The organism is Desulfatitalea tepidiphila (assembly GCF_001293685.1).
In the GTDB taxonomy this organism is placed as follows: Bacteria; Desulfobacterota; Desulfobacteria; order Desulfobacterales; family Desulfosarcinaceae; genus Desulfatitalea; species Desulfatitalea tepidiphila.
Window position 1 is genome coordinate 2560857 of the sequence record NZ_BCAG01000003.1, and the last position, 115343, is coordinate 2676199.

Here is a 115343-nt window from a genome sequence, read left to right on the forward strand (position 1 = left end):
ATCGATGTGGGCCACGCCGGGCAAGAGCAGTTTGCCACCCCCCGAAAAACCGGTCTGGGCATGCGCCGTCACGCAACCGATGCCGATCTTGACCTCGGCCGACATCACCTCCCGGTTGATCATCACTGGGGTGCCGTAACGGGTCGTGCCCAGGGATATGCAATTTTCATAGGGATTGTGGTTAAAGACACGATAGCGTTCCACGATGGTTGTGCCGAGCTTCTTGCGCAGTTCATGCTGGGTCAGGGCGCCGTGGGTGCCGAGGGCGCACACGAAGGTGATGGCATCTGCCTCGATTCCGGCCGCTTCCAACTCTTTCAATACGATCGGGGCCAGTTCATAGGTCTGGGTCGGCCGGGTCATGTCATCGAAGACAATCACCGCCGAGCGTTTGCCGCGGGCAATCCGGCGAATCGGCGGCGAATCGATGGGGTCAAAAATCGCGGCCTCCATTTGCGCCAACGTCAAAGGCGGCCGTTGGGCGCCGCGCATGGGGCAGAACTCCACATCCCAGTCATCGGGCAGATCGATCTCCAGGGTCGTGTTTCCATACCAGAGCAACTGCGGCAATTGGACCTTCATCCTTGGCCTCCTCACGCCATGGCAACCTGAACGCCTGCCAAAATGTGTCGGGATTCTGACGATTTTTGACCGAAGTCCTTGGTCTAATATCCAGATCAATATACAACCATTTGGATATATTTGCTAAAATTTTTGCAAAAATAGTGGCACAAAGTTTGCTTCAATAATCGACGGAAGCTAACTTTTTCATACACCTTCATCCTCTTCCTTGCGGGCAAGACCCATGGTGGGTCTTGCCCACCTCCTTTTCAGGAGACCCCGACACCAAGGCCCATCGACCAATTGTGGACGGGCATTATTTATCGCTGATCATCTCCAGTGATATCGTCACCGCCACATCCTTGCCGACCACTCCCATTTTCACGAACCGACCGTCGCCCACATGGTATGCCAGACGGTCGATGGTCAATCGCGCGTCAAATCCGGCGACTTGCTGCCCTTTTTGCATGGGGCTCTCCTTGATCCCATGGAACACGAAAGGCACCTCGATCTCGCGGGTCACATCCTTGACGGTCAGATCCCCGACCATGCGGTACTGGTTGCCACCCGCGTGCTTGATCGCCTTGCTTGTGAACGTCATGGTCGGATAGTCGCTCACCGCGAAAAAATCCTTGGAGCGCAAGTGGTTGTCCCGTTTCGTGATTTGCGTATCGACGCTCTGGGTCTGAACGACCACTTCGATGCGGCTTGCCGCCAGATCGTTGGGGTCGAAAATGAAGGTCCCCGAAAAGTCCGCGAAACGACCGCGCACCGTGGAATAGATGTGCTGAATGTCAAAATAGATGCCCGAATGGGCCATATCGAAGCGCCATTCGACTGCCTGCGCCGCCTGGGGGAACCCCACGGCGGTCATGGCACACAACGCCAGGATCATCAAAGCTGTATAACGTTTCATGAGTGACCTCCTTTTTGAATTCGGTAAATGAACCTCCTGTCCGGCCGCTTTCCGGCCGTCTACATTCTGAAGGTTTCTGTCTTTATGGTGTGACGAGGATATCCGAGACGTAACAACAGGTCCTTGATGCGTCTCATGAATTCGGATGGGCCGCATAAGAACACAAGAGTGCCGACCTGATAGGGCCCCACCAGTTCTTCAAGGCGTTCCGGCGTGATCCCTTCCGGCCGACATCCCGCCTCCGCTTGACGGGTGAAGATATGTGTGGTTTGCAATCCGGGCAAGGATCGGTCGAGATTTTTGATCATATCGGGGTGGACCCGGTCCGCCCGGGTGCGATTGCTCCAGATCAGCCTGATCCTGCGCGTGTCGCCCCTATCGGCCAGCGCGCGCAGAATGCTCAGCATGGGGGTGATCCCCACGCCGCCGGCAATGAACACCAGGCGTTCGGCCGGATCGTAGGCGTCCGGACTGAAACATCCGTGCGGCCCCTGTACAAAAACGAGGTCACCCGAACGGACGCGCCCGACGCGGCGAGTCCAATCCCCGGAGCAGCGAATGGTCAGCCACAGACCTTCGGGCCGGACGGGTTGGGAGGCGATGGTAAATGGATGTTCTTCGGCGGAAAGCGCCTCGGATCGAATGCGGATGTAGACGAATTGCCCCGGCAGGTGGGCCAACGGGCTCCCGTTCACGGGCCTCAAGACGAGGGTGACCGCATCCTTGCCGGCCTCGAGGACTTTGTCGACCCGGTGGGGATGAGGTCGCCGCAACGGACGTAAGGCGATCCAGGCCCAGAGCAAGCCAATGATGGCAGCCCCGGCCACAACGACCTGGCGCGGTGGACCGGCGCCATAGCCATCGTTGACGAACAAGAGGTGAACGACGAGCAGCACGGCCACGGCCAACGCGGTGAAACGATGGCCCACCTTCCAATACCCATGGGGGATCCCACCGAAATCCCGGGCCTGGGTCAACAGGGCCGTGGCCGACAGCAGAACCAGCAGGCCCGCGCCGACGATTTCCGGCCAGTAATCGAAGGAAACCGGAATGGCCGCCAGATCTTCCGTGGCAAAAACCAGCAGGGGATGAAGCATCGCCAGTGACACCAGCAGCCAACCGCTCCTTCGGTGCAGGGTGACCAGCCGGTCCTGGGAGACGACACGCGTCAACCCGGGCATGCGCGCCACGGTGATCAGTTGAAAAAGCAGCATGCAACCGGCGGCCATTCCTGCGCTCTTGCCGGCCAGCAGCATGCCCCGGTCGACACCGAACTTGTAAAACAGCGTCGAGGAGGGGTATCGCCACGGCAGCGAGCAGACCCAAACGGCCGTCCATACAAACCCCAGAAGCGCCACCGACGCCAGCAAACGCCGCCGGCCCGGCGCGGGTAGTCGATGAGCGCCACTCATGACACACATCCCCTGGCGGGTGGTGGCAACGCCGGCGAATGGACGACAATGGTACGGCCGACAATCAAACGGACGAAGATCAGTGCAACGCCGACCCAGGCGGCAGATGCCGTGCCAAAGGATGCGAACGGGAGCTCCAGCTGGGCCAGGCCGAAATAGACCAGTGCGAGGGCCTCCAGGCCTGAAATCAACCCGTTGACACAATACCCCAGCCTGGCCCGGCTGGCGGAAAGATAAAGCGGGGTGACCAGCAGGATGGCGGCCAGATCCAAGGGGGCGAACCACCAGTAATAGAGGGAGTGGCCCAAGGGATAATGCTGCATGTGCAGCCAGAAAGCCACGCCGCAGGCTGACAGATGGGCCGCGACAAACAAAAGCCGATAAGCGTTTCGCGTAAGTGGAAAGTTTTCCTGCATGCTCCCGATTCACCCGGGGTTTTCAATCCAGAAAGTAGGTTTTCTCCATCTCCAGGGTAATCGTCTCCCGCTCGGCCAGGCGCTTGGCCAAAGCGCCCGCCTTGGGCAGTTCGTAGTGAAAGAAGTAACGTGCGGTCTGCAATTTGCCCTGGTAGAAATTCGCATTGGCTTTGGATGGATTCCCGGCCAGCCCTTTGACCGCCGCGATGGATTGGAGCAGCCATTGCCAGGCGATGGTGATCAGCGAGAAATAATCTAGGTAAACGGTAGCGTCGGCCAGCATCACCCGGGTGCCCTTTTCCTGCCCCAATGCTTTCAAATCGGCGGTAATCGTTTCGAGCTCCGCGATGGCGGCAGACAATCGATCGGCATAAGGCTTGAGCGCATCGAACGCCGTTGCGGCCGCAATGGTCTTGCGCACCTCTTCGAGGTACAGCGTGAAGGCCCGCCCCTCTTTCATGCGCACCTTGCGGCCCAGGATATCCATGCCTTGGATGCCGGTGGTGCCCTCGTGAAGGGTGTGGATGCGCGTGTCCCGGAAATGCTGCTCGACCGGAAAGTCCTCGCAGTAGCCATATCCACCGAAACACTGAATCGCCTGACTGGTTGAACGAACGCTGGTTTCCGCCGGATAGCTCTTGGCCACCGGAATCAGAAGATCCAGCAGCAGGGCGGCGCGCTCTTTTTCTTCTCCGTCTGCGGCCGTTTCCACGTCGGCATAGCGGCAGCACTGCATGGAGAGCGAAAAGGCGCCTTCCACAAACGAACGCTGATAGAGAAGCAGACGCCGGATGTCGGCATGCTCGATAATCGGCACCTGGGGTGTGGTCGGATCGGACACCAAACGGCCCTGAGGCCGTTCGCGGGCATATTCCAGGGCCGCGTAATAGGCGGCCGACGAGATGCCGATGGCGGCCATTCCGACGCTCAACCGGGAACCGTTCATCATCTGGAACATGTAGGCCAGGCCGTTGTGGGGTTTGCCCACCAGGAAGCCCCGGCAGGCGTTCTTTTCTCCGATGCTCAGCTCGGTGATGGGCGCGCCACGGTATCCCATCTTATGATAGATCTGGGTCACGGTCACGTCATTGGGTGTCAAGCCGCCGGACTCGGACGGTCGTTGATTGGGGACGACGAACAAGGAGATGCCCTTGACGCCGGCCGGGGCTCCGTCGATCTTGGCGAGCATCAGATGCACGACGTTATCCACGCCGTCATGATCGCCGGCCGAGATGAAGATCTTCTGCCCTTTGATGTGGTAGTAGCCTTTATCGGTGGGATAGGCCGTGGTGGTGATGTCTGCCAGCGAACTTCCGGCCTGGGGCTCGGTCAGCGCCATGGTGCCTTGCCATTCGCCATTCAACATCTTCTCCACGTAGGTATCGATCAGCTCCTGACTGCCGAAGGAGGTGATCAGACGTGCGGCCTTGGCGGTGAGTCCAGGGAACACGCTGGATGAATAGTTGGCGGCCGTGAATATGAATTGGCATGCGTCGGCGATCAAATAGGGCAGTTGAGCGCCTCCGAACCGCTCCTCGAATTTGGCCGCGATCCAGCCGCCTTCTCCGAACTGCGCCATGACCTTTCTCACAGAAGGATGGACCCGCACCTTGCCATTTTCCAGAAAAGGCGCCTTGCGATCCATCTCCTCGAAATGGGGATATAATAGATCCTTGCCCAGCTTCATAGCCGCATCCAGAGTCATGTCGAACAACTTTTTGTTGTGGGCGCTGTAATAAGGCAACCGGGTCAGGGATTCGATGTCGAACACCTCGTACAGCATGAATTCAATGTTACGCCTGCTCACATACTTTTTGGCCACGTCGTGCCTCCTGGGGAAAACCATTTAAATTCAGCTTTTAAATTTTATTCTCACTGTCTCAAAATCAAGCATTCACCAGCCATCTCAACAATCGGATTTGGGTTTAAAGCACGCTGACGGTTCGAAACGCTTTAAATACTTGAAGCCAACGGCCGTCAGGTTGTCGCCGTATTTTTCTCTCAGCGCCTCTATCGGCCCCACCTCCAAGGCGAACATGGGGCAGGCTTCCACACAGATCGGTGCTTGTCCCACTTCCAATCGATCGGCGCACAGGTCGCACTTCTGCATTTTGGCCCCGGCTTCGGGGCCGAACTGAGGTGCATGCCACGGACAGGCCTTCAAGCACTTTCGGGGGCACTGATCCACGCCGACACACTTGTCACGATCCACCACGACGATACCATCGTCTTCCCGTTTGGTGATGGCACCCTCAGGACAGGCCTGGACGCAAAGCGGGTTCGCGCAATGGTAGCAAGGCGAGGCCAGATATGCGGCGAACAATTCCGGAAAGGTGCCGCTTTCGATGCAACGCACCCGCATCAGATTCACCGGCCCGGCGTCGATGTCGTACCAATCCTTACAGGCCACCATGCAGGTGTAGCAACCGGTGCAGCGGGTCTGATCGAAATAGATTCCCATCTGGGTCATGACGATTTCTCCTGTTGATTCTGCTGGGTACGTTCCACCTGCACCAGGGCACTGTTCATGGGGAAGGCGCCGCCCGGCGAGGGCTCGTCCAGTGTGAGGGTGTTGGCGCATCCGCCGATGTCCACCCCATCATCGTCCGGCGCGTACCAAGCCCCCTGGCAGACATTGACCACCCCCGGCATGATGCGCTCGGTTACATAGGCGTTGACCCGAATTCGGCCGCGGTCGTTGAAAATATCGATCCGGTCGCCGTCGGTAATCCCTCTACACTGGGCGTCTGAGGGGTGAATCCAAGCCCCTTGGCACTCCAGCGCCTGGAGCCAGGGTACCTGTTCGAGGGTCGAATGGGTACGGATCTTGGAATGGGTAGTGAGCAACTGCAGCGGGTACGTTTGGGCCAGTGGGGTGTCATAGTGTTCACTGTGGCCGAGGTACTTCGGTACCGCGGGAATGCGTGCATTATCCATTTCGGCCAGAAGGGCGCAGTCGATTTCGATCTTTCCGGACAGGGTGGGAAACGATTTGTTTTGCGGATCCCGGACCTGATCCTTGAACGCCACGATTGGTTCGGCCATCTCGATTTTCAGGCCACCTTCGCGCTGCATGGTGTCAAAATCCGGGATATCCTTGCGCCGTGATGCGAACATTCGCAAAATATCCTCGTCGGACATCTTGAAAAAATCGGCAGAAAGACCCAGGCGCGGTGCCAGCTCCCGACAGATTTCAAGATCGGATTTGGACTCGTACAGAGAATCGACGGCCTTGTTAAGGTAGATGTAATAGGGCGAGCCGAGCCAGGGCGGTGCGATGTCGTTGCGCTCCATGAAAGTGTTGACCGGCAGCACGATATCGGCATGCCGGGCAGTGGCCGTCATGAACTGCTCGTGCACCACCACGAACTCCAGGGATTTCAAGGCCTGGGCGCCGCGATTGCTGTTGGGATACTGGTTGAGGCAATTGCTGGCCACGATGTAGGCCATCTTCAGGTCGGCCGGGTAACCACCGGCCCGGCCGCGCAGGATGGCATCCCAGATCTTGCTCTGGTGAATCCGGGCGCTGGTGGCGTTGGTGCCGCCACTCAACTTGTAGAGGCTGTTGGGCCTGGGCAGAGCGCCGTTTTCCACCGGATTGGACGAAGGAATGCCCTTGGACTTGTCAATCTGCCTGGAGGGGTCTTTTTTTATCAGGTGGCCGGTTTCCCGGCTGGAATAAGCACGCATGAACCCGGAAGCGTATCCGCCGTTGATGCCGATGTTGCCGGTGATGGCGCACAACACCGCGGCGCCGCGCGCGTATTGTTCGCCGATGGCCGTTCGGGCCGGCCCCCACCCTGCAATGAGAGCGGAGGGTTTGGATTTCGCGTAGGCCCGGGCCAGATCGGCGATCGTTTGTGCCGGTACCCGGGTGATCGGCTCGGCCCACCGTGGGGTCTTGGCGGTCCCGTCACACTTGCCCAATACATAATCTTTATAGGCATCGAATCCCACGGTGTATTTTGCGATAAAATTTCGGTCAAACAACGATTCGCTGATCATCACATGGGCCATGGCGGCCAGCATGGCTGCGTCCGTACCTGGCCGTATGGGAATCCACTGGTCGGCGAAGGTCGCCGCCGAATCGGTGTAGCGCGGATCGACGGCCACAATCCGGGTGCCGTTTTCCCGGGCCCTGGCCAGCCACAGGTTTGTTTCCGGGTCCCAGATGGTGTTGGCCGGGTTCCACCCCCACATGATGATCATTCGCGAGTTCATCAGGTCGTCGCGGGAGTGTCCGGTGCGGATGGTGCCATAGGTGGCCATAGAGGCGAACAGGGCCCCTTCATAGGAGGGGATACCCCAATAGCGGGTAAACCCGCCGAACTGGGTAAGCAGCAAACCCGGCGCAGTTGGCCCGTGTAGCATGCCCTGGTTGCCCGCCCCGGGCAAAAAAAGAATGGCGCTGTTGCCGTAAATTGTTTTGATGCGTTTGAGGTGGGTGGCCACTACATCGAGGGCTTCGTCCCAGCTCAGCCTTTCAAACTTGCCCGAACCCCGGGCGCCGACGCGGCGCAGGGGGTACTGTAGTCGTTGCGGCGAATAAAGCCTCTGCCGATAGGCCCGCCCGCGCGCGCAGGCTCGAATCTGGGGCGCTTTGCCGGTATCGGATTCGAACCGGATGATTTTGCCGGCTTTGACATGCGCTTTGAGAATGCAACGGCCGCCGCAATCATGACAGCAACCCGTGCTGACAATGGTTGTGTCGCTGTTGTCCATTTCTGGTGACGATTCGCTCATGACGTCTTTCCCTCTTATCCATCGGTCTTTGGAAACGTCTCGATTTGTTTTGGCCTACCATAAAAAGGTTTGGTTTGGCGAGGATGATCTATCCTGAATTAAATCCTTGATCCCCGCATTACGGATGATTAATATGGCTTTCTATTAAATCCCGCTGAAGGGTCATGTTCAGCGCTGTTGAATACCAGCATCGCGATCTCGAGTAGAACAATCAACTCCCATACAAAAGGAACGCTGCCATGGTTCAGAAAATCAAAAAAATTCTATTTACCTCAGATCTTTCCGAGGATTCGGTCGAAGTTTTTCAACAAACGGTAGGACTGGCCTTTCAAACCGGGGCCTCCATTGTGTTGCTGCACGTCATCGACAATGCCGCCTCCGACAACCAGAAGAGGGTGAGCTACCTGATCGACAGCGAGACGTATGAACGTATCCGTAAAGAGGGCCAGGAGGTGGCTAAAAACGTGCTCATCGGAAAACAGAAGTCCCTGCCGATCATTCAGAATGCCATGCGCGAACACTATGGAAAGGCTTCGGATCAAATCACGGGCCCGGACCAGCAGATCACCATCGATGCCATCCATGTGCTGTATGGAAATCCGGCCGAAAAAATTGTGGAGGTCGCCGAGACGTTCGATTGCGACCTGATCGCCATGGGATATCATAAAAAAGGATCTATCCTGAAGGCGCTGGCGGGCCGTGCCGAAAAAGGCGTCATGCGCAAGAGCAGAAAACCATTGCTCCTGGTGCCGCTCGAATCTTGATCATCGGGAACCGTTGACCACCTGAAACGTTGCCCGGTCACGGATGGCGAAGGGTATGACATCCAAATCGACCATTTTGATCATTGACGACGACCATTTTGTCACTGAATCGTTGTCCGAATTTTTAGGACTTCAATCCTACCACGTCATCGTCGCCCAGGATGGCAAAACCGGCCTGAAACACTTTGAGATGTATCACCCGCCGATCGTGTTGCTGGACCAGGAACTGCCCGACAAAAACGGGCTCGACATCTGCCGGGAGATATTGGACCTTGACCCTTTCGTAAAAGTCATCTTCATTACGGCCCATGCTTCCATTCCATACGCGGTGGACGCCATGCAGAGCGGTGCGTTCAACTATCTGCCCAAGCCGTTTTCCCTGGAAGAGCTGCTCATATCCATCCAGATGGCCGCCAAGAGCCTCAAGCTCGAAGGCAAAATAAAGGTTCAGGAATACGAAAACAAACGCAAACGGACCGAAACGAAACTCATCGGTCATTCAGATGCGATTGCGCAGCTGCGCGGCCAGATCAAACTGGCGGCCGCATCGGATGCAGCAGTGTTGGTCACCGGCGAAACCGGGGTCGGTAAAAACTTGATCGCCAGGGAGATCCATCGGCGTCAAGGCCGGCGGGAGCCCTATCTGACTATCAATTGCTCGGCGATTCCCGAGAATCTGATCGAATCGGAATATTTTGGATATGAAAAAGGGACCTTTACCGGTGCGGATACCCGTCGGGAAGGCATTTTCGAACTTGCGGACGGCGGCACCCTGGTTTTGGACGAAATCGGCGATATCCCCTACCACCTCCAGAGCAAACTGCTGTCTGTGCTCGAAGAAAAGCAGGTCCGTCGAATCGGCAGCGCCCATCCCATCCACGTCGATGTGCGTATCATCGCCTTGACCAACCGCGACCTGACCCAGGCCATTCAGGAAAAACTATTTCGGGAAGACTTATATTATCGATTGGCCGTCATTCACATCAAGGTTCCCGCGCTGCGGCAGCATATCGAGGACCTCCCTGCACTCGCCCGCCATTTTACAGCGAATTTCTGCGGCGGCGAGGTGGACTTGTCAGAAGAACAACTCGGGAGGCTTGCGGCCTACCCCTGGCCGGGAAACGTACGCGAGCTTCGCAATATCATCGAGCGGGCCTCACTCCTGCGCCAGGGCAACGGCATCCGGCCGGCAGAACTCCTATCCGCCGCTGACCCGGGATCATTGGGTGTCATCTGTAAACCGACACCGCCCCCCACTGCACTCGACATCACGCCCCTGGAGAATGTTATCCAGCAACACATCGCGAGGACGCTTCAGGCGTGCGGGGGCAACAAGAGCCGGGCCGCAAAACATCTGGGCCTATCTCTCTCTACATTGAAACGCAAGCTCAAATCCTACGACAATTAAGGGCCACAAATCGGGTCAAAATGGTCCAATGGTTCATTTTGGCCCGATCTTTTTGACCCATCACACGGACGAGCCGGTTTCAAAACCCAATCCTGATAAATATTTATATTAATTATTTTCAATTAGTTATGGATTATTCGGATCAATATGGATATAATGGCACGCCTTTCGCTTGCAAGACCTCAAGAAAATGAGCCGCTACAATTTTAAGAGTGACAGACGATACCCCGAATTTGAGCTGAAGTTGAACCGAAACGGTCATACTGGTCGAATGCGATACCTGGAACTGAAGCGGAACTGAGCGGTAAGCACAACCTGGAATGCCTGCTGAAATCGATGTTTCAAACGCGCCATCCCATTGCGACGAATGCACTGTACTGAACCGACGATTCTATCTGAATGCGCCCACACCCGTTGATGCTGACCTGAACCTGATTCTCGAGCGCCAAAGGAGTTGATGTAGCGGCTTCTTTTTGGGTACCGCAAGTAGAGCGCACCCTCCTCTCTTTGCGACGCCTGCTTAAAAACAGCATCCCCCTGTCCAACAGGGGGATGTTGTTTTTTATACCGTGTGGGCCTCAAACAATTGAGCGAGTTTGCGCCGGCTGATGTTCAGGTACGTCCTGTCTTTCGTAAAAACCTCCAGCGTCATCGTTTGATCGTAGCCGATCTTCTTCAACGCCGACACCACCTTCTCAAAATCAATGGTTCCCGCACCGATCGGCAGATGATCGTCGTCGCGGCCTCGATTGTCACTGGCATGGACATGACCGATCCGCTCCGAAAATCGATGGATAAAGGCCAGGATACCCTCCGTGCCGCGGCCGATATGGGCGTGCCCGGTGTCCAGGGTCAGGCGTGCGCCGGGAAAGTCCCTGAAAACCTCATCGAAATCTTCAGGCCGAACCAGGGAGAGCGAATTGGGAAACATGTTCTCCACGCACACGGTCAGCTCTAATCGATGGGCCTCTTCGAGCAGGCGCGCCATGGCGGCGGCAGCGTGCTGGGTCGCCAAATCCCTCATCATGGCGCCGAGCCCGTGGATGAAACTTGGATGCAGCACCACCTTGAGAGCCTGGAGCTCGGCGGCGGTTTGCATGGATTCGATGGTCTCCCGGATAGAAGCTTCCCGAATGCTTTCGGTCAGGTCCGCGGTGGAAACAAACGTGGGCAGATGGCAGACCAGGTCCATCCCGAATCGCTCCAGCGCCTGCTGCAGCGCCTTTCTTTGCTGCCGGATCACCGCATAGTGGGCATAGGGAGCATCCATGGTGATCTCCACATAGTCGAATCCAAGTTCACCGAGCGCCGCCACCTCATCCAGCAAGGGGCGAAACGGAGCGTTCATGGCACCATAGCGCATGACCGGGGGCCTCCTTTCGTAGGGTGTTGTCTACTTGATCGCACGTTTCGTCTGCGAAGGGCGGATATTGAGCTTGCGCATCTTCCCGCGCAAGGTGCTCGGGTGAAGACCCAATCGTTCGGCCGCGCCGCCGGCGCCGATCACCTTGCCGTTGCTCAGCTTCAATGCGTTGCGGATCATCTGCGCCACGGCTTCGTCGAAGGGCAGAACCTCTTCGCTCCAGTGGGTATGGGTGCCCCTTTCGGGGTGAAAACCGGCGATGGGATTGAGGTCGAGGGACAGTATCTTCGATGCCGTGGCCTGGGCCTGTATCAAGGACCGTTCGATCAAGTTTTGCAGTTCACGCACATTTCCGGGCCAGGGGTAGTGCTTGAGGGTATCCACGGTGCCTGGCGGCACCCGGACATCTTTGGCGATCTTCATCTCACGGCATTTTCTGGAGATCAGATGATCCACAAGAGGGGGAATATCCTGGGGCCGCTGGCGCAACGGCGGAATCATGATCGGAAAGACATTGAGCCGGAACCACAAATCCTCACGAAACCGCCCCTGATGGACCATCTCCTCCAGATTGCGATGGGTGGCGCTGATGATGCGCACATCCACCGGCAGGACCTCCGTGCCGCCCACGCGCTCGATCTCCTTGTGCTGCAGCACCCGCAACAGTTTGACTTGCGCCTCGCGTGGCAACTCGCCGATTTCGTCCAGAAAGAGCGTACCGCCGTCGGCCCGCTCGAACCGACCGCGCTTCTGGGAAACGGCCCCCGTGAACGCCCCCTTCTCGTGGCCGAACAGCTCGCTGTCCAGCAGGCTCTCCGGCAAACCGCCGCAGTTGACCTTCACAAACGGGCCGTCTCTGCGCGGGGAGGCGGTGTGAACGGCGTTGGCCAGCAACTCCTTGCCCGTGCCGGTTTCTCCCAGGAGCAAGACCGGGCTTTCCAGGGGCGCCACCTGGCAGATCATCTCCATGACCCCTTTCAGCCCGAAATCGGCACCCACGATGGTGTCGCCCGAAGCGTGGCGCAACTCCCGGTGCAGATACCGGTTGTCTTCCTCGAGCATCTCTTTGAGCCGCAGGGTCTCTTGATGTTGCAGGCCGTTGGCCAGGGCAATGGCAAACGGTTCGTTGAGCCGGCTCATCATGCGGGCATGCCGTTCATGATAGCGGTGACTGCCGCGGGCCGCCAGAACGAGTTTTCCGATGCGCCGCTGTTCGACCTCCAAGTCGGTATGCAGCAGCGAGACGTCCTCGGGCCAGACCATGCGTACCAGGGGCGTCACTTCGGGCTCGATCGTACGCAGATCGTTGACCACACCGAACTTGGCCTCGGCCCGCCAATCGGTCATCAGCCGGTCGATGGCGCCTTCGGGAACGGCGATGGTTTCCGGTATCCGGGGCCAGCCATCCGGAACGATATGAGCGAGGGTACGCATCAGGTTCAAATCCGGATCGAACAGACCAATATGCAGGCCGTCGGCCGGTAACACCTCATGGAGAAATTCCAGGGTCCGGGTCAACGCCCGCTCGAGATTCAAACTGCTGCAGATCCTCAGTGTCGCTTCACGGAAAAAGATAGTATCGTCCACAGGCGTGCTTCCTCCCTCGTTGGTGATCCACATCGTCACATTTGACACATATTAAAACGGATGTCAAATATGACATCAAAAATCGGTTAAATTTGACATTTCCTCACCTCTTGCATTCATATCATTCTGTATTTCATAGATATATAAAATGGCATCCCGCATGCATAGGCTTATCCGCTCGGCCGGTGCTCACCGGTCGCACGACGAGATCGGCCGCCCCCGAAATGGCGGCTCCAATTAAGAGGTATGCCATGCAGTGGATCGAAATCATACACGTCCGTGCCTTCAACGAGGCAAGCAAAAAAAATGCGCTGGCCCTGGCTCGGGAACTGACCTTCAACGGTAAAACCCAGGCCTTGACGGCCGCAGCGCTCTGGATTCGCTCGGATCTGCCCACCGATATCAGCGTGATGCTGCGCTGGATAGAGGATGCCAAAGACCGGGCGTATTCCCAGGTCGGACTGCAGCTGGCCGAGGATTTCAGCCATTTTGGCTGGGTGACCCACTCCCTGTGGCAGGATGGCGGGTTGATGGTGGAATCGGGCGCACGCTAACTTTTAATTCTTTTCCGGGAGAAGTTAAATGGCACTGAATACCTATCGCAATGAACCCCTGCAATGGATAGCCGTTCTGTTGCTGTTCGCCGCGCCAATGGTCTGGTGCGGTTGTGACCGGGACAAAGGACGCCAGTCAGGACCTCCGCCCGTCCCGCAGGTCGGCACGGTCACCATTGAACCGCAGTCTGTCGAGTTGACCACCGAGTTGCCCGGACGCACTTCCGCCTACCAGGTGGCCGATATCCGACCCCAGGTGAACGGCATCATCCAGAAACGGCTGTTCAAAGAGGGCTCGGATGTCAAAACCGGCCAGCAGCTGTACCAGATCGATCCCGCTCTTTTCCAGGTCAAGTACAATTCGGCCAAAGCGTCACTGGCCAAAGCCCAGGCCAATCTGCCATCGATCCAGTCCAGGGCCGAACGCTACCGCGAACTGATTGCCGACAGGGCGGTCAGCCAGCAGGACGTTGACGATGCGGCCGCGGCCCTGGAACAAGCCAAGGCCGACATCGCGTATTGGCAGGCGGCCGTCGAAGCGGCGCGCATCGACCTGGCGTATACCCGCGTCAACGCACCCTTTTCAGGACGCATCGGCCGCAGTCATATCAAAACCGGAAGCCTGGTAACCGCCTATCAACCCCAGGCGCTGGCGACGTTGCAGCAGCTTGATCCCATCTACGTGGATGTGGTTCAATCCTCGGCCGAACTGCTGCGCCTGAGGCGCAACCTGGAAACCGGGCTGCTCAGCAGCGAAGCGGCCAGCCGCAAGAAGGTGCGCATCGTCTTAGAAGACGGCACGCCCTATCCCCTGGAAGGCACCTTACAGTTCTCCGATGTGACGGTGGACCCCACGACCGGCTCCTACTCGCTGCGGATCATCGTCCCCAATCCGGACCATATCCTGCTGCCCGGCATGTTCGTGCGGGCGATCGTCAGCGAAGGCATCGCCCCACAGGCCCTGCTGGTGCCCCAACAGGGCGTGAGCCGCACGCCCAAGGGAGAACCGGTCGCACTGATCGTCGACCCGGACAACACGGTCCAGCAGAGGGCGTTGACGCTCGATCGCGCCATCGGAGACCGATGGCTGATCGCATCGGGTTTGGCGGCCGGAGACCGGCTGATCATCGAAGGGATGCTCAACGTCCGGCCCGGTGCCAAAGTGGCCCCTGTTTCCATGGACAAAACCGGCGAGAAATCTGAAACGAATGCCGCAAGCGGCGCACCCGCGGGGTCGAAGAAGTAAAGGAGTCCCAACATGCTATCGAGATTCTTCCTGGATCGCCCGGTTTTTGCCTGGGTCATCGCCATCATCATGATGCTCGGCGGCGGACTGGCAATCTACAACCTGCCGATTTCCCAGTATCCGCCCATCGCCCCACCCTCCATTGCCATCGACGCCTTCTATCCGGGTGCCTCGGCCGAAACCGTGGAAAACAGCGTGATCCAGATCATCGAACAGAAGATGACCGGATTCGACAAACTGCTCTATATGACCGCCACCAGCGATGGATCGGGCGCCGGCCGCATCGAATTGACCTTTGCGCCCGGTACGGACCCGGACCTGGCCTGGTCCCAGGTCCAGAACAAGCTGCAACTGGCCATGTCCAGTCTGCCCGACGTGATCCAGCGCCAGGGTGTCAAGGTGAGCAAGTCCACCCGCAACTACCTGATGGTCATCGGCCTGATTTCAGAGGACGGCAGCATGAATGGCAACGATTTGCGGGACTATGCCCAATCCAACGTTGAGAAAGTCCTGGCGCGGGTGCCGGGCGTCGGTGAAGTGGAAAGCTTCGGCACCCAATATGCCATGCGCATCTGGCTCAACCCGGACAAACTGGTCGATTACAAGCTGACCATCGCAGACGTCATCGCAGGGCTGCAGGCCTATAATGTGGAGATTTCCGCGGGTCAATTCGGCGCGACCCCGGCCGTCAAGGGCCAGCGTTTGAACGCATCGATCATCGTTCAGAGCCTGCTCAAAACCCCTGAGGAGTTTGCCGCGATTCCGCTGCGCATCAACCTGGATGGCTCGATCGTGCGCGTGCGGGATGTGGCGCGAACGGAACTGGGCACCGAGCGCTATGACATCAATGCCCTGTTCAACGGCAAGGAGAACGCCGCCCTGGCCGTCCGCCAGGCCGCCGGCGCCAACGCGCTGGACACGGCCGACGCCATCCGGGTCAAAATGGCGGAGTTGTCCGAATACTTTCCGCCGGGTGTAAAGGTCATCTATCCCTATGACACCACTCCCTTCGTCAAGGTCGCCATCAAAGAGGTGGTCAAGACCCTCTTCGAAGCGATCCTGCTGGTGTTTCTGGTGATGTACCTCTTTCTGGGCAATATCCGCGCCACGCTGATCCCCACCCTGGCCGTGCCCGTGGTCATCCTGGGCACCTTCGCCGTGTTGGGTTTTTTCGGATTCTCCATCAACATGCTGACCATGTTCGCCATGGTTCTGGCCATCGGCCTGCTGGTGGACGACGCCATCGTCGTGGTGGAGAACGTGGAGCGGGTCATGCACGAAGAGGGGCTATCGCCCAGGGAAGCGACGCGCAAGTCCATGGACGAGATTACCAGCGCCCTGATCGGCATCGGCCTGGTGCTCTCTGCGGTGTTTGGTCCCATGGCCTTCTTCGGTGGCTCCACGGGCGTGATCTACCGCCAGTTTTCGGTGACCGTCATCGCGGCCATGCTGCTTTCGGTTCTGGTGGCCCTCATCTTGACCCCGGTATTGTGTGCCTCCCTGCTCAAAGCGCCGTCCGACGACAAAAACCCCCTGGCCAGAAGATTCTATCTCTTCAACTATTTTTTCTACCGCTTCAACCACCTGTTCGGCCTGGCCCGGGAGCGTTACCTGGCCGCCGTCGAGCGAATCCTCGGCCGAAGGCTGCGCTACCTGGTGGTTTACGTCCTGATCGTGGCGGTGCTGGCATTCCTGTTCCAGCGCATGCCCACCGCCTATCTGCCGGACGAAGACCAGGGGCTCATGTTTGTCCAGGCCCAGCTGCCGTCGGGCTCCACCGAGGAGCAGACCGAAGCCGTGATGGCCGAAGTCCGCGACTATTTGTTAAATGAGGAGAGCGATGTCGTCGCCACGGTGATGACCCTCTCCGGCCGGAGCTTTGCCGGGAACGGGCAGAACATGGGGCTGGGCTGGATCCGGCTCAAGGACTGGGAACTGCGCGAACGGCCGGAACTGAAAGTCAAAGCCCTGGCCAATCGATCGATGGCGCGCTTCGCCCAGATCCGCAACGCCAGGGTGTTTGCCTTCGCCCCGCCGGCGGTCACGGAGCTGGGCACCGCGGTCGGCTTCGATTTTCAACTGCAGGATCGCGGCGGGTTGGGACACGATAAATTGATGCAAGCCCGCAACCAGCTGCTCGGCATGGCCGCCCAGGATGACCGGCTCACCCGCGTGCGCCCCAACGGCATGGAAGATGTGGCCCAATACCGCATCGATGTGGACTGGGAAAAAGCGGGAGCCTTGGGGGTGCCCATCGACAGCATCCACAACACCCTCTCGGCGGCTTTCGGCAGCGCCTACGTCAACGACTTCATTCAGGGTGGACGAGTCAAGCGGGTCTATGTGCAGGCCGATGCACCCCATCGCATGCTGCCCAACGATCTGGAACGGCTCTATGTGCGCAACCGCGCCGGCGACATGACCCCTTTCACCGCCTTCGCCAGCGGATACTGGGCCTATGGATCGCCCAAACTCGAACGTTTCAATGCCTTTCCCTCCATGAACATCCAGGGCGAGGCGCCGCCGGGCAGAAGCACGGGTGAAGCCATGCAGGCCATGGAGGAGATTACGGCCAAGTTGCCCGAGGGCATTGGATTCGACTGGAGCGGCCTCTCTTATCAGGAGCGCATGGCCACATCCCAGACCGGCCTGCTCTATGCCTTTTCCATGATCGTGATTTTTCTCTGCCTGGCCGCCCTCTACGAAAGCTGGACCGTACCGATTTCGATCATGATGGCCCTGCCCCTGGGCGTGATAGGCGGCGTAGCGGCCTCCATGCTGCGGGGTTTTCCCAACGACGTCTATTTTCAGATCGGCCTGCTCACCGTGCTCGGACTGACCACCAAGAACGCCATTTTGATCGTTCAGTTCGCCATGGGCAAAATCAAGGAGGGGATGGGACTGATAGAAGCCACCCTGGAAGGCGCCAAGTTGAGGTTGCGCCCCATCGTCATGACCTCGCTGGCCTTCGGTTTCGGCGTACTGCCCCTGGCACTGGCCAGCGGCGCGGGCGCCGGGGCACAGACCGCCATCGGCACCGGGGTGCTCGGCGGCATGATCACCTCCACCTTCCTGGCGATCTTTTTCATTCCCCTCTTTTACGTGGTGGTGGTACGCCTGTTCCAAGGCAAAAAGGCAGACCGGTCCGGGGAAAACGCCTCGAAGACCGTGATGCCTGTGGAGGGACATTGATATGAACATCAAGATGGTTTCCATGGGGTGCGCGCTGGTCCTGCTCGTCACCGGCTGCACCATGATCCCTGAATATTCGCGACCGGACGCCCCGATCCCCGAGCAGTGGCCCCAGGGTCCGGCGTATCAAGAAGCACAAGACACCCTCGGAGCGCCCCTGCCGGCGGAATTGCACTGGCGCGACTATTATGCCGATGAAGGCCTTCGGCAGATCATCGACCTGGCCCTGGAGAACAACCGTGACCTGCGCCTGGCCGCCTTGAATGTGGAACGCGCCCGGGCTTACTACCGCATCCAACGCGCCGAACTGCTGCCCAGTGTCAACGCCACCGGCTCCGCCTACAAAGAGCGCATACCGGCCGATCTCTCAAGTACCGGCCAAAGAATGACCGCCGAGGAGTACCGTGCCGACATCGGCATCAGCGCCTGGGAACTGGACTTCTTCGGCCGTATCCGCAGCCTGAGCCAAAGCGCTTTGGAGGAGTTCTTCGCCACCGAACAGGCCCGCCGCAGTGCACGGATCCTGCTGGTGTCGGAAGTGGCCAATGCCTACCTGACCCTTGCCGCGGACCGCGAAAATCTAGAACTGGCCCAAGCGACCCTCGCCTCCCAGCAGGGGGCCTACGACCTGATCCGGCGCAGGTTCGAAGTCGGCCTGGTCCCTGAACTGGATCTGCGCCAGGTGCAAACGCGCGTGGATGCGGCCCGGGTGGACCTCTACCGCTTCATCGAACTGGTGGCACGGGATGAGAACGCCCTGAACCTGCTGGTCGGGTCGACTGTTCCGCCCGACCTGTCTCCCCCCGCGCTGAGCGGCCTGACGCCGATGCGCCCGCTGTCACCCGGCACGTCCTCCGAAGTGCTGCTTACCCGCCCGGACATTCTCCAGGCCGAGAATCTGCTCAAAGCAGCCAACGCCAACATCGGGGCGGCCCGGGCCGCATTGTTTCCGCGCATCACCCTGACGACCTCGGTCGGCACGGCCAGCAGCGAACTGTCCGGCCTGTTCGAATCCGGGTCGGGCACCTGGATGTTCTCTCCGCGCATCGTCCTGCCGATCTTCGATCCACGTACATGGGCCGCACTGACCGTCACCCAGGTGGAGCGGGAGATGGCTGTGACGCGGTACGAGGGTGCCGTTCAATCGGCTTTCCGGGAGGTCGCCGACACCCTGGCCCAGGCGGGTACGCTCGAAGATCGTCTGAAGGCCCAGCAATCCCTGCTGGAAGCCACCGAGGCCACTTACCGGATCTCCAACCTCCGCTATGAAAAAGGCACCGATATTTACCTCGGCGTGCTGGACGCCCAACGCTCGCTCTACGCCGCGCAGCAGGGGCTCATCACTACCCGTCTGACCCAGTTCGCCAACCAGGTGCGTCTTTACGCGGTCTTAGGGGGCGGCGCAGAATAGAAAGGGAACGATGATGGGCAAATTTCGTCAATGCGCATTGGCCCAGGTAGTGGTGGTGGCGTTGATGGTCGCCTCCACCGCCTGGGCAGGAGATCCGGAACTCGTGCTGTCCACATCCCACGAAGAGATTCATGCCGGCGACACGGTGATCCTGGATCTCTACCTGCACAACCCGACGGATACGGCCATCGTCCAGAAACTACCATCCTCATTGCCGTGCACCGTCCAATGGGGAGACACGGAAGCCAGTTGCGAAGCCCGTCGGGTAGAGGAACCAACCGCGTACGGCGAGAAAATTCCGGCACGGGGCTATGCCAAATGGCAATATGCTGTCGCGATCCCGACCGATGCCCGGGAAACGATTCGCCTGCGGCTGCGTACCCTGTCCGCAGCAGCGCTCCTCCTGCCAGTGTCCGCGACTCCCGCAGACGCCTCGGCACCCGAGGATGTCTCGCCCCTTGCAGACGCATCAACCCCGGTTGCACCGACCTCCCTCGACAATGGCGACGCGCTGGTTCAGTCGTACCTGGAGAACTTGTCCGTTCACAGGCCCATGTACTTCCTGCTGGGGGTGGATCCCGGGTTGGACCAAACCAAATTTCAATTCAGTTTCAAGTACCGGCTCTTCAATCCCAAGGGTTATCTTGCGGAAGTCGCCCCATGGATGTCCGGTTTTCACATCGCCTATACCCAGCGTTCCATATGGGATTTGAAAGACGACTCCAAACCGTTTGAAGATACGAGCTACATGCCGGAACTCTTCTACGAAATTTCCAATATCGACCTGAACATCAAACGCATCACCACGTTCGGCATTCAGGGTGGGTACGAACACGAATCCAATGGCAAGAGCGGCGACGACTCCCGCAGCACCAACTACCTCTACCTGAGACCCGTCCTGGGAATCCATCTGGTAGACACCTTCTACCTCAAGGTGGCGCCCAAAATTTTCACCTATGTCAACAATTCCGAAAATACCAATGACGACATCATGGATTACCGCGGCTATTTCGATCTGGAGGTCGGCATCGTGGACACGGAGGGCCTGGCGTTGAACTCCCATCTGTGGTGGGCGGACGAAGGGGCCACGGTGCAATTGGACCTGACCTATCCCATGTCCCGGCTGCTGGCCCAAAGCGTGAATCTCTATCTGCATGCCCAATATTTCAGCGGATATGCGGAAACCTTGCTGCACTACAACGAACGCCATGACGCCTTTCGGCTGGGCTTTTCCATCGTGCGGTAGGCCATCTGCAAAAAGAGACCCGAATTCCACCGAGTCATTGAAACCGGGCGCCATATCCATTATAGGTCAATACGACCGAATGCCTGATCCGAGGGTTGCTTTTAAAATCCAACAGCAAAGGAGTGCATCATGGAGATCAAGAGAATCGGCGTGGCTGGATTTGGCCTGATGGGCGGTGGCATCGCCCAGGTAGCGGCCCAGGCCGGTTACCAGGTGAACGTACTGGAGGCATCCGACGTGTTTATCGAAAAGGGTTATGCAGCCTTGGACGCCAACCTGGCCAAGTCTGTCCATAAGGGCAAAATGTCCCAGGCCGATGCAGACGGTTTGCGAAACCGTGTCATCGGCACCACCTCGGTCAAAGATCTGTCCGGGTGCGACGTCGTTATAGAAGCCATTATCGAAAATCTCGACATCAAGCGCAAGCTGTTCGCCGAACTGGACGCGCTCTGTCCACCTCACACCCTATTTGCTTCCAACACCTCATCGCTCCAGATTATCGAGATTGCCACCGCCACCAAGCGCGCCGACCGCTTCGTGGGCATGCATTTTTTCAACCCTGTGCCGGTCATGAAGCTCGTGGAAGTGATCAGCACCATTCAATCCAGCCCGGAAGCGGCCCGTATCGCCACTGAGCTGGCCACCGCCATGGGCAAGACGGCCATTCAGGCCAAAGACCGGGCCGGATTCGTGGTCAACCTCCTGCTGGTGCCCTATCTGCTCGATGCCATTCGCGCTTTCGAAAGCGGCCTGGCGACGCGTGAAGACATCGACACGGGCATGGTGCTCGGCTGCGGTCATCCCATGGGGCCGTTGACCCTGCTGGACATGATCGGCCTGGATACCATCTATTCGATCACCGGGATCATGTTCGACGAATTCAAGGATCCCAAATATGCCGCCCCGCCCCTGCTCAAGCAGATGGTCAAGGCCGGCTTCTACGGCAGAAAGAGCGGCAAGGGGTTTTATGACTACCGCTGATCGCCGTTGGCCGTCTCGCAAAGGTTTCGAAATTCGCCCCTACCGGCTTAAGCATACGGAATTTTAAATGGTTCTACACCACGAAACCGTTCCCATCGGCCACCTGAGCACCGAGGAGTTGATCGATTTCATCAACGCCTTTCCGGCGCTGTTGTGGCGCATCGATCTGGTCAAAAACAAGATCGAGTATCTCAACGCCTATCGCATCGAAGGCCTGGGTGCCAACTCGGGCCTTCTGCTGCAAAACAGCGAACTGCGACGTGAAGTCGTGGTCGAAGAGGATATCTACCTCATCGAAGAATTCATGCAGAGCGTGCGCAAAGCGGAAACGGCGGCCACCCTGTTTCGGCTCAAGTCGGACGGCGGCCCCGCCCGCTGGATCAAGCTGACCGGCGTTTCCAACCCCAGAACCCCGCGCTACTACATCGGCTATATGCTCGAAGCCACCCAGACCGCCCACATCGTTCAGGCGATCAGCGAAAGCGATGCGGAACTGGAGGCCATGATCGAGCTAACGGAGACACCCGCCCTGCTCATCGATCCGCTTGAAAAAACCATTACCGCGCACAATGCCGCTGCCCGAGACACCTTTCAATACAAACCCGTTGAATTTAACGGCCTCGGCTTCTCGGAGATTTATGATCCAGATAGCGATCGGCTCGTGCAGCGCATTTACGAAGAGTTGACCTTCACCCGAAAATGGGAAGGCCGTCTGGTGTTCCGTCGCAAGAACCGCTCCGTCTTTTCCGGGGACGTCACCATGCGCCGGCTGTTTTTAAAGGGACGGCGTTTATACAGGGTGTCAATCCATGGCATCCACGTGAATGAACAGGGGGTGAATGGATCCAGCAACCTGTCCCAGGAGGCCACCCCGGCCCAGGAGGCCCTGCGGTTGCAAAGCCAGCGGCTCATCAAAAAAATCTCTCCAGTGAAAAACATCACCCACGCGCTGCAGATCATGCTGGACGATCAATGGGGAGAAAATCGCTTCGATGCCATCATCTTCTCGGATATCTACGCCAAAAAAAACCGCGTCGTGGTCTATACCGCCGGCGGGCCATTTAAATCACTTCCCCAGGGGGACACGTACGCCTACGAAGGCACCATTGCGGAGAACATCGATCGATTCAAGCTGGATTACCTGATCGTGGAGAACACCTTTGCCAGCATCAAAGCGATCGACTGGGCCTTGTTTATTCCCCACGGCATTCGCTCCTATTTCGCCAAGCCGTTTTACGAGCGCCGCGTGATTCGGAGCGTGCTCATTCTCTGCTCTGAGCATAACAACTATTTTTCCGCGGCCCACCTGGACACGTACGCGCTCTATGATGCGCCTTTTCTCAAAGCTCTTAAGAATTGGCGCGCCGCTCAAAAAAAACGCAGCGCCTATTGAAACCATCACCCTCACTTGCCTGAGCGAGCCATTGACGAACGGGTGGTTTTCCCGCAACACATCCGCACCGCATCTTCCCGCATCGACATTCGACATCGATCCCAGTCTGAAAAGTTTTTTGGTTCTACCAATTATTGTATTTTTTCATGTTTTTTTAATTTGGATCAAATTTTTGTTGATTTTCAGAATCGAGATCCGCTATCGGTAATACCAATGAGGATAAAAAATGCAAAATGAGCCTGAATCCAACAAAGAACAATTAGCGTACCAGCGCATCATGCAGCTGATTCATGAAGACGCCTACCCGGTCGGGTCGCGACTGCCATCCGAAAGGCGCCTGGCCGAAAAGCTGGGCACGAGTCGGAACACGCTGCGTGGCGCCATGCGTCAACTCCAGGCCCATGGCGTGGTGGAGATCCGATCGGGCAGCGGCAATTATGTCATCAGCAAGGAGATCCCCCTGCCGCTCGTTTCCCAGATGTCCGATGCGCAGCACAGGGCCTCTCTTGGAGAGGTGATGGAAGTCCGCTTTCTGGTAGAACCGGTCATCGGGATGCACGCCGCGGAAATGGCCACCCCTGCCGATATCGAAGGACTCGAGGCGTGCCTCATGCGCATGAGTCGTGCGAGCATCGATAACATCCATGAGCAAATGATCCGCGAAGACAAGCACTTCCGCAAACTCCTGGCCCAAGGCGGCAAAAACCGCCTGATGGTATTGCTGCACGAAGGCATTGCCAGCCAGGAGAACGCCACGATTCTGGGACGGCAACTGCCCGAAAATGACAAGGCCTCGCTCTTTGCCGGTTACGTCGGCATCTTTAATGCCGTGCAACACAGGCAAACCGAGCAAACCTGCAAGGGCATCCGGAACCACATTCTGCGTCAATGCCGACTGATGATGGCGCGTGAATCCGTCGAGATGCCCGCCACCATCGTCGATGCCCTGCGTCACATGAAACGGAATCCCAATGATGATGAAGAAAAACAGGACGCCGAGGCAGCGGCCGGCAGCCGCTTGTAGCCACGAGCAGGTACCGCTTCGCCGCCTCCCCATCGATGATAGAATCCCACCGCCGATCCTGCCCTCGGATGATCCCTTCTCAAAAGCAAATACCATTTTAACACAGCGCCTGCGCACGAACCCGGCGCAGGGCTTTTTCTTGAACAAGCCAACTGGAAAGGAGGTAGAGTCGCCAATTTCTGACTGTTTGGATTCATTTGTCTCTGTGGGCAAACACGTGACCGACTAACAAAGGAGTGAAACTATGGAAGGGCAAGCCGTCAATTACTTGGAAAGCCGCCGGCTGGTAAAACGCTGGAAGGGCCCTGTTCCGGCCCTGGTCAGCCTGGTGTTGACCCTGGCGGTATTTTATCTGACCTGGTGGATCTTTCAGGACCCACGGGGCCTCATGCGGATGTACACACCTTACGTGGGCTACATGTACACCCGCTGGTGGCTGATCGTGCTGATCTGGATGGTCTATCTGTTCAACTACTGGCCGTTCAAGCAGTCGTGGGTTCAAAACACCCATCCCCTGATGAAGGGTGCCATCTTAACCGCAGTGTCGGTAGCCGTCCTGCTGATCCTGATCAAGGTCTTTTTCGAAGGCATCCTGGGAAACTATGGCCTGGCCTACTTCAACCCCGAGCGGCTGACCCGCTTGCCCGGGGTGACGGAGTTTTTCGCCATCGAATATGCGGCACTGGCCTGCCTGATGTTCGCCGCCATTGCGTCGTGGCTCAGCCCGGCCTGGGTGGTGGCCTGCGAAGAGACCCCCTGGCAAGGGCTCAAACAGCCGGCCAAGGGCGTCAGCATGCTGGTAATGACTTTTTTCCTCAGCACCATCGTCTACTTCGTCACCATGCATTCCCACATGGCGATTCTCTACTATCCCTGGCAGGAGTTCACCGGCATCACGCCGCCCTACTGGGAAAAATTCGCCGATACCGTGTCGGGCAACTTTCACGTCTCCTGGATCATGTGCTGCACGGTCACCGTATGGTTGGTGGAGACCATCTGGGAGCGCTTCCCCTTCAAACTCATCCGCACCCCGTGGCGGCGACGGCTGACGGCCTTTTTCGGCATCATCGCCATTGCGCTGGCCATGCACTTCTTCCTCTATTTTGTGCAGGAACTGACCTATGGCCAGGCCATTCGCGGCACGCGACGCGACTTTGCCCCGGATTGGCGTTGGCTGCATGTGGGTGAAATGGCGGTCTTTTTCCTGGTACCGGCCCTGTTCCTGAATTTCTACTGCGAAAACTGGCCCAAGAAGTTCAGTATGCCGGTCAATGTGTTGGTCCGCACCGTGATCACCATCGTTGCCGCCATCCTGCTCTACATCGCCTACTACGCCACGTCGCACCTGTTCCTGGGCACCCAAAAAGGCTTTTCACACCCTCAGCAGTTCCCCATGATTCCCACCATCTGGCTGATCAACATCTGGCTGGTGCATCACTGGTTCATGGATAACTGGCCGGCCTGGAAAGCGGTTCCCAAGACAGTGGCGGAGATGGACGCCGACCATGCCGCCGAAGAGGCGCTCGTGGAAGAGCAACGCTGGTCCCCCTCCCTTGGTTGGGGATTGGGCGGCGGCGCCCTGGCGGGTGTGGCCCTGTACTTTATCGCCGTATTTCTGCTGCCGGTTTTCTATCGAGCCATCGACATCATACCCTAACGCATAAGTCGCAACCAAAGGAGACCACCATGTCAGATAAAACCAATACCGTCAGCCGGCGTGATTTCTTCAAGGGGGCCGCCATGGGCGTCATGGGCGGCATGCTGGCGAGCATGGGCATCTACTCCTACTCGCCCTGGCGCAAAAGCCATTTTCCTGAAGTTCAGCGCAAACTGGCCGACATCGGCGCCTGCAAAAGCATCAAGGTCACCAATATCAGTGAAACCAGCTGGTTCAGCAATGCCGACCTGATGGGCGACATCAAAGGGGCCGGCGGCCTTCTGGTCAATCAGTATGACTACAACTGGGCGCCGTTCGGCGACGGCACCGGCCTGGGCAAAGGCTCCTATGAAAAGGGCATCGCCAAGATCAAGCACCTGTTGCCCGACCGCCTCGACGAGGCATGGGAGATTGCCGAAAAGCTGTCGGTCCATCCCGAAAATGCCGGCGGTTATGCCGCCCTGATCGAAGTGGAGGCCCTGGACGGCCAGAAAACCAAATACCTGCTCGACAGCGGCTGGTCCTACAAATGGACCGATGAGTGTTTTCGGCGCGAGGGTATCGATCAAATGCTCCGGAATCGTGAAATCAAGGCCCTGTTCATTTCCCACGAGCATTTCGACCACTACTGGGGGTTGCCGGTCACCCTCAAATACGACCCGACCATTCCGATTTACATTCCGGAGGGTTTCTATAAGGAAGGCATGCAGTACCTGAAAGACTCAGGGCACCAAGGCCCCCTGCACGTGGTCAAACCCGGCCTGAACAAGATGGTGCCCGGATTCGCCAGCTACGTGTTTGCCATCCCGATCATCTGCCGGGTATACGGCGAACAGTCGCTCTACTTCAACATCAAGGACAAGGGTCTGGTCAGTGTCACCGGATGCTGCCATCAGAGCATCATCCAGTTCGCCGAAACCGCTTACCAGGAGATCAAGTACGACAACGACAATCTCCACGGCATATATGGCGGGCTGCACATTTCACCGTTTGAAGACTGGGACCCCAAATACGACGACCTGGTGATCTCCCTGGGCAAATACGGCTTCGAAAAAATCGGCTGCAACCACTGCACCGGTATCGTATGCGCCAAGAAGTTCATCTCCGCCGGCTATCCGGTCGTCAAGGGTACGGCCCGTTTCCGATCCAAGGATACGGCCTACCTGGGCAACGGCGATACCATCTCTTTCGGCGTCTAACCTCCCGCTGAATGATGCAGGCCGGGCCCTCCGGGACCCGGCCTGCTGAACCAGACAAAGAAGCTGAACGTTTTGACCACGAACCCGACACACCCAATGGACCGAACACACCGAACAGACCCGACAAAGCCGGCGACGCCGGCCCAGACCCTTCACACGCTTTACCCCGGCGACCTTTTCGAACGGCCGGACGACACCCTGCGGGCCATCCTGAGGACCATCGTGGTGCGCACCAACTTCATCCCGGCCGTACGCCATCGCATCGGCTGGCGCGGGCTGAACCACTGCACCACCACCCGGGACGCGTGGACTGCCAAAATCGCCGATTGGCAAGGGGTTTTCGGCATGCTCTGGGAAGGGTCGGCGTCATCTTCCGATCGCCTGACCGGTCTCTTCCAATTGAATTACTTCCCGGCACCGGACGAAGAACTGGTGGAAGACTGCTCACTGAGGGCTGCAGCCTGGACCCAACGGGAAGACTATTTAACCCTGGTCCGGCGGTTTGCCGAGTTGGATGAATTGCGGGACCTTTTTTACATCGGCGACCTTCAACTGACACTGGACCGATCCAGCCTGGCCCTGGGACTCAACCTGCGATCCGACACATGGCTGGCCAGTCGCGCTGAAGACGGCGTCCGAGCCGAAGTGAACGGCGAAGCCATCACCCTTGTGGCGCCCGGCGGTTGGGATCAGCATCTGCCGGCCTTTAAACTGGCGCGTTCGTTTTATGAAGTCCTCGGGGCCTCGGCCGCCTTTTGCCTGGAAACCTCTCCCTCCTATTTCTGCCACCGGCGAAGGGCGGGCCAGATCGTCCGCTACTGGTCCGACGGCCGCCAGTTGCAGCAACCCGATGACACGACGGAGAAGCACGAATGCCGACTGGCATTCTTCTCCCCCGAATCTGCATCAGGATCACCGGCCGACCTTCAACCGGGTGACGTCGCCGTCACCTGGCAGCCGGATCAGCCATTGCCCACCGAATGGCAGTCCGCTCCATGGTGGCAGTCCCATATGATCGGTGATTTCAAGAGCCTGGACAAACAGCTGCTGGGGATCGACGACCGGCCGGCACTCATCGTGCTCACCGGCTTTCTCGGATCGGGCAAGACCACGTTTCTGGAAAACTTCGTGGCCTACCAGGTTCAGCGCGATCGGTTCGTGGCCGTGGTGCAGAATGAAATCGGGGAGACCGGCCTGGACGGCAAACTACTGGGCAGCGACAACCTGATGGTGACCGAGATCGACGAAGGATGCGTCTGCTGCACGCTCAGCGGCCGGCTCAAACCGGCCTTGCACCAATTGTGCAGCAATTTCAGGCCGGATTTCATCGTCCTGGAAACCACCGGCCTGGCCAATCCCATGAACTTCATGGAAGAGCTGATCACGCTTTCCGACCTGGTCCGCATCGATTCGGTCACGACGGTGGTGGACGGCCCGTCTTATCTGGAGAACCGGGTGGCCGCCGACATCATCGCCGATCAAATCAAATCCGCCGACATTCTCCTGTTGAACAAAATCGACCTTCTCTCTTCCGCACAGGTGACGGATGTCACCGCACAGCTTCGGCGACAAAACCCGCACGCGGCGATCACCCCTGCGATCCGTGGAGAAGTCAACCCGGCACTGCTTTACAGCCTCGACCCCCGGGAGGTGCCGCCCACCGTTGGTATTCACCATGAAACCAGTGCCCACCACAATCATCTGGACGACCAGATTCGAAGCTGTAAAATCACCTTTGCCGCCCCTTTGAATCGTGACCGGTTTGTGCACGCCATCGAAAACCGATTGCCCAAGAGCATCCTGCGCGTCAAAGGCATCGTCTTTTTCAGCGATGCGACGGGTCCCATGGTGGTGCAATACGTGGCCGGACGGTATGAGATATCCAGCTTTCCGGACCGCTGGGATGACCCCGGTTTTCTGATCTGCATCGGCCAGCAGATCTTGGAAGAACGATTGGACCGGCTTTTTCAGAAGTGCGCGTCGCCCTCGTCACCGGACGAAAACGACACGCGACCCTACACCAGCCCCTGATCCAGCATGGCATCCACCACCTTGATGAAACCGGCGACATTGGCACCCACCAGGTAGTTGCCCGGCGATCCATACCGCTCGGCGGCGGCCAGGCAGTTTTTGTGGATGTTTTTCATGATCATCTGCAGGCGCCCTTCCACCTCCTCCCGGGGCCAGTGCAGGCGCATGCTGTTCTGCGCCATTTCCAGCCCGGAAACCGCTACTCCTCCGGCATTGGCGGCCTTGCCCGGCGCATACAGTACGCCGGCATCCAGGAAGTGGTCGATGCCTTCCGGTGTGGTGGGCATGTTGGCCCCCTCGACCACCAGCCGGACGCCGCCCGCAACGAGATGGCGGGCGTCCTCGCCGTTGATTTCGTTCTCCGTGGCGCAGGGAAAAGCGCAATCGGCGGCGTGCTCCCAGAGCGGATTGCTGCTGCGCGTCGGGTCCACCGGGGTAAAGACCGTTCCCGGATAGGCATCGGCATATTCCTGGATGCGGCCGCGCTGCACGTTTTTCAATCGCATGACGAAAGCCAGTTTCTGAGCATCGATACCCGCTTCGTCGCAAATATGGCCGGAAGAGTCGGAGAGGGTCACCACCCTGGCACCCCGATCGATGAGTTTTTCGACCGTGTACTGGGCCACATTGCCCGAACCGGAGACGAGACAAGTCTTACCCGCCAACGCATCTCCCCCGACAGCGAGCATCTCGGCGGCAAAATGGACGCAGCCATAGCCGGTGGCTTCCGGCCGGATCAGGCTGCCGCCCCAGTTGAGACTCTTGCCGGTCAACACCCCGGTGAACTCGTTGCGCAGACGTTTGTACATGCCGAACAGGAATCCGATCTCCCGGGCGCCCACCCCGATATCGCCGGCCGGCACGTCGGTATCCGGGCCGATGTGGCGGTAGAGCTCGGTCATGAAGCTCTGGCAGAAGCGCATCACTTCGTTGTCCGTCTTGCCTTTGGGATCGAAATCCGCTCCCCCCTTGCCGCCGCCCAGGGGCAGCGATGTGAGCGCATTCTTGAACGTCTGCTCGAATGCCAGAAACTTGAGGATGGAAAGGTTGACCGAGGGGTGAAAGCGCAATCCCCCTTTATAAGGACCGATGGCGCTGTTCATCTCGATGCGAAACCCGCGGTTGACCTGGGGTTCACCGCGGTCGTCCATCCAGGGCACGCGGAACATGATGATCCGCTCGGGCTCCACGAGCCGTTCGAGGACTTTCTGATGGCGATATTCCGGATGGGCGTCGAGCGCCGGCCGCACGGTCTCCACGACCTCTGCCACGGCCTGGTGAAACTCTTTCTGCTCCGGGTCCCTGGCCTTTATCTTCTCCATGATGGTTTGCATGGGTCCTTCCTCCTGTCTCAGGTATTGAGCCGACTCGATCCCTCCGCCGCGATCATGACCCCTGTGGCCGGCCGGCCATCGATCTTGATCACCAGTGCGTGCTCGAGGACCGCATGCCGAACGTAATATCCCTCATGGACCGGCGGCAGGCCTTGCAGCCAGTCCCAGTCCACACAGCCGGAATCGTTGCCCGACACGGTGAAATGGCCGACGCCCAGGGTGGTGAGATTATGAAAGAAATGGCTGCCCTGGGAAGGGTCGGCGTTGAGACGGGCGTTCCGGGTCTCCACCATGACAGCCACCCCCGAAATATCCTTCCAGGCCACGGGAATGCCCAGCCAGCGGTCGGCCGATCCCCAGCGCCCGGGACCGATGAGAACGTAACGACGTCCCTGCTCGTTCAGGATCTGGTTGAAGCGGGAAATCTCTTCGGCCATGGCCGGCATGCGGGCCGGATCGAAGGCGTCGGGCTTGACGAACACGATATCCCGGATCTCCCGCACCAGGCCGTTGCCCAGAGCCTGACGGGAGACACAGAAAGCGCGTCGTTGGTCTTGAGCCGTGATTTGGACCGCCATGCGCTGCTCGTGCCGGGCCATAGGCCGAATCTGCAGCAGAGCGAAGGTATAACGCCCGCCGCGGGAGCGAGGCAGATCCACGGCAAATTCCATCTCCACCGGGCAGCCCATGCCGTGCCGCCCCATCTCCAAGAGGTCGGCCACGATGTCGGCCAGGGGAAACAGGCCGTGTTTCAGGATGCCCGCGAAGGTCACCAGCTTCTCGCCGGGGATGGCAGCTGTGTCGCGAATACGCTGGTCGGCCGCCACATAGGTACTGACCACTGCCTGCACGGCCGGGTGGGATGCCATGTCGTCCACGTTGAGACTTACGATCAGGTCGTCCGGGTCGATGTCCGGATCCAGGGCCCTGGCCATGTCCAAGGCGAAGAAACGCCGCTGGGCGTTGCGCAAGGCTTTGGGCAACGTATCGATCTGGGGCAGCAGTTGCGGATAGCGCGGTGAAAACTGAAGCGTGAGCCCTCCCTCCACCACTGTGCGCCCCAGTCCCAAGGCCACGTTGGCCAGCCCCTCGTCGGATTTCATATAGGAAACCGGGTAGAAATTGCAGGACTGGGCCACCCCCGATATGGCTGGATAGTAGTAATCGTCCCAACGGGAGCCCACCAGGGCCTGCAGCATGACCGCCATGCGATCTTCTTCGGTGCGGTACGGGGAGCGGCCTGCGAAGGCCCGCGGGGCCGCGAACCAGGTGGAGGCATAAACCCGCTGGATGGCCTTGACCGCCTGCGCCAGCCGCACGCCGGAGTCCGGGTGGACGTTGGGAATCATGATGGTATGGTAAACGCCGGCGCTGGGCTGGCCATGGGCGTCTTCCAGCAGTCCGGAGGAGCGTACGGCCAGGGGTGTGTCGACGGCCTCCAGAAAAGAGGCCAGTTTGGACTCGATCGCCTGGGGAAAAACGGCTCGGGTGAAAAGCGCCTCGATACGGTCGTCGGTCAGCCCTTCCAAATCGCCGAAACGCAGCTTGTTCTGGTCTAAAAAGCGCTCGAAGCCTTCGGTGCTGATCACCAAGGTCCGTGGAATGCCGATCTCGACATTGGGATAGTGTCGCTCCAGTTCGGGATGCTTCTCGAGCAAGGCGGACAAAAAGGCCAACCCACGCGCCTTGCCGCCCAGCGACCCGTGGCCGATTTTTACGAACTCGGCCGTCGAATCGTAGACCGGGTGGGCGAAATCCACGACGATTCCCCGCTGGCGCGCCTTGCGCCGGGCCGTGATCGCGTCGCGAATGTAGGTGCGGATATGGGATATCTTTTTGAAATCACTAACTTTGGCCCCGCGAAAGGTATGGGCCAGCTCGATCTCCATGCGCGCCATCATCCAGGTGGAAAAGTGCTCCCGTTGGGCGTGGTACGCGATGACGGCATCCGGAATCGCGGGCAGGATGCGAATCATATCCTGAAGCGTTGCGGCCCGCCCCACTTCTCGACCGTCGGGCATGCGGAAGACAAACTCTCCGAAGCCAAGGTTGCGGACGAAGAAATCGCGAATATCGTCGTGCAGGGAGGCCGAATTTTTATCGACGAAATGAACCTCCATGGATTCGGCCGGGAGGCGGTTGCCCGGCTCCGAGCTATAGAGCATCAGCGGCAGGAGTGGATTCACGGCCTTGATGGCGCGCAGCAGGGCCAGGCCCGCATCATCCGCAATGCGGCCGTTGCGCGGGAAGCGGGCATCGCACAGGACCGTCAGGATATAGGGTGCATAGCGCGCATAAAGCTTCTCCGCCTCCTCGTAGCTGCCGGCCACCAATATTTTGGGCCGAGCCCGCATGCGCAGGATACGATGGTCTTCATTGAGCGATTCATCCATGGCCGACTGGGTCTGACGCACGACCTCCTTGTAGATGAAAGGCAGAATCGAGGAGAGAAAAAGGGGTGAGTCTTCCACCAGGAGGATCACCCGCACGCCCGCGGCCTCGGTGTCGTTGGCTACATTCAAGCGATCTTCGGTGCTCTTGATCAGGGCCAGCAGCAGATCGGTGTTGCCCAACCAGACGAATTGTCGGTCGATCCAACTGCAGGTCCCATCGTGCGCCACCGTTGCCCGCGTCGCGGTTTCATGGGACAGGTAGTAGATCGGCATCTGGGGATGGCGGTCCTTGATCTCGGCACACAGACGCACAGACGCCACATCGTCCAGACGGGTCATGGTGATGACCAGGTCGTAGGGTTTGCTGGAAAGTGCCTCCAGGGCCTCCCGGCCGGATGAAACCCAGGTGATGCGCGGCGGGCGCGAGAGGTTCAATCCGCGGTACTCGTGAATGATGCGGCCGGCCAGCCGGCCGTCCTCCTCCATGATGTAGGCGTCATAAGGGCTGGAGACGAGCAGGACATCCTGAACCCGGTGGGCCATCAGTTCAAAAAACAGGCTAAAAGACTGCTCATGTTGGTCCTCTACACGCTCCATGGGGCCACCCGTTTCATTTTAAAAACCGGTTTGACATCAGGCTAAACAGGGTCTCACGGCTTGTCAATTAGAACTGGCCACGCCGTTTCTCCAGCAATTCTAACTGAATGCGATTCACCTTGAAGGGTGCGCCTTCCAAAAGTTTTTTGATAAGAAAATTCGCATCGCAACGGACATGGCAGACGTGGGTGGGGCAGGTGGCCAGGGCCACGTGAGCCAGCGGTCTTAGGGCCAGTTAGAATCCCTTCCGTTTTTCGCAACTGGTGGACGCTAAAAAGATGCCTATGTTAAATGCTTATGTTTATCAACGACACGTGGAGGAAACCCCTGATGAGCGAACAGCCCACCGCCGCCGGCAGAAGCAGCTACGATGTGATCGATACCGAACTGTTCTGGAAGGTCTTATCCGTTGAGCCGGGCATGACCGTGCTCGACCTGGCCTGCGGGGCCGGCCGGTATACCTTGCCCCTGGCCGAGAGAGTCGGCCCCTCCGGCCGCGTCATCGCCGTCGACCTCTGGGCCGAGGGCATCGACCGCCTCAAGACCGAGGCCGGTGCGGCAGGTGTCGACAATATCGAGGCCCACGTGGTCGATGCGGCCCTGGAATTGCCCATCCCACCCCGCGGCGTGGACCTGTGCCTGTTGGCCACCACGCTGCACGACTTTGCGGCCGACGGCACCGATCGGGCCGTTCTCACGCAAATCGCACGGGTGCTCCATCCCCAGGGGATTCTGTCGGTGGTCGAATTTATCAAAAAGGAGGGTCCTCCGGGACCGCCCAAAACCGTCCGGCTGTCGCTCGAGCAGGTGACCATGCGGCTGCTGCCCTTCGGCCTGATCCGCTTCGGCGCGGTGGTCGAGCTGGGTCCGCATGCCTATTTCTGCCAATTCAGAAGATTGCGCAAATCAAACTCGGCCTGAATACCCGGCGGCGTCAAGGGCGGGAAAGGGATCCGGTTCCTTCGCCCTTTCTGGCAGGCAGGATCGACAGCAGGGAAAGGGCGATGGAGATGAAGACCGCCACCAGCACCTTGTAGTAGGCATCCAGGGGATAGGCCTCCCCGACCCGGCCCACGGTATCCATCAGATAGCCGGAAAAGGGTTGAAACAGGGCCGTACTCAGGAAGGCCGCGGGATTCATCAGGCCCATGGCCGTGCCGGTCAGCCAGCCGGGGAAGAGCTCCTTGTTCATGGTCATGTAAAGCGACAAGGAGCCGCCGCCGCAAACCCCGATGATCAGGAACAGGGGACCGATGAGCCAGGCCGGCGGCTTTCCGTGGGTGGGCAGAAATACGGCCCAGCAGGCCAGACAGACGGTCAGGGCGGAGATCAGTATGGTTTTACGCTCGAACGGCAACCGGTCGGCCACAAGACCGAAAAGCGGCGAACCGACCACGAAACCGATGGGCATCAGCATGAGCAGGGCGCCGGCCTGCACGCGCGTGTAATCGTGGACGTCCATCAGATAGGGAACGGTCCACAGCCCCTGAAAGGCCAGCATCGGTCCACCGAAGAAAAAATAGGATCCGGTGACCATCCAGAAATTGGGTTTGCCGAAGACAATGGCGAGGCGGCCCATGGTGGTCAATGCCGGTGGATCGTTTGCGTCCTGTTTGTTGGCCTGGCCATCGATCTCCGGTTCTATCGGCGGCCAGCCCTTGTCTTCCGGTTTGTCCCGCAAAATGAGCCAACACACCAGTGCCATCAGGAGTGACACGGCGCCGATGGCGACGAAAGACATGCGCCACCCCATCCAGATGACCAGGTAGGTCAATGGCAACGAGGCCGCCAGATTGCCGGCATTCCCGGTGGCCAGAAAGATCCCGGTCATGCCGGCAAACTCCTTGGCCCGGAACCATTTGGAAAAAACCTTGAGGGCCGGTACGAAGACCCCGCCCACGCCGATGCCGATCATGGCCCGGCCCAGCGTCGCCACGGTCATATCGGGTGCCAACCCGAAAATCACGGCGCCAAGACAGGCGATGGCCGTAAACAGGGTGGTGACGGTCCGCGGGCCCCAGGTATCTGACAGCAGCCCCACCGGTGGTTGCACGGCGGCATAAAGATAGAAGTAGGCGGAAGACATGAATCCCAGTGCCGTGGCATCGGTACCGAAGTCCCTGACCAGGTCACGGGCGATCACGGTGGGCGAGATGCGATGCAGGCATGCCAGAAAATAGATGATGCTCAGCACGATGAACAGATACCAGCGGTATCCCCGCAAGGATCCCCAATCGAACCACCTGCCATCTTTTTGCACCCGGTGTATCCTTTCGCACGAAGCCGGACGGACCGGCAGTCTGTTTACTCTGGAACTCATAGCCACGTCATCTTTCATCGCGGCTTTCGGGGTTAAAGTCAATTCTCATCGTCCACACCCATGGATTTTCCCAAAAACGCTTCTGAGATCTATGGTGAAACTTAGAATATTTCGATGATACCGAACAACAAACCGCCAATTCGAACGATGCACCGACCTCGACCGGGCTTTTTAGGATTTCAACCCCCTAGTGCTTCTGGTATAGTAATTTTTTTCAAGGCATTGCCATCGCGACAGGCGCCCTTTCACCCGCAACCGCCGGAAACGATCGATTCACATGTCCGATACCAGGATTTTTTATGGATGGTACATTGTCGCCGCCTGCTTTGCGCTCTGCTTTCTCTTTGCCGGTGCCGGCTTCTACTCGTTCAGCGTCTTCATCAAACCCATAGAGAACGAGTTCGGCTGGGAGCGTTCGGCCATCTCGTTGACCATGTCGATCTACCTGATCGTGGGCGGCCTGATGGGACCGGTCTTCGGCCGTCTGGTGCAAAAATATGGCCCTAAAAGGGTGATGCGCGTTTGCGCCGTTTGTGCCGGGGCCTGTTTCATGCTGGTCGGTCTGACGCGTTCGATAGGATACTTCTACACGGTTTATGCGCTTCTGGCCGTGTCGGTGTGCGGTATGGGTGTCATTCCAGCCAGCAGCCTGCTGGCCAACTGGTTCTTCCTGCGGCGCGGCAGGGCTGTGGGGATCTCCATGGTGGGCATCTCCGCCGGGGGTCTTGTGCTGGCGCCGTGCGTCGGCATGGTGGCGGTCGCCTACGGTTGGAAGAGCGCCTTTTTTGGAATCGGCATCCTGGTGTGGGCCATCGCTCTGCCCGTGATTCAGTGGGTGGTCAAGGACCATCCTTCCGAGATGGGCACTTATCAAGATGGCAGGCCCGCGCCGAAGCGCACTCCGAATCAATCCGCCGTTCCGACGCCCCAGGCGGAGTCCGGCCGGCCGGCCGGCCAAGTGTTCCGCAGCAAAGCCTTCTGGTCGATCTTCGTCTCCTTTTTCCTTGCACCGTTGGCCCAGATGGGCGTCTTACAGCACCAGGTGCCGCTGATCATGGATGCCGGGACCAGCGAAGCCATGGCTGCGGCGGCCCTGGGCGTCACCGCGGGAGTGGGTGGGATCGGAAAACTCAGTTTCGGGCGGATCTCCGAAAGCTGGCCGTTTCACTATGTCGTGCTGCTCTGCTTCGGGCTTCAGGCCCTGGCCGTGGGGGTGCTGCTCTATGCCCAGTCGGCGCTGGCGGTGTGGTGCTATGCGATTGTGTTCGGATTTGCCATGGGCGGCGTCGTGGTGCTCATGCCGCTGGTGGTCGGCCACTTCTGGGGGTTGATCTCCTACGGCGTGCTGCTGGGCGCCATCTGGGTGGCCAATTCACTGGGCGGCGCATTGGGAACCTATGCCTCGGGCCTGATCTACGATCACTGGGGCGATTACCGATATGCCCTCTACCTGTTCATCGGGGCCTATATCGCCTCCATCGTCTCTTTTTTCATCGCCGGAAAACCGTCGCTCTATCATGCTGTCCCGGAGGCGGCATCCCGCCGCTGACCCAGCTGCCTATTCCTATTCATGCTGCGCCACTGTAAAAACCTGCCGGAAAATCCTGCGCCCTCGCGGGATTTGCTCATTCCTGTCCGCCGTTCCGCGGTGTCGAGACAAAGAGTTGTTCAATGGTTTTTCGATCGTATTTGCCGGCTGCGGTCATGGGCAGCTTATCCAGCACCTTGATGGTGCGCGGCCGGGCATAGGGTTCCAGACGTTCGGCCAGAAACCGGCCGAGGTCGCCGGGATCCACCCGGCCTTCGACCACGGCCACGACCTGGTTTTCCCGCCCGGTGTCCACCGGCAGGGAGACTACCAGGGCGTCGCGCACCCCGGGAAATTGTCGGATGCACTCCTTGACCGCCTCCAGGTCCACCCGGCGTCCGCCCACCTTGACGATGCCATCGGCCCGTCCGATCAGCATGAAACGTCCCCGGCCGTGGCAGCCACGCGATCGCCCATGACAAAATAGCCGTCCGTGTCGCGTTCGAGCTCGGGAGAAAGGTAATCGGACCGGACCTTGAACCGCTCCCCTTCGATGCGGACCGCAATGGTGCGATAGGGTTTGAAATCGGTCTCGCCGGCGGCACGCACCCGTGCGGCGATGCCGCCGGTCTCCGTGGAACCGTAGATTTCGGCGATGCCGACACCGGTCTGGGCGCTGAAGGCGGCCGCGTCTTCGGCGGCCAGCATGCCTGCCGAGGAAAAGGCCAACCGCAAGGCAGGCGCCGTCAACGCATGACCGTTGAGAGCGCGATAGTGGGCCGGCACGCTCACCAGGATCGTGGCCTCTGTTTGGGCGATCGCCGATTCGATCTCGCCTGGAAAAGAGGGTGTGGCCCCGGACACGGCAGCCGATGCCAGCAGCGGCGTTAAAATGGAATAGAGTAGTCCATAGATATGGTTGGGATGGACGGTGGCCACCAGACGGTCCTGGTCGGTGACATGGTAATGGTCAACAATGGAAATCGTCTCGGCCAGCAAATTGCGTACGGTTTTGGTCCACATTTTAGGGGCGCCGGTGGAACCGCCGGTGAAAAGCCGCACCCATTCGGCCCCCGGCGGCCTGGACGGCAGGGCATCGCTGGGCGGCCAGGACGCCCGGCCCCCTTCCGGAATGATACAGCGGACCGACGGCGGCGCTTCGACGACACGGTCTGTCACCACACATTCATAGGGAAGCAGACCATACAACTCGGACAACACCTGAGGAGATGAAGCGTACGGCAGGATCACGCTCGGACCGCCGGCCAGGGCCGCCAGAAGCGTCGCCGTGATCACGCCTTTGTCTTCGGTGCACAGGCAGACGCGCCGCGTCTCGACGCTGCTGTGGAACATCTGGTGCAGATGGGCGGCCATCTCGTAAAGCCGTTCGAAGGTGGTCCCGCCGATAACAAACTCTTTTCGGGGTTGCGCCGGTCCGCTCAACAGGCGCGCCACCCATTGATTCAATTCTGTCTCGCTTCTGAAAAATGCCACACATACCTCATGGGAGTTCGGGTTGCTGCCGGTCGACCATCGATCCTTGCCTTTCAAAGACCTATCCGCTTTTACGCCGCTGGATCAACGCGGCGAGATTGGTGCGATGAAACCACACGATGCACAACGCCGTTATCACGACGGCCGCCGCGCCAAACGGATGCCCCGCCCATCGATGGACGCCGAAGCCCGCAAGAACGGCGAGCATGCCGAAGGATCCGATGAACGGAATACGGACCATCGCAAAAACCGCGACGTAGGTCAAGGCCGCCAATCCGGCACCCAGAGGCAGCAATACGGCATAGAACCCCAGGTGGTTGGCAACCCCCTTGCCGCCCCGGAAACCGTGAAAACAGGGAAAATGGTTGCCCATGATCAACGCCAGACCGGCCCACGGCACCCAGCCAGTTTCCCAATAGTGCCGTGCCAGAAACGCCACGGCCGCGGCCCGGCCGACATCGAGGAGGAGAATCACGGCGGCCATCAGCCACCCGGCTTGACGAAACACATTGGTGACACCGGGATTTCCGCTGAAACGGCTGCGCGGATCGTCCTTGCCGAGCAGTCGAAACAGAAGAATCGAAAAGTTCACCGATCCGGCCAGGTAGGCGCAGATCAAACCGGCCAAAAAAGATGCGATAGAGATCATGCGCCCGCCTCCGCCTCATGGTCAGGGAGTTGCACCAGGGTGACCAGGTGGTCGTCGATCGGGGTGTGATAGGCGCATTGTTGGGACCCCGGCCTCAATTCGAAACGGCTCTCCCTTTGCCCGACAGAAACCACCTCGGTCTGCGCCCAGGCTTGGGCCAGGGAGATGCCGAGGGCCTTGGCCACGGCCTCCTTGATGGACCAGATCCGGATCGCCGCATGGATCGGGCCAGGCTCGAACTGCTCTGCACAGATCCGCTCGTCGGGAGATGCGAACAGGTGCAGCGCCTTCTCGATGCCCGCCTTCAGCTGCTCCACATCCACACCCAAGGCGCCCGGGCCGGCGGCCGCCACCGCGAAACGGCGGTCATGGGCCACGCTGCAAGCCAGCGCCCCTGCCCCATGGATCTTAGCGCAGACCGGACGAACGGCGTCCGCGGCCAAGGTTTCCAGATCCCGGGGCGGCGTCCGGTGGTCGTTGTCCGATAATTTTCGCGCCAGCCGCTTGCAGGCCAGGCGGGCCGCCAGATAGCCGGTTCGGCGCCGATCGCCCATGGCCGCCATGCGCTGATGCTCAAGATCGGACAGGCAGCGACCGGCGAAGGCCATGACCGTATCACGCTCGATGAGGGTAATCGTCACATCGGGCTGAAATGACAGCGGTTCATCCTCACCGGCCACGCCTTTGCGGATCCAGTCCGGCGGCTGCAGTCGTCCGCCGCTGACATCGCGCATCTCGATCCCCTGCACCACCTCGCAGGCCCGGCCGTCTGGCGCAAGAATCCAGGCATCGAAGCGGAGCACCGGTCCATGGGGTTCTGTCGGTAAGATCCGGGCCACATAGGTCTGGCCCGCCTGGGTCGGCGACAGGATCCGCCGTCGGGCGATGCCGACCGGAAACGCCACCAGGCCGGCAAAGCGCTGGCTCCACACACAGGCGGCATGGAAGGCGGCGTCGAGCACGAAGGGCGAGCCCAGCGGCCCAGGGGATAAATCCGGCGCCTGGAGATGGGCCAGCGCGCCTTCGGCGGTGAGCAGAAGGGGCCGGACGATATTGCGGTAGGCCGAACCGAAAGGGACCAGCTGGGCATAGATCCGCTCGGGCGTCACCTTGAAACAGGGCCCTTCCAGGGCGGCGGCCAGATCCAGCGCGAGTGGCGGCAAGGAGTCGCCGGCGTTCCCGAAATCCATCTGGGCATGGACGACACTGCGGCTCATCTGGGCGGTCTTGGCGATGCGCCGGGTGATCAGGGCGGCCCGTATCGCACCGCCCGGCTGTTCGGAAAGGTCGCAGAAGGCACGGATCGACGGGCCGTCTGCCGTCAGGGGCAGAAATTTTTCGAATCGGGCGGCCGCCAGGTGGTGCACATCGATGTGCGGATAGATCTCCGACACCTGCGCGGCCAAGGCTTGCATGGCCTCCACGGCCGGCAGCACGGCGCGCCCCTGGAAATGGTGATCCAACCCGTACGGGGGGACCGCGATCTCCACTTCCCGGCGCACGGCGCGCCCTATTCTGGAAAAATCTCCCATAGTCGTACCGTCTTGGGATCGATTTCCACGGGAATGCCCCTGGCATTCACGGCACAATGACGGGTATAGCCGATACAGACGATATCCCCGCTCGGGTCGTGGGTAATCACGTAATCGAAACGCAGCTTGACCCGCTCCCTTTTGCCGGGGCGGGTGTGAATCAACATGGCATCGTCGTAGTGAAGCGGCCGGAAATAGTCGAGCCCGGTGGAAATGATCGGGTAGACGAACCCGCTGTCCTCGATCTCCCGATAGGGATAGGCCGCTTCGCGCATGAGCGACGCGCGTCCGAACTCGAAATAGCGCAGGTAGTTGGCGTGATAGACCACCTGGGAGCGGTCCGTATCGGCGTAAAGGGTTCGCAGCCTGCATTGGTGCCACACCAGGCCGCCGTTACGGTCGCGCACATAGGCAGGATGGCCGTCGATGGGCTCGGGGATAAAAGGCTTGGGGCGCAATGTCAAACCCCCCTGAAAACGATGCAGCAGTTGGTGCCGCCGAAGCCGAAGTTGTTGGACAAGAAAAATTCATGGGCGTGCCGGCGCGGCTGGTTGGGAACCACGTCGATGTCGGCGAATGCAGGATCCGGAACGTGGTTGACCGTGGGCAGAACGATGCCCTGCTGCATGGCCTCGATACCCAGGGCCGCCTCGATGGCGCCGGCCGCGCCCAGGGTATGCCCGAGTTGGGATTTGTTGGAAGAGACAGGGATTTTTGAAAGACGCTCCCCGAAGACTTCACGCAGGCTCTCGGCTTCGACCAGGTCCCCTTTGAGCGTCGACGTGCCGTGGGCATTGACATACTCGATATCCCGAGGCAGCAGTCCGGCGTCTTCGATGGCCTGGGCAATGGCGCGCACGATGGTCGCCTTGTGCGGCAAGGTGAAATGATGGGCGTCCGAGGTCCAGCCGATGCCCAGCACCTCGGCCTTGGGCGTCAAGTTGAGCGCTGCCACCATCTCGTCGGCGGCCAGCACCACCGCACCGCCGCCTTCGGAAAGCACGAATCCCCTTCGATCGATGCTGAACGGTCGCGAGGCCTGGGTGGGATCGTCATAGGCCCGATCCCCGGGCTCGACCTTGATGGTGGCCCACATGTTGGCGAAACCCTGGATGATTTCGGGAATCAGGCAAGTCTCCGCCCCGCCGGCGATCACAAAGTCGCAATCGCCGTCGCGAATCATGCGGGCGCCGATGGCGATGGCGTGGTTGCCGGAGGCGCACGCCCCCTGGGGGGAAAAAATCGGGCCCGTGAACCCCAGCAGCATGCCGGCTTTGCCCGCCGGCAGGTTGGCGCACAGATTGGGCAACAGGTAGGGACTGACCTTCAGCGGCCCCCGCCGGGTATAGTTTTCAAATGCGATGCGCAGCGCATCGCAGCCGTTCAGGGCCGATCCCATCAGGCAGGCCGTGCGCGGGCCGGTTCGGTCATCCATCTCCAGGCGGGCGTTTTCCAAGGCCCGCTTGCACACCACCATGGTGAGAAAGACAAAATCCGCGTTCCAGTTGTAGGCTTCCTTGCGGTCGATGAAATCGAACGACTGGGGATTCCAGTCGGGAATTTCGCCGACCACGTTGCTGCGTGAAGTGGTCTGGCAGCGCGTCACCCGCCGGAAGCCGGCCTCGCCGTTGACCGCACGTCGCCAGGTCGAGGCGAAGTCGTTGCCCAGGGGCGTGGCCACGTCGTAGCCGACCACGTATACTTTTCGATTGAGAGCCTGTTTCATAATCGTCTGTGTCTCGATGTTCTTTGCCGACTGAACCGTTTTTTTAGCCGCCCTATGCCATTCATGGATGCGGCCGTCATACGAATCATTTCAAACGCTCGAACAGCACGCAGCTGTTGCATCCGCCGAAGCCAAAGGCATTCTTGAGCACGAAGGTCTGGTCCACCTTGCGGCATCCCTCGGCCACGCAATCGATATCGATCTGCGGATCGGCCTGGTAGTTGATCGTGGGCGGCAGGATGCCCTCCACCATTCCCTGGACTGCAAGAACCGACTCGATGGCGCTGGAGGCCCCCATGGCATGGCCGATGAGGGACTTGTTGGCGGTCACCGGCGGCAATTTCCGGCCAAAAACCGCCGACAAGGCATCGAACTCGACCTTGTCGCCGACCCGCGTCGATGTCGCGTGGGCGTTGATGGCGTCCACCTGCCCGGGGGTGATGCCGCCCCGCTCGATACTTTCCTGGATGCAGCGGCGAACCGTCTCGAAATTGGGGGCCACGAAATGGTAGGCATCCGACGTCATGCTCCACCCCCCTATGGCCACGGCATAATCGAGGCCGTGCGCATCCGCGAAGGCCTGGGAAGCGAGCAGAATACAGCCGGCCCCCTCGGAAATCACGAAGCCGCGCCGATGCCCTGAAAACGGCCGACTGGCCAGCGCCGGTGCCTCAGCAGGCTCGCCCTCCTTCGGTACGAACGCGCCGTTCATGGTGGCGAAACCGGCCACGATGGGCGACACGAGCGCGAAATCCACGGCGCCGCAGATCACCACATCGGCGCGATTCAACTCGAGAAGCATGGCGCCCATGATCATGGAAGTCAATCCGGTCGCGCAGGCGGTGATCGTACTTGTGATCGGCCCCGTGGCACCGGTCCACATGGAGACCCGGCCGGTGACCATGTTGATGCAGGAGTTGGGATTGACGTAAGGCATGGGCAGGTTGCCCTCGGCCATCAGCTTGCGATCGGCGTCCAGGAGCGCATCGAGGCCTCCCACCGCGCTGCTGTAAGTGATGGCGGTCCGGGGCGCCAACGCCGGCGTGATCTCCAGGCCGCAGCTCTCCAGGGCGCGCTGCACGGTCAACAAGGCATACTTGAAAATCGGCGACACCCAACGGGCCTGTTCGCGCGGCTTCAGGAAATCATACGGCAGGTGGTCGATATCCGGCACTTCGCCGGCGATCTGGACCGGGAAGTCGGCGCTGGTCGGAAAGCGCGTCAAACGGCCGATGCCGCTTCGCCCCTGCAGGGCGCTGTCCCATTGGGCGGCCAGATCGAGGCCCAGCGGTGAAACCGCATCATAGCCGATGATGACCGCTCTTTTTGAATCCATGGTTCGCACCGCCGTTGATATGTCCTTTTCCGGCATCCAAGCCAAAAATATAATCCTACCCCAAAGCTGCAAAAATGAAAACCACCTGCGGTCCAGGTGGTTGTTGATCTTTATCTTTTAAACTCAACATGTCCGACTTCAAATTGCGGCAAATCCGCCCCAGACTTACCAGGGAATGAACTGGTAGAGCTTGGCGAACATTTCGTACACCTCGATCCAGTTCTGCAGGTCCTTGGCCGATCGCATGTGCGCCCTTTTGTTGACCATGACCCAGCTCATGTGTGCCGCACCATCCTTGCAGGTCGAACAGTCCCGGGTTTCCGAAGTGCAGCAGCGGTGCATGGTCTTCAGATCCGATGCCCAGCGGATGAAATTGGTCAGCCGCTTGGGTTGCGGATGGCGCGTGTCCAGCGGCTGGGTGACGGATGGGCATTCCCGCCAGCCAAACGAACGACCGAGCATTTTCCCGGTGGTAATGATCTCATGGTAGTACCTGGATGAGATGACGGTCTGCGGGTAGGCATCGAGCATGGCATCCATCTCCGCCCGAATCGCGGCAAGCTCTTCCGGCTGCCAGGAGAATCCCTCCACCCCTTCGTCGTTGGATAGCAGCTGCATGTGAACCTTGAGGCCGGCATCCGCGATCTTGCGCACGATCCGTTCGGTTTTGCCGATCTGCTTGGGGGTGATGGTGTAAAGATAATAGGCATGGGGATCGCCATAGTAGTGCTTGCTGGAAATGGAAAAGGCGTCCTTGCCCCTGAGGAGCCGCTCATCCTCCTCATCGCCCCACAGGGAAATCCCCACCATCATGTCGGGAAAACGGTCCCTGGGGACCTTGATCAAACCGTTGGTGGCGCAGAACGTGGGCAACCGCTTGTAGAAGGCTTCGACCCGATCCAGGCAAAGAGTCGGTTCGCCGCCGATAAGGATGGCCAGGTTGACCCCGCGGGCCATCTCCTTGTCGATGAACGCCTCCCATTTGTGGAGATCCATCTCTTCGACAGCCACCTTATGTTCATCCGACGAAAAGAAAAAACACCCCTTGCATCTCAAGTTGCAACGGTTGGTCACATCGTAAATCGAACTGCGGATATTGAGTTTGGAAATCCTCTTGTAGCGTTCGTGCCAATGGTCATCCAGCAGTGAACTGACGGTCTTCATCCATGACTCCTCAACTGACAGGGCCTTTGCGGCCCATCGAAACAGGCTAAAACAGATCGTGCCCCGGCGGCGCCACCCATCGCTGACACAAGTTGACCCCCTTATCGTACCCGGTGACCCACACAGCGAGGTAGGTATCGACGTAGTCCAACCAGGAGGCGAACACATCGGGTTCGCAGGCATGCCGGAACAGACGGGCTGTGACCACGGCGCTTCCGGCGGCGTAATGGCGGCAATCCCGGCAATCGGTATCCGGCACGCAGCAGGCGGCATCGCGGTCCCAATTCAGGTCGGTGCGGTATTGGCGAAACGAACGGCCCAGCCCGATGTCGGTCGACGGATTGCAACGCGGATAGGAGCAGCCGAAAAGCGCATGGAGCCCCAGGTGATGGGTGTGGGACACGGCGTTGTAGTGCGAATAGAGCACGGTTTCGGGATAACGCTGAAGCAAATTGAGCATGGCCTGGCGGGTCTGCCGGAGAGATGATTCCGTATGGCGCAGGGCGCCGGTATAACCCACCGGCGAAGAGAAGACGTTGAAAGTGATCTTGCACCCCTCCCTGGCCAGAATGCGGGTCACTTGATCGGCTTCGGCAATGTTGTGCGGCGTGAAGGTGTAGACGAAGACAGCCCGCGAATCGCCACGGTAGTTTTCGATCTGCCGCTGCAGCATCTGCTTGGCGCCGCGAACCCGCTGACTGGTGTCGTCATTCCCCCAGACGGAAATATGAATCTTGTAGCCGATCGATCCGGGAATCCATTTTAGCCCGTTGGTGGCGATCGAGCCCAACGGCATCTCTTCGTGGCAAACCGTCAAAAGCTCCGGAACCAGAGAGGGCTCCGCGCCGGCCAGCACCACGTAGGTGATCCCGCGCGCCTTTTCCGATTTCATCAGCGATCGCCATTTTTCGGGATCGCCGACTTCATGGGCATGCTGCTTTTCGCCTTTGTAGTAGTAGCATCCTTCACACCGGATGTTGCACCGGTTCGTCATGTCGTAGGTGGACTCCCGCAAAAAAAAATAGCGGCGTACACGATCCCATCGCTCCCGCACATGGGGTTCCGCGATCAGATCGGAAAATTTCCATTCGCCGGCCCCTGTGTCCGGTTTCGACGTCGAATGGGTTAAATGTTTGGCTTCCACTGTAAAACTCCCTGAACCGCCGGAGACAAATGTGTCCCCTCGGTGAATTCGGCGAAAGGTTCAAATAAAAACATGTACCCTCACACACGGAGGTCAATATATATCAAATCGGCGGATGACCTTAACTTTCTTACTTTCATACTTTCCGACTTTCAAACGCCGATCCTTCCGACTCAAACCTTTGCCTCGATCTTCTTCAACAAATATTCCGAAATCAAACGGACGGTCGTCAGCTTGGGGTAATCGTCCTCGTCGATGCGCACCGCGTATTCATCACGGAGAACCAACGCAACGGTCGCCAGGTCCATGCTGTCGATGCCGACTTCGTCCACCAGGTCGATGTCCGGATCGAAGGTTTCCGGAGTGACATCTTCCAGCTTCAGCTCATTGATCATGATCTCCGCAACGCGGTGCATCATCTTGTCCAGTTCAGTCGCCACAGCCATGCTTAACTCTCTCCTTTGGGATCTTTCATCAGTGCCCATCCACTAATGACCAATTTGCCCGATATCGGCGTTGCGAGAAAAATTTAATCCTCGGAACATCGACCATATGCCTGCGGTTAAATTTTTCGCGCGCCTTGATCTCGACCCAATTGGCCTGCTTGTGGACGGACACGCGTTCACTACTTAATGGGCTCAACGGCCATATTGCCGCTGCACACCAGTTCGTCCCCTTTTGCAATACGAAAGGCATAGGTGCCCGCTTTCCCCGCCTTGGGTTCGGCCGTCACGGTGATGCGGTCCCCTGGTAGAATCATCTGCTTGAATCGCACCCGACTCACTTCCCGTACACGAACCGCGCCTGAAAACCCGTGACCGATCAGATCGAAAACCATACCGAGCTGGGCGATTCCGGGCAACACCGGGTTGCCGGGGAAATGGCCGTTGAACCAGGTCGAATCGGCCGGCACATAGACTTCGGCATTGAGTTTTGCGGCATCGATTGGATGCCGGACGGTGAGGTCGTACCACATAGTGCTTTTCCCTGTAAATCTCATAGTTGAGGCCCGTTCGCCAACCAAAGGCAACTCAACGGATGAGATATTCCCACAAGGGGCCGGTGAATCCTTTTCGGTACATTCGTTTTAAAATATTACCCGTCTCTTCGGCGCCCGCCCCTTGCACCCAATTATCCCGTCCCTTCGCATGACCGGCGATCATCTCTGCGGCACGCGCGATGCTGAGCTCCGGTGGCTGGTAAAAGACCGGCGCCAGAATGCTCTCGGACGCGTCGATCTGCCCCTGCTCTCTTGCCAACGCATACAAAGCGGTGTGGGGATAGATTCGCATACCGCAAAAAAGAAACATAACGGCTTTATGCAATTTATCAATATTGGCCAGCGTCTCAGACAAGGTGTGTTCGCTCTCGCCGGGACCGGCGAACAGAAAATAGTGCGCCACGTGGAGACCGGCTGCGTTGGCCGCCCGATGGGTCGCAAAGACCTGGGCGACATCGAAAGGCTTGCCATAGGCCCGCAGCACCGGATCGCATAGCGCCTCGGTCCCGAACTCCACATGTTTGAGGCCGCAATCGGCCATGGTGTCGAAATAGCCGTCCGGCATCCGGTTCGGGGCGAAAAATCCCCCCCAGGGAATGGCGAGCCCGGCGGCCTTGAAGGCTTTAGCCACCGACAAGCTCTGTTCAGGATGGGCATTGAAAGCCGAATCGGTGATGAACAGATACTTGGCTCCGGCCTGTTGGAGCGCCACGGCGTCAGCGGCGATCTCGTGAGGCGGCCGATAGCGCATGGCTCGGCCTTCGAGATGCGGGTAACTGCAATAGACGCATCTGAACGGACAACCCCGTTTGGTCTGCAGGTTGAGCATCCCGCCGTTTTTCAGATAAAAACCGAGATCGTCCGGCTGGGCGGGCATCTGTCTGACCGCCTGCCTGGTCCAGGGCCGCGGTTTGGCGGCCAGGCCGTCACGACCGATGACGCCCTCTATACAGGCCGGGTCTTCTCCCTTTTCCAAGGCTGTCAGCAGCGGGGCCATGCGTTCGCCTTCCCCCACCACGCCGTAGTCGGCCGCCAGAAGCGTCATCAATTCCTGGGGAAAGATGGTGAAACCGCTGCCGCCCAGGACGATGGGTGCCGTGCTGACCTGCCGGATCCGATCGACCAGTCGCTGGTAGTCCGGGATGTAGCTCATGGGATGCAAGGCATCGGTGTTATCGATGTTGCGCAGGGAAATGCCGATCACATCGGGCGCAAAGCCTTCCAGCACCGTAGCGAGTCCTTGCCCATCGGCGAGGCAATTCATGTCCAGACGCTGCAACTGGTGATCGGGGCCGATGGCGCCGGCCACGTAATCCAATCCCAGCGGGTAGACCGGATAGGGCTCAAGGACCGTATTGGCGGAAATCAGCAGTACCTTCACGATGGGACAATCCTGATCGCTGTAATGAAATCACCCAACCCCAACACCAGCATGCCTTTGCCGTTCAGCGCCTGGTCGCTATTGCCGACGAGCGGACCGGGAACGCTGCCGCGTGCCACCATCTCCGTCGCGAGCACCGACGCTACTGCTGTAGCGCCGCCAAACTCCCCGGTCAGACGGCGATAGTCGATCACCGCGCCCTGGAATCGGCTCAGCTCCAGGAATGAATCCAATTGCCGTTGGGCCTGCTTGCGCCGGGCAGCCGGCAGACCGACCATCACTGCGCCGAACCGGCGATCCATGGCCGCCGCGCCACCCAGCGCCTGGACCAGCGCTTTCATGCCGTCTGCTGGTTCGCCGGCCCCATAGTGGACCAGGTCGATGCAAGTCGCGCCTTTCGCCTGCCGGCGTTGCAGCAGCAACCCGCCACCGCCGTCGGCGGGCTGGGCGGCCAGACGGACCGACGCATCGAACAAGGGCGAAAACACCGGATGATGTTCGTCGGCAGCGGCGACGAATATCGGATCGGCCGTTTGCCGGGTCAACAGATCGGCCGCGAGCAGGGCCTGCTCGAAGGAATAATCGCCACCCGAAGTCGTTACGTTGGCCCCTTTGGCCCCCAACAGCATGGCGATCTGCCCGGCCGGCGCATTGTGCACCGAGCCGATGAAATCGGTGGGCGAAGGGTATTGCTGACCGGTTTCGATCAATCGTTCGAGAAAATCGTGGGTTTCGGACAATGCCCCCCAGGCCGTGCCGAAACTGACCATGACCGGCATCCGTTCCGCATCGGCGCCATCACAGGCGTGCACGGCGAGGGACAGGGCCATTTGAGGCAGGCGCTTCAGACGCCGGATCAATCGCGGGGCCAGTCCCTGGGCCAACGCCTCGCCGGCCAGCACTCCCCGGCAGGCATGGCCGGCAAAAAAAGCGCGGTGCGTCTCATCGGTCAACCCGGCACCGGTGAGGCAGGCACGCCCCACAATGGTCAGGCCCGGGCGATCGGACGCCGACGGGGAGGTTTCGGGACGACGCGCGGTCCTGGAGACGATCAGCGAGGCGTTGTTGCCGCCGAAGCCGAACGAGTTGCTCAAGACCGTGCTGACCGGCCCTCTCAGCGGCGATGCCACCGGCGCAATACCCAGGGCCGGATCGATCGTACGATACCCCACATTGGCCGGGATCAACCCGCAATCGATGGACAGGGCGCCGACGACAGCCTCGATGGCGCCCGCAGCGGCCAGCGGATGCCCGGTGGCCCCCTTGATGGACGAGGCCGGCGGGAGTCCTGGTCCAAAAAGTGTTTTCACGGCCCTGGCCTCGGAGAGATCGTTATCGATCGTGCCGGTGCCGTGCAGATTGATATAATCGATTTCTGCAACAGAGATTCCGGCATCGTCCAATGCCGCCCGCATGGCAGCCGTGGCACCGGCGCCTTCGGGATGCGGGGTGGTGGCATGGTAGGCATCGCACGACAGACCTGCACCGATGATCTGCGGGCAGGCCACATCCCCCGGTGCCAGTGACAGCAACAGCATGGCTGCACCTTCGGCCACCGACATCCCGCGGCGATCCCGGTCGAGCGGACGGGCCCCGTCGGGATCGATGAGCTGCAAGGCATTGAAACCGAAGTAGGTCAGCCGGCAAAGCGAGTCCGCACCGCCGGCCAACACGCGGTGGGCCAGACCGCGACGCAGCATCTCCATTGCCAGCTTGATGGCCACTGCTCCCGAAGAGCAGGCTGTGGAAACCGTTATCACGGGTCCGACGCAACCGCTGCGACGGGCGATATCCTCGGCGACCGAACCCAGGGCGTGCAAGCCATAACGCTTTGGATCGTCGATCTTTTGTTCAAACAGGGACTCGGTGGTCAGTATTCCCCCGGTGGTAGTGCCAAGCACGATGGCATCGGGTGGGATGTCACAACCCGCCAGGGCTCGATCTGCGGCCAGGCGGGCCAACCGGTGGGTCCGCGGCGGACTTTGCCCCGCATCTGCCAATGAGACCGCGCCGACCGGCAGATGCCGCGGCAACGCTATCGGAAACGGGCTTGCCGTTGTGAGCGCCCGTCTGGCGTTGATCAATGCATCCGTGGTCTCGTCCAGACCAAGGCCGAGCGGGCTGACAATACCCATGCCGACAATGTAGACGGCACCACCTGTCAATTGGGAAGCTCCGGCGCTTTCTCCTGGATGTAGGCGGCCAGTGTCCGCAGCGTGGCAAACACCTTGGCACCCAACTCTTTGTTGTTGATGGCCACACCATAATCTTTCTCGATCATGATGACCATCTCCAGCACATCGATGGAATCGATGCCAAGCTCTCCGCCGACCAGTTGGTCGTCCTCTTGGATGTCCTCGGGTTTGACATCCGGCAAATTCAAAATGTCGACGATCTTACTTTTCAGTTCCGCAATAAGTTGATCCATGAACCTGTCCATTAAAACATCATTAAGATTAACGTGTGGATGGACACACGGCGTGTGATATAGTACCATCCGGTTTTTGTAAATTTATTAATCTATATGCTTAACGCTATCTTTTCAATGTTTTTTCGAGCTGCGTAACACAACGCCATGACGACGCCACGAATCGACCTGGAAGCACTCGTTCCCCATCGCCGGCCCATGCTGCTGATCTCGGAGATCATCACCTTCGACGACCAGTCGGCTGCCACGCGATCGGTTGTCGGGCACGATTGGCCGCTGATGGGGCCGGATGGGGTCAATGCACTGATATTGATCGAATTGGTCGCTCAGACGGCGGCCATCAACAACGGCTGGGAACTGTTCAAACGCGACGGCCCTGGTACCGACCGCCGCGGGTGGATCGTAGGGATAAAATCGGCCCGTTTCCAGGTCCGAGCCATTGCCGCCCATACGACAATCGTGGTTGAATCGGTCAACCAATTTGCATATGACAACTTCAGGGAGATTCAGGGCATTGCAACAATCGAGGGAAAACCGGTGGCCGAGGTGACGCTGCAGTTGGTGCAGGCCGAACCGTTGGCGACACCGTAAGAAGTCCAATTTCTGCATCATTTAATATCATCGAACGGAGCATAGAAGATGAACGATATCGTCAATCAGCCGGTTGCCCTGGTCACCGGGGGGAGCAAGGGAATCGGCAGGGCCATCTGTGTGGAGATGGCGGCCAACGGTTACCAGGTAATCATCAACTACTTTTCCGACGCCGATGGTGCCCGTGAAACCCTCGAGCAGGTCGAGGCGGCCGGCAGCAGGGGTATGTGCGTGCCGTTCGACGTAGCCGACCCAGACGCCACCCAGAAGGGTCTGGAAACCATATTCAACACCTACCCGACGGTGGACGCACTGATCAACAATGCCGGACGCATCGCCGATGAATTGTTCATCATGATGACGCCGGACAAATGGCGCAGCGTCATAGACATCACGTTACAGGGGTTTTACAATGTGACCCGGCCGATACTGGAAAAAATGGTGGTCCAGAAGCGCGGTGCCGTGGTATCCATCGCTTCGGTGGCCGGGATCATGGGCAACCGCGGGCAGTCCAACTATGCCGCGGCCAAAGCAGGTCTGATCGGCGCCAGCCGTTCGGTGGCGTCGGAGGTGGCCCGGCTGGGCATCCGCGTCAATGTCGTGGCCCCGGGGTTGATCCAGACCGAAATGATCCACGATGCCCCGGTGCAGAAGATCAAGGGGATGATTCCAATGGCCCGATTGGGTTCGGCCGAAGAGGTGGCCCGGGTGGTCCGTTTTCTCTGTTCCCCGGATGCCTCGTACGTGACCGGACAGGTGATCAGCGTCAACGGCGGCATGTTCTGATTTTTTTCAACACGGCCCTTGTGAGACAGGCGATCGATGAGCAAGCTGAACAAAAAACAAAACAAAACGTATCTCCTGCTCCCGCTGATCGCTGTCTTGTGCATCGGCTGGGCCGGCAGTTGGGATGAACTCAAGTCCACGGCCGGCACGGTCACATCGGTAACGGCCGCGTTCCGTCAGGAAAAGCACCTGAAGATCCTGGCCAGGCCGTTGATCTCCGAAGGGGTGTTCTACTACCAGGCACCAAGATCGCTGCGTTGGGAATATACCCATCCGGTTCAAAGTATCTTGCTCATGCACGACGGCAGCGTCAAGCGCTATGTCCAAACCGCATCGGGCCTGGAAATGGAGCGCAGCGCCGGTCTGGACGCCATGCAGGTGGTACTCGACGAGATCACCCGATGGCTCCAGGGCCGTTTCGATGAAAGCGAGATGTTCGCCGCGCAACTGGAAGGCGCCGGACGCATCGTGCTGACGCCCAAAGAAAAGGGATTCAAGGAAATCATCCAACGGATTGAAATCCACCTGGCGGAAGAACCGGGCATGATCAGGGATGTGTTCATCTTCGAGAGCCCGGAGGCCTATACACACATGCTGTTCTCCGACACCACGCTCAACACGCCCATCGACGCATCGATCTTCCGGGAAGTGCCATGATCCACCTGTCACGACTCATTTTGCTACTGATCTGTCTGCCGATCGCTTGTTCGCACCTGCCCGACATCCAACCGACGCCACCCGATGACGCGCCCACCGGCAGTTTCCCGGCATCTATTTTTCTCCAGGGTGACTGGCAGCTGCTGCATGCCATCGAAGCCACCGGACCCGGCGGCGGGAAACAGACCCTCCTGGGGCTGAGCCAGATCTCATCCCACACGCGCTCCGCGCATTGCGTGATGATGACCCTGGAGGGCATGGTGCTCTTCCAGGCGACGTTCGATGACGGCACCCTGTCCGTCCAACGGGCCGTGGCCCCCTTCGACCGACCCGGAATGGCCGTAGGCATCGTCGAAGACCTGCGCATGGTTTTTTTCACCCCTGACCGGCCGTATATCCAGACCGGGCGTTTGTACGACGGCACGCGGGCATACCGCTACCAGCTACCCGACGGCGGTACCCAGGACATCGAAACACAAGACCAAGCCCATTGGGTCATCCATCGGTACGACCGGCGTCATCGCCTGGTTCGTACCGTGCGGCCCGTGTCTGACCAGGGCCGGTCCGAACAGGGGATGCCCAACCAGATCCTGTTAGAAGCCCACGGCCTCGTCGGCTACCAGTTACGAATGACCCTGGTCGAGGCCCAACCCTTGACTATCCATCCAAGCTCAAAAAAGGTTAATCCATGAGACTCAAACTGATCTACCCCAAATGGTCCAAACTCATGCGCCAGACCGAGTTCCATCTGCCGCCCCACGGTCCGGTGGTCTTCGCAGCTGCGCTGCCCGAAGACGTCGAGGTGGACTTCATCGACGAGAATCTGCAAACCATCGATTTTAACGACAGGCCCGACGTGGTCGGCATCTCCATGATGCTCACCATCCAGGTCAAACGCGGTTGGGAAATTGCCGATCGATACCGACAGATGGGAATCCCCGTCATTTTCGGTGGCATTGCCACCATGCTGCATGCCGAAGAGACTATGACGCATGCCGACGCAGTCTTTCTGGGCGAAGCCGAAGGCCGCATGGAAGAGGTCTTTTCCGATCTTCGCAGCGGGAAACTCAAGCCCGTCTATGACTACCTGGATCAACAGCCTCCCATCGAGATGGTCGGCACCGCCCGACGCGACATCCTTCAGCGCGATCTTTACAACTACAAAGGGGTCCAGATGGTGGACCTGGTGCACGCATCCCGCGGCTGCCGTTACCACTGCTACCCCTGCGCCGTGGCCTACCTGGGCGGCCGCAAGTTCAGACCGCGCCCCATCGACAAGACCATCGCCGAAATGGAGGCCATCGACAACAATCGCCTCTTCCTGGTGGACAACTCCCTGGCCCAGGACACCCAGTGGGAATTGGACCTTTTCAAGGAGATGATTCCTTTAAAAAAGAAATGGTGCTGCCATCCCATCGAAGATCATCCCGAAGTGCTCGACCTGGCGGCCCAGGCCGGCGCCTGGTATGTCTACCAGGCTGTATTCGACACCTCAGATTACATCCGCGACCGCATCAAGCGATACCATGACAACGGCATCGGGGTCGAAGGCACGATCCTGATCGGTCTCGATCGCCACACCGAAGACTACATCAAACAGTTGATCGATTTTCTTCTGGACATCGAACTGGACCTGGCCGAGTTCACCGTCCTGACACCCTTTCCCCACACCAAGGCCTGGGATGAGCTGCACGGCCAAAACCGCATTTTCACCTATGATTGGGATGAATATTCGGCCGACAAGGTAGTCTACCACCCCAAGCATATGAGTGCGGAGAAGTTGCAGGAGCTGCTGGCCTATGCCTGGGACACCTTCTATCATGACGAACCCCAGGAGATAAAGATGTCCAAGCTCTTTACCCAGGTGATTCGAAAAGAGATGGAAGACAACACCTACCGGCCGCGCAAGCCCGAGCTGCGTGACATGGCCTTTGGACGTAAGGCCGGATGAGGCAGAAATTCAGGGCCATGTAAAAGTTGTTGCAGGACGGCGCCGTAAGATCTAATAGAGCTCGAACTTGGCCAGACGGCCGTCAAGATCGGCATTGCGCAGCGGCTTCTTCCAGGCCGGCCGCAAGCCGATCTGTTTGAGCATCTCCCGGTTGCCGAAGTAGACGTAGGCCTGCGATCCGTTGCAGCGCCGCTTGAGAAAATCGCCGAATGCCTTGTAGAAGGCATTGAGTTCGATATCCCGGCCCGAACGCAGACCGTAAGGTGGATTGCAGACGATCAGCCGGTCTTCGAGTCCGGGCAGATCATCGAAGGCGGCGCGATGCACCGGCACCGATGCGCCGCCGGGCAAAGCACCCAGGTTGGCGAGCGCCGCGCGGACGGCACGCGGATCGATATCGCTGCCGGCAATCCAGCCTGGCTTAAGTGGGACCATTCTGCCGTCCGCCTCTCGTTTGACCCGCTCCCAGAGCTTCCGATCGAAATCAGGCAAACGGTGCAAGCCGAATCTCGTCCTCAGATAACCGGCCGGTATGCGGCACAGATGCATGAGGGCCTCGCACAACAGGGTGCCGCTGCCGCACATGGGATCGTAAAGCGGCCGTTCTCCCTGCCAGCCGGAAAGGACCAGGATGGCCGCCGCCAGTGTCTCCTGCATGGGTGCCTCGACGCTCTGGCGCCGATAACCCCGCCGATGCAGCGAACCGCCCGATGTGTCCAGGCTGATGGTGGCCCGTTCATCGGCGATATGCAGATGGATCCAGATGTCGGGATTGCGGCGATCCACGTCGGGTCGCTCGCCGTGTTCCTTCCTGAAGGCGTCGGCCACGGCATCTTTTACGCACAGCGCCGCGAATTTGGAATGTGTCAAGTTGCGGTTACCGGAGACATTGGCAAAGACCCCGAAGGTCTGGACCGGAGAAAAGATCGTGGTCCAGGCGACGCTTCGCGCGGCACGATAGAGATCTTCGCGATGCCGGCAGCGAAAGGATATCAGGGGCGCCAGCAATCGTGTGAGCAGACGCGACTGGTAGTGAATCCGATAGAGATTTTCCGATTCCGCCGAAAAGTGGAGTCCCCGAAGGGTCGCTTCGATTTCGACGGCCCCCAGGGCGCCGAGTTCAGTTGCGGCCAGAGCTTCCACGCCGGCAGCCACCTGGGCGAAATAGCGGTGGTTCAGTTGATATTCAAAAGGGGTCATGGTTTCAATTCACCGGCACGGGGGACACACGCCATCCCCATTCCCCCGAAGATCAGAACGTCTCCAGATCCGGAAACCTGTTCATGCGGCTGAGCCGCTCCATCTCGCGTTTATGGCGCCCTTCCCAGCCGTGCTTTCTGAGTACATAGTCGTAGTGAAGCTTGAGTACCGGTTTGAAAAGGTAATTCCATATGGCGGTCCAACCGCGACCCTGGCTTCTTACCCGCCGGGACGGATTCCACCATCCCAGCACCTTCTGCCGATGGTACCAGAAGAGATACTGCAACCGATCCGCCGTCAGATGATGGGTGCGCACGTTGGCCCACTGGCCGTTGTACTTCTTATAGTCCGTCTGATTGACCACCAGTCCTTTCTTGATCAGGTCCTCACGCATGCCGGTCTTCAGGTAGGGGGTCAGGATCTGGCAGATGTTGGCATCGGCCTCGACGGTATTGAGAAATTGGTAGTTGTCGATGATGGCCTGCTCGTCGTCCTCGGGAAAACCGAAGATCATTCCGGCGATGACCATGATCCCGTAACGATGGCACAAGGCCACGGCCTCTTCGGAGGCGCTGACAATGTCGCCTTTGTGGGCGGCGATCAGGTTCTTCTGGGAGGCGTTTTCGATACCGAGAAATACGATCCGGAACCCGGCCTGGGCCAACTTGCGCACCATTTCCGGGTTGCGGGACATGGAGACGCAATCGGCCTGCACGATCAGATGCAGGTTGCGGTACTTGCGGGCGATGATGGCGTCACACAGGCGAATCACCCGGTCGGGATCGAGCACCATGTTGTCGTCGATGACAAACACCCAGCGGGTCCTGCACGTGTAGTAGATTTCGTCCAGATCGGCCAGGACGCGCTCGATGGGAAAGGCGCGGAAGGTCCGGCCGTACATGTGCTTCATGCTGCAGAAGTTGCAGGTCCGGGTACAGCCGCGGGAGGTCTCTAGCAATTCGATCCTGGAGTACATCATGTGATACCCCCAGGTGAGGCGCCGTTTGTCCCGGATGGGCGGTTTCAGAAGGCTCAAATCCAGGGGGGCGCTGCGCTCGTTGTGGACGAACTTGCCGTTGCTCTTGTAGCTGAGGGAGAGAATGGCTTCGAACCGATCCTTGCCGGCCAGGGCGTTCACCAGGCGCCGGCAGGCCTCCTCCCCTTCCCCTCGCACGATAAAGTCGATCACCTCGGCTTCGGGTGAAACGGCGATCTCCTCGGCCATGAGAGTCGCATGGTATCCGCCGAGGACGATCTTGGCCTGGGGGCACAACGATCGGACCAGACGCGCCACTTTCACGCAGGTATCGTATTGCCAGGCCATGGCCGACAGACCGACCAGGTCCGGCTGGATCCGATTCAGGGTGCGGGTGAGATATTTGCGGATCGAGCGGCGCTTGCGCACCAGATCGATCAGGTAGACGTCGTGTTCGGAATCGATATTGCCGCCGATGCAGGCGATCCCGTGGCTGGGGGTGTGAACGGCGGATTCATGAATCACCAAGGGAACCACGTCCGGCATGGAGATCAAAACGACTTTCATGGGACTCCTATAGGATTGCCCTGACCTGTGCCATCAGATCGGTCAATGAAAAATTCGTGCCGCCGTAATCCGGTGTGAGCTGGGCCAGCAACTCGAGCGTATGGGTGTTGGCACTACACGTATTGAAAAGAAATTTTCCGGGCGTAAACAGCCGATTGGTGTTGCGAATGCGAACCACGGCCAGCGGGGCGCGGCAAAGCCGGGCGATTTTAAACGCACCGGCATTGAAGTCGCCTACCGTGCCGTCGCGGCTGCGGGTGCCCTCCGGAAATACGATCAGGTTCCCGCCGGATGCCAGAAAGGCCGGCATGGCCGCCAGGCGCCGGCTCGTCAAGTCGGCCAGTTTTCCCTGGGAAGCCGATGGCAGATAGCCGGAATTGCGCAACAGCCAGCCGAGGATCGGAAACCCGAACAGCCGATTCTTGGCGATAGTCGTGTGGCGCGCATACTGGGCGATCAGCAAAATCGGGTCCATGTAGGAGATGTGGTTGCATACGATCACCGATGATCGAACGCCGGCCAGACGCGGGTCGATACGCCACTGCTGCCGGGGCATGAGCAGCCGGCAGATCTTGATAAAACCCCGGTAAAAAAGGTGGTTGAGTTTCTGAAAGCGCAGATGGCGATCCGGCCCCATGATCATGGCCAGCAGATAAAACGGCCCGAAGAACACCACGAAACCCAGTGTAAAATAGACCCATAAAACGATGGTGACGCCAAAGTCGACCAAACCAAACAGCCACCTGGGGCTGGGTCGCGTGGCCGCTCCATCCGATCCGGCGGATGGATTCATACCTAAACTTTCTTTAAAATCAGGCAGGTATTCACACCCCCAAAGGCAAAATTCTGAATTGCCGCGAGGTGAATCTGCTGTTCGGTCAACTGCCGCGTGTGCCGGACCATGTTACAACGCTCATCCACCTCGTCCAGGTTGAGGGTCGGGGCCACAAAGCCCGCGTGCATCATGTAGATGGTCAGGATCGTCTCGATAACGCCGCACGATCCCATGGTGTGTCCCATGTAGCTTTTCAAACCGGTAACCAGCGGATGTTGACCGTAGGTCCGGCCGATGGCCTGGGATTCGATCACATCGCCCATCTTGGTCGCCGTGGCATGGGCGCTGACGAAATCGATCTGCTCGGGATTCAACCGGGCGCTGTCGAGTCCCAACCGAATGGTCTGCATGATGCCGTCGATGTTGGGCAAAATCAAGTCACCGCCGTTGTTGTTGCAGGCGAAACCGACCACTTCCGCCAGAATGGGAGCGCCGCGTTTTTGAGCGGTTTCGTAGTCTTCGAGAATCACCGTTCCCGATCCTTCGCCCACCACCAGGCCGTCCCTGCGAACGTCGAAGGGCCGGGGCGTCAAATGGGGGGTGGCGTTGAACGCGGTGGAACAGGCCAGCAGGTTGTCGAACACCGCCACCGTGGTGGTGTCGTATTCGTCGGCACCCCCGCACAGCATGGCGTCCTGCAGGCCGAACTTCACGGCCTCGTAGCCGAATCCGATGGATTGGCTGCTGGTGGTGCAGGCCGTGGACGAGGAGATCACCCGGCCGGTGATGCCGAACATCTTGGTGATGTTCACCGCAGTGGTATGAACCATGGACTTGAGGTAGTCGACCGCGCCGATGCTGGATAATTTGGTATCTGAATGGCCAAAGAAGGTGCGATAGATCTCGCGCTGCACGGTGGGGCTGCCATGGGTGGAACCAAAGGCCACCCCCATGCGGCCCGAGGTGATGAACGCCTCGCTCAGGCCGGCCTTTTCGATGGCCTCCTTGGCGGTCTGGCACGCATAATAGGCCACCGGCCCCATGGTTTTGCGATGCTGCCGTTTGAAATCATAGGCTATGGGGTAATCCACAGACCCGAAAACGCCCGAGTGGATGTGGTCGGTGAGCAAATTGTCCGAACGCATGGCCGAAACGCCCGATATCCCCTCGGTCAAGTGCCGCAGGATCTCCTCTCGGGTGTTTCCGATGGGCGTGATGGCAGCGCAACCGGTGATGACGACCCTTCTGTTCATTCGATGCCTGTACTCATTTGGTGCCCGTCCTCAAACGGCCAGTCGGCCGTTTGAGGACGGGCACCACTTAGACGCGTTCAAAACGATATCCCCGGGATTTGCCGGGCCCTCACATGGACAAAAACAACGACTTCAACGGGCGGATCGAACAACGGCCAGGGCCTCGACATAATCCACGATATCATTGATAGTGGAAATCTCCATGGATTGCCTCTTTTCGTCGTGGGTCAATTCAGATCCCAGCATGATCTCTATTTCACGCAACAGTTCGATCGCGTCGATACTGTCGAATTCGTGCACTTCACGCAGGTCGTCATCCAGTCCCGGATGGTCGATCTCAAACCGCTCGGAAAAAATGGTCAGGATGCGTTGCGTTATCTCGCTTCGGGTCATAGGTGATCCATATCCTTATCCAATCGAAATTTTTAAGCTCTTACTATAAATCGCCCTTCATTCATAGACTTTTCGATGGTTCGACCGGCTCCCCCAGGAAAGCCTGAAAATGGTACCACTCGAACGGATGGCGCCTCAGATGGCCCTCGACCAGCTCCGCGTAGGCCTGAACCGACCGGCGAATGGCTTCGATGCGATCCGCCCGGCTGGCGGCCTGTACGTCGATGGGGGGGCAGATCGAAAAGTGGTAGTGCCCTTGACCCCGTGACGAGGCGAAAAAGACATACACCGGCACCCGGGCAATCAGGGCCAGCACGTGGGGTGCCTCGGGAAGTTGTACCCAATGGTTTAAAAAACGAGCCGTTACGGCCCGCTGATCGTGTCTCCAGATCATATCGCCAGCCATGGAGACGAACCCGCCGGACCTGAGAAACGCAATGCCCTCGACCAGGTCGAAAGCCGATCCGCCCTCCTGGTCCACGGCCAATATACGGATGCCGCTGGCCGCCAGGTCCTGCTTCTGCATCCGCTCGATCTGATCCTTGACCCGTTGCCCCACATAGAGCATCAGGCGCAACTCGGGCATGGCACGCCGCAGCAAGCGGGCGCCCACCTCCCAATTTCCCAGGTGGCTCATGAGCAAAATCCCACCGCGTTTCTCCTCGATGGCCTGCCTGAGATAGTGACGCCCGTCGAAGGTGTTGCGGATGAGGCCGCCGCTGCTGAGCAGGAAACGGTCCAAAAATACCGAGGTGAAGTTGCGGAACTGGCACCAGGCACACCAATAGTGATAAAAACGTGTCCGATGGGGATACAACGCCTTGTAAAAACGCACACTCATCAGGGTTCTGTTCGGAAACAGCACGAAATAGCCGGCGGCGATGCCTTGGGCAATCCAAGAAAAAAAGCCGGGACCCAACCGTTTGGAACAGGCGGTGAGCCATTTATAGAAACGTTCGCGCACTGTTCCTGCCCATCTGCGACGTCATAAGACTCTCATTCACCTGACCTGTTCCGATACCGCCGTCGCCCAAACATCAGCCGTCCAAGAATAAGCCGAATGAAAATATTCTGAACGATCAATCGCGTAAACACATTGGAATTGCGCACAAAATCCACAAACGGCCGAAAATGGGACACCCGCTCGCCATCGGGTGCGTAAATGACGTCGATGGGCGCTTCGACGACCGGCACGCTGTGCCAGCCGGCCTTGACCAGCACCTCGACCTCGAACTGATAGCGCCTGGCCCGGACCTCCCAACCCAGCACCTCGGGCAGTGGATAGATCCTGAATCCGCTTTGGCTGTCGGTTAACCGCGGTCCTCCGGCCATGTGCACCCAGAAATTGGAGAATCCCCGGCCGAAACGGCTGGTCCAGGGCGCGCCGGCCGCGAGCATGGCCTTGCGGTATCCTACGACCACGGGCCTGCCGCGATCCCCGATGGATGCCATGAGCACCCGGGCATCTTCCGGATCGTGCTGTCCGTCCGCATCCAGGGTGATGACCCAGTCCGCCGAATCGGCCGCAGCCCGGAAACCCGTCAGCAGGGCAGCCCCCTTCCCCAGATTGGACGGATGAACCAGTAGATGAACGCCGGGCATCGATTCGAGGGAAGTGCATCCGCCGTCGGTGGAACCGTCATCGACCACGTATATCGGCAAATTCAAGCCCAAAACCGCCTGCACCACCCGTCGGACGGTACGACCATGGTTGTATACCGGTATGACGACGGCAAAGCGTTCTTTTTCAGACCCTGCCGGGGGCATCATTCACCATAGAGGACGGTGCGGGTCGTGGTCCAGACGCCCAGGATACTGAAGATTTCCTGGTCGGCGAAATAGAGGGTTTGCATACCGTTTTCCCGGGCAATGTCGCCGATGGCATTGGAATCCACCCTGGCATATATCCCGAAACCTGAAAACGGCTCCTTGACCTCCAGCAACCGGCCGCTCGGTGGCTCACCGGTTGGCAACGGTGTCCGATCCAGGTTTTCGGTCAACGGAAAACGAACATGGGTGTAGATCCAACCGGTGGGCTGGATCCCCACGCAACCGGTCAGGCCGAGCAGCATCCAAACCCATACGGGTAGCCACCTCAGGCGCAGGGAGTCATGGCCGCTGGTTTGTCGCATGTCTCAGTCTCCGTAGACGATCACCCGCCAGCGCGTATAAAGGCCGAACAGGACGGTGAGGGTTTCCTGGTCGGCATGCTTGAGAATCCTGATATCGCCGTTTTGGGCGGCGGCCGCATAGCTGGCGTCCCCCCAGGCGACCAGCCACAAGACGCTATGGGCATCGGCGGTGCCCCTTTTGGTACCCAGTTCGGTTTCGTTCAAGTCGCTGTCGAAAGGCGTTTTGGTGTGAATAAAGGCGCAGCCCGTCAACACCACGGCCGCGATGATGATCCACAAGCAACTCCATATCCTCAGACGCTTCATGACGATCTCCCCGTCCCATCCGGCATACGGATGGCGCTTACGATCTAAGTGTTTCGGACGACCCTTTCCAGTCGAAGGCGGGCAAATAGGCCATTCCCCATGTCCCGGGCCCCATATGCGCACCGGACGTCAACGAAAGGGGGCGCAACTGGATACGGGCAGACGGCAAACGCGCCTGAATCTGACCGGCGGCGACCTCCTCTACCCACTGCCGGTTGTCCGTATATTGAAGCAGAATGTCGGGCGCATCCTCACTGGAAAAGTCGCCGTCGATCTTCCCCAGGGCAAAGTCGAGCTGTTCCTTTCGATTGCGCACGATCCCCACGTTGGCGGCCCCATGGGCCGTGGGTGTGATGATCGGTTTCTTGTGCAGCAGGTCCCCCAAAAAGCCCTTGGTCTTGGAAATACGGCCGCCGGCGGCCAGGAATTTCAGCTGGTCGAGAAAAACGAACTCCTGGCTGCGGGCAACGGCTGCATGGGCATAAGCCATTACCGCGCCCGGATCTTCCGCTTCGAGCGCGAAACGTGCAGTGGCCAGCACGACGATGCCCAGACGTCCGGAAGCCGCCCCGGTATCGATGACAGCCAGACGGTCGTGAGGGTCGTGATCGGCCTTCCATGCGGTCACCGTCTCGAAGTTGCCCGTATACACCGAACCGACACACAGGTAGAGCACCCGTTCGAACCGGCTGATGGCACTCAAATAGGACTGGTGACGCTCAAAAACCGACGCCTGGGCCGTGGAAACCTTGACGCCGCCGGACATGGCCGCGTAGAGTCGATCCGACTCGTAAAGGGTTTCGGGCCAGGCCTGCTCACCCACTACGAGGTAGCTGCTGAGCAGCGTAATCCCCAGCTGTCGGGCATCCTCCGTGGTGACCGATCCGGCCGCATCGGTCATGAGGTGCACGGCCCGACCACTTTGCGTTGCCTTGCGTACAACCGAAACGATGCGCTCCTCGGACCAGCCGACCACCTCGCCGAGGGACTCGAGCCCTGATCGCAGCACCCCGCGGTCTTCGGTGTGCAGATGGATCTTGATATTTTCCGCATCGTCGGTGACAACCACGCTTTCGACGCCGTCGGGTAGTTGCGCACGAATGCCATCCCGACTACCGTCCGGCCGGATCGTTGCGCTGATACAATAGCCCCCTGGTTGCCCGTCGGGCGCCCAGTCCGCAGCGATGGCAAGTTTTCCGCCGAACACTTCCATCACCGATCGCCCGCTCTGTTTCCGGCCGGTGATGTGGCTCAAAAAAGCTTCCCAGAAAATGAACATACCCAGTGCACCGGCATCTACCACGCCGGCATGCTTGAGCTGGGGCAAGGCCTCGCTCGAATCTGCCACCGTCTTCTGCAAACGGTCGATGATCCGGACAAAGTCCCACTGGCCGGGGGCAAGATCATGGGGCGGCATCACCTCGGCCAGGGCATCGAATAGGGTCAGCATGGTGCCCGGCTGGGGATCGGTCACGGCCTGGCGCGCCTTGCGCATGCCTCTCTGGATGGCACCGGGCAGTTGACTGGCCCGTTCGACGCCGAGTAGTTCGTAAAAAAAGGCCGCCGCGATATTGCCCGAATTGCCGGTGGCCATGCGCACCAGATGGGCGGGCACCAACTTGGGTTGTGCATCGAGCTGGCGCAGGGGGGCCAGGCTGATTTTTAAATTACGCCCGGTATCGGCGTCAGCCACCGGGAAGACGTTGATCTGGTCGAGAAGATCGGACCAGGCGGCCATTCGCTCGTAACCGTGAATAAAGGCGCTGCTGCAGGTTGGGTCCATGGGAAGATAGAAGTGTTAAGTTTAAAGTGTTAAGTGTTAAGTGATGGTAATCTGTCTATTTTATATTTGGGTCGACGACTGTTCACCGCGCATCATCAGAAGCCCAGGGCGATGCGGATGTCGTCGGGAATGGCGAACTCCATTTCCATTTCGGGAAACCGCACCGCCAGTTGTTCGCTGGTACCCCTGGCGCAGATGGTGCGCTCCGCATCTTTTTTCCGAATCTCGAATTTCATGGCGATCTTGTATTGCGCCTCGGTGACCGCGGCCCGGCAGACAAATTCATCAAACGCTCTCAACGGCATGATGTGTTTGACCGCCGACCGGGTGACCGGAAAGACATATTTTTTGGTCAGCATGTACTGATACAGATCGATGCCCACCGATGCAAATAGCGCGAATCTGGCCACATCGAAGTATTTCAAATAATTGCCATGCCACACGATCTGAAGCGGATCCAGATCGTGAAAGGCGACCTTCATGTCGATCTCTAAACTGGCGCTCATATCCTCATCTTCAGCAGTCGTTCCGCGTTCATTTCGGCCCTTACATACACCAGCCGCCGCCGCAAAGGCAAGTTACGAATGGTTCGCGTGGAATCAAGGGACAATGCCTATTTTCATGGAGGGCGGCAGGCACGAGGCCAGGGCTTTGTGTGACCGCAATTTTAATCAAATCTAACCACTTGATATTAAAGGTGCGATTGGCTATTATGGCGTCGTTTGAATCGGGGGCGGCGGGTTGATCCTTTGGTTCGGCAAGGGATCGGGCGGCGCAATTTTGCCCGAAAAATTCATAATGCCTTATCTTTTTAAAGCGTTATGGCGATACTTAATTCGTGTATCGATGGAGGCCGCAAACCAGGCCGCGGACCGATTTCAGGATGAACGAACAGAGTCAATGAACAGAGCGCACCAAAACGGCCAATTTTTGTCGATTGGATCGGCACAGACCAATTCCCGCCCGGCTAAGCGTGCCTTGGGCATCCCCTGGTTTCTCTTTGACCGCCGCGACCATGAACTGGTGCGCATCACCAACGAGGTGGCCTCCAGGCAGAGTGACCTGGACTACCTGAGGCGGCAGTACTATACCTATTTTCATCCCCACGGCATCAAGGAGATGGCCGAAACGCGCAGTCTGCGCATCGCCTATGCCATGGTTCACCTGCTGGCCTCGCTGGAAATCGGGGGGGTGGACGAACGCCTGGATGCGCTTCGGGCCCTGCGGGCCGAAGTGTTGGACACCGCCGAGGGGCCCATGCCCAAAAACACGGCCCGGGTGCTGATGCAGATCATGAAGGAGATGGTGCGCGCCCGGGACAACCCGCGACGCCAGATCGAACTGGCCCACGATTTCCGCATCACGGCCACGGGCAAGCCGCGCGTGGTACGGCGTCAGCTGCGCATCTACCACCTGCTGGAAATGCCTGAAACCTGGAACCAGATCTCGTTCGACGACCATGTGCACGATGCCAACACCAAGGGCCGCAAATCCTCCACCCATCTGATCATGGATGCCTGGATCAAGGGCATTCGCCGCCTGCGCATCGTTCATTACAACTACATCGAACCGCGTTTTGCCGCCGAACTATTAGAAGCGGCCAGAATCATGCAGATCGACGTGCGCATCGGCATCGAGTTCTACACCCGATTCCGCAATCGCTTTATCAACCTGATCTGGGTCCCCCGGGGTTTTGCCGACGCCCAGGCGTTTCTCTGCTTTCTGGAAGAGCCGGCCGTCGCCGAACTGATGAGGGAGGGGCGCCGCGCCTCGGCTTACCAGCAGGCCCATGTCATGCAACTTCTGGACGCCTTCAACCGGCGTCATCTCGTGGAATTGAACGAGCGTTTCGATATCGAGCTGGCGCCCATCGAATCGGGCGAATTTCTCGCCTTCGTAGGGATCGGTCAAAAATCGGTGTTGCATCTGGAGAAATTCATCCAGCAGAAGATGCTCATCGCCCTGCAACACAAGGCCGAACGGATGCGGGAGGCCTATCGTGCGGCCGATGCCGACGGCCGGAAGGACATCGCGGAATGGTTCGTGCAGATGGACCGCATGGACCTGGAGACTATCGTGGCCGAATACCTCAAAGCCCGACGCAATCCAGATATCGCCGACCACACGGTCCCGTCCGACGACGCGGATGTCCCGGCCCTGTTGCGGCTTAAGCCGGCCGAACTGCTATGCCGCCTGGCGGGCCTGCAGTCGGGCTACCGGATCACACTGAACCTGTCCGGCCTGGCCGCGGAGGACGTGCTCGAATTGATCTATGACTGCGACGGCATGATCACGCGCCTCGAACTGTTCAACCTGAAGGATTGGGCCGACGGCCGCACCGAGCAGATCCCTGAAATCAGCCGGCTCCAGGAGGCCATCAACGGCCAGAACCCCATCACCCTCAAACGGGTCATCCTGGAGATCATCCAGAAGACAGAGGCCAAGGAGAAACCTGACAAACAGGATCAGCTCGACAAAATCAGGACGATCCTGCACGATATCATCTCACTTCAGGCCATGTACAAGGCCAAGCCGCTTAAAGCGCGCATGGGCAGCGACTCCACCGGCCGTTCGCCCCGTTTCCACGGCATGGGGCTGGCCCTCATCGACACCCTGCCGCCGCGGGCGCGTCGCCAGATCCATCGCGACCTGGTGGACCTCGGACGGGAGCGCATTCCCATCCACATGACCGCCTATGAACGGCATACCTACCTCCAGCGTCCCGGCCTGAACACCAATTCCGGCCGTAGAGAAAAATGGCTGCCCCACCTTTCAATCCTCCGACGCCTGAAGGCCATCAAAAAGGTGGATTGGGAGGTTCAGGGGAATCTCAGCCGCATGGCGCGGCAGGGCAACGTGGTCACCCTGGGCGGCGTGGAGCGGAGGATCAGCAATCTTCTCGTTCTCGATCCAACCGCGATGGAGATAAAGCGGCGGAAACCCCAATGGCGACACGTCAACTCCCACCTGCGAAACCTTTTTAAGGTGTTCATCGGCTTCATACCGGCTTTCGCCACCTTCTATCTGACAAAAGACTGGTGGCTCCTTGCCTATGGGGGGGCCTTCATCTGGTTCGGTATTACCGGCGCACGCAACATCGTCCAGTCAGTGCTCGGCGGCGGCGGCTTGAAACGTTCACCCCTGCTTCGCTGGAACGCCTATGTGAGCTGGGATCGCATTTGCGATTCACTGCTGTTCACCGGTTTTTCGGTACCTCTGCTCGACTACCTGACCAAAACCCTGCTGCTGGAACGCGGGCTCGGCATCACCATCGACACTCATCCCATGCTGCTCTATACCATCATGGCGCTGGTCAACGGCCTCTATCTCTCCGGCCACAATGCCTTTCGAGGGTTGCCCAGGACCGCCGTCTACGGCAACTTCTTCCGCAGCGCCCTCTCCATCCCGGTGGCCATCGCTTTCAACCTTGCGGCCGGCCAGCTGCTGACGGTGGGCGGTGCACTCAATGTCAACGACATCCTGCAGAAGTGGGCTGCGGTGATCTCCAAGGCTGCCTCGGACACCATGGCCGGCATCATCGAGGGCGGGGCCGACCGGTTCAACAACATCCGCACCCGGTACAGAGAATACAAGAAGAAGCTTGCCGAACTGTTCGACATCTACGCCCGGCTCGAACTGCTTTTTCCGGAGGCCAAGGCCTTCGAGCTGCTCGAAAAGCCGCGGGACGTCATCCCCAGGATCAACCTGGAGGCCCGAGACCTGGAGACGATCATCTCCATCCATGCCCTGGACCTGCTCTATTTCTGGAACTATCAGCCCCGGGCGCGCAGTGCGTTGCGACGACTTCTGAACACCATCAGCGAAGAGGAGCGCCACCTGCTGATCACCTCTCAATTCACGCTGTTGCGCCAGCGCGACATCAGCCAGATGTTCATCGACGGCGTGGTGGGCAAAGATTTCGCCCGGCCCCTATCGTTTTACCTCTCCCGCTATCCCGAGTACCTGGAGGCGATGAAACGGTTCGTGTAGTGCCAGGCCTCCCATCGAATCACGGCCGCAAAAAAAGGGCGGCCACTCGGCCGCCCTGCTGTTGATTTGAATTGCGTTTACGGAGAACCGGCGCTCACTCGACCAGTTTTCTCCCGATGGCGTGCGCCTCGTCTATCAGCGCCCGGTTTTTCCCGGCGGGAAGCACATGGCTGTCGGCATGCACGATCCGCCCCACCTCCTTGATCCCCAATCCGGTCCCGGCCATGCCGGCCAGCCAACGAATCGAGCGCTGGTATTGTTCCGCATCTGGCGCACCCTGTGAAATGACCAGGGCGAACCGCTTGCCCGGCGGCACGGCCGTGAGGTAACCGCCCCCCGCTTTGGGTGGATAGAGCGAATAGAGCCGGTCCACGAAGAGCTTCATCTGGCCGCAAATGCGGTACATGTAGATCGGACAACCGATGACCACCGCATCGCAGGTCTTCATCATCTCCAGATAGGTGGAGAGCCCGTCCTTCTGGGCGCAGATCCCGTGCCGGGTCCGGCAAGACAGGCATCCCATGCACCCTTTCATATCCAGGGTGTGCAGGTGAGCCTCGGTGGTCTCGGCGCCGGCCTCCCGCGCGCCGTCCAGCATGGTGTGGATCAGGGTGGAAGTATTGCCTGTTTTACGCGGGCTTCCGTTTATGGCCAGTACGTGCATGGGTCACTCCTTTATTATGGATGGACTCGGAATGGGTTGGGAAACACAAGCTATTTAAACTCTCAGGGCATGAAACCGGTTTTTATAATGAAGGTCAAGAGCTTTATCTTATCCAATCTTTGGCAAGAGGATACGAATTATCTCCATCGGATGGCTGAAACTCAAGCCGCTTTGTTTTGTTCCGTCTCCTCATGTGGCGGCCGGATACTCCGCAGTTCCGCCCTCATCTCGTCATATAATGGTTCCCAGACGATCTCCTTTTGATTCTGCAACCTCCATACCTCCTGACCGGTCAGGCCGATATGTTTTCCCAGATCGGCAATGCCTGCCAGGTTGTGCATTTTACGCCGGTTCTTCCGACCGAAGACGTAATAGTTGTAATACCCCCATCCCCGCATGACCAGAAAGATCACCACAACGGCCCACCCCATTTTGGTAATCATTTCGACCAAATGATCCAAGGCCGATCGTTCGAAGAAAGCCAGGTAGACATAGTGAGCGCCGGCCACCCACAAGACCACTGTCACCAGCGGCAAAAAGAGATAGAGCCACAAGGCCCACATAAAGGTGGTAAATCCCCACTCCACGATCCTGCGCGCCGGGCTGCGCAGTTTGGGGTTGTCTTCTATGTTGATCTTCGACACTATTGCGCCACCCGTTTTGAAATTTTGGCCAATCCGCGATCCGGACTTTTCCACACCGCACGGGCGCCCTTCTTTTTCAGCAGGGCCCTGGGAGTGGCGAAGATCACGGTGAAAGAACTGATCATCCAGTAGATAAACGGGTACCAGATCACCCAGAACAGATATCGGAGGATATTCTTTTCATAACGGCGGTCGACACAGAGACTGACACAGAACTGCAGGATGCAGGTCATGGCCAGTACCGATCCGGTCCACTGGGGCGGCAACGGCGGAGACGGGGTAACGCCCACAGAGAGATCGAACACGGCGGTGACCAGCCACAGCAGGACCATGCCCCAGAAGCAATAGGACCAAACCACGCTGACCGCGCTTTCCAGGAAGACCGGCCAAAGGCGTCTTTGCCGCCAGTGAGCCCAGATGTTGTGATGCTTTTTGAGCACCTCCACACCGCCCTGGGACCAGCGCATGCGCTGCCGCCAAAGCCCCTTCAGGGTCTCGGGCACGTATATCCAGCAGGTCGCCCGCGGTTCGTAGCGGACATCCCAGAACTGTTTTTCCAGCTTCCAGGTAATGTCGATGTCCTCGGTCACCATGTCGGTATCCCAATAACCGGCCGCGTGCAGTGCGCTTCTGCGGAAGGCGGCGATCACGCCGGAAACGGTCAGCACCTTGCCCAGGATACGCTGGGTCCGTTTGATCAGGCCGATAATGGTAGCGAACTCTCCGGTCTGGATCTTTGCCAGCAGGCTCGTGCGGTTGAGGATTCGCGGGTTGCCGGTCACCGCCCCCACCCGGGGAAATTTCTCGAAATGCCAGGCTATCCAGTGCAATGCATCCGGACTAAGCAGTGCATCGGCGTCAAGGGTCAGAATCAGTTCGCCCCTGGCCGCCAGGGTGGCGATATTCAGAGCAGCGGCCTTGCCCTGATTCGATGTCAGGTAAATGGCCCGCACGATGCCATACCGGTCGCACATCTCTTTCAGTATCCGGGCGGTACCATCCGTGCTGCCGTCATCCACGGCGATGATTTCATAATTGGGGTAGGTCACGGTCAGTAGCTGCTCGATCGTTTCGCCGATCTGCACCTCTTCGTTGTGGCAGGGCACCAGGATCGAAAACATCGGGAAAGCTGCGAGCGGGGGGGCTTGGAACCTTCGCCTTTCGTGGCGGTAATAGAAGAGAAGTCCCCCGATCATCCACACGAAGCTCATCAACAAGGGATAGAGGAAGATGAAATCACTGATATGACGCACCGCTTCCCGCATAACGGATCTACTCCCTTTCCACGGTGTTGCGCGTGGACATCTCCAGCGACACGGTAGGCAAATGGGGTTTCTCCTCCCAGAGGTTGTCCGGATAGTAGGCCAAATGCCGGATGCCCGCGGCCAGCACCGCCCGCATCTCTTCGAGCAGCAGCGCATCGGACAGCCATCGCTCGCGTTCCCAGTCATAGGCCTGCAACTTGAACACGATCTTGGACACCGACCGGTTCCGGGTGGCCGCAGCCGCGAGATCCTGCAGCCACGAGATCGGCCGGCGGGCCTTTTCCATCTGCGGATAGGCCATGACCACCACGTAGTCATAGCCATCCAGGAAAAGATCGAAGTTCTGTGCGAACCACCCCTCGGCCCATGGCTCTGTCAGCAGACGGGCATAGATGTTGCGGGCAAAGAAGGCTTCCGGTCGATGCTGGCGGACCGCGCCGGCCAGCTGCTCGGTATAGGTCAGCAACCGTTCGGTCTTGAACTGCATCCACTGTTCGGACAAAGCATCGTCATCGGTCAACCGGTCCGGGGAAATCGGCCGGCCCATGTGGGCCGCAAAGGCCTCGAGGGCCAGGGGGTGGTAATCTTCATAATCGGTCAGATAGGCATCGTCCTGAAACAACACGCCGTCGATCTGCGCACCGGCGGCCATGTCCGCAAACATCATGGCGACTCGTTGGGCGACCTCCTGGCTGAATGGTGTCAGGCGCCGGTACCAGGATCCACTGGGTTTCGGCTGCCCGTTGCGGTGCTCGCGCACGCGGAACCGTGCATTGAAGGCCTCGTCTTCGAACACCAGGCTCAAAGTGGGCATCCAGGCGTAGACATCGATGCCGCGGATGCGTATCTGGTGCACGGCATGGCCGAAGATGTCGGCCCGGACCGGCAGCACCCGGTTTTGGAAATAGACGCTGCGAATATCGCCATCGCCCTGGGGATCGGCAAACGCCTGCAGAAAGACGGTATTGACCTTCATGGCGACGAGCCGGTCGATCACGCGTCCCAGGTTACGGTCGGTCGCCTCGGCCGATTGGGGATCGTATATCAGATCCAGGTCCACCTGCACGGCCCGCATGGGTGCAGGATCGGCGCCCAGCTGTTTCAATGAATAAATGAACAGGTCGATGGGTTCATTGATCACCATGACCCTGTTGAGCGTCCCGGAATTCGACAAATGGGCCCAGCCTGACTTTTTCTTGTCCAGCGAAAATCCCATCTGCATGCCGTTCTCGGCGGCCACCGCCGTGCTCACCGCAGTGAATGCACCGTAGGGCCAGACGATGGCGCGGGGATCCCGGCCGATGCGCCGTTGGAAGAGATCCTGCTGCCGCTTGAAATCGTCGTGCAATTTTTGACGGTGCCGGGCTTCGGTTTCATAGGTGCCGGACTGCGGATCGTAGGCCCGGACGCCGATCACGGCGCCCACGTTGCCCTGGAGGGTGTACTGAGCCGAACGATGCAGATCATAGGTATGGGAGGCTATCGTCACCAAAGGATCCGCAGCCACCCGGCGGATCTGTTCCCAGGTCATCAACGCCTCGGCCAGATCCTCGGGAGGGTCGTTTTCAATCCAGGTTCCCACCACGGCCAGCATGGAGGGAAAACCATACATGCGCAGTACAGGCACCACGAAGTCATGGAAAGAACGGTAGGCGTCATCGAAGGTGAGCAGCACGGCCTTGTCCGGCAGTCTCTGCTTCCCCTCCCTGGCTGCAAGCAGCGTCTCCAGGGATACCGGTTGCCAGCCGTGGGCATGCAGGTACTCCATCTGTTCGACGAAGCGCCGCTGGGGCAAGGTGTATGGGTCGCCGGAGCGGGCCTGGGGTTGAATGCTGTGATAGCAGAGGATCAGCACCTTTCCAGGGCCCGGATCTTCGGCCGCCGCACTGCCAGCCGCCGTTGCGGAAATCATGAAACACAAGGCCAACAGGCCCCAGATGGTTTTGATCAAAAACGCCATTGGTACTCCACATCCAGGCTGATGTCGTAGACCGCCTCGCCGTCATACACATTGCGGCCCCAGGCAATGCCCGCCTGAAGGACATGCCGGTCGGAAAAGGCATGGTGCTGTTCGTAACGCAGCGATCCCGCCCAATCACTGTCAAAACCCCGCTGCCGGCTGATGCCGGCCGACACATAGAGTCGATGCACGAAGGACTTGCGATAAAGGTCCCAAAGGGTCTGTTCGGTCATGTGGGTGACGGATCCTCCCCAGGCCTGTTCCGGATTGAAGTAGACGGTTTCGTCCCCTTTGCTGTTCCAGGTGGCGTACCCATCGAGAAAGATGCGCATGCGCCAGTCGCCGGACACCCAGAGGTTCTGCTGGCAGCCCATGAAAATCTCGTCACGCTCGTTGTCATCCGAAAAAAAACTTCGGGTATAGGCGATACCGGCCTGGCGCCACTCGCTCTGCCGCCAGGTGACGTCGGCGCCGACCAGCGAGGCTTCGATATCCGCGGCCCTTGCGCGCCGAGCCACATCCGTGGAAAACGAATCGCCGAACACCCCGAAAAGCCAGCGGTCCGTGGGGGTGTAGTCCACCCGCAGGGATGCGCCCGGCTCCCGGCCATCGTTGTAGTTGACCGATACGGACGGCCGCAAACGCCAGTCAGCGTCGACGATATGGTCGAGCCCCACGCCCACCCGCCTGAAGTAGGCCGAGGTGTCGTCTTCGCCGGAAGATCCATCGTACCAGGTGCCGCGCCATAGCAGGAATCCGAGCATGCGCGTTTTCAAACCGAGCGGACTGGAAATCTCCGTTCGAATTCGGGTGTCGTAAGAATCGTCATCCTCCCACTGACCATATGCCTCGGTCCGCCACTCTTCCATCTGATCGACGACCAGGGAACGCCAGGTATTCCGGGTGTGGGGGTTGTTCGGCCGCTTTGTCACCAGAGCGGCGGCCGTCTCGCGTGCCGCCTCTTTTTCGGCCAGGCGTTCGAGAGCCGCCACGCGCCCGGTTTTCGAAGGCTGATAGGACGGATCCAAAGTGTCGATGATGTTGAAGGTGGGCAACGCCCGGCGGGGCCATCCACGCCATAGATAAATGTGCGCCAGTCCGTTGCGCGCATCCATGTTGGCCGGGGCCTGGGCATGCAACGCCTCGAAGGCATCCTCGGATTCGGCCAACCGCCCCTGATAGGCGAGATACCAGGCCCTGATCAGGGCCAGCTCGAAATGGTCCGGATGGGGCCGTTCGACGCCATCGATGGTCAGCCTGGCCGGCGTATCGGCCTCCAGCGCCTTTAGCGCAGCATCTGCTTCCTCCCAGCGCCGCAGGGTCTGCAGGACATAAAAACGCCCCAGGCGCGCCTCTTTCAGATCCGGCTGTTCTCTCAAAATGCCATCGTAGATCTCCAAAGCCCGCAACGGCTGCTCCTCGGCCGCATAGGCGTCGGCCGCCGCCAGGCGCACCCAGGCGGGAGGAACATTGCCGTCGCCCGCTGCAAGCAGGCCTTCATAGGCCTCGGTCGCTTCCCTGTTGCGCTCGGCCCTGTTGAGGGCGACGATGTGATCATAGGCGAAAGGCGGATCTTCCCTCGAGGCCGACAGGTCATCCGCCGCACGGTCAAACTCTTCCCAGCGAATGCGATCCGCGGCGGCATCCAACTCAAGGCCCGATTGCATGTCGCTGTCTGACGGCAAGTCCCGCACGGCCTCCCGGGCCGCCAGGGAGGTGGCCCCCATGTCGGCCAGGGCGCGCAGCCTGAGCCGCCGGATCGTGGCGTTCGTCGGATCGTTCTCGCGCATGCGATCGTACACCTGCACCGCATCCCAGAAACGCCCCTGCTTTTCGAACAGATAGGCCTGGGCGTAATCCAGCTCCGGATCTCCGACGCGACGCGTGGTCAACCGATCGAGCTCACCCCGGGCCTGGTCGTATTTCGCTAGGGCGGCGAGACAAAACAGCCTGCCGATGCGGGCGCGATCGGATGCCGGATTGCGTCGGAGGATGGTATCGAAACCCTCTTCCGCCTGGCGATGGCGGCCGGCCTTGAAATGGGCCCATGCGTACCAGTAGAGCCTGTCGTCGGGCACTTGGGCGAGGTCCAGATCCGAAGTGGCCACCAATTCGTTCAACCGGTCGCTGGCCTGTTGGTATTGACCCGCCAGCACCAGGCAGAGGGCATGGAACTCTGCGGCGCGCGCGGGTGCATCCGGTTCGTCGGCCGCCCTGGCGAGGTGTTGCAGCAAATGGGTTTGACGTTCCTGGGAAAGGCCAGCGACCCAGTCATCACGCGACTTGGCGATCCGGTCGGCATGTTCCGGGTATGCGGAAATCAAGCGGTCGTGGATCTCAAAAAATTCAATATAGAGCTCTTGGAAGAACGCCAGCCGGGCCTCGAGCAGATCGACCCGAAACGGGTCGCCGCCGCTTCGATTCAGCGTGAGCAGCGCCTGGCGTACCGCGCCCAGATCACCCTGAGCGGCCAACGCTTGCCCCCATCCCTCGATGGCGATCTCGTCCGATGGGTCAAGGGCAACGACTTCGGCGTACAAGGAGGCGGCCGGCCCGTATCGCCCGAGGTCGAAATAGGCCTTGGCCATATTGCGCAACAGGTAGGGACGCCGTGGAAAAGAATCCGGCAGCGCTTCGAATTGACATACCGCATCGGCCGGCCGGCCAGACCATAGGGTGATCACCAGGAAATCCGATGCGAGGGTGGGATAGACAGCCGGCTGATCCCGATAAGGTGACAGCAATGCCAGTGCCTGTTCGAATTCGCCCCGGTCCACGAGGGAACTCACCTGACGTGCGACCGCGTCCAAGGAAAAGCCGGCGGGGGGCATCGTTTGGGAGGACGCCTGTGCCGCACCGGCCGGGCAGGGATTGAAAACAGGGATACAAAAAAGAAGAACGCCTAGTGCGATCCACCCGAATTGAAGGTTGGCAACAAAACGACTATCGAAGCAGCGGTTCATATCCAACACCAATGACGCGCACAGCAGGATCTCAAGTAACGTTCCAGTCCACACAGACCAACTCAACTGCAGGCACTGTCAAAACACGTGCCGGAAAATGAGAGCCGTTCTCAATAGCAAAAATATTACGTTATTTCAAAATGTTTTAAAAAATTTAATCAGTCGTCAAGCTATCATCATGCGATAATCGATCAATCCCTGGCCATGTACCTGGAAATCTTGATCCCTCAATTTGAGAATGAATATCCCCAATCCTCACCGTTCAACCCTGATCGGCGACTCTCCGATCCGGTCGGCAGCCCTATCATCCTGTTATCGGCAATCACGATTTGCAGCTTGAAACCAAAGGAAAGGGAAAGAAGGAAAATGAACGCTACAGAGCTGCGGCGTATCCCAGCTCGAAAGCGCTTCGGTTTACTTGCAGCTTGGTGCCTGAAAAGATCTCCTCGATGGGTTGCAGGTAGCGATTCTTGTCTAACGGCACCCAATTCAGGCCGGCAAATGCCCCCACCATCACCACATTTTGTGCCTGGGCGTTGCCCGCCTGTTTGGCCAGTTCGGTGGCCTGGACCACTTTCAATTCGGTGCAGATTCTTTCAATGGCGTCGGTGAGTCGGTCCATGGAAGGATAGGGGCTGTTGGCCTGCAAGGTTTCCAGGGGAAAAAAGGGACGTGTGTTCATCACGACGCGGGCGTCGGGATGGCCATGGCCTCGCAGAATTCGGTACACCTCCAGAGGTTCGAACCCCACGATGAGATGTGCCTCGTTAAGGGGGATCAGCGGCCCGTAGGCATGCCGGCGCGATAGACGGACGTGGCTCACCACCGATCCGCCCCGCTGGGTGGCGCCGTACGTTTCGCCGACGCTGACGAAATACCCCGCCTCGCAAAAAGTCCTGGAGAGCAAGTCCGAGGCCAGGATATTGCCCTGGCCCCCCACCCCGGAGATGATGATGTTCAACGGATCGAACGCAAGCGTCATGGCGACTTCACTCCTCTTCGACGATGATCGCGCCCTGGGGGCACAACGCCGTACACACGCCGCAACCGACGCACAGCACCTCGTCGATCCTGGCCCGACCGGTCGCCTCGTCCCAGGTATTGGCGGGGCAGGAGAAGACCCGGCTGCAAAGGCGTCCACAGCCACAGGCATCGCCCAGGCAGCGATCGGCATCCACGCGGACCCGCCTCTTCTTTTCCCCTTTACCGGCCTGCAGGGCGCAGGCCCGTTGCAGCAGCAGGACCTGCAGCCCGCCGACATCGAGCAACTTGAGTATGATGTCGGCGGTTTCGCGTACCTGGTAGGGATCAGCCACGGTGAGCGGAATGCCCAGGCTCGTGATCAGGTCGGTGATGGGCAGGGCGGAAGTCTTATCGCCCATGGCCCCCACGCCGCAGCCGGGGTGGGGCTGGTGGCCGGTCATGGCCGTCGTGCCGTTGTCCAGGATAATGCACAGGTAGTCGGCGCCGGTGGTCTTGGCGTTGATCAGGGCCGGGATGCCGGTGTGGAAAAAGGTGGAATCGCCGATCACCGCCACCACGGGCTGCCGAAAGCCCAACGACTTGAATTTACCGAACCCGCTGGCCAATCCCACGCCCGATCCCATGCAGTGCACGGTGCGGATCGTCTGGTAGCCGGTGGGCATCACGCCCAGGGCATAGCAGCCGATGTCGCCCAGGGCCAATCCCTCCCGACCATCCATGGCCAGGGCGGTCCTTATAGCCCAGTAGGAAGCGCGGTGAGGACAGCCGGCGCAGAAGCTGGGCAGCCGCATGGGCATGGGCAACTCGGGCAATTCCCGCCGCCGCTCATCCAAATCGTCGGGCACGGGGTTGAACGCGAGGCCAAGTGCCCTGGCCACCGCCTCGGCGGCGATATCCGGATCCATTTCACCCATGCCCCTGGCCTTTTCCACCCAGGGGACATCGCCCGACCCCTTGCCCAGAAAGCTCAAAGGGCCCAAGCTGTCCCAATGCCGGGCGGCCAGAATCATGGTCTGATCCTCGAGGAATGGCTCGATCTCCTCAAGGAAGAGAATGCGACGCGACCTTCGCAGCACTTCGAGCACCCGGGTTTCGGGCAAGGGCCAGATGGTGGCCGCGCGAAAAATCCCCACCCGATCCTCGACGTTGAGACGCTCAACCGCCTCCAGGGCATACATGTGGCTCACCCCGCAGGTAAAAAGGGTCAATTCGGGTGATTCCGGGCCGGTATAGGTGTTTTGACGACACGAGTCGAATTGCCGGCGCACGTTTTCCAGCTGCCCGTGGACCCGGGCATGAAAGCGCCCGGCCGTTATGAATCCAGGTGATTGGGGAAAAAAGGGTGCGGTCTGGGCGGCGTCGATGGGGCCTAAAGAGACGTTGCCGCGCGCATGACAAATGCGGGTCACCAGTCTCACGATCACCGGCAGGCCACATGATTCGGACAAATCGAACGCCCACGGCAGCATCTCCCGGGTGTCGGCCGGACTGCTCGGTTCGATCAGGGGCACGTGGGCGGGCGGCGCCAGATAGCGGGTGTCCTCTTCCTTGACGCTCGAGTGGGCGCCCGGATCGTCGGAGACGATCAGCACCAACCCGCCCTTGATGCCGGACAACGGCAGGGTGGTCAAAAAATCCATGGCCACGTTGAGCCCGTCGGCCTTCATGACGGACAGAGCCCGCCATCCGGCGAAAGAGGCGGCTGCAGCCACCTCCAGCGCCACCTTCTCATTGATCGACCATTCCGCGTAAATGCCACGTTGTTCGGCTACGGCGGCGAGGCATTCGAGAATTTGAACGGACGGCGATCCAGGGTAGGAAGCCACCACCCGTATGCCGGCCTCGATGGCGCCCCTGGCAGCCGCCTCGTTGCCCGAAAGCATGCACCGTTTTCCCGGCGCGTCGGCGTTCCAAGCAAGATGTGTCGTCATGTCCGGTCACTCACGGCTGGATGATGGGGGGTCATCTGAGAAAAGCCCTTGTCAACGGGTTCAATCTAGCACGAAGCGCGTCGTTTTGTCACCCAAAAAACTTAAAATATTCCACCATGTGATATAATGTTCGGCAATAAAGAACATAAGCGGGCGCCTCCGGACAATCATCAGCGTCAACATCACTCCCCAGGCATCGACAGCCGATCGCGGGTGACATCCCCGCCGATTTTCACGACATTTTAACCTGCTGGTTTTTCAAACGATACGGCCCATCCACCCCAGTCGATTTCGCTTGCCTTTTCTCTTTGCTTGCTCTAAAAGCCCGCTCCGCTGGGAGGTCCCCCCGGAAGGGCTGCGAGAAGCGGATTCACAAGATGACAGCATTGTCATTAGCTCTAGTGGACGTTGCGGGCGGGCATAAAGCCCGCCCCTACGAGGTTTTTAGGTCATCACGGTACGTTGCCATAAAACGGCGGTGTAGGGGCGGGGTTTATGCCCGCCCGCATGGAGAACCAGACGCCTTGAATCAACACCCTTGAATTCAACCTATCGATATTGGAAATCAAACTGCGAGAAACCTATGGAAGATAATCCATGTCTGAGCTGCGGCGCCTGTTGTGCCTTTTACCGGGCAACCTTCTACTGGGCGGAAACCGACCTGGCCTGCCCGGGTGGGGTCCCAGCGGAAATGACGGTCAAGATCAATGATTTCATGGTGGCCATGAAGGGAACGGAAAAGCATCCGCCCCGTTGCATCTCGTTGAACGGCACCATCGGGGTCTCGGTGGCATGCACCATCTACGAGCGCAGGTCATCGGTATGCCGGAATTTTCTGCCGGCATGGCAGGACAGTGCGTTTATCACCCGCTGCGCTCAGGCGCGCCTGGCGCATGGTCTGCCCGCGCTTCCACCGAATCCCGGCAGCAACGACCATCCTCTGCCGAGAGCGGCCTGATGGATCTGTCATTGCCTCTCCTTGACTGTGTCAGGGCATGAAACACGATGGTCGCGATCTGGCGGCCAGCGGTCGGCGATTTTTACAATTGATTTTCATCGGAGATGGGGTAAGCTGATGGAAATTTAAAACTTCCTGACCGTATATGATGAAAATGCCTTTCATCGACACGTTCGCACGCATCCCCATTCGCATCTTTTTGCCGGTGGTGCTCACGCTCCTGCTGTTCATCGCGACCATCTTTCTGCTGATCCTTCCGGAGCTTCATGAGCGGCTGATGGAGGGCAAACGCGAGGTGATCCGCGAACTGGTGGCCTCGGCCTGGAGCAGCCTGGACGGCTATGACCGCCAGGTTCGCCAGGGGCGGCTGACCATCGACGAAGCACAGGCCAGAGCCATCCGTCATATCCGCGGATTGCGATACGGCGAAGACCGGAAAGACTATTTCTGGATCAACGACATGCAGCCGCGCATGATCATGCACCCCTATCGCCCGGATCTGGAAGGCAAGGACATCTCTGATTTTACCGATCCGGCCGGCAAACGCCTGTTCGTCGCCTTTGTTGCCATCGTCGAGTCTGATGGCGCCGGATTTGTCGATTACCAATGGCAGTGGATGGACGACCCTGCCCGCGTCGTGCCCAAAATTTCCTATGTCCAGGGTTTTGCACCCTGGGGATGGATCATCGGGACAGGCATCTATGTCGAAGATGTCCGGGCGCAAATCTCGGCCATCACGCACAAGACGACCCTTATCTGCATCTGGATCCTGCTGCTGATCGTCGGCCTTTCGGTCCACATCGTCTGGCACGGCGCCAAGGTGACCCGCGAAAAGCGATTGGCCGAAGAAAAAGCGTTGCTCAAGCAGGAACAGCTCTTTCAGGCCGCCAAGATGGTTTCGCTGGGCACGCTTGTTTCCGGCGTGGCTCACGAAATCAACAACCCGATCACGTCGGTTATGCTCAACGCACCCAACCTGGCCCAAATTTGGGACGCCATATTGCCCATCCTCGACGATCACCGCCGTCAACACGACGATTTTCAAGTCGGCGCCACCACCTACAGCCGCATCCGCGACCGCATCCCCCAAATGCTCGCCGGCATCACCGACGACGCCCGCAGGGTGCGTGATATCGTTGCCGACCTGAAAGACTTTGCCCGCGATACGCCTCCGGTGATGAAAGACGACGTGAACCTGAACGAAGTGGTGGGCAAGGCAGTGGGATTGACCACCAACCTGATCAGCAAATCCACACGCCATTTCCGGCTCGATTGTCAATCCGGGCTGCCGGCGATTCTGGGAAGCGCCCAGCGCATCGAACAGGTGGTGATCAACCTGGTGGTCAATGCCTGCCAGGCCCTGCCGGATATGACGCGCGCCGTCACGGTGACCACCGGCTATGAACCGGTGGACAACGAAGTGTTTCTGGAAATCCGGGACCAGGGCGAAGGCATCGATCCAGAGGTGTTGAAGCGTATTACCGATCCCTTTTTCACCACGCGACGCGAAAAGGGAGGCACCGGCCTGGGACTGGCCATCTCCGACCGTATCGTTCACGACCATGGGGGCCGCATGACCTTCACGTCGACGCCGGGCAGCGGTACCACGGTCCGGGTGGCCTTTCCGCCGGCCGGCATAACTCCGACCGACGAACCTGAGGGGGGCCGATCATGCCGCTGACGCCCAATCCACCCCGGCCCATACTCATCGTGGACGACGAGGTCAATATCCTGCTGGCCGTGGATACCACCTTGCAGATGGCGGGCCTGAACCATACCATCACCTGCCAGGACAGCCGCCGGGTCATGGACGTGCTGGCCGACAGCCCCGTGGAAACGATTCTGCTCGACCTGAATATGCCCAACGTGGATGGCCATCGGCTCCTCGACGATGTGCGTCGCGATTATCCGGACATACCGGTCATCATTGTCACCGGGGCCGTGGACGTGGATACCGCCGTGCGCTGCATCAAGGCCGGGGCGTTTGACTACATCGTCAAGCCGGTCGAACCGGAACGGCTGCTCACGGCCGTCCACCGGGCCATCGCCTTTCAGCAACTCCAGCGCGAAAACCGCTCCCTGAGGCATCATCTGCTGGGCGACGGCTTGGAGCATCCGGAAGTTTTCACCGCCATCATCACGCGAAATAAAAAGATGCTCGCCATCTTCCAATATGTGGAAGCCATCGCCGCCACCAGCCAGCCGGTTCTGATCCGCGGGGAAACCGGTGTAGGCAAAGAACTGATCGCCCAGACCATTCATCAGTTGAGCGGCTTGAAGGGCCGTTTCGTGGCGGTCAACATCGCCGGGTTGGACGACACCGTTTTTTCCGATACCCTCTTCGGCCATGTCAAAGGCGCCTTTACCGGCGCCGAAAGTCCGCGCGGCGGCCTGATCGAACAGGCCGACGGCGGCACCCTGTTTCTGGACGAAATCGGCGACCTGGCGCCGGCCTCCCAGGTCAAACTTCTGCGCCTGCTGCAGGAAGGCGAATACTTTGCCTTGGGGTCCGACGTCGCCCGGCCCGCCAATGCGCGCATCATCGCCGCCACCAATCAGCGGCTCACCGAGCTGCTCGACCTGGGACGCTTCCGCAAGGATCTCAACTACCGCCTGCAGACCCATCGGATCTATATTCCGCCCCTCAGGGAACGGTTGGACGATATCCCGCTGCTGCTCGACCATTTCGTCGCCGATGCCGCCGAACGCCTGGGCAAACCCAAACCCACAGTTCCCCAGGAGCTCATCCCGCTATTGGCCAGTCACGCTTTTCCGGGCAATGTCCGCGAACTGGAATCCATGGTCTTCGATGCAGTCAGCCGCCACCGGTCAGGGGAGCTCTCGCTGGACTCCTTTCGGGCCCATATCGGTCGCGACGGCTTGCCGAGAAGCCCTTTGCCGGCCCATACGACGGGGAATGGCGGCCACACCCTGTTGTTTCCCACGAACCTGCCGACCATCAGGGAAGCGACCCAAATGCTGATTCGGGAGGCCCTGGATCGCTGTGGCGGCAACCAGTCCAAGGCCGCCAGGCTTTTAGGGGTTTCCCAGCAGGCCCTGAGCAAACGCTTGAAATCGGACAAACCAGAAAAATAGTGGTGATTACAACTTTGGTTGTAATCACAACCTTTTTTGTACCAACGTATTTTGTCGCTCGCCAACCCCTGGCCTCAACAGCCATCTCAAACCGGCCCAATCCATCACCCCCCCAGTTGACAACTTATGTTGTAGCCCCGGGTAAGTTACCACCACCTCCAATTCCAAAAATATCATTTAATTTCGTTTAGTTGCGAAAACCCAACGAAGTGGCACGGCTTTTGATTAACCATTGGTGAACTCAATTCATTCTGTCGCTTAAAACTATTCACTGAATCTCATTCACTTTCATCCAGGCGGGTTGCACAGGAGAGAGAGGCTCATGGCAGGATTATCGTCCCCAACGATGGAGGAGGACCGAACCGTGAATCATGAATTCATCAACTCGCTGGCGTCCATCAAATGTCTCACCGAGTTGCTGGCCGATTATCCAAGCCTGGATAGCGGAGACCGCAGCCGTTTGTTGAACATCATGCGCCAGCAAGCCGAGCGTTTGGTGCAGTTGTCGAAAGAGTTGAGGGGTACCCCGGTTGGCGTCGGGTCCCTCTGATCCGAACCAGCGAGCGATACGGGCACATATCGCTGCATAATCCACTTTCATAGGGAGAGGGCAATGAATCAGATCAAGAACAGAGGCTGGAGCGTCACCATGGCCGGACTGGGAATCAACCTGGCATTGGGGATCCTTTACACGTGGAGTATTTTCAAACAGGCGATCAAGGATTCGGTGATGGCCCGGGACGGTGTGTTCAATTGGGATATCGCTTCGCTCAACGATCCCTTCGCGGTCTGCTGCCTGATGTTCACGGTGGCCATGGTTTTTGCGGGTCGGCTCCAGGACAAACTCAGCCCGCGGTTGACCGCCGCCATCGGCGGTATCCTCACAGGTGTCGGCCTCATCGTTATTTCCCAGTCCAACTCCCTGTTCGCCTGGATCCTGGGCTTCGGTATTTTAACCGGTCTGGGCCTCGGGTTTGGATACGCCTCGGCCACACCTCCGGCCATCAAATGGTTTCCGGCCTCCAAAACAGGAATGATCGCGGGTCTGGTGGTGGCCGGATTCGGCTTGGCTTCGGTCTACATCGCACCGTTGTCGAATTATCTCATTGCCGGCTTCGGCCTCAGCCGCGCCATGCTCATTTTCGGGGTATCGTTTCTGACCGTGGTCTGCCTGCTCTCCATGTTTCTGGTAAATCCGCCCCAGGGGTATGTTCCTGCAGGTGCGGCAACAGTTGGCAAGGGGATTGACAAACCGGCCAAGCCGGCGGTCGATTTTTCGCCCACGGATATGCTCAAGACAGGTTCCTTCTATAAACTGTGGGTCATGTACTTCATCGGCGCAGGCGCCGCCCTGATCATCATCGGCGGCGTGGCCGGCATGGCCAAGGAGAGCATGGGCGAACTGGCCTGGGTGGTGGTCGCGCTCATGGCCATCGGTAATGCCGGCGGGCGCATCGCCGCCGGCGTCATCTCCGACAAGATCGGTCGGACCAAAACCTTGTTGATCATGATGAGCCTTCAATCGGCCGTCATCCTGTCGCTACTCTTCATTGGAGAGTCCGAGGCCGTCCTCCTGGTTTCCGCCGCCACGCTGGTGGGATTCAACTACGGCACCAATCTCTCCTTGTTCCCGTCGGTGACCAAGGACTATTTCGGGTTGAAAAATTTCGGAATGAATTACGGCCTGCTCTTTTCGGCCTGGGGCATCGGCGGGTTTATTTTCCCCCGTGTCTCGCAAATGATCGTGGCACAAACCGGCACCCAGAAAACTGCCTACCTCCTGTGCAGTATCCTGCTGGCGGCCAGTGCTCTGGTCTCGCTGATGACCAAGGCCCCCGAACCCGTGGAAGGCAGACTCGGCTTGTGGGCGCAACTCAAGGCGAAGATCGATTTTGCCAGGGCGCAGCCGATCGATGTCTATCTCGGATCACGCTACATCTGATGATCCATTGGCGGCCCTTTGGATCAGCTCTTTCCGAAGGACATCATCAAAGCAGGGCGGGTGCGCAAGATCGCTCCGGCAAACGGCCCGGCCGGAGCGATCCTTTCCTCCTGCACCGCGTCTCTACCCCTTCCGAATCCCGTTCTGAACCTAAAATAATACGCAATCAGAATCGCTGTATCGCCATCAGGCCACTTGACCGGCTGCCAATTTCTGGTAATGCTGGCCTGCTGTTTTGGTTTGATGCCCCGGAAGGAAATGATCATCGACATGACCAAGCCCCCAAGACTTGTCACGGCCGTAGTGGCCAATGACAAAGGAGAAATATTCGACCTGGCCGGCTACGCCGCCGTAGGTGCCGACGGGCCCCTGAAGCAGCCGCTGGATGTGTCGCAGACCCTTAATCTGCCCCCGGGCAGTGAACTGATGTATCTGCCGGACCGAACGCCATTGCTCTATGACTTGCAGCAGAAACGCCTGGTGTTGTTGCCCGAGGACCCGTACACTCCTGGAAACGCCATCTTCCCTGTGGCGGCCTTTAATTCACCGGGATACATGATCACCCATACCGCAGCCTACGAGGAGCGACCCCAAGCCGGATTCCTGCCGCTTTTTTCATATGGCGCAGTGGGCTGGCACCGTGGAAAGTTCCGATCGGCCGCCGTCCAGGTCGATGCGGAACCGCGCCAGGATCTGCGGCGTATGCCCCTGGACAAGATAGAGGCGGGGGTGCGTCGCATGCGACGGGAGCTCTCCGATAACCGGTTGAGAGCGCATCTGGAAAAATGTGCCCTGACCTACGGCTGCCCGGCCGGCAAAAACTTTTTCCTGAGCCGCTACGAAGCCCCCCTGCCGACCTCCTCCACCTGCAATGCCCGCTGCCTGGGATGCATCTCCCTTCAGATGGACGGCGCCATGCCCAGCAGCCAGGATCGCATCGCCTTTACACCAACGGCCGAAGAGATCGCCGCCGTGGCCCTGACGCACATCATGCGGGTCGATCGGGCCGTCGTCAGTTTCGGCCAGGGGTGTGAGGGGGACCCCTTGATGCAAACCGATGTCATCTGCGACGCCATCGGGCTGATCCGCTCTAAAACCGATCGAGGCACCATCAATATGAATACCAACGGCAGCATGCCCGAACGCATCGGCCGGCTGCTGACGGCCGGTTTGGACAGCCTGCGGTTCAGCATCAACAGCGTTCGCAAATCTTGCTACGAGGCCTACTTCCGGCCCAGGGGATATGCTTTTGAAGATGTGCTCGACGGCATTGATGTGGCCTTGCGGCACGGCGCCCATGTGGCAATCAACTATTTGAATTGCCCGGGATTTTCAGATACGCCGGAAGAATGCGAAGCCTTGCTGAATTTCCTCAATGCTCATCCCATTCATATGATCCAGTGGCGCAACCTGAATTTCGATCCGGTCCGCTACCTGAACATCATGAATGCAGTGACCGTTCATTCAGCACCGCTGGGCGTCCAAGCGGTTCTTAATTGCGTGCGCATGGCCCACCCGAAGCTGCAGTTCGGCTATTTCAACCCCCCCAAGGAGGCCTTTTATTGAACTTTTTCAAACCCTTTTCGTGATCCGGACGCCATAGCACACGACAGGTCGAACAATTTTTGCCCTTGACCCGTTTGCGCGGGATGCCGTATTTTAACCGAGGCATTGTTTTTCCCGTATGCCAGAATGGAAAAACAGGCGCCCAACAGCGACTGGCGATGTGCAACGGATAGGGACCGACTGGTGATGAAAAAGTGGTGAATCGAAAATGGCCATTGCGACAGAGTTGTGAATGCGACCATTGGACCTGACGGACATTGGAGGTGCCCCATGATGATCAAAAGTCTGAAACTGATGCTCGTTCTGTTTGTCATCACCGCAGTTGCAGCACCCGTGAGCTGGGCCGCAGAGACGGCCTATGGATACATCATTTCGTACTCTTACCGGGACAAAGTCGTCTACCATACCCCGGTATTTTCGAACCAGGTGCCCGGCAAGAGTTATAACGACGAAGAGTTCGTTTCCGACACGAAAAGTCAGATGACTTTAGAGTCCGCCTTTCAAAAACATCTCATCGCCAAGTATAAATTGAATCCCATGAATCTCACCACCAGCGCACGGGTGACGTATAAAACCGAACAGATCGCTAAAAACAAGCTGGATAACGAGTCTCGGGATTTCATGTTCAAGGGCCTTCAAATCAAACAGGAAGCCTTTACGCCCTGATCCAATCATCGGATTAAAACCCGCCCCTGCAATGAGACGGGGGCGGGGGCACTACCACAGCCATGGGCAAGACGGCTCGGGGATCAAACCCTAAGATACAGATCAACATTACGCTTGATTTTTAACGTCTTTTGCATTAGCGTCGCCGGCGATTATGAATGGATGCCCATGCACGAACCGGCAAATTTTTCATTCGTGGAAGGGCACGAGTTCGGAACCAAGTAAGGGCGGTGTGGCGGCATGGGGCCGTCGCATTGTTTTTGTCGATTCAATGAGGACCAAAATGGACGAAAAGGACTCTGGTAGTTGCGATTCGCAACCCCCTAGTCAGGACATAACGTTTCGCTTCAAAGCCACTCGGCCCCGGTACAGGACCGCCCTTTCACCGCGCGCACCCATGCGCTCCGCCTAAGGCGCCGCCCTGAACATTGTCGGGCCGATGGTCCGGCAAAAACGTTCAGGAGGCGCATCATGTCCCAAGCGCTCAATTTCATTCCGCTATGGATGGCCGACGACCCAGCCGCCCGTCAAGAAGCGATCGTGGCACTTCGCAACGAACACCCCTCCGACATTGCCGAGGTGTTGGTCGAAAACGAGGTGGAACCCTCCAAGATCGTTGAAATTCTTTCCGATGTCGGCAATCACAAGGCCATAGAGGCATTTGCCCAACTGCCCATCGAAACCCAGGAGGACTGCCTGGAGGCGGCCAATGCCCAGACCATGCTTCGTTTCGTGGAGAACATGGAGCCGGATGACCGCGTGGATTTGCTCAAGGCCGTCGACGACGAGGTGCGCGAGGCCATCATGCCGCTCATCGCCCAGGCCGAGCGCAATGCCATCCGCAAACTGTGGCACTATGAGGAGGGCCAGGCCGGCGCAGTCATGACCACCGAATACGCCATGCTCCCCAAATACCTGACGGTGGCCACGGCACTGGAAAAACTGCGCCTGCAAGCTCCCAACAAAGAAACCATCTATTATGTTTACATTACCGATGAGGATCGCCATCTCATCGGCATCACCTCCCTTCGGGATCTGATCATGTCCAAACCGCGGGCCACCCTGGATACCATCATGGAAACCAATGCGATCAGCGTGCCCCACGATCTGGATATCGAAGAGGTGGCCGCCGTCATCTCCAAATACGACCTGCTGGCCGTACCGGTGGTGGACAAGGACAACCGCTTGCTCGGCATCATTACCGTCGACGACGTCATCGACATCATCGAGGCCGAAAGCACCGAAGACTTCCAGCGCATTTCGGCGGTGTTGCCGTTCGACGAGCAATATTTCAAAAGGCCGCTCCCCCGCTTGTTCTGGAGCCGTTTCTTGTGGCTGGCCGTATTGTTGTTCACCTCGTTGATCTCCACGACCATCATGGAGATGAATGCGGCGGTACTCAACCAGATGCTCGCGCTGGCTTTTTTCATTCCCATGGTCATGGGCACCTGCGGTAACGCCGGCACCCAATCGGCCACCATGATGGTGCGCAGCATGGCCCTGGGTGAAGTCTCTCCGACCGATTTCGGTCGCGTTTTTCGACGCGAACTGGTAATGGGCCTGCTGTTGGGCGGTGCCCTGGGACTGATGGCCTATTTCCGCGTTTTTTTGCAGGATCATGACATGGTCCTGGGGATCATCGTGGCCACCGCCCTGCTGGCGACACTGTTGACCGCCAACCTGATCGGCGGGTTGATGCCCCTGGTGCTTAAAAAATTGAAACTCGATCCGGCCCTGACCGCCGGGCCTTTCATCGCCACGATTATCGACGCATTAGGGATCGCCATCTATTTTTATATTGCCTTTATCTTGATGAAAGTTTTCTAACGGGTGCCCATCCATCTGGCGGATGACGGCAGACAACGATCAATTGGGGATATTCATGCAATGGATGGCCGCTCGGGTGGCATTTCACAGTGAAAACGAAGAATTGACGGCCGACCTGATCACATCCGCCTTCCAGGACCTGGGGGTGACCGGCGTGGTGGTGGACGACCCCCATCTGACACCGGCCGAGGGATGGGGCGACGATGCCGTACCCCTGCCCACCGAACCGGCCGTGTCGGGCTACCTGGCCATGGATGAGCGCCTGGAGCAGCGGCGTTTTGACCTGGAAAACGCCTTGGCCGATCTGGCCCGAAGGCATCCCATGAATTATTCGGTGCAATACAAGACCGTGGACGAACAGGATTGGGCCGAATCGTGGAAAGCTTTTTTCTACCCCGAGCAGATCACCCCCACCATGGTGGTCAAGCCCACCTGGCGCGACTACACGCCCACCTCTGGCCAACAGGTGATTGAAATCGACCCTGGCATGGCCTTCGGCACCGGATCCCATCCCACCACCGCCCTCTGCGTGCAACTGCTCGAGACATATATGCGGCCCGGACAGGCCGTTCTCGATGTGGGCACCGGATCGGGGATTCTGCTCATCGCGGCCGCCAAGTTGGGGGCCGGCCGCCTGACCGGCGTCGATTTGGATCCCGTGGCCGTAACCGTGGCGGAAGCCAATTTACGTCAAAACCACATCCCGACAGACCGATACGAGCTGCGCTGCGGCGACCTGACCGACACCATAGACGCCACCTATGATGGGGTGGTGGCCAATATCCTGGCCGACGTGATTCTCGAATTGCTCGATCGACTGGTCCCCGTCCTCAAACCGGGCGGCTGGTTGATCTGCTCCGGCATCATCCAGTCGCAACGGGATTCGGTGGCCCGCAAAATGACGGCCCGCGGCTTTCGCGTGGAAACAATCCTCGAGCGCGGCGACTGGGTGGCCCTGGCCGGGCGGTTGCGCCCGTGATCCCGAAACCCCAAGCCTGACGAAAAGGAACCGGATTGGACGTTATTCTTACCTGGATCGACGCGATTCCCGCCATCGTGCGCATTCTGCTGATCTTCACCCTGGTGCTGATCGCTATCAAACGCCACTGGTCGCTGGGCAGCGCCTTTTTGACAGGGGCCATCGGCATGGGCATCGTTTTCGGCATGGGGCCGCTGGCCATCGCACGTTCGATGGGAGGGGCGCTGGCCCATCCCAAGACCCTCAGCCTGGCGCTGGTGGTGTCGTTGATCCTGGTCCTCAGCCACACCCTGGAAAAATCGGGCCAGATGGCCCGGCTGCTCGATGCGTTCAAGGGGATGATTCAAAAGCCCAAAATAAACCTGGTGATCTTTCCGGCCCTGATCGGTCTGCTGCCCATGCCGGGTGGTGCCATTTTTTCGGCCCCCATGGTCAAGACCCTGGGCCAGGGCCATCGCCTGTCGGCAGCCCAGTTGAGCTATATCAACTACTGGTTTCGCCATATCTGGGAATATTGGTGGCCGCTCTACCCCGGGATCCTTTTGACCACGGCCCTGGCCAATATCGACCTCTGGCGTCTGGTGGTGTTATCGGCTCCGCTGACCCTGGTTGCGGTGCTTGCCGGATACTGGCCCCTGCGCGGTGCGGTGCCGGCCTTGGAAAAGCAGGTCCGGCGCAAGGCCATCCTCCCGTTTTTTAAAGAACTGGCGCCCATCGCCTTCGTCATCATCTTCGGCGTGACCATCGGATCGCTCTTTTCCGGCATTTTTCCAGCACCGATGCGGCCGATCGCCAAGGAGGCGGGACTCGTACTGGCGCTGTTCATCGCCTTGTTCTGGGTCTGGCAGGCCAATCGTATGGATTGGACCACGCGCCGCAACATCGTTCAAAATCCGGCCCTGCTCAAAATGGTTTACATGGTGGCGGCCATATTGATTTTCGGAGGCATTCTGGAAGACAGCCACGCCGTGGACCAGGTCAGCGACGAGATGCTCCGCTGGCAGATCCCCTTGACGCCCATTACCATGCTCCTGCCGTTTCTGGTGGGAACGGTGGCCGGGATCACCATCGCCTTCGTGGGCACCACGTTTCCCATTCTGATCTCGCTGATCGACACCATGGGGCACCACGGCCTGATGCTGCCCTACCTCATGCTTGCCCTGGCCAGCGGTTTCGCCGGCGTGCTCGTCTCCCCTCTGCACCTCTGTTTCCTCCTCTCCAACGAATACTTTCAAACGACCCTCGTTCCGGTGTACCGGCTCATGCGCTTGCCCTTGCTGGCCCTGTTGATCGGCGCCGTGGCCTATTTTCTGATGTTGTGCTATTGGATGGGTTGAAGCAGGCCGATACGATCAGGCCCGAATTTTTCGTATTCAGTGCTCGTCCACAAATAGGCAAATTGGGTCGAGATCAAGGCGCGCGAAAAATTTAACCGCAGGCATATGGTCGATGTTCCGAGGATTAAATTTTGCGCGCAAGGCCGATATCGGGCCAATTGGCCATTTGTGGATGGCACTATCTATCAGGAGGTTGATATGCAACGTTACAAGGTGACCCTTTTCGAACCCTACCCTTTCGAGGTCGGGCAGAAGATCCGCATCGAAGGCGGCAAACGCGGCGGCGATTGGGAAGTGATCGGCGTCAGTGAGGCCAAGGTCAAATTGCGCTGCCCGATCTCGGGGCGGGAATTCGACTGGGATCGCTTCTGCTACGTCACACAGGAGCGTGACAATGAGATCTGGCCGAAGGAATGAGCCGATAGGACGCAACCGTATGCCTGACAAGAAACGGGTTTCCACGGGATTGAAGGCCCTTGACCAGCGCCTGGACGGCCTGTTTATCGGCGACAACGTCATCTGGTATGACGAGGCCGGCAGCCTGGCTTTTCCTTTCACACTCAACTTCATCCGCGAATCCCAGAAGCAACACAAGCCGATGGTCTACGTCTCCTTCGACCGTTCGCCCAAGAGCCTCATGGAGGAGCTGGGACCGTTGGCCGAGTACAACGACCTGACCATCCTGGACTGTTTTACCCATGGCAAGGGCGACGGTTCGTCGGTCTTCGCCAACTTTTATGCACAGCGGGGCGTGCAATGGCCCTGCCGCATCGTCCGAACGGACGAACCATGGAAACCCGAGCTGGTGGCCAAGGCCATTTACGACATTCATCGGCAGCTGACGGGTGACGTGCGCTTTGTCTTCGAAAGCCTGACCGGAATGCAGGACTTGTGGGAGGGGGAAGAGAACATTTTAAAGTTCTACTCGCGATCCTGCCCGCGGCTTTACGAACTGCAGACCATCGCCTACTGGATCATCGAAAAGGGGGCCCACAGCCATCGTCTCAAAGCCCACATCAACCAGATCGCCCAGGTGGCCATCGAGCTGGGGGTGCGTCGAGGCAAGAGCGCCCTGACGATCCTCAAGGCCCACAAACGCCACCCTGACACCCTGAACAAACCGGAACTCTTCTGGGCCGACGGTATGGCCGTGGGTTTCGATGCCGACCGGTCCATGACCGAAAAAATCGACCTGGGCGGCCGCCTCAAGTCGATCCGCACCCGCCAGGGGCTCTCCCAGAAAGAGCTGGCCGTGCTGGTGGGCGTCACTCCCAGCACCATCTCCCAGATCGAAAGCAACCTGATCTATCCGTCTCTGCCCGCCCTGGTCAAAACCGCCCAGGTGCTCGGCGTGGAGGCGGCCTACTTTTTCAACAAGAACGGAGAAGAACGCAAGCCCACGATTTTCTCCGGTGAAGGCAAACGCGTTCAATTTTCCCAGATGCCCAAGGGCAGCATCGACGGCCGCCACTTGCTGCCGGCGGACCTGCCTGCCGGCGTGGAACCTTACATCATCGAAATCTCGGCCGGCCGGAAAATCCCCTCCCATTTCTTCACCCACAAGGGAGAAGAGTTCGGCTATCTGATCGATGGCGAGCTGGAGGTGACGATCAACAATACGGTGCGGCACATGGGACCCGGAGATGTGATCTTCCTGACCCACGACACGCCGACGCAGTGGAGATGCGGGCCGGAGCGTATCGCTCGGTTGTTATGGTTGAAAATCCTCTAAAACGGGCCGTGCGATGGGGCCTGTGGGGTGCCGGGGCGTTGGTGGCCCTTGTCCTGGGCCTTCATTTCCTGCTGCCCTCCCTGCTCAACATCGAAGCGGTGAAGACCAAGGTTTTGGCTCTGGCCGGCCAGACGATCCCCGGCCGAATCGATATCGACCGGCTGCGACCGGGTCTCTTTCCTCTGCCGCATCTCCTTCTTGTCGATGTTCATTATGCCCTGCCCGAAAGCCTCCAGCTCGACGCCGCCGCGGTCATCGTTTATCCCCAAGTGATCCCGCTGTTGACCGGCCGCCTGCGTCCGGGGGCCGTGATCGTTCAAAGCCCGACGCTCTCGCTCACGCTCCCCCGACGCCAAGACCAACCGCCGGATGCGATGGCGATGCTTGCACCGTCCGCCGACCCCCGCATGCTGAAGGCGGTCCTGGCCCGCATCCCGCAAGAATGCCGGGTGGACATCGACAACGCCCGGGTGACGCTGCGACACGGGCCGACGGCATCCGTGCGCCTCGATAGCATGTCGGCCGCCTTGATCGAGGAAGATGACGCGGTCGTGTTGCGCATTGAAGGTCGTGGAGATCTGGCCGGCGAATTCGACATCGAAGCTGAACTGGATCGACAGACCCTTGACGGCAGCGGGCGCATCCGGCTGAAGCGGCTGGACACCGACGCCTTGGCTGCCGTAGTTCAATCGGGGCCGGCGGCCACGCGGCTTCAGGCCGAACCCGACCTCGATGTCAAGTTCGAAACCGAAGGATTCGAAACCTGGCGGACAAAATTTTCCTTCTCGTCGCCCAATGCCCGCCTGAAAAGAGACGAAGGCCGCATCGAGTTTAAAAGCATTGCGATCGAAGGCTCCCTTCTGATGACGCCGGAACAGCTCGAGGTCGTCTTTACCCGGGTGAAAACAGCCACCCCCAAGGCCGAATTGAACGGCGAGTTGACCTGGCAAAGAGATCCAGCGGCCGATACAGCCGGTTGGCAGCTCTCGATGAAGGCCCGCGATACCGATGTCACCCGTCTGCGACGGGACATGCTCGCCTTTTTACCGGATTTGCAATTATGGACGCTGCTGAATGTCATTCGAGGCGGCACCCTCGATCACATGATGCTGACCAGCAGCGGCGGCTCCTGGGAAGAACTCTGGCGGACGGGCCGCATGACGATCTCGGGCGAAGCCGGCGACACCCGACTCTTCATACCGGGCCCGGACCTGCACCTGACCGATGTCAGCGGCCAATGGCAGATGAAAAACGGCGTCCTGACCACCCGCAAGACCTCCGCCCGGATGGGCAAGACCCGGGGACAGGACGGCAATCTCGAGCTGGACCTCACGGAAGATCCCCTGCGCCTGAAACTGGACATCAGGGTCGTCGCCGCGCTTTCGGAATGGCCGCCCATACTCGCCCGGGTGCTTTCAGGGCCCGGCGCACAGGCGGAACTGGCAAGGCTCAAGGCGCTCGAGGGTACAGTTTCGGGCCGGCTCGGCCTATCGGGCGATGTGAACAACCTGGAGGTCCGGGTCACGGCCGATGACATCGCCCTGACGGCCGACCACGATCGCCTGCCCGCGCCGATCCGCATCGAAAGCGGCACCTGTGACGCCTGGCTGTCACGAGGACGCATGGGGCTGCGGGGGGATTTCAAATTGCCCCAGGAACTGGCGATATCGGCCGAGTTCACCCTACCCATCGATGGCGCCGATCTTCAGCGCCTGAGCCTGACCGACGAGCAGTCGTCCGCAACCTTCACCGCGTCCCACGACCGTGCCCGGAAGCAATTGGACGTCCGTTTCAGCGGTCATCTGGCGCGCTCGACCCTGGCCAAAGTATGGCCCCAGGACAACACCGGGGGGTGGATCAAAGGCGACGTGACGGCCCAGGTGGCGTATGCCCATCCCATGCAGATCACTGCCACCGGCCCTCTGGAAGCTTCCGAGGTGCGGCTGCCGCTGCCGTCGGCGCCCGCGGTCGACATCCACCGGGCTGCTCTGGACCTGCGCGGCGACACGTTGGCCATCGCTCTTCTGGATCTGTCCTACGCCGGACAGCGCTGCGTTCTCTCGGGAGATGCCCGCCTGGACGAAAACAGGATTGAACTGGCCCTGGCGCTCGACAGCGAATCCCTGGATTTGGATCCGCTCCTGGCCGCCTATCGACAGGTGAAGGAAAAGCCGGCCACCGACAGACCCGAGCCCCGCCAGACGCCCGTTTTCCGGGGCGTCATCGAGATGCGGATCGACCGCATGACCGTTCAACAGCGGATCTTCGATTCGCTGCGGGCCACTGCCGAGCTGAAAGATAACCAGTCCACCGTCACCTTGAAGCAGGGACGGCTGTGCGGCATATCCGCCAGGGGGGAACTGCGCTGGACACCCGCGGGATGGACGATGGAGATCGAACCCTATGCCCGGCAGCAGGCGGTCCAATATTCCGGGGGTTGCCTGGTCGGCGGTGAGACCACGGAACGCGTCGAAGGGACCTTCGATGTCTCAGGGAGGCTCTCCTCATCCGGACAAAACCCGGAAGAGATCATGCGCCGCCTGCAGGGCGTCATCGACCTGAAGGCCTACGACGGAAAGATCGTCAATGTGGGCGGGGCGGGTATCTTCACCAATATCCTTACCTACCTGACAATCAACAAGCTCATCGCCGGCGACCTGCCCGATCTGCGCGAGCGTGATTTCAAATACAACCGCATCGATATGCAGCTGCAGATCAAAGACAACCGGATCGATCTCTATCAGGCCGACCTGCTTGCGGATTCTCTGAACATGGTCGCTGCGGGAACCATCCACATGGACACCCGGCAGCTCGATCTGGACGTGCTCGTCTCGCCGCTCACCACGGTGGATGCGCTGGTACGACACCTGCCGCTGGTGGGCCGAATCCTCAAAGGCACCCTGGTGGCCGTTCCGGTGGGGGTGACCGGTCCATTTCACAACCCCCGCGTGATCCCGTTGTCTCCCAAGGCAATCGGGTCCCGGCTGGTCGGTATTCTGGAGGAAATCCTGAAGACACCTTTCCAATTGATCGAACCGATATTACCGTCATCCAATGACGATAACAAAGACCGGAGCAGGCCCCAGGAAAACGCTGAAGAGCCGCCGCAGACACCGGCGCCATAAAAACAAACGGACGGAAAAGAGTTGATGAATTCGCAAACAGATGCTGTCGGACGGCAATGGCAAGCGCCCCAACCTGTAAAGCGGAGAACATGACGCCCATATTGGATAAACTCACGGAGATCTACGACCTGCATGCGGCCCGGACAGCGCAATTCCGGCAAGCGGCCGCGTGTGCCAAAGGCTGCGCCTTCTGCTGCACGGACGCCGGCCGCATCGACATCACCACCTTGGAAGGACTGCGGATGCGGCAGCACCTCCGGCAGGTGCCGCGGCCCCAACGGGCCGCCCTGGAGAACGCCATCGACCGGGATGCCCGCAGGCGCGAAAAAGGCCGGCCGTCCCCCTGTCCTTTTCTCCTGAAGAATATGGCCTGCCGCATCTACGACATCCGGCCATTTGCCTGCCGCCGAATCTACTCCATGAAACGATGCGGTCCCGAGCAACCGCCGTTGCTCCACCGGGAGGCGATGGCATGGGCCGACGAGGCCATCGCGTCGCTGCAAGCCCTCGATCCCAATGGATACACCGGCCACATCTCTTACATCCTGCACATGCTCGACACGCCGGCCTTTCTGACGACCTACCTTGCCGGGGCCTTCAAGCCCGAAGCCGTCATGATGTACGGCAGGACGCATGGCATCGTCATCAACCGGATGATGGTCCCAGCCTCCACCTAAACCGGTTAGTGCCTATTTAGAATCGCTGCCAGCGGGTTGTTGTTGTGCGGCAGGCCTCGTACTGAATCCAGACGTTCAGCGCCATCCACACCAGAGCGGCGATCATCAGGACGATGCCGATGCCTTGGGACAGGCAGGCCAGCGCATGATCCATTTTGAGGAGCCCGGTGGTGCGCAGCAGATATTCCCAGTCATGGTAATCGGCCACCTCCTTGCCGGTCACCCCGCCGAGAAGCACCAAGTCGAGGGCCCGCGCATCGTTAATATACGGCGCGATGTCCATGAAGCTCTCGGCCAGCCACCACTGGGCCGCTGCCGCGCCGAAGGCATCCCGGGTCTGCAGGAGCAACACCCCCATGCAAACCGCCGGCATGAGCAGCTGTCCGAGGGTGCCGCCCAGCACCTGTATGAATCGCCCGAAAGGGCTGAAAATAATGTGGCCCGCCTCGTGAAACGGCAGGTTGACCAGGTGCATGACACTGCGCCCCGCTGCATTGGACTCGATGGAAGCAAAGAGGAAAGAGAAACTCCAGATAAACAGCAGTGCCAGCAACAGAGCCCTGCCCCCCACGACCAGCGGGTTGGGATTGACCGGCTGCGGCGGCAGCAGCAGTGTCTTCAGGGTGCCCTCAGGGGATGCCTCGGAAGCGTTGTCCTCTGCTTCGGTCGGATAGGCCGCCTTCCGGTCCGCAGGCCGGCGGATCTTGGCAAAAATCACGCCGCAGGCAACGCACTCCGTTCCGCCGTCATCCTGTTCAAAATGGCACTTTGGACAAATCATCGGGACAAATGAATTCGAACACTCTTTGCCGGACGGTGTCGTCAAAGGTTAATTGTTGAAACAGTTTCCAGAACCGCCACGACCAGATCGATGGTGCTTTGCACGTCCCTCTTCTGCACCACACTCATGGGTGAATGGATATAGCGCGTCGGTACGGACAGGGCGCACACCTTGACGCCAGGCCCAGTGGTCTGACTGATGGCCGCATCGGTGGCCCCCGTGTTCTTGACGATGAGCTGGTGGGGAATGGCCGCGGCCTCCGCGGTCTCGACGAGAAAGTCCACCAATCGCCGATCGGAGATCATGCGCTGGTCCGAGATGCGGATCTCCGGGCCCTTTCCCTGGGTGGTCGCAAGGGTGTTGGGCGGCAGCTTCAATCCCGGTGTATCCGACGCCACCGTGCCCTCCAGGGCCAGAACGATCTCGGCCTGGGTCGCAAACACGGCCGGTCCGGCGCCCCGTAGTCCGTACTCCTCCTGAGTAGAGGCAATCAAAAACAGATCGCAATCCAATTTTTTGGCCTGCGCCACGGCGCTGAGCATGACGAAAAGGCCGACACGGTCATCGAGGGCCTTGGCGAAAAAGGCATGTTCGTTTTCCCAGCCGTCCGTGGCGAAGGTCACCGGATCGCCCACTCTGACCGACGCCAGGACCTGTTCGGCGGGAAGTCCCAAATCGATGAAGCTCTCTTCGATGGGCAAGGCGTTCTTTGCTTCCGGGCCGCTGGCCTTTTTCTGAAGATGGGGTGGTATGCTGCCGACGATGCCGGGCAGATCCCGGCGTCCATGCACCATGACCTTCTGGGCACCGAACACCCGCGCGTCGATCCCCCCCATGGGCATGACGCGGACAAATCCCTGGGGCTCGATCTTGCTCACCAGAAAACCGATTTCATCCATATGCGCGATCAAGGCCAGTCGCGGGCCTTTGCCGGGTATATGGGCAATCAGGCTGCCCATGGCATCGGTGGAAATCTGCCCGCCGAAGGCCGAAAACTTTTCCGCAACGAGTTCCCGGACGCGCTCCTCACGTCCCGGGACGCCGGGCGTTTCGACCAACTGCCTCAAAAGATCATACGCCATAGGTCAACTCCTCGAGCAAAATGAAAGGGTGTTCGAACCTATCCCAAACCCGCTTAATCATCAAGTTGAAAAGCCCCAGTAAGGTGGGTGGGTTAGCGGCAGTGCCGCCTGCTCGATAGCGATGCGCAACGCGCGGTCCCTTTTTCAGCGGGATACATTGGCCTGCATGCGGCGATGTTCTATGGAATGGGTTGTAAACAAATTTTCGGCTATCTGAGTCTTTTGTATTATCAAGGCACATGTTCTTACAGATCGTTTTCAACCCAAATTCCAGGAAAGGGAACCCAGATGAAAAAGGTGATCGCGTTTGCCATTCTTTCCTTGTTGGCCATTGCGCTATTTCCCGTTCACAGTGCGATGGCACAAGGCGTCGGCGGGGCTTTCAAAATCGGATATGATTTCGAAGGGGACCATCAGGTCTCGGGCTATGGGTTCAGTGGATCGGAGGATGTCGAAACTGGAATTTCGTTGTCCGGCGAACTTCTTTTTCATCTGAACAGCCACCTCGATATGGGATTTGGACTGACCTATCAGATTCCCCGGTCCCAGGATGACTTTGAAGGGGATTTCAATTTCGTGCCGGTATATGGCCTGTTGCGGGCCAAGCTGAACGATTCGAACGTGGCCCCCTATTTTACAGGTCATCTCGGATACAATTTTTTCGATGGTGATTCGGATTATAAAGGAACGGGTATCTACGAGGCTGACTTGGAAGGTGGCTTGTATTGGGGGCTCGGCGGAGGCATCATCATCAATAAACATTTTCTGATCGAAATGATGTACTCAGTCAACAATGGCACCGCCGAGGAGTTGGGTCATGAATTCGATATCGAATATTCCAAATTGACCCTGTCTGTCGGATATACTTTCTAACCATTGAAACGCATTAAAAACAAAAGCCTACTGCCGAAACAGTAGGCTTTAAACATTGCCATGAAGAATGCGCTAATGGTCCCAAAGACGTTAAAAACTGTCCAAAGCTGAATTGTTCCCTTCATTCATTTCGCATGGGTAGATGATTCAAAATGCGATTGAAAAATGCCACAAGACTTAAAAATCAGTCGAAAGGAAAAGCCTTTCCCGTATCTTTTGCTCTTGCCTGCATGAGGTCGAAATCGTCATCGTAAATATGAGATAAGTAACCCGGTTGTTTATGAACCATGGAGATAGATCCCGTTGGGCAGGTGGACACACACAAACCACATCCAATACATCTTTCACGTTTTACTGCTGCAATTTCGTCTATCATTTCTATTGCATTAACTTGACACCGATCAATACAGGTTGTGCAGCCATCGCAGGTGGCTGCATCTACCAATGCATAATAGTTTGACTGTGAAATAAGGCCGGGCATATTATGTTTAGTTAAAAAAGCCAATGCCTTACAATGGCATCCACAACAGTTGCAAATGAAGATTTTATTTCCCTTGTGATTTGATGAGCAATGAACCAATCCATCTTCCTCAGCCTTATAAAGAATCTGCTTGGCTTCCTCTTTTGAAATTTCCCGTGCCATTCCATTTTCGATGTAATAGTCTGCAGCAACGCCGAATGTCATGCAAGCTTCTAATAGTTTGTCACATTTATCGCCCAGTATTTCAGATTCCTTGCGACATATACAATCAGCGACGGCGAACTTTGAGTTTGTTTCTATGATTTCCGAAACTTTCTCATACGGCTGTATTTCTCTATCATCCTTTATTTCCCTTTCGACCGGTATAACCCGAAAACCTCCGACGCGTCTACCTTTAGCAGAAGCAACGATTCCCTCCTGGTGGAATTTTTCATACAGTTGAATGTTTTCTTTGTTTAAACGATTCAATTGAAATTCCCATATCCCAACCATCCAAGGGGCTAAGAAATAATACCTGAATTTTGCACGCATACGGCCGTAACGGCTCATGCCCGCTAAATTCTCGAGATGGATCAAATCTACCGCGCTCGTCCTCAGGCCGCCGTCAGTACCAATAAAGAGAGCGACCTGAAGTAGAACTGCCCGACAGAATGCGTCGTATGTATTTATAATGAATCATCATATTTCCATGCAAGAAATTTTGTGCATTAACAACAGATCTACCCGCCAGGTGCCTGGAGTATACCGCCAGCCCATGGCCTGGGCTTGAACCTTTTTTCGTCAATGTATTTCAGGAAAGACATCAATGCCGGCGTTCGGCTGTCATGGATAGAATAACGAACCTTATCTCTATTTGAAGCCGTAACCACCTTGGCCGCGATCATTAACAGGCGCAACCGCGCAATGCGCACCGTGTTGGTTTGGATGCCTTCAAATCCATGGCCTCCGGCCGCTTGTCTGGGGTATGCGCTCTGCTCGGCCAATATCTTCAAATAGCGCCAGATATTGTAGGCCAGCATGACGATTTGGAAATAGGCATAGTTGTTTTTAAAGCGAGACGAGGGGATGGCATCCAGACCTTCGCGCTTGGCTTCTCCCACAAGATTTTCGACGTCGGCCCGCTTGTCATACTCGGCGATGACCTTGTGAGCCGCACGGCGTAAATCCGTGCAAAAGATGCGGTACTCATAACGATCAGCCTCAAACAGTTCGTATTGCACGCATCGATCTTTGGCAACATTTTTATCTTTGGGGATTCGCATGGCCACGAATCGAACCGGCATCTGCCATCCCATTGGCTGGTAAACACAGCTGTTGAACTCATAGGCGTTGCGCTTGTGCGGGCGGTACCAGCGCCGTGGATCAAATGGCGGTTCGCACCCTTTGTTGGCGATGATGAAATTGTAACCGGCCTTGATGCATTCATGGATGCTTTCCCAGCTTTGAAACTCGGCATCCGCGCGGATCAACACCTGCCTCACACAGCCGGGAAGGTATTGTTTGATTTTGGCGATAAACGAGGCGGTTTGCTCGCCGCTGATGGTTTCGCCCTTGCGAAGTTTGCCCAGCAGGTACTCACGGCTTTGTTCGATGAAGCATAACACCGGGCGGTATCCCTTTTTGCCCCGATTTCTTGGATTGTGGCCTTTTTTCGCCCCCTGCTGGTTGCCGAAAACCGTTTCCACGGTCGTATCGATATCCAGGCAGATGCGGTAGTACGATAGATCGCAAAGCCGCCAGACCCGCTCACGTAAATGGGCCATCACAGCCAGCAGTGAATTGGCTTGGTTGATACCCAGGCTGTTGACATAGCGCCAAAATGTGCTGGCCACCGGAAGCCGCGTCAGGTTGAAAAATCCGCACAGCATCGCATCCAGCCGCAGGTAGGAAAAATGCCAAATTCGGTTGAACCCTATAAACAGTAGCATCAGCAAGCCTGTCATCATCGAATAATGGCCCAGTTTGGGTTCACGGGCCGGCGCTTTATAGGCGAAGTCAAAAATTTCTCGAAAACCAACCAGATCAAAAAATTTGATCAGCGGCAAAACACCGCCAAATGCGCTCAGCTGCTCGCTGCACGTATCATAAGCGGTTGACGCATTGATTTTCTTGGCCTTCGCGCCATTTGGGCTAAATCCTTTAGGGTTGCGGTTTTTGCTGAAATCTGATTTCTTGGATTTTACCATCTGGGTACCTCCCTGCTTTTATGGGTTGGCTTCGTAACCCCCATTGTAGCAAGGGTTCCCAGATGGTTTCTACCCTTTCTCGCTATTCAGGTGCAAAATTCAGGTAATAAATTACCTGCTCTGACTCTTTGTAACGAAGGATCAACCCTTTTTTTGACATCTCATATAATATTGGCCCCAATTGCTGTGCATCCCGATTTGTCCTTTCAGCAATTGCAGCAACAGGTTCAGGGTATGGTTTCAAACGGGTGGCAATCTCTGCCTCCTCCTCTGAAAATAGACTTTCCAACACACAAATTTCCACCCCGCTTTTCGTTTTTGGGAATCCTTGAGGAAACATATCAAGTCGTTCTTGAAGTTTTCTATACACTTCTGCCATTTGTACCTCCCGACTGATGATATTGTGAATAATCTTATTCATGCTGGAAGACAAAGGCTTACATAGGTTCTGATGCATTGAGACAGAGCTGTTAAGCCTTATACTGCAACATGCCGTTTAACCTTGTTCTTAGGTTTTTCAAATTCGTTTTAAATTTGTACAAATTACCTTCTCCTAATAGCAGGTGGGAAATATGGCATACGCCTGCCTGAAGGAGATGGTGCATCTCCTTTGCCAGACACAGTGCCACCAGAGGTTCTATAAGTACTAAGGACCCTGCTTCTTCCTTCATTCATTGAATCTGTTACCAATTTATCTAATATTGATAATTCTATCGAAAAGTTGTCCAAGAATCCCTTATCAATTTCCGGTCTACAATAAGATCCGATGTACCAAACATAGAAATTCTTGCTTGCATTAAGGTAGTCACCTTGATTGTATTGCTGAACTGCTATGTTGTAGTAGTGGTCAATGTCAGAAATACAGACCGCGCCTTCAGCTCTAGCAAAAGTTGGCGAAAGACAAATTAGATGAATTATTAAGAATATTAAAGAGAACGCGCAGGGGATCTTCATCCCTATACTTTCTGGTATTATTTTTTTCATACTCATTCTCCTTTTCGCTTATCCGGTTGCAATGGCAGTGGCTTAAAATCTGGATATTGTTGCTCGATAACTTTATCTTGCTTATTGATGATTTTAGGCAATTCTGTTTCTAATGAGAAGCCTTTATAGAGCGTAATTCCAACGATAATTGTGCCCATCAAGATGAAAAATAGCCCAGGTGAAGCACTTACAAGATCCGCTTTAACGCCTTTGAATTCTCCTTTAAATTTGAATTCTCCAGAGACACCTTTTATAAACAAATCATAACCCAACTTTGCGAACAAATATCCTATAAGGAGTGAGAATACTTTATATGACCATATTGAAAACGAAGTAATAATTAGATACCAAATATTTTGATCCATCATCAAGACACCATGAATAATGAATTATGTCATATGCTTGATAAGGCATCTACTCAGAAAAAGTCAGATAGCCTATTACAGCAGGAACCAAAGGAGGTGTGTGAATAAGCAAACCGTAAATAGAAGCGAATTGAACAGCTCTGAAGGCAGATCCGAAAGTTCCAAGCCATTGTTTCTTGAGAACAATAGGCTCTACTGCGGCGATAAGGGATTCTTCAGGATTTCCTATGGTACACTCTTCAAGGTCATCGATTCTTATCGGGGTATCGTCATTCCAGCAAAAGCCTCCAAAAGGACAGTTGGGATCGTCATATGACCAATCAGCTATAGCTGAAGGCTGATACATAACCAGCACGAGCCTGCCGATATTTGTTAAACTCAGAACTAGTTTAAATCGAAATATTTCTGTTTGCTGGCCGCACTCTTCAATGCCGTTACCATCATGATCAATTGTCACGCTAAAATATCCCTTGGATTGATAGGATGAATCCAAAACCTCACCGATAAATACCGCGCCTTTCGTAACTCCATCCTGTTCAATGCCTGGAAAAATTTCTCGACCTGCGAGGGTAAATTCATCAGACAATCCGTTACCGGCAGAAGTCGCAGGAAACGCAATGAGAATAAGAATAAGAACAATCATAAAATTACATGCAATTTTTTTCATGTCACGATCCTCCTGTCATTCATAATGTTCCTTGCGGCTATGGCACTTAGGTGGATAAGTAAACTCTTTTGAAAAGATACGGTCCTGCCTAAAGTTAGCAGTTCAAAAAAGCCAAAAGCCTCCGAAGGGGAAATTTCCCCTGGAGGCAATCTATTGGCATTTTCAACGGTTCCATTGCCGTTGCCTTTTGCCGAGCGGTAATATTTCTAAACTGGATTTGTGCGCTGTCCACTGATAATGTGATCACAGCTTTTGAATCAAGGCGAACGCGAGCTGCATTCGATATTTGCTGCTGGATTATGAGGACAGTCGAGTCGCGGGAATAAATATAAAATATCCTAAACTCACATAGAAATATTGGTCAACTATAATATTGTGATTGTTTTGACAGCTAACAGATTCCTTAGAATGGATCACACAGCGGCAAAAACAGAAAAGGGCATACTTACATAGAGCCATGTTCTTAAACCTCAAATTCCTGATGTGACCAAATAGGTTCCAAAACAAACCAGCACAGAGAGAAGCCTTCTTTTTGCAAGGCCAAGATATCCAGATTTCAGTGAATATCGAACTTCCTTTTTGCCGATTACTCGCTGTGAGTCAATCGGTACGCTTAACCTGAAACAATATCGGTATAGATTTCTTACAAGGTGGCTTGATGCCTTGCCAATCGGTTGAAAATCACAGCCTCCTTCCTTCCAAAGTGTAAGGAAGGTGTATAAGCAGCAGGGCATGGCTTTTGGCTGAAAATATAACAAAAACAAAACCCTACTGCCGAAACAGTCCGCGATGCAGACCATTCAATCCTTTAAACAAATTATTGTTATTATTTATTATTTATAATTTCATGCATTTTAGTTACCCCTATGGTTACCCCTATTCTGAATTTTAAGCCCCTCATCCAAAAAACATGTATACCAATTTAACCGTATCATTTGTTAAATTGGAAACCTGCGATACAAGAATAAGCGTGCATTAATACCTGCTGACAAGCGCGACAAATTACAGATACTCGCTCCTTATGTGACCCAAATGACTTCTCTCGTGTATGCCTTCGAAATAAAACCACTCATAGCAGTTCAACAGCCCGATAAAAGGGTGTTTAGCCGTCATAGCGCTGCAATCATGCGTTTTACATACCTCGAAATACCCGTCCATCTCGGTACACACCGCTTCCATCATTGTCATGAGTAGCACTTTTGAAAGGTCGCTGTCGGGCTCCGTTCCCGGCGCTGGCAAATCCGGCATCTGATCGTATGTAATTTCCCCAAAAATTTCTCGAACCGGGACTTCCGTTACCGAGGTGTCCCCGGTATTCTGAAGGTCTTGGGTAAAACCTTTGACGAGCTCGGTTATCCGCTTTTTTGCCAAATAGATATGGTGAAATTGCGCCGCAGCAGGCCAGGCGTCCTCCTTTGGTGCCTTCCGGAAACCATCCTCACCCATCAGGTTCAGCAATTCATTAAAAGTTTTTCGATTTTCAGATCGCAATTTTTCAATGATATCGATGTTCATGGTTTGTCCCATCCCTTCCTTGGTCTATACATCGTGTGATCAATTCCCGCTTGGCACTGCTGTGCACAAATATAGCGGCTAAAATGGGCACTATTTTCAGGTTTTCAACTCTAAGAGACCTTCATTGGTGGGGATGCTTACAGTGTGGGTAAAAATGTTTGTGGGGTGGATCGTCCATTATTTCTGGCGGCTATGCAGCCCTAATCTCCTGCGGCAGATAGATCATGGTTGAGGCCGGGGATATCGACAATTTGGACAGTGACCGGGCATTGATGATTGCTGATATGACTCAACCCATTGCGGCGTATTGCAGTGGTGATCAATGTCCGGTTCATTGCTCGCTTCAAAGCTCTTGGCACCTCCACTACATCTGGTGGTGGCGGCATTTTATCTAAAAGAACCAAAAGCCGGAAAACCAATAACCACAGATTGCCAGATGAACCGAAACTGCGATATTCAAGCGATATCACAGGCCCGCCAAAACCTGTGATAAGAGAATAAAATGAGGTGCAGAAACAACAGCGCCGTCACGTAAACTCAAGATTCAGTGCTGGTTCCCTTAAAAGATGTGGTAGCTGGACATTCGTTATAACGTTCCTAAGTGGTTTATCCTGCACTGGGAATATGAATGCCACACTCGATATCATTTGCATCATTTTCGATCTGTACAGGTGTAATTAATAAGCAGATTTCATTGATTGTACCCGCAAAAAATACTCTGCCTTTAAATGGGGGGCTGGCAATTCAATAATGAAGTGGCTCCTATCAACAATTGCAAGTCAATGTTGATACCCAAGTAAAGTTAGGGAATATCAGATTTGGTCCTCGTTTTTGATTTTTTGCAGATCCACAATATCTGGTAGTCGGCCTGATGTTATTCATGACCATCAATCTACCAAGCCTTCTTGGCGGACCATGGCATGTGCAAGGTTCCGTTTATTATTTCCATGGCTTCTCCATCACTGACCTTGCCAAGGTACCTCTGGGTAGTAGCCAGGTTTGCATGACTGAGAATTGCCTTGCTGAAGATCTCCAGCGGGACATCGGATCTTGATGCATAAGGGGCGGCATGTCGTCTCAGATCGTGAGGGCGGATTTCGATGCCGATGTTTTTACCGGCTCTATTAACAATCATGCTTGCGCCAGTGTACCATAGAGAGAAGATCCTATGCTCAGGCTTCAAACCTTTTCTCTGAATATAGTCTTTCAATCGATACACCCTGATCTTCAAACCACCCAGATGCTTAGTAGTAATCCGAAGATATCTTCCTATAAAAAACTTGACAGCAGCATGGTTCATGGAATATTCGGATTCTTTTAACCCGAAAACGCGAAAACGGCGTAAATGAGGTTTTTTTGTTCAGAAAATTAATGGATATTGCGTCAATCGTTGCCGACAAGGGGACCAACCCCACGGTGGCTGATTGATTGTAGCTCTGCAATAGGCAAAGCACGCTTTTCAGTTTAAGACAGGTCTGTTTCACCGGACCTGCTCCGCAGCAGACTCCTTTCCGAGACTCCGCCGATAGGACTGTACCCTTCGTCAGTAACGCTTCTAACGTTTTTAACTCAATCGGTCATACACTTTGCCACCGGCAGACTGTGTATCGTCGTTGGCATCTTGGATCCGGCACTGATGGTATGGCATTTGACCATAAAACGGAGTCAGACAATGTTCACAGAAGAAGAAGATAGAGATAGATTATTTAACGAAAACTACCGGCATCTTTTACACTTGGGATGGTCTGCCCATTTCCAGGCCCAGCTGACAGACCGTTGTGATGAGGAAGTGATTCCGGCCAGGGTGGTCGGGGTTCGGAAAAACAACTTTCGTATCAGTGACGGGAAAAAAGAGAGGCTCGCCACCGTGTCCGGCAGGCTCAGGCATAATGCCGATGGCGTCTATCCGGTGGCCGGGGATTGGGTCTTGGTGACCGACACGGTGATTTTGACCGTGTTGCCTCGAATCAATACCCTGTCCCGGGGAGCGGCCGGCAAGCGCGGCAAACAGGATGAACTGCCACAGAAAGAACAGGTCATCGCGGCAAACCTCGACCGAGTGTTTGTGGTGTGCGGTCTGGACCGAGACTTCAACCTGCGGCGCATCGAACGCTACCTGACGCTGATCTACACCTGCGGCCTCAATCCGGCCATCATCCTGACAAAGGCCGATCTGCACGAAAATCCGGAGCAGTTCCGCGCCGAGGTGGAAGCGATCGCTTTCGGGGTTCCGACACACCTGGTGTCTGCCCTGGACGAGACAGGGCTGGTTGAGATTGAAGCGTATCTGTCTCCGGGTCAGACCACCACCATGGTGGGGTCTTCCGGCGCCGGCAAATCTACCCTGGTGAACCGGCTCAGCGGCAGGGCCTTACAAGTCACCGGCGCTATAAGCGATAGTGTGGGGAAGGGCAAGCACACCACCACCACCCGTGACCTGATTGTGATGCCCCAGGGCGGGATGGTGATCGACAATCCCGGTATCCGTGAAATCGCTTTCTGGAACGACAATGACGGGATCGGTGACGCATTCCCGGAGATTGAAAGCCTGGCCGCGGGGTGCCGGTTTTCCGATTGCAGCCACAGCCACGAACCCAGTTGCCGGGTCCTTCAGGCGGTGGCGGACGGAGAGCTTTTGCAAAGCAGGCTGGCAAGCTACAACAAGATGAAACGAGAGCTGACCTATCTGTCCGATCGGCAGCACAAGAGTGCGGATCACCTGGAGAAAGAGCGCTGGAAAGGGGTGGCGCTGAAGGTCAAGGAACTCAAGAAGCGTAATCGAAACAAGTGATATTCCATCTCAAACATTAAATGGGGAGTAAAAAATTGAAAATAAGAAAAGCACTGGAAACGGATTTGAACGACGTACTGGAAGTGGAACGTCTGGCATTTGGTTATGATAAAGAGGCGGAGCTGGTGCGGGCGCTTCTTCAGGATCCGACCGCAGAGCCGCTGTTGTCTTTGCTTGCTTTTAATGATCATCGGGCTGTGGGGCACATTCTTTTTACGGCGGCACAGCTGTCGGAAGCCGGGGATAAGGTGTCAATTAGACTGCTCGCGCCCCTGGCGATCGTGCCCGATGCCAAGAAACAGGGCATCGGCGGCAAACTAGTCGAACAGGGGCTATCGATGCTGGGCAGGTCGGGTGTCGATCTCGTGTTCGTGCTGGGGCATCCGGATTACTACCCCCGTTTGGGATTCACACCCGCCGAGAGTCTCGGATTCGAGGCGCCCTATCCCATACCGGATGAACATTCCGGCGCCTGGATGGTTCAGGCGCTCCGGCCGGGGGTGATCGGCACGGTCAGCGGAAAGCTCATCTGCGCAGATGCCCTGAACAGGCCTGAACACTGGCGGGAATAGGAGGGTTTTATGTCAACCGTCGTACCCGTGGGGATGCAATAGACCATAAACCACCGGCAATTCCATCGTTAATAGAGGTCTCATACCTGAGGCGGAAATCGGCGGTCAACAGCTTTGATATTAAATTCATATCAAAGGCCGAACAAAACCTTTGATATGAGAATAGTCGCATATGGACAATTTGCCTCGAGATCGCCCGCGTGGTAGACACACAACGTTTCCGGGGCGGAAATGCCGATAAGCCCCGCGTGGTTAAACCACATTTTCCAAAAACAGGAGATCTCCCATGTCGGACATCCCGTTTTGCTCTGCAAAGCAGCTGGCTTCCATGATTCGTACAAAGAAGATCGGAGCCCTCGAACTGCTGGATCTCTATCTGCAGCGGGTAGAATGCTATTCCGAGATCAACGCCATCATCTTTATGGATGTGGACGCCGCCCGGAAGCGCGCCCGCCAGGCGGACCGGGCCCTTGCACGGGGAAACCTCTGGGGCCCTCTTCACGGGGTGCCCATGACCATTAAGGAATCCTTCGATGTAGTCGGCATGCCGACCACATGGGGCGTCCCGAGATATAAGGAAAATTATCCTTCGAGCAATGCTCTGGTGGTTGACCGCTTTCTCCAAGCCGGTGCCGTGATCTTCGGCAAGACCAACGTTCCCATGTACCTCGCGGACTGGCAGACCTTCAATGACATTTACGGGACCACGAACAACCCTTGGGACCGGAACCGTGTACCCGGCGGCTCCTCGGGGGGATCGGCGGCCGCGCTGGCGGCGGGGTTGACCGGCCTCGAAGCCGGGAGCGATATCGGGGCCTCCATTCGCAATCCCGCCCATTACTGCGGCGTGTACGGGCATAAACCCACTTATGGGATCATATCTCCTCTCGGCCAAGCCTTGCCGGGGACGTTTGGCCTGACGGACATCGCGGTGGTCGGGCCCCTCGCACGGAGCGCCGAGGACCTGGCTTTGGCCATGGATGTCATGGCGGGTCCGGACGATATTGACGGTTCCGGGTGGAAACTGAGCCTGCCGAAGCCGAAGAGGAAGGAGCTCAGGGAATTCAAGGTGGCGGTTGTCTACGATGACCCCGAAGCGGAGGTGGATGAGGAAGTACAGCAAGTACTTCGCGACCTGACCACCTTCTTGAAAAAGATGAAGTTGAAGGTGCGGGTAGACGCGCGACCCAAAATCGATTCTCGCGAAGCCCACCGGAACTACATTCGGCTCCTTCGGGGGGCCACATGCGGACGTCTGACCCCCGAAGATTTCGAGAAGAATTTGGCGGACTATAAATCTTTGAGAGCGGACGACGAAAGCTACCGGGCCCAGATGATCCGGGCGCAGGCCATGTCCCACAAGGAGTGGCTCGCATACGATAATTTGCGGCACCGTATGCGACTTGCCTGGGCAGCGTTTTTTAGCGACTTCGATCTCTTCCTCTGTCCGGCTGCCACCACGACGGCTTTCGAGCATAATCAGAAGGGTGAGCGGTGGGAGCGCATGATCTCCGTTAACGGAAAACCCCAACCATCCACCACCCAGATGTTCTGGGCCGGATATTCCTGTAACTTCTTCCTACCGGCGACTGTTGCACCCATCGGGCTGTCAAGGAAAGGGCTACCGGTAGGTGTCCAGGTCGTGGGCCCGCAATACGGTGATCGCGCCTGTATCCAATTTGCACGGCTCCTGGAACGTGAGTACCATCATTTCATTCCACCAACTGGCTACTAGGGTCAAAAATGAAGAAAAGGATCTTTCTAAAGGCTCCTCGACGACCTGGCGCTGATTTCAGAATTGCCGGGGCTAACTGGAAGCTGCTATTTTTATTGGATATTAAAGGGTCCACCAAACCTGCTATATGAGAATACCAGATGCAAAAAACAACGAGATCGTTTTGAGAGCGCAATGTGTGATTGCGTAATCTTCAAATCAAGGGCAATAATGGCGGGCAACTTCACTCCGTTTCGCTTTAAGAGGTAAAAGATGACATTGATTAAAATTAATGAAATCAAGTGCAAGAAAGATGGGTTATGCGTCATGGACTGTCCGGCTGGCATTATCAAACAGGCGGACAAGGATAGTGTGCCGGTGATGATTCCCCAGGGGGATAAAATCTGCCTGCGGTGCGGACATTGTGTGGCTGTGTGCCCCCATGGTGCCTTGGATCATGTCAATGTGCCTCTGGATAGCAGCCCTGAAATTAAAAAAGAGCTGGCATTGGATACTGTCCAGGCTTCCCAGTTCCTCAGGACTAGGCGATCCATCCGGCATTTCAAGGATAAGCCTGTGACTCGTGAGACGATACAGGCCCTGATCGACACAGCCCGTTTTGCCCCCACCGGTGGCAATTCGCAACTGCTCGCCTGGACGGTTCAAACGGATAAGGCCAAATTGAAAGAGATGTCGGATCTGACGGTGGCGTGGATGAAAATGATGCTGGAATCGGAGACCGCCAAGAAGCTGCCGCCTTATTTTCCGAGAATTGTGCAGGCGTATGAAGCCGGCATCAATTCCATTACCCGGGATGCGCCTTGTCTGTTGGTGGCTTCCGCCCCTGGCTATTACGACAATGGTATGGTGGATCTGTCCATTGCCTTGTCTTACCTTGAACTGATGGCCACTGCCAAAGGACTCGGCACGTTATGGCTCGGGTTGATAACCCGCGCTTTGAAATTTTTCGAACCGCTCAAAGCATTGGTGGGCCTGCCGGAGAACCATACGCACTTTTATGCCATGGTGCTGGGGCATCCCAAGTTTAAATACTACCGCCTGCCAGAGAGAAAAGCGGCAAATATTATCTGGAAATAGAGATAGGGCGCCTATTATTTCATGCTATCCTTTCCAAGGGGATGTGCACTTGACCGATAGATCCAGACCAAGCCAAAATCATGAGATCTTCAACGCACATCCCCTAACCTGCGATATGAAAATACGGATGGTTGATGGTGAGGAGGATTCGTGCTCTGCTTCTCGTATGGTTCTAATATGTCGTCCGCGCGTTTAAGAGATCGTGTGCCATCAGCACGTTTTGTCGCAGTCGCGATTTTGCCAGCTTATAGGCTTCGATTCCACAAAGTCAGTAGCGATGGTTCCGGGAAATGCGACGCTCTGGAAACAGGAAACTACAATGATCGAGTTTTTGGTGTGGTGTACGAGCTTGCTGATGATGAAAAGCTATCCCTTGATAGCATGGAAGGGCTGGGGTTTGGATATGATGAAAAAGTGGTCGAGGTAATTACGGAACAAGGAAAGTTGAACATCTTGATGTATTTCGCCACAAGAGTAAATTCGTCGCTAAAACCTTACTGCTGGTACAAAGAGCACGTCTTGATTGGGGCCCGTGAGCACGGGTTGCCCCCCGAATACATTGCTCAGATTGAGGCGATTGCGGCTGTCGAAGATCCGGACGTTACCAGGGGCGAGCGAGAACTGGCAATATACTGCTAACAAAAAAATCCAGGCGCAGCTCCTTACCCGACGATTGATTCGCCGCTTTGTGGCTGATCAAAAAAGTCCTATGTACAGGAAAATTGCCAGTAAACACCTCCGATATTCAAATCAGATCAGTGGCTCAGCCAACCTCTCGATATGAGAATAAAGATAACAAATGCGAGGGCAGCAATCCATTCAAGATCTATCCATCCAATAACCAAATTTCATTTAAAGGAGAGGGTAATGCAAGACAGACTGTTGGTGCTCTGGACTAATGGAGATAAAACAGTGGCAATGAACATGGTGTGTATGTACGCCCACAATTCAAAAATCAGAGGATGGTGGGACAATGTTACACTTCTTATTTGGGGTGCCTCCGGGGATCTTCTGGTCAATGATGCAGAAGTCATGGAAAAAATATCAGAGATGAAAAATGCAGGTGTTGAAGTGATTGCCTGTAAACGATGTGCCGAGAATATGGGCATTTTAGAAAGACTGGAAGCGATCGGCGTAAAGGTCTTCTATACAGGGGAATTTTTAACAGATTGGCTGAAGTCAGGAGATCGGGTAATCACAATTTAAAGTTTTGCATTTTTTCGGAATGTATATTCCATCCGGAGTCTTGGCATGCTAAAGTTCCGGATCTGGAAAATGGATTTGACATTACAAAGGTCCGCCCGGTATCGGACTATTGCTGGTCCATAGCAGTAGTCCTTATTTTTAAAAAAGGAATTGCAGTGTCTAATGAAAGCCGGAATTTCGATTGGATATTGCAGGCCCGGCCCAACCTGCGATATGAGAATAGTAGCGATGAACTTTACTTTGAACTCTTAAGAGGGCGATCTTCAAATGGATTGGCTTCAAGAAATTCGAAAGAGCACTCCGCGGATAAAACAATTTACAAATACATTATTCGCCAACTTTCAAGCCAATATGTTTATTTTACAATCGCTGGGAATAAATTGGAGAAATAGTTTAAAAAATAAAGCGGTTATCCACGAAGCCCAATTGATATATTGAGGTGGTTGATCTCGATACCCAAGGTTGCGCGTCTCGCTTCCATTTTTTCAAGTGGGTAGCAGCTTTCGATAATATGCATGGTTTCAATCATAGAGTGTGGCTCTCGCGTGTGTTCCGGAATTGGGCTTTGTGGGTAACCCCAATATATTTAAAAGCAATTTAATGGAGAGATTATGATATCCAAAGTAGATGCCCAACACGTTGAGACTATGATTAAAAGTTTTATCGCTATAGATCACTCCAACACGCTCAGAAACAAAGCTAATGATAAAGCCTTTGGGATCCCCTTGGTGGGGTTTGCAAGTGGAGATGATCTGCTCTTCGAGCAATACAAAGATCATGTAGGGCCTTTTTACATGACCCCTTGGGAAGTCTTTGCAGTCACGTTTCGAGACACTACCATCAAGGCGGAGCAACTGACTGTAATCAGTTATATTCTGCCACAAACCGAAGCCACAAAAAACGACAACCGAAAAGAAAAATTCTACCCTTCCGAACGGTGGGCCAGGGCCCGAATTTTTGGCGAAGAGGTTAATGTAGCACTGCGTCGACACATAGTCCAATCCTTGAAGGATAGAAATATTCGTGCTGTGGCGCCAGCCCTTGCCCCTCAGTTCAGTGTGCGCATTTCGCCCAAATACGGCTTTTCTTCCACCTGGTCCGAACGTCATGCAGCTTATGCCGCAGGGTTGGGTACCTTTGGACTATGCGACGGATTGATAACACCAGTGGGTAAAGCTATGCGCACTGGATCGGTCGTGGCCCAGATGAATATCCCCGCTACGCAACGGCCCTACACCGATCATCGGGCCTATTGTCTCTATTTTTCAAAAGGAACCTGTAAGAAATGTATTTCCCGCTGTCCGGTAGGCGCCATTAGCGAATCTGGAAAAAACAAGTTGACCTGCTTAAACCATTTGTTTCCCGTTACCAGCAATTATGTCAAAGAAAGTTTCGGAATAGACGGCTATGGTTGCGGCCTTTGTCAGACCGGCGTTCCATGTGAATCGCGCATACCTCACAGCACGGACGGGTAGGGTCCACAGGGGTGGGAATGTTACCCGACAGGTGATTCACTGCTCAAGACCGTTTTTAGAACCTTCTGCATTGCGTTCTTAGGAAGCGCGTCACGAAACTCCACTATGGTCGGTTTTTTATAGCTGGCCAAGCTCTCGCGGCAATATTCTATGATCTCTTCCTCGGTGGCCTTTTCCCCTTTGCGTAGCACCACCACAGCCTTGACGATCTCCCCCCAGTATGCATCGGGAACCCCGATCACAGCGGCCTCCTCAATCTTGGGGTTCTTGTGCAGAACATATTCAATTTCAACAGGATAGATGTTTTCTCCCCCGCGGATGATCATGTCCTTCTTCCTGCCGGCAAGATATAAGTAGCCGTCCTCGTCCATCCTTGCTAAATCGCCCGTATGAAGCCATCCCCCCCGCAAGGCTTCCTCCGTCGCTTCCGCATTGTTCCAATACCCCCTCACCGATCACCAAGGATGACAGCAAGGCCCCACCCAGACTCCCCAAGCCGCCAACCACGACCACCACGAAAGCGTCCATCCCTATCTGGTCCGCCATGCCTGGAAAAACACTAAGAAGGGGCGCTGCCGCCACACCGGCCACTCAGGCTAGCCAAGTTCCGAAACCAAAGACCAGCATAAAAACCAGCGGAGTGTTTATACCTAAAGCACTGACCATGCTGGCGTTGGACACTGTTGCCTGCACAACCTTTCCCAGACGGGTCTTGAACAGGACTAAAATCATGATGCCCAACACGAC

102 protein-coding genes (2 of these 102 cut by a window edge) are annotated in these 115343 nt (G+C 57.6%); 43 read left to right on the forward strand and 59 right to left on the reverse strand.

Going from position 1 to position 115343, the window contains the following annotated elements; all coding sequences use genetic code 11:
* From DFT_RS15955 to DFT_RS15985, 7 genes are all read right to left on the reverse strand, one after another.
* A protein-coding gene (locus DFT_RS15955; protein WP_054032139.1) for a lactate racemase domain-containing protein crosses the window boundary here: on the reverse strand, positions 1–582 show its 5' portion. It extends 645 nt beyond the left edge of the window; only the first 582 of its 1227 coding nucleotides appear in the window; its start codon is at positions 580–582; its stop codon lies beyond the left edge, outside the window.
* Between the two features lie 295 nt (positions 583–877).
* Entirely contained in the window at positions 878–1477 is a 600-nt protein-coding gene (locus DFT_RS15960) for a YceI family protein (RefSeq protein WP_054032140.1), read from the reverse strand.
* A gap of 59 nt (positions 1478–1536) precedes the next feature.
* The gene (locus DFT_RS15965; protein WP_054032141.1) at positions 1537–2889 is read right to left on the reverse strand and encodes a ferredoxin reductase family protein; all 1353 of its coding nucleotides are present in this window, start codon (positions 2887–2889) and stop codon (positions 1537–1539) included.
* Complete coding sequence (locus DFT_RS15970) at positions 2886–3305, reverse strand: hypothetical protein (RefSeq protein WP_054032142.1); 420 nt, start codon at positions 3303–3305, stop codon at positions 2886–2888. The genes DFT_RS15965 and DFT_RS15970 overlap by 4 nt, the downstream gene beginning before the upstream one ends.
* Positions 3306–3327: 22 nt before the next feature.
* Positions 3328–5127: an acyl-CoA dehydrogenase gene (locus DFT_RS15975; RefSeq protein WP_054032143.1), complete on the reverse strand. Its 1800-nt coding sequence runs from the start codon at positions 5125–5127 to the stop codon at positions 3328–3330.
* 84 nt (positions 5128–5211) lie between these two features.
* Positions 5212–5775: a 4Fe-4S dicluster domain-containing protein gene (locus DFT_RS15980; protein ID WP_054032144.1), complete on the reverse strand. Its 564-nt coding sequence runs from the start codon at positions 5773–5775 to the stop codon at positions 5212–5214.
* Positions 5772–8048, reverse strand: coding sequence for a molybdopterin-dependent oxidoreductase (locus tag DFT_RS15985; protein ID WP_076750592.1), 2277 nt, complete (start codon positions 8046–8048; stop codon positions 5772–5774). The genes DFT_RS15980 and DFT_RS15985 overlap by 4 nt, the downstream gene beginning before the upstream one ends.
* A gap of 239 nt (positions 8049–8287) precedes the next feature.
* Here DFT_RS15985 and DFT_RS15990 point away from each other — a divergent pair, with 239 nt between their 5' ends.
* Together DFT_RS15990 and DFT_RS15995 are read left to right on the forward strand one after the other, a co-directional pair.
* The gene (locus DFT_RS15990) at positions 8288–8812 is read left to right on the forward strand and encodes a universal stress protein (RefSeq protein ID WP_054032146.1); all 525 of its coding nucleotides are present in this window, start codon (positions 8288–8290) and stop codon (positions 8810–8812) included.
* 55 nt (positions 8813–8867) lie between these two features.
* A complete protein-coding gene (locus DFT_RS15995) occupies positions 8868–10220 on the forward strand; it encodes a sigma-54-dependent transcriptional regulator (RefSeq protein ID WP_054032147.1) in 1353 nt (450 codons plus the stop codon).
* A gap of 562 nt (positions 10221–10782) precedes the next feature.
* On the opposite strand, the gene DFT_RS16000 is transcribed toward DFT_RS15995, so the two are convergent.
* Both DFT_RS16000 and DFT_RS16005 read right to left on the reverse strand, forming a co-directional pair.
* Complete coding sequence (locus DFT_RS16000; protein WP_054032148.1) at positions 10783–11583, reverse strand: sugar phosphate isomerase/epimerase family protein; 801 nt, start codon at positions 11581–11583, stop codon at positions 10783–10785.
* A gap of 30 nt (positions 11584–11613) precedes the next feature.
* Positions 11614–13170: a sigma-54 interaction domain-containing protein gene (locus DFT_RS16005; RefSeq protein ID WP_235506245.1), complete on the reverse strand. Its 1557-nt coding sequence runs from the start codon at positions 13168–13170 to the stop codon at positions 11614–11616.
* 251 nt (positions 13171–13421) lie between these two features.
* On the opposite strand from DFT_RS16005, the gene DFT_RS16010 reads away from it, so the two are divergent.
* The 11 genes from DFT_RS16010 to DFT_RS16060 all read left to right on the forward strand — a co-directional run bounded on the left by DFT_RS16010 (position 13422) and on the right by DFT_RS16060 (position 29104).
* On the forward strand, positions 13422–13724 hold the full coding sequence (locus DFT_RS16010; RefSeq protein ID WP_054032150.1) for a hypothetical protein: 303 nt from the start codon (positions 13422–13424) through the stop codon (positions 13722–13724).
* 28 nt (positions 13725–13752) lie between these two features.
* Entirely contained in the window at positions 13753–14970 is a 1218-nt protein-coding gene (locus DFT_RS16015) for an efflux RND transporter periplasmic adaptor subunit (RefSeq protein WP_054032151.1), read from the forward strand.
* Positions 14971–14982: 12 nt separating this feature from the next.
* Positions 14983–18162 carry an efflux RND transporter permease subunit gene (locus DFT_RS16020; RefSeq protein ID WP_054032152.1) on the forward strand — a complete coding sequence of 1060 codons (3180 nt, stop codon included), beginning with the start codon at positions 14983–14985 and terminating at the stop codon, positions 18160–18162.
* A gap of 1 nt (position 18163) precedes the next feature.
* Positions 18164–19573 (forward strand): efflux transporter outer membrane subunit, encoded by a 1410-nt coding sequence (locus DFT_RS16025; protein ID WP_054032153.1) that lies wholly within the window; start codon positions 18164–18166, stop codon positions 19571–19573.
* A 13-nt stretch (positions 19574–19586) separates the two neighbouring features.
* On the forward strand, positions 19587–20819 hold the full coding sequence (locus tag DFT_RS16030) for a phospholipase A (protein ID WP_054032154.1): 1233 nt from the start codon (positions 19587–19589) through the stop codon (positions 20817–20819).
* A 129-nt stretch (positions 20820–20948) separates the two neighbouring features.
* The gene (locus DFT_RS16035; RefSeq protein WP_054032155.1) at positions 20949–21800 is read left to right on the forward strand and encodes a 3-hydroxyacyl-CoA dehydrogenase family protein; all 852 of its coding nucleotides are present in this window, start codon (positions 20949–20951) and stop codon (positions 21798–21800) included.
* Positions 21801–21867: 67 nt separating this feature from the next.
* Entirely contained in the window at positions 21868–23193 is a 1326-nt protein-coding gene (locus DFT_RS16040) for a PAS domain-containing protein (RefSeq protein ID WP_054032156.1), read from the forward strand.
* 226 nt (positions 23194–23419) lie between these two features.
* Positions 23420–24217, forward strand: coding sequence for a FadR/GntR family transcriptional regulator (locus DFT_RS27020; protein WP_054032157.1), 798 nt, complete (start codon positions 23420–23422; stop codon positions 24215–24217).
* Positions 24218–24461: 244 nt separating this feature from the next.
* A complete protein-coding gene (locus DFT_RS16050) occupies positions 24462–25874 on the forward strand; it encodes a hypothetical protein (protein WP_054032158.1) in 1413 nt (470 codons plus the stop codon).
* A gap of 29 nt (positions 25875–25903) precedes the next feature.
* Positions 25904–27073, forward strand: coding sequence for an MBL fold metallo-hydrolase (locus DFT_RS16055; protein WP_054032159.1), 1170 nt, complete (start codon positions 25904–25906; stop codon positions 27071–27073).
* Between the two features lie 96 nt (positions 27074–27169).
* Entirely contained in the window at positions 27170–29104 is a 1935-nt protein-coding gene (locus tag DFT_RS16060) for a CobW family GTP-binding protein (RefSeq protein WP_054032160.1), read from the forward strand.
* On the opposite strand, the gene gdhA is transcribed toward DFT_RS16060, so the two are convergent.
* Positions 29089–30438: an NADP-specific glutamate dehydrogenase gene (gene gdhA, locus DFT_RS16065; RefSeq protein ID WP_054032161.1), complete on the reverse strand. Its 1350-nt coding sequence runs from the start codon at positions 30436–30438 to the stop codon at positions 29089–29091. The two genes, DFT_RS16060 and gdhA, sit on opposite strands and share 16 nt — an antisense overlap.
* Positions 30439–30455: 17 nt before the next feature.
* The gene (locus DFT_RS16070; RefSeq protein ID WP_054032162.1) at positions 30456–33428 is read right to left on the reverse strand and encodes a PEP/pyruvate-binding domain-containing protein; all 2973 of its coding nucleotides are present in this window, start codon (positions 33426–33428) and stop codon (positions 30456–30458) included.
* 330 nt (positions 33429–33758) lie between these two features.
* Between DFT_RS16070 and DFT_RS16075 the strand changes: the two genes are divergently transcribed.
* On the forward strand, positions 33759–34349 hold the full coding sequence (locus tag DFT_RS16075) for a class I SAM-dependent methyltransferase (protein ID WP_054032163.1): 591 nt from the start codon (positions 33759–33761) through the stop codon (positions 34347–34349).
* Positions 34350–34362: 13 nt separating this feature from the next.
* Here DFT_RS16075 and DFT_RS16080 read toward each other — a convergent pair whose 3' ends face one another.
* Complete coding sequence (locus DFT_RS16080; protein ID WP_054032164.1) at positions 34363–35688, reverse strand: MFS transporter; 1326 nt, start codon at positions 35686–35688, stop codon at positions 34363–34365.
* A gap of 337 nt (positions 35689–36025) precedes the next feature.
* On the opposite strand from DFT_RS16080, the gene DFT_RS16085 reads away from it, so the two are divergent.
* Positions 36026–37297 (forward strand): MFS transporter, encoded by a 1272-nt coding sequence (locus DFT_RS16085; protein ID WP_054032165.1) that lies wholly within the window; start codon positions 36026–36028, stop codon positions 37295–37297.
* Positions 37298–37373: 76 nt separating this feature from the next.
* Here the strand turns inward: DFT_RS16085 and DFT_RS16090 are convergent, their stop codons facing one another.
* The 14 genes from DFT_RS16090 to DFT_RS16155 form a co-directional block, all read right to left on the reverse strand.
* Entirely contained in the window at positions 37374–37715 is a 342-nt protein-coding gene (locus DFT_RS16090) for an AMP-binding enzyme (RefSeq protein WP_054032166.1), read from the reverse strand.
* Positions 37709–38770 carry an AMP-binding protein gene (locus tag DFT_RS16095; RefSeq protein WP_152972024.1) on the reverse strand — a complete coding sequence of 354 codons (1062 nt, stop codon included), beginning with the start codon at positions 38768–38770 and terminating at the stop codon, positions 37709–37711. The genes DFT_RS16090 and DFT_RS16095 overlap by 7 nt, the downstream gene beginning before the upstream one ends.
* A 61-nt stretch (positions 38771–38831) precedes the next feature.
* On the reverse strand, positions 38832–39419 hold the full coding sequence (locus tag DFT_RS16100; protein ID WP_054032168.1) for a glycerol-3-phosphate acyltransferase: 588 nt from the start codon (positions 39417–39419) through the stop codon (positions 38832–38834).
* Entirely contained in the window at positions 39416–40951 is a 1536-nt protein-coding gene (locus tag DFT_RS16105; RefSeq protein ID WP_054032169.1) for a 4'-phosphopantetheinyl transferase superfamily protein, read from the reverse strand. The genes DFT_RS16100 and DFT_RS16105 overlap by 4 nt, the downstream gene beginning before the upstream one ends.
* A complete protein-coding gene (locus DFT_RS16110; protein WP_054032170.1) occupies positions 40930–41409 on the reverse strand; it encodes an acyl-CoA thioesterase in 480 nt (159 codons plus the stop codon). The genes DFT_RS16105 and DFT_RS16110 overlap by 22 nt, the downstream gene beginning before the upstream one ends.
* Positions 41410–41411: 2 nt before the next feature.
* Positions 41412–42677: a beta-ketoacyl-[acyl-carrier-protein] synthase family protein gene (locus DFT_RS16115; protein WP_054032171.1), complete on the reverse strand. Its 1266-nt coding sequence runs from the start codon at positions 42675–42677 to the stop codon at positions 41412–41414.
* Positions 42678–42762: 85 nt separating this feature from the next.
* The gene (locus tag DFT_RS16120; protein ID WP_054032493.1) at positions 42763–44013 is read right to left on the reverse strand and encodes a beta-ketoacyl-[acyl-carrier-protein] synthase family protein; all 1251 of its coding nucleotides are present in this window, start codon (positions 44011–44013) and stop codon (positions 42763–42765) included.
* Positions 44014–44178: 165 nt separating this feature from the next.
* Positions 44179–45177: a radical SAM protein gene (locus tag DFT_RS16125; RefSeq protein ID WP_054032172.1), complete on the reverse strand. Its 999-nt coding sequence runs from the start codon at positions 45175–45177 to the stop codon at positions 44179–44181.
* A gap of 46 nt (positions 45178–45223) precedes the next feature.
* The gene (locus DFT_RS16130) at positions 45224–46321 is read right to left on the reverse strand and encodes a radical SAM protein (RefSeq protein WP_054032173.1); all 1098 of its coding nucleotides are present in this window, start codon (positions 46319–46321) and stop codon (positions 45224–45226) included.
* Positions 46322–46494: 173 nt separating this feature from the next.
* On the reverse strand, positions 46495–46767 hold the full coding sequence (locus DFT_RS16135) for a phosphopantetheine-binding protein (protein WP_054032174.1): 273 nt from the start codon (positions 46765–46767) through the stop codon (positions 46495–46497).
* 179 nt (positions 46768–46946) lie between these two features.
* Entirely contained in the window at positions 46947–47297 is a 351-nt protein-coding gene (locus DFT_RS16140; RefSeq protein ID WP_054032175.1) for a 3-hydroxyacyl-ACP dehydratase FabZ family protein, read from the reverse strand.
* 55 nt (positions 47298–47352) lie between these two features.
* Positions 47353–48702, reverse strand: coding sequence for a lipid biosynthesis B12-binding/radical SAM protein (locus tag DFT_RS16145; RefSeq protein ID WP_054032176.1), 1350 nt, complete (start codon positions 48700–48702; stop codon positions 47353–47355).
* Positions 48699–50867: a beta-ketoacyl synthase N-terminal-like domain-containing protein gene (locus DFT_RS16150; protein WP_054032177.1), complete on the reverse strand. Its 2169-nt coding sequence runs from the start codon at positions 50865–50867 to the stop codon at positions 48699–48701. Before DFT_RS16150 ends, DFT_RS16145 begins: the two co-directional genes overlap by 4 nt.
* Positions 50864–51130 carry a phosphopantetheine-binding protein gene (locus tag DFT_RS16155; RefSeq protein WP_054032494.1) on the reverse strand — a complete coding sequence of 89 codons (267 nt, stop codon included), beginning with the start codon at positions 51128–51130 and terminating at the stop codon, positions 50864–50866. The genes DFT_RS16150 and DFT_RS16155 overlap by 4 nt, the downstream gene beginning before the upstream one ends.
* Before the next feature lie 147 nt (positions 51131–51277).
* On the opposite strand from DFT_RS16155, the gene DFT_RS16160 reads away from it, so the two are divergent.
* From DFT_RS16160 to DFT_RS16180, 5 genes are read left to right on the forward strand one after another with little or no spacing between them, the layout of a single operon-like run.
* Positions 51278–51721 (forward strand): hotdog family protein, encoded by a 444-nt coding sequence (locus DFT_RS16160; RefSeq protein WP_152972025.1) that lies wholly within the window; start codon positions 51278–51280, stop codon positions 51719–51721.
* A gap of 48 nt (positions 51722–51769) precedes the next feature.
* On the forward strand, positions 51770–52507 hold the full coding sequence (gene fabG / locus DFT_RS16165) for a 3-oxoacyl-ACP reductase FabG (protein ID WP_054032179.1): 738 nt from the start codon (positions 51770–51772) through the stop codon (positions 52505–52507).
* Between the two features lie 36 nt (positions 52508–52543).
* The gene (locus DFT_RS16170) at positions 52544–53164 is read left to right on the forward strand and encodes an outer membrane lipoprotein carrier protein LolA (RefSeq protein WP_054032180.1); all 621 of its coding nucleotides are present in this window, start codon (positions 52544–52546) and stop codon (positions 53162–53164) included.
* A complete protein-coding gene (locus DFT_RS16175) occupies positions 53161–53856 on the forward strand; it encodes a hypothetical protein (RefSeq protein ID WP_054032181.1) in 696 nt (231 codons plus the stop codon). Before DFT_RS16170 ends, DFT_RS16175 begins: the two co-directional genes overlap by 4 nt.
* Positions 53853–55115, forward strand: a complete 1263-nt coding sequence (locus tag DFT_RS16180) for a B12-binding domain-containing radical SAM protein (RefSeq protein ID WP_054032182.1) — start codon at positions 53853–53855, stop codon at positions 55113–55115. Before DFT_RS16175 ends, DFT_RS16180 begins: the two co-directional genes overlap by 4 nt.
* Positions 55116–55166: 51 nt before the next feature.
* Here DFT_RS16180 and DFT_RS16185 read toward each other — a convergent pair whose 3' ends face one another.
* The 11 genes from DFT_RS16185 to DFT_RS16235 all read right to left on the reverse strand — a co-directional run bounded on the left by DFT_RS16185 (position 55167) and on the right by DFT_RS16235 (position 65006).
* Complete coding sequence (locus DFT_RS16185; protein WP_054032183.1) at positions 55167–56315, reverse strand: THUMP domain-containing class I SAM-dependent RNA methyltransferase; 1149 nt, start codon at positions 56313–56315, stop codon at positions 55167–55169.
* Positions 56316–56367: 52 nt separating this feature from the next.
* Complete coding sequence (locus DFT_RS16190; RefSeq protein WP_054032184.1) at positions 56368–57858, reverse strand: B12-binding domain-containing radical SAM protein; 1491 nt, start codon at positions 57856–57858, stop codon at positions 56368–56370.
* A 7-nt stretch (positions 57859–57865) separates the two neighbouring features.
* Complete coding sequence (locus tag DFT_RS16195) at positions 57866–58651, reverse strand: lysophospholipid acyltransferase family protein (RefSeq protein ID WP_054032185.1); 786 nt, start codon at positions 58649–58651, stop codon at positions 57866–57868.
* A 2-nt stretch (positions 58652–58653) separates the two neighbouring features.
* Positions 58654–59886: a beta-ketoacyl synthase N-terminal-like domain-containing protein gene (locus tag DFT_RS16200; protein ID WP_054032186.1), complete on the reverse strand. Its 1233-nt coding sequence runs from the start codon at positions 59884–59886 to the stop codon at positions 58654–58656.
* A gap of 132 nt (positions 59887–60018) precedes the next feature.
* Positions 60019–60279 carry an acyl carrier protein gene (locus tag DFT_RS16205; protein WP_054032187.1) on the reverse strand — a complete coding sequence of 87 codons (261 nt, stop codon included), beginning with the start codon at positions 60277–60279 and terminating at the stop codon, positions 60019–60021.
* Between the two features lie 61 nt (positions 60280–60340).
* On the reverse strand, positions 60341–61243 hold the full coding sequence (locus tag DFT_RS16210) for a lysophospholipid acyltransferase family protein (protein ID WP_054032188.1): 903 nt from the start codon (positions 61241–61243) through the stop codon (positions 60341–60343).
* A gap of 32 nt (positions 61244–61275) precedes the next feature.
* On the reverse strand, positions 61276–62049 hold the full coding sequence (locus tag DFT_RS16215; protein WP_054032189.1) for a glycosyltransferase family 2 protein: 774 nt from the start codon (positions 62047–62049) through the stop codon (positions 61276–61278).
* Entirely contained in the window at positions 62046–62411 is a 366-nt protein-coding gene (locus DFT_RS16220) for a hypothetical protein (protein ID WP_054032190.1), read from the reverse strand. The genes DFT_RS16215 and DFT_RS16220 overlap by 4 nt, the downstream gene beginning before the upstream one ends.
* A 3-nt stretch (positions 62412–62414) precedes the next feature.
* Positions 62415–62717 (reverse strand): TRL-like family protein, encoded by a 303-nt coding sequence (locus tag DFT_RS16225; RefSeq protein WP_083453552.1) that lies wholly within the window; start codon positions 62715–62717, stop codon positions 62415–62417.
* Between the two features lie 37 nt (positions 62718–62754).
* Positions 62755–64500, reverse strand: a complete 1746-nt coding sequence (locus tag DFT_RS16230) for a DegV family protein (RefSeq protein ID WP_083453553.1) — start codon at positions 64498–64500, stop codon at positions 62755–62757.
* 95 nt (positions 64501–64595) lie between these two features.
* Complete coding sequence (locus DFT_RS16235; protein WP_054032193.1) at positions 64596–65006, reverse strand: acyl-CoA thioesterase; 411 nt, start codon at positions 65004–65006, stop codon at positions 64596–64598.
* A 394-nt stretch (positions 65007–65400) separates the two neighbouring features.
* Between DFT_RS16235 and DFT_RS16240 the strand changes: the two genes are divergently transcribed.
* The gene (locus tag DFT_RS16240; RefSeq protein WP_235506246.1) at positions 65401–68490 is read left to right on the forward strand and encodes a hypothetical protein; all 3090 of its coding nucleotides are present in this window, start codon (positions 65401–65403) and stop codon (positions 68488–68490) included.
* 94 nt (positions 68491–68584) lie between these two features.
* On the opposite strand, the gene DFT_RS16245 is transcribed toward DFT_RS16240, so the two are convergent.
* From DFT_RS16245 to DFT_RS16275, 7 genes are all read right to left on the reverse strand, one after another.
* The gene (locus tag DFT_RS16245) at positions 68585–69154 is read right to left on the reverse strand and encodes a flavodoxin family protein (protein WP_054032194.1); all 570 of its coding nucleotides are present in this window, start codon (positions 69152–69154) and stop codon (positions 68585–68587) included.
* Positions 69155–69315: 161 nt separating this feature from the next.
* Complete coding sequence (gene pgaD, locus DFT_RS16250; RefSeq protein ID WP_054032195.1) at positions 69316–69798, reverse strand: poly-beta-1,6-N-acetyl-D-glucosamine biosynthesis protein PgaD; 483 nt, start codon at positions 69796–69798, stop codon at positions 69316–69318.
* Positions 69798–71063, reverse strand: coding sequence for a poly-beta-1,6-N-acetyl-D-glucosamine synthase (gene pgaC, locus DFT_RS16255; RefSeq protein WP_054032196.1), 1266 nt, complete (start codon positions 71061–71063; stop codon positions 69798–69800). Before pgaC ends, pgaD begins: the two co-directional genes overlap by 1 nt.
* Before the next feature lie 7 nt (positions 71064–71070).
* Positions 71071–73023 carry a poly-beta-1,6-N-acetyl-D-glucosamine N-deacetylase PgaB gene (pgaB, locus tag DFT_RS16260; protein ID WP_054032197.1) on the reverse strand — a complete coding sequence of 651 codons (1953 nt, stop codon included), beginning with the start codon at positions 73021–73023 and terminating at the stop codon, positions 71071–71073.
* The gene (locus tag DFT_RS16265; protein WP_054032198.1) at positions 73011–75854 is read right to left on the reverse strand and encodes a tetratricopeptide repeat protein; all 2844 of its coding nucleotides are present in this window, start codon (positions 75852–75854) and stop codon (positions 73011–73013) included. Before DFT_RS16265 ends, pgaB begins: the two co-directional genes overlap by 13 nt.
* A 505-nt stretch (positions 75855–76359) precedes the next feature.
* Entirely contained in the window at positions 76360–76968 is a 609-nt protein-coding gene (locus tag DFT_RS16270; protein WP_054032199.1) for an indolepyruvate oxidoreductase subunit beta, read from the reverse strand.
* 7 nt (positions 76969–76975) lie between these two features.
* Positions 76976–78901 carry a thiamine pyrophosphate-dependent enzyme gene (locus DFT_RS16275; protein ID WP_054032200.1) on the reverse strand — a complete coding sequence of 642 codons (1926 nt, stop codon included), beginning with the start codon at positions 78899–78901 and terminating at the stop codon, positions 76976–76978.
* Positions 78902–79484: 583 nt separating this feature from the next.
* Here DFT_RS16275 and DFT_RS16280 point away from each other — a divergent pair.
* The 5 genes from DFT_RS16280 to DFT_RS16300 all read left to right on the forward strand — a co-directional run bounded on the left by DFT_RS16280 (position 79485) and on the right by DFT_RS16300 (position 84897).
* Positions 79485–79859, forward strand: coding sequence for a YkgJ family cysteine cluster protein (locus DFT_RS16280; RefSeq protein ID WP_054032201.1), 375 nt, complete (start codon positions 79485–79487; stop codon positions 79857–79859).
* A gap of 154 nt (positions 79860–80013) precedes the next feature.
* Positions 80014–81540, forward strand: a complete 1527-nt coding sequence (locus DFT_RS16285; protein WP_161807181.1) for a cache domain-containing protein — start codon at positions 80014–80016, stop codon at positions 81538–81540.
* A complete protein-coding gene (locus DFT_RS16290; protein WP_054032203.1) occupies positions 81531–82955 on the forward strand; it encodes a sigma-54-dependent transcriptional regulator in 1425 nt (474 codons plus the stop codon). The genes DFT_RS16285 and DFT_RS16290 overlap by 10 nt, the downstream gene beginning before the upstream one ends.
* A 364-nt stretch (positions 82956–83319) precedes the next feature.
* Positions 83320–83505 (forward strand): histidine kinase, encoded by a 186-nt coding sequence (locus tag DFT_RS16295; RefSeq protein WP_152972026.1) that lies wholly within the window; start codon positions 83320–83322, stop codon positions 83503–83505.
* A gap of 63 nt (positions 83506–83568) precedes the next feature.
* Positions 83569–84897, forward strand: a complete 1329-nt coding sequence (locus DFT_RS16300; protein ID WP_054032205.1) for an L-lactate MFS transporter — start codon at positions 83569–83571, stop codon at positions 84895–84897.
* 23 nt (positions 84898–84920) lie between these two features.
* Here DFT_RS16300 and DFT_RS25950 read toward each other — a convergent pair whose 3' ends face one another.
* On the reverse strand, positions 84921–85169 hold the full coding sequence (locus tag DFT_RS25950) for a hypothetical protein (protein WP_076750596.1): 249 nt from the start codon (positions 85167–85169) through the stop codon (positions 84921–84923).
* Here DFT_RS25950 and DFT_RS16305 point away from each other — a divergent pair.
* The 9 genes from DFT_RS16305 to DFT_RS16345 all read left to right on the forward strand — a co-directional run bounded on the left by DFT_RS16305 (position 85168) and on the right by DFT_RS16345 (position 96806).
* Positions 85168–86463 carry a radical SAM protein gene (locus DFT_RS16305; RefSeq protein WP_076750598.1) on the forward strand — a complete coding sequence of 432 codons (1296 nt, stop codon included), beginning with the start codon at positions 85168–85170 and terminating at the stop codon, positions 86461–86463. The genes DFT_RS25950 and DFT_RS16305 overlap by 2 nt on opposite strands.
* A gap of 270 nt (positions 86464–86733) precedes the next feature.
* Positions 86734–87129, forward strand: a complete 396-nt coding sequence (locus DFT_RS16310; RefSeq protein ID WP_054032206.1) for a hypothetical protein — start codon at positions 86734–86736, stop codon at positions 87127–87129.
* A gap of 471 nt (positions 87130–87600) precedes the next feature.
* Positions 87601–88956: a magnesium transporter gene (gene mgtE / locus DFT_RS16315; RefSeq protein ID WP_054032207.1), complete on the forward strand. Its 1356-nt coding sequence runs from the start codon at positions 87601–87603 to the stop codon at positions 88954–88956.
* Positions 88957–89011: 55 nt separating this feature from the next.
* Positions 89012–89935, forward strand: a complete 924-nt coding sequence (prmA, locus tag DFT_RS16320; RefSeq protein WP_076750746.1) for a 50S ribosomal protein L11 methyltransferase — start codon at positions 89012–89014, stop codon at positions 89933–89935.
* Positions 89936–89970: 35 nt separating this feature from the next.
* Complete coding sequence (locus DFT_RS16325; RefSeq protein WP_054032209.1) at positions 89971–91272, forward strand: DUF401 family protein; 1302 nt, start codon at positions 89971–89973, stop codon at positions 91270–91272.
* 198 nt (positions 91273–91470) lie between these two features.
* Entirely contained in the window at positions 91471–91689 is a 219-nt protein-coding gene (locus tag DFT_RS16330) for a hypothetical protein (RefSeq protein WP_054032210.1), read from the forward strand.
* A gap of 19 nt (positions 91690–91708) precedes the next feature.
* Positions 91709–93004 carry a helix-turn-helix domain-containing protein gene (locus DFT_RS16335; protein WP_054032211.1) on the forward strand — a complete coding sequence of 432 codons (1296 nt, stop codon included), beginning with the start codon at positions 91709–91711 and terminating at the stop codon, positions 93002–93004.
* Entirely contained in the window at positions 92986–96129 is a 3144-nt protein-coding gene (locus DFT_RS16340; RefSeq protein WP_054032212.1) for an AsmA-like C-terminal domain-containing protein, read from the forward strand. The genes DFT_RS16335 and DFT_RS16340 overlap by 19 nt, the downstream gene beginning before the upstream one ends.
* An 89-nt stretch (positions 96130–96218) precedes the next feature.
* The gene (locus tag DFT_RS16345) at positions 96219–96806 is read left to right on the forward strand and encodes a YkgJ family cysteine cluster protein (RefSeq protein WP_054032213.1); all 588 of its coding nucleotides are present in this window, start codon (positions 96219–96221) and stop codon (positions 96804–96806) included.
* 16 nt (positions 96807–96822) lie between these two features.
* On the opposite strand, the gene DFT_RS16350 is transcribed toward DFT_RS16345, so the two are convergent.
* Together DFT_RS16350 and DFT_RS16355 are read right to left on the reverse strand one after the other, a co-directional pair.
* A complete protein-coding gene (locus DFT_RS16350; protein ID WP_200907068.1) occupies positions 96823–97524 on the reverse strand; it encodes a hypothetical protein in 702 nt (233 codons plus the stop codon).
* 104 nt (positions 97525–97628) lie between these two features.
* The gene (locus tag DFT_RS16355) at positions 97629–98669 is read right to left on the reverse strand and encodes a M42 family metallopeptidase (RefSeq protein ID WP_054032215.1); all 1041 of its coding nucleotides are present in this window, start codon (positions 98667–98669) and stop codon (positions 97629–97631) included.
* Positions 98670–98957: 288 nt separating this feature from the next.
* On the opposite strand from DFT_RS16355, the gene DFT_RS16360 reads away from it, so the two are divergent.
* Positions 98958–99542 (forward strand): outer membrane beta-barrel protein, encoded by a 585-nt coding sequence (locus tag DFT_RS16360; RefSeq protein ID WP_054032216.1) that lies wholly within the window; start codon positions 98958–98960, stop codon positions 99540–99542.
* Between the two features lie 184 nt (positions 99543–99726).
* Here DFT_RS16360 and DFT_RS16365 read toward each other — a convergent pair whose 3' ends face one another.
* From DFT_RS16365 to DFT_RS16400, 10 genes are all read right to left on the reverse strand, one after another.
* Positions 99727–100599: a 4Fe-4S dicluster domain-containing protein gene (locus tag DFT_RS16365; RefSeq protein ID WP_083453558.1), complete on the reverse strand. Its 873-nt coding sequence runs from the start codon at positions 100597–100599 to the stop codon at positions 99727–99729.
* A gap of 143 nt (positions 100600–100742) precedes the next feature.
* The gene (locus tag DFT_RS16370; protein ID WP_054030223.1) at positions 100743–102209 is read right to left on the reverse strand and encodes an IS1380 family transposase; all 1467 of its coding nucleotides are present in this window, start codon (positions 102207–102209) and stop codon (positions 100743–100745) included.
* A gap of 82 nt (positions 102210–102291) precedes the next feature.
* Positions 102292–102588, reverse strand: a complete 297-nt coding sequence (locus DFT_RS16375; RefSeq protein WP_152972027.1) for a hypothetical protein — start codon at positions 102586–102588, stop codon at positions 102292–102294.
* 164 nt (positions 102589–102752) lie between these two features.
* Complete coding sequence (locus tag DFT_RS25955) at positions 102753–103193, reverse strand: hypothetical protein (RefSeq protein WP_152972028.1); 441 nt, start codon at positions 103191–103193, stop codon at positions 102753–102755.
* Positions 103194–103195: 2 nt separating this feature from the next.
* Entirely contained in the window at positions 103196–103561 is a 366-nt protein-coding gene (locus DFT_RS16385; protein WP_054032220.1) for a hypothetical protein, read from the reverse strand.
* 46 nt (positions 103562–103607) lie between these two features.
* Positions 103608–104225, reverse strand: coding sequence for a hypothetical protein (locus tag DFT_RS16390; RefSeq protein WP_054032221.1), 618 nt, complete (start codon positions 104223–104225; stop codon positions 103608–103610).
* A gap of 470 nt (positions 104226–104695) precedes the next feature.
* Complete coding sequence (locus tag DFT_RS27355; RefSeq protein ID WP_369688314.1) at positions 104696–105025, reverse strand: DUF6538 domain-containing protein; 330 nt, start codon at positions 105023–105025, stop codon at positions 104696–104698.
* Positions 105026–105227: 202 nt separating this feature from the next.
* Entirely contained in the window at positions 105228–105740 is a 513-nt protein-coding gene (locus DFT_RS16395) for a DinB family protein (protein WP_161807183.1), read from the reverse strand.
* 200 nt (positions 105741–105940) lie between these two features.
* A complete protein-coding gene (locus tag DFT_RS25960) occupies positions 105941–106210 on the reverse strand; it encodes a hypothetical protein (RefSeq protein WP_152972029.1) in 270 nt (89 codons plus the stop codon).
* A 422-nt stretch (positions 106211–106632) separates the two neighbouring features.
* The gene (locus DFT_RS16400; RefSeq protein WP_161807184.1) at positions 106633–106950 is read right to left on the reverse strand and encodes a tyrosine-type recombinase/integrase; all 318 of its coding nucleotides are present in this window, start codon (positions 106948–106950) and stop codon (positions 106633–106635) included.
* Positions 106951–107412: 462 nt separating this feature from the next.
* Here DFT_RS16400 and rsgA point away from each other — a divergent pair, with 462 nt between their 5' ends.
* From rsgA to DFT_RS16435, 7 genes are all read left to right on the forward strand, one after another.
* Positions 107413–108531 (forward strand): ribosome small subunit-dependent GTPase A, encoded by a 1119-nt coding sequence (gene rsgA, locus DFT_RS16405; protein ID WP_054032224.1) that lies wholly within the window; start codon positions 107413–107415, stop codon positions 108529–108531.
* A 35-nt stretch (positions 108532–108566) separates the two neighbouring features.
* On the forward strand, positions 108567–109103 hold the full coding sequence (locus tag DFT_RS16410; RefSeq protein WP_235506247.1) for a GNAT family N-acetyltransferase: 537 nt from the start codon (positions 108567–108569) through the stop codon (positions 109101–109103).
* Positions 109104–109389: 286 nt separating this feature from the next.
* A complete protein-coding gene (locus tag DFT_RS16415) occupies positions 109390–110838 on the forward strand; it encodes an amidase (protein ID WP_054032226.1) in 1449 nt (482 codons plus the stop codon).
* A gap of 252 nt (positions 110839–111090) precedes the next feature.
* Entirely contained in the window at positions 111091–111915 is an 825-nt protein-coding gene (locus tag DFT_RS16420) for a nitroreductase family protein (protein ID WP_054032227.1), read from the forward strand.
* Positions 111916–112065: 150 nt separating this feature from the next.
* Positions 112066–112554, forward strand: coding sequence for a gamma-glutamylcyclotransferase family protein (locus tag DFT_RS16425; RefSeq protein ID WP_076750600.1), 489 nt, complete (start codon positions 112066–112068; stop codon positions 112552–112554).
* A 228-nt stretch (positions 112555–112782) separates the two neighbouring features.
* The gene (locus DFT_RS16430) at positions 112783–113121 is read left to right on the forward strand and encodes a DsrE family protein (protein WP_054032229.1); all 339 of its coding nucleotides are present in this window, start codon (positions 112783–112785) and stop codon (positions 113119–113121) included.
* A 611-nt stretch (positions 113122–113732) separates the two neighbouring features.
* Positions 113733–114596, forward strand: a complete 864-nt coding sequence (locus DFT_RS16435) for a 4Fe-4S ferredoxin (RefSeq protein ID WP_054032230.1) — start codon at positions 113733–113735, stop codon at positions 114594–114596.
* Positions 114597–114616: 20 nt separating this feature from the next.
* Here DFT_RS16435 and DFT_RS26540 read toward each other — a convergent pair whose 3' ends face one another.
* A complete protein-coding gene (locus tag DFT_RS26540; RefSeq protein WP_083453559.1) occupies positions 114617–114967 on the reverse strand; it encodes a class I adenylate-forming enzyme family protein in 351 nt (116 codons plus the stop codon).
* Positions 114968–115187: 220 nt separating this feature from the next.
* Positions 115188–115343 carry the 3' portion of a branched-chain amino acid ABC transporter permease gene (locus tag DFT_RS16445; RefSeq protein WP_369688315.1) on the reverse strand. The gene runs 462 nt beyond the window's last position, so only the last 156 of its 618 coding nucleotides appear in the window; the start codon falls outside the window, past its right edge; its stop codon occupies positions 115188–115190.

What these genes read in the sequence shown, in the direction of transcription:
- DFT_RS16415 (WP_054032226.1), top strand. Translation starts at nt 109,390, where the DNA reads ATGTCGGACATCCCGTTTTGCTCTGCAAAGCAGCTGGCTTCCATGATT.
- prmA (WP_076750746.1), top strand. Translation starts at nt 89,012, where the DNA reads ATGCAATGGATGGCCGCTCGGGTGGCATTTCACAGTGAAAACGAAGAA.
- DFT_RS16345 (WP_054032213.1), top strand. Translation starts at nt 96,219, where the DNA reads ATGACGCCCATATTGGATAAACTCACGGAGATCTACGACCTGCATGCG.
- DFT_RS16435 (WP_054032230.1), top strand. Translation starts at nt 113,733, where the DNA reads ATGATATCCAAAGTAGATGCCCAACACGTTGAGACTATGATTAAAAGT.
- DFT_RS25955 (WP_152972028.1), bottom strand. Translation starts at nt 103,193, where the DNA reads ATGAAAAAAATAATACCAGAAAGTATAGGGATGAAGATCCCCTGCGCG.
- DFT_RS27355 (WP_369688314.1), bottom strand. Translation starts at nt 105,025, where the DNA reads ATGGTCTGCATCGCGGACTGTTTCGGCAGTAGGGTTTTGTTTTTGTTA.
- DFT_RS16205 (WP_054032187.1), bottom strand. Translation starts at nt 60,279, where the DNA reads ATGACCCGAAGCGAGATAACGCAACGCATCCTGACCATTTTTTCCGAG.
- DFT_RS16370 (WP_054030223.1), bottom strand. Translation starts at nt 102,209, where the DNA reads ATGGTAAAATCCAAGAAATCAGATTTCAGCAAAAACCGCAACCCTAAA.
- DFT_RS16265 (WP_054032198.1), bottom strand. Translation starts at nt 75,854, where the DNA reads ATGCCCCCCGCCGGCTTTTCCTTGGACGCGGTCGCACGTCAGGTGAGT.
- DFT_RS16030 (WP_054032154.1), top strand. Translation starts at nt 19,587, where the DNA reads ATGGGCAAATTTCGTCAATGCGCATTGGCCCAGGTAGTGGTGGTGGCG.
- DFT_RS15985 (WP_076750592.1), bottom strand. Translation starts at nt 8,048, where the DNA reads ATGAGCGAATCGTCACCAGAAATGGACAACAGCGACACAACCATTGTC.
- DFT_RS16000 (WP_054032148.1), bottom strand. Translation starts at nt 11,583, where the DNA reads ATGCGCTATGGTGCCATGAACGCTCCGTTTCGCCCCTTGCTGGATGAG.
- DFT_RS16360 (WP_054032216.1), top strand. Translation starts at nt 98,958, where the DNA reads ATGAAAAAGGTGATCGCGTTTGCCATTCTTTCCTTGTTGGCCATTGCG.
- DFT_RS16235 (WP_054032193.1), bottom strand. Translation starts at nt 65,006, where the DNA reads ATGAGCGCCAGTTTAGAGATCGACATGAAGGTCGCCTTTCACGATCTG.
- DFT_RS16220 (WP_054032190.1), bottom strand. Translation starts at nt 62,411, where the DNA reads ATGCGACAAACCAGCGGCCATGACTCCCTGCGCCTGAGGTGGCTACCC.
- DFT_RS16225 (WP_083453552.1), bottom strand. Translation starts at nt 62,717, where the DNA reads ATGAAGCGTCTGAGGATATGGAGTTGCTTGTGGATCATCATCGCGGCC.
- rsgA (WP_054032224.1), top strand. Translation starts at nt 107,413, where the DNA reads ATGTTCACAGAAGAAGAAGATAGAGATAGATTATTTAACGAAAACTAC.
- DFT_RS16280 (WP_054032201.1), top strand. Translation starts at nt 79,485, where the DNA reads ATGGAAGATAATCCATGTCTGAGCTGCGGCGCCTGTTGTGCCTTTTAC.
- DFT_RS16105 (WP_054032169.1), bottom strand. Translation starts at nt 40,951, where the DNA reads ATGGGAGATTTTTCCAGAATAGGGCGCGCCGTGCGCCGGGAAGTGGAG.
- DFT_RS16140 (WP_054032175.1), bottom strand. Translation starts at nt 47,297, where the DNA reads ATGTGGTACGACCTCACCGTCCGGCATCCAATCGATGCCGCAAAACTC.
- DFT_RS16060 (WP_054032160.1), top strand. Translation starts at nt 27,170, where the DNA reads ATGGACCGAACACACCGAACAGACCCGACAAAGCCGGCGACGCCGGCC.
- DFT_RS16285 (WP_161807181.1), top strand. Translation starts at nt 80,014, where the DNA reads ATGCCTTTCATCGACACGTTCGCACGCATCCCCATTCGCATCTTTTTG.
- DFT_RS16340 (WP_054032212.1), top strand. Translation starts at nt 92,986, where the DNA reads ATGGTTGAAAATCCTCTAAAACGGGCCGTGCGATGGGGCCTGTGGGGT.
- DFT_RS16015 (WP_054032151.1), top strand. Translation starts at nt 13,753, where the DNA reads ATGGCACTGAATACCTATCGCAATGAACCCCTGCAATGGATAGCCGTT.
- DFT_RS16290 (WP_054032203.1), top strand. Translation starts at nt 81,531, where the DNA reads ATGCCGCTGACGCCCAATCCACCCCGGCCCATACTCATCGTGGACGAC.
- DFT_RS16125 (WP_054032172.1), bottom strand. Translation starts at nt 45,177, where the DNA reads ATGAAGACCGTCAGTTCACTGCTGGATGACCATTGGCACGAACGCTAC.
- DFT_RS16040 (WP_054032156.1), top strand. Translation starts at nt 21,868, where the DNA reads ATGGTTCTACACCACGAAACCGTTCCCATCGGCCACCTGAGCACCGAG.
- mgtE (WP_054032207.1), top strand. Translation starts at nt 87,601, where the DNA reads ATGTCCCAAGCGCTCAATTTCATTCCGCTATGGATGGCCGACGACCCA.
- DFT_RS16135 (WP_054032174.1), bottom strand. Translation starts at nt 46,767, where the DNA reads ATGGCTGTGGCGACTGAACTGGACAAGATGATGCACCGCGTTGCGGAG.
- DFT_RS16025 (WP_054032153.1), top strand. Translation starts at nt 18,164, where the DNA reads ATGAACATCAAGATGGTTTCCATGGGGTGCGCGCTGGTCCTGCTCGTC.
- gdhA (WP_054032161.1), bottom strand. Translation starts at nt 30,438, where the DNA reads ATGCAAACCATCATGGAGAAGATAAAGGCCAGGGACCCGGAGCAGAAA.
- DFT_RS16355 (WP_054032215.1), bottom strand. Translation starts at nt 98,669, where the DNA reads ATGGCGTATGATCTTTTGAGGCAGTTGGTCGAAACGCCCGGCGTCCCG.
- DFT_RS15990 (WP_054032146.1), top strand. Translation starts at nt 8,288, where the DNA reads ATGGTTCAGAAAATCAAAAAAATTCTATTTACCTCAGATCTTTCCGAG.
- DFT_RS16230 (WP_083453553.1), bottom strand. Translation starts at nt 64,500, where the DNA reads ATGGACCCAACCTGCAGCAGCGCCTTTATTCACGGTTACGAGCGAATG.
- DFT_RS16430 (WP_054032229.1), top strand. Translation starts at nt 112,783, where the DNA reads ATGCAAGACAGACTGTTGGTGCTCTGGACTAATGGAGATAAAACAGTG.
- DFT_RS16300 (WP_054032205.1), top strand. Translation starts at nt 83,569, where the DNA reads ATGAATCAGATCAAGAACAGAGGCTGGAGCGTCACCATGGCCGGACTG.
- DFT_RS16395 (WP_161807183.1), bottom strand. Translation starts at nt 105,740, where the DNA reads ATGAACATCGATATCATTGAAAAATTGCGATCTGAAAATCGAAAAACT.
- DFT_RS16195 (WP_054032185.1), bottom strand. Translation starts at nt 58,651, where the DNA reads ATGAATCCATCCGCCGGATCGGATGGAGCGGCCACGCGACCCAGCCCC.
- DFT_RS16385 (WP_054032220.1), bottom strand. Translation starts at nt 103,561, where the DNA reads ATGATGGATCAAAATATTTGGTATCTAATTATTACTTCGTTTTCAATA.
- DFT_RS16310 (WP_054032206.1), top strand. Translation starts at nt 86,734, where the DNA reads ATGATGATCAAAAGTCTGAAACTGATGCTCGTTCTGTTTGTCATCACC.
- DFT_RS15970 (WP_054032142.1), bottom strand. Translation starts at nt 3,305, where the DNA reads ATGCAGGAAAACTTTCCACTTACGCGAAACGCTTATCGGCTTTTGTTT.
- pgaC (WP_054032196.1), bottom strand. Translation starts at nt 71,063, where the DNA reads ATGCGGGAAGCGGTGCGTCATATCAGTGATTTCATCTTCCTCTATCCC.
- DFT_RS16330 (WP_054032210.1), top strand. Translation starts at nt 91,471, where the DNA reads ATGCAACGTTACAAGGTGACCCTTTTCGAACCCTACCCTTTCGAGGTC.
- DFT_RS16180 (WP_054032182.1), top strand. Translation starts at nt 53,853, where the DNA reads ATGAGACTCAAACTGATCTACCCCAAATGGTCCAAACTCATGCGCCAG.
- pgaB (WP_054032197.1), bottom strand. Translation starts at nt 73,023, where the DNA reads ATGGCGTTTTTGATCAAAACCATCTGGGGCCTGTTGGCCTTGTGTTTC.
- DFT_RS16075 (WP_054032163.1), top strand. Translation starts at nt 33,759, where the DNA reads ATGAGCGAACAGCCCACCGCCGCCGGCAGAAGCAGCTACGATGTGATC.
- DFT_RS16185 (WP_054032183.1), bottom strand. Translation starts at nt 56,315, where the DNA reads ATGACCCCTTTTGAATATCAACTGAACCACCGCTATTTCGCCCAGGTG.
- DFT_RS16190 (WP_054032184.1), bottom strand. Translation starts at nt 57,858, where the DNA reads ATGAAAGTCGTTTTGATCTCCATGCCGGACGTGGTTCCCTTGGTGATT.
- DFT_RS16375 (WP_152972027.1), bottom strand. Translation starts at nt 102,588, where the DNA reads ATGGCAGAAGTGTATAGAAAACTTCAAGAACGACTTGATATGTTTCCT.
- DFT_RS16420 (WP_054032227.1), top strand. Translation starts at nt 111,091, where the DNA reads ATGACATTGATTAAAATTAATGAAATCAAGTGCAAGAAAGATGGGTTA.
- DFT_RS16155 (WP_054032494.1), bottom strand. Translation starts at nt 51,130, where the DNA reads ATGGATCAACTTATTGCGGAACTGAAAAGTAAGATCGTCGACATTTTG.
- DFT_RS16305 (WP_076750598.1), top strand. Translation starts at nt 85,168, where the DNA reads ATGACCAAGCCCCCAAGACTTGTCACGGCCGTAGTGGCCAATGACAAA.
- fabG (WP_054032179.1), top strand. Translation starts at nt 51,770, where the DNA reads ATGAACGATATCGTCAATCAGCCGGTTGCCCTGGTCACCGGGGGGAGC.
- DFT_RS15995 (WP_054032147.1), top strand. Translation starts at nt 8,868, where the DNA reads ATGACATCCAAATCGACCATTTTGATCATTGACGACGACCATTTTGTC.
- DFT_RS16390 (WP_054032221.1), bottom strand. Translation starts at nt 104,225, where the DNA reads ATGAAAAAAATTGCATGTAATTTTATGATTGTTCTTATTCTTATTCTC.
- DFT_RS16070 (WP_054032162.1), bottom strand. Translation starts at nt 33,428, where the DNA reads ATGGAGCGTGTAGAGGACCAACATGAGCAGTCTTTTAGCCTGTTTTTT.
- DFT_RS25950 (WP_076750596.1), bottom strand. Translation starts at nt 85,169, where the DNA reads ATGTCGATGATCATTTCCTTCCGGGGCATCAAACCAAAACAGCAGGCC.
- DFT_RS16245 (WP_054032194.1), bottom strand. Translation starts at nt 69,154, where the DNA reads ATGCACGTACTGGCCATAAACGGAAGCCCGCGTAAAACAGGCAATACT.
- DFT_RS16175 (WP_054032181.1), top strand. Translation starts at nt 53,161, where the DNA reads ATGATCCACCTGTCACGACTCATTTTGCTACTGATCTGTCTGCCGATC.
- DFT_RS16055 (WP_054032159.1), top strand. Translation starts at nt 25,904, where the DNA reads ATGTCAGATAAAACCAATACCGTCAGCCGGCGTGATTTCTTCAAGGGG.
- DFT_RS16160 (WP_152972025.1), top strand. Translation starts at nt 51,278, where the DNA reads ATGACGACGCCACGAATCGACCTGGAAGCACTCGTTCCCCATCGCCGG.
- DFT_RS16240 (WP_235506246.1), top strand. Translation starts at nt 65,401, where the DNA reads ATGAACAGAGCGCACCAAAACGGCCAATTTTTGTCGATTGGATCGGCA.
- DFT_RS16085 (WP_054032165.1), top strand. Translation starts at nt 36,026, where the DNA reads ATGTCCGATACCAGGATTTTTTATGGATGGTACATTGTCGCCGCCTGC.
- DFT_RS16100 (WP_054032168.1), bottom strand. Translation starts at nt 39,419, where the DNA reads ATGATCTCTATCGCATCTTTTTTGGCCGGTTTGATCTGCGCCTACCTG.
- DFT_RS15980 (WP_054032144.1), bottom strand. Translation starts at nt 5,775, where the DNA reads ATGACCCAGATGGGAATCTATTTCGATCAGACCCGCTGCACCGGTTGC.
- DFT_RS16115 (WP_054032171.1), bottom strand. Translation starts at nt 42,677, where the DNA reads ATGAAACAGGCTCTCAATCGAAAAGTATACGTGGTCGGCTACGACGTG.
- DFT_RS16010 (WP_054032150.1), top strand. Translation starts at nt 13,422, where the DNA reads ATGCAGTGGATCGAAATCATACACGTCCGTGCCTTCAACGAGGCAAGC.
- DFT_RS26540 (WP_083453559.1), bottom strand. Translation starts at nt 114,967, where the DNA reads ATGGACGAGGACGGCTACTTATATCTTGCCGGCAGGAAGAAGGACATG.
- DFT_RS16200 (WP_054032186.1), bottom strand. Translation starts at nt 59,886, where the DNA reads ATGAACAGAAGGGTCGTCATCACCGGTTGCGCTGCCATCACGCCCATC.
- DFT_RS16275 (WP_054032200.1), bottom strand. Translation starts at nt 78,901, where the DNA reads ATGACGACACATCTTGCTTGGAACGCCGACGCGCCGGGAAAACGGTGC.
- DFT_RS16020 (WP_054032152.1), top strand. Translation starts at nt 14,983, where the DNA reads ATGCTATCGAGATTCTTCCTGGATCGCCCGGTTTTTGCCTGGGTCATC.
- DFT_RS16335 (WP_054032211.1), top strand. Translation starts at nt 91,709, where the DNA reads ATGCCTGACAAGAAACGGGTTTCCACGGGATTGAAGGCCCTTGACCAG.
- DFT_RS16090 (WP_054032166.1), bottom strand. Translation starts at nt 37,715, where the DNA reads ATGCTGATCGGACGGGCCGATGGCATCGTCAAGGTGGGCGGACGCCGG.
- DFT_RS15960 (WP_054032140.1), bottom strand. Translation starts at nt 1,477, where the DNA reads ATGAAACGTTATACAGCTTTGATGATCCTGGCGTTGTGTGCCATGACC.
- DFT_RS16050 (WP_054032158.1), top strand. Translation starts at nt 24,462, where the DNA reads ATGGAAGGGCAAGCCGTCAATTACTTGGAAAGCCGCCGGCTGGTAAAA.
- DFT_RS16215 (WP_054032189.1), bottom strand. Translation starts at nt 62,049, where the DNA reads ATGATGCCCCCGGCAGGGTCTGAAAAAGAACGCTTTGCCGTCGTCATA.
- DFT_RS16120 (WP_054032493.1), bottom strand. Translation starts at nt 44,013, where the DNA reads ATGGATTCAAAAAGAGCGGTCATCATCGGCTATGATGCGGTTTCACCG.
- DFT_RS27020 (WP_054032157.1), top strand. Translation starts at nt 23,420, where the DNA reads ATGCAAAATGAGCCTGAATCCAACAAAGAACAATTAGCGTACCAGCGC.
- DFT_RS16170 (WP_054032180.1), top strand. Translation starts at nt 52,544, where the DNA reads ATGAGCAAGCTGAACAAAAAACAAAACAAAACGTATCTCCTGCTCCCG.
- DFT_RS15965 (WP_054032141.1), bottom strand. Translation starts at nt 2,889, where the DNA reads ATGAGTGGCGCTCATCGACTACCCGCGCCGGGCCGGCGGCGTTTGCTG.
- DFT_RS16035 (WP_054032155.1), top strand. Translation starts at nt 20,949, where the DNA reads ATGGAGATCAAGAGAATCGGCGTGGCTGGATTTGGCCTGATGGGCGGT.
- DFT_RS16270 (WP_054032199.1), bottom strand. Translation starts at nt 76,968, where the DNA reads ATGACGCTTGCGTTCGATCCGTTGAACATCATCATCTCCGGGGTGGGG.